Raw genomic sequence first — 115,343 nt, forward strand, 5'->3', positions numbered from 1 at the left:
CTATCCCGGTTTTTGGCCCCCAAAAAGGTTTAGTTGAAAAAGAATTCGAGGAGTTTGAATCAGTTTGTTCTGAAATAGTACATCTTCTTTCTAAAAAATCAGGCAAGGTTATCGTTGACAAGGAAAGTTACGGAGCTGCAGGGGGTATAGCGTACGGCCTGTCCTTCTTTTTTCCAGTTACCATCCAAATGGGGGCTTCCTGGTTTTTTAACCAAGTGGATCTGGAATCCAAAATCCATTGGGCAGATTGGGTAATTACAGGTGAGGGGAAATATGACAGCCAATCTTCCGGAGGGAAAGGAAGCTACGAACTGCTTCAATTGGCAAAAAAACAGGAGAAAAAAGTCATCCTAATTACTTCGGGTCCTGGGGGTAGATCAGATGGTTTTGGGGATGTTATTCAACTTCCTGATTTGGATTTCTCCAAAACTGATTTCAAAGAAACAGCGAAAAAAAACCTTCTGCAATCCATAGAGAAATACATAAAATAGTCCGCTGATATTATTCGGTTTCACTTAAAATCCATGAGATAAATCATATTTTTTCTTCTTACATTCTCATACCTTTATTCCATTAAAGGAATTAAACAGACTATAAAAAATGAGAAAAATAGGATTAAGTCTTCTGTTTATTTTATCTGTTTCCCTGGGAATGGCACAGGTAAATAAAGTCCATCTAAGTGGTGGCTATACATTGGCAAATATCGATGATTCTGACCTAAGTGGAGACGGATGGCGGATCAATGGTAAATATGAATACCAACCCATAGGCACACTGATTTCCTATGGACTTTCTATTGGATACATGAGCGTGTCAACTGAAGAAACAAATGCCAAGTACACGGTTAATGTAGTACCCATTTATTTTAATCCAAGGCTTTATTTCAGGGAAGGTAAAATGAAACCTTTCCTTCAGGGTGCTCTTGGTTTTCACATGTCCAATCAGAAAAGGGAAGGAACATTAGGTTCGGTTAAATCCAATGATTCCGGAGTTACTCTTGGAGCTGGAGCAGGTACAATTTATTCCTTAAATGATCAACTTTTTTTGAATTTGGAATATGAGCTACTCTATCTGGCCAACGGTTTTTATAAGAATAACCTGACCAACTCCTTCAATTTGGGCATAGGAGTCAAATTTTAATGAAAGGGTGAAATAATTGAAATTGGTTTTATTTCATTTTGTAAATGGAAGGACAAAATTCTTATTAGGATTTTGTCTTTTTTTCTGTTGGGTATTTACAATTTTGGAAGATTTATTCAAGTTTTCATACCCTTGGAAAGCTGAATTATTTTTATCTTTAGAACAAACCAAACTTGATTTTTTGTGGAAAATAAACATATCTTAACCTTAGTCAAGGAAGAAGAATGGCTAAAAGACTATGCAGAGGATATTTATGAAAGATATTTAAGGTATAAATTCACCTTGGAAGCCATTGAAAATGAGTACGGGACTGTTCTTGAATTTTCCCGAGCCCATGAATATTATGGAATTCATTTTGACAAACTCAGAAATGGGTGGGTATACCGGGAATGGGCACCTCAGGCCTATAATCTTTTTTTGGTCGGAGATTTCAACCAATGGAACAGGTATAATCATCCCATGAGAAAGAATTATAGAGGGGATTGGGAGATATTTTTGCCTTTTGAAACTTATAAGAACAGTTTTATCCATGGCTCAAAGATCAAGGTCCACGTGGAAGCAGCCAATGGGGCGTATGACAGAATCCCTGCCTATATCAGAAGGGTAATACAGCATGAAGAAACCCATGATTTTGCTGGTCAACTGTGGTTTCCTGAGAAGGAATTTGAATGGACTGATCTAGCTTTTGATCCTTCTGACAATTTACAGCAACCCTTGATTTATGAATGCCATGTTGGAATGGCGCAGGAAAAATTAGGCGTTGGCACCTACTTGGAATTTGCCAAAGAGATATTACCTAGGATCAAGAAGGCAGGATACAATACCATACAGATGATGGCCATCATGGAACATCCCTATTATGGATCTTTTGGCTATCATGTGTCGAACTTTTTTTGTCCAACCTCTAGATTCGGGACTCCAGAAGAGCTCAAATATCTCATAAACAAGGCACATGAAATGGGTATATCGGTCATTATGGATCTTGTGCATTCTCATGCAGTGAAAAATATCAATGAAGGACTGAATGAATTTGATGGTTCGGACCATCAGTATTTCCATCCTGGAGGAAGGGGTTATCATGAGGGTTGGGATTCGAAATTATTTGACTATGGCAAAAAAGAAGTAAGGCAATTTCTACTGTCCAACATCCGGTATTGGCTGGAGGAATTCCATTTTGATGGGTTCAGATGGGACGGGGTAACATCAATTCTGTACTTCCATCATGGTCATACTAGCTTTGACAACCCCATCAAATATTTTAGGGATGGGGTAGATTGGGATGCTATCATTTACATGCAGCTGGCCAATAAAGTCATCCATGATTATTCGCGACAAGCTCTTTCCATTGCAGAGGAAGTGAGCGGAATGCCGGGATTATGCAGAAGGCATGAAGAAGGCGGTATAGGTTTTGATTTCCGTTTGGGAATGGGTATTCCGGATTTTTGGATCAAAACATTGAAACATAAACCTGATGAGCATTGGGACATGTTTGAAATGTGGTATGAATTGACCAATAGACCAAAAAAAGAGAGGACCATAGCTTATGCTGAATCACATGATCAGGCCTTGGTGGGAGATAAATCAATTGCTTTCTGGCTAATGGATAAGGAAATGTATTCCAGCATGTCCAAGCTTCAGACCAATCTTGTCATTGATAGGGGAGTTGCACTGCATAAATTAATCAGGTTGATCACGATTGCTTTGGGAGGGGAAGGCTATCTAAATTTCATGGGCAATGAATTTGGTCACCCTGAATGGGTGGACTTTCCACGGGAAGGTAACAACTGGAGTTACCAATATGCCAGAAGACAATGGTCTCTGGTAGATACAGATCACTTACGCTACCATGACCTATATGAATGGGATAGGGATATGATCAAAGTGATAAAAGAAAATAATGTGCTTTTGGCACCACATGCAGAACAGCTATATCTTGACCCAGAAAAGAAAATTCTTATATTCAAAAGAGGAGGTCTAATATTTATTTTTAGTTTCAACATTGATCAATCTTTCTTTGGTTATGAATTTCAAGTTCCAGAAAAAGGGAATTACAGGATTTTGTTGAATTCGGATAACAAGCAATATGGAGGATTTGAAAGAATATCAGAAAGTTTCGACTATCCTACTGATAAGAAAAACAACCTTAAAATATACCTTCCAAATAGAACGGCAGTGGTTTTGAAAAAAATGGAATAAGAAAATGGGCCCATTTGGGCCCATCCATATATACAATGACTTTCATCAACTAAACTAAAAGAGAAAAGCCTTACTCTCCGTATGAGCAGTAGGATTACCCTCTGTCATTGCATGCTGTTCTCAATTTTAAACGAGCATTTTTAGTTGATGTTTTTTTAAAATTCTTAAAAGTTAAGTATTTATGATAAACGGTTCTCTATCACTGTAAATGCGTTTCCCGTCATTCAGGCATTAATTTTGACTAAGGAATTCATCCAATTCTGCATAAAACCATTCCGGTTCATCATAAAACACAAAGTGATAGGCCTTTTCCGCAACCAATAATTTAGCATGAGGGATATCTTTAAGTTGTTGTTGGAAGCCAAAGGTTACAGATTCTTTTGTAGCCCCATAATTTTGGTAGGCAGCCCATGATCCAAAAACCAATACTGGAACCTTAATATTGGACATAAAAGGACGGATATCCGTGATAAACATTTCTCCATATGCCTTTCCGGTAACTCTTGGATTACTTTCCATTCCCATTTTTACCACTTTTTCTCTATTTTCTTCGGTAGCAATCATGGTAGACACGATCATCTTTTGTGTATTTAATCTTTGGGCTTCGTCCATGGCAGCCATTGATTTTGCCATGGATTCAACAATGGGTTTTGCAGTTTCTGGAGTAATACCGGGCATTTGAAGTACAGGAAAATAAGGAATTCCATCAACAGATATGATCTTGCCGAATAATTGAGGATCCTCCGCTGCCATCCAGAGTCCAAGAAAACCTCCCATACTATGCCCGATTACAATCGGATTTTTTAAGTTATTTTCCTTACAATAGGCTATCAATTCATTCTTGATCTGTTCTAGGTAATTTGGGGATTCCTCATATTCATTGTTTCCAAAACCTTTAATATTTACCAAATGCAATTCATAATCAGATTTGTACCTTTCCACGGTTTCATCCCAAACGGATGCATTGCATGACATGCCATGGATCAATAGGACCGGCTGCCCCTCTCCAATGACTTTTATATTGATCAATTCAGCTTTCGAAATAAACTGGACAGAAATCAATAACAGTAAGATCAATGTTCCTTTCCAAATTTTTGTTTTCATGGTTTTTCTGATTTGTTTGTCCAAAATTGTGGTAAGAAATAGGGTCGAAAAAATAAGTTTGACCAAGTATCCAAAGTCATTGACCAAATGGGTGAATCATAAAAAAGCTCAGAGATTTTGAATCTTGCACCTAGGATTGGATAGGAAAACATGCCAATATATTTTCAACCCTTCATGGATCAGTTTGGTCAGCAATTCCCTACATTTCGTCAATTTAATTCCTTTTCAATTTGGATAAGTACTATTTTTAAACTGTTTTCAAAATCAAAGCTTAAAAATCCATAAACAGAAAAAAATGATTTGGTGGGTATTATTTATTATTGGCTCTGTTTTTTTGACCCTAGGTCTTGTCGGCGCATTTAAGAAAAGATAAAGAATAATTTTATTCTCTACCAATGACCCGGAAAACAAGATGTCATTCCTTTCTTACCAAACGCCAAATTTTAAATTCTTGAAATGACAGGTTTCCAGTATAAAATATCACACATTTTAAACATTACCACTTCTTTTATATACAGGTATAAAATACATCATGTCCTTTTTTGGTTGGGCTATTATATGTTTTGGGTATGGGTCTATAATGGGGCTTACCAAAATATCCATCAATTATTAATAGTTACCACATTTTATACCCTATCCAATGCGGGTATTTATTATACTTCCCAGTATCTGTTGGTTCCCAAGTTGCTAAGTACTAATAAAGCCATTCTTTTTATCCTAGCCTTTCTAATTCTTGCTGCAATGCTTTCTGTATTCATGTATTTTGGAATTGCTTTGGCATTGGATGTGGACTTGAGGAAAATGTTTTCCGCAACTTTTTTTCAGATTTTTCTGGTTTACTTTTCTTCCAATGTATTTATCGGGGCCATTCTTTTGTCCATAAAAGGATTTTTGACCTATAGGAAAAACCTAAGAACTGAGGAATTGAAGGAAAAAGAGCGAATAGAGAGTGAACTTAACTTTTTAAAATCCCAGGTAAATCCCCATTTTCTGTTTAATGCCATCAATTCTGTATTTGTTCTGATAAAAATTGATCCGGAAAAGGCCTCAGAAACACTCCTCAAATTATCTGATCTTTTACGTTCCCAACTTTATGAATTTTCAGCACAAACAATTGATATCCAACAGGAAATCGCTTATCTTAAAAACTACATTGAATTGGAACAAATCAGAAAAGGAGAAAAGTTAAAGGTTGATTTTCAAGTTGGTGAGGGTTTGCATGATTTTACCATTTACCCCCTTTTATTCATTCCATTTTTGGAAAATTGTTTCAAGCACCTTTCATCCTATTCTGATAAAAAAAATGAAATCAGAGTTAGGATTGAAAAATCTAATGGCAATTTGATGGCCAATTTTTTCAACACCAAGGAATCTTCAATTACTAAAAATGACCAAGAGATGGGAGGAATAGGATTAAAAAACATCAAAAGAAGATTAGATTTATTGTATCCCGGAAATTATGAATTGAATACTAGGGAAAATCCAGATACTTACGAAGTGGATTTGAAAATTAAATTATAAACAAGTGACTATCAAAACAATTATAGTGGAAGATGAACCTTTGGCCCGGGAAGGGTTGAAAAGTTATGTCAGGGAAATTTCTGAACTGGAATTGGTTGCGGTTTGTGAAAATGCATTGGTAGCCAATTTTGCTATTTCCAACGAAAACCCCGATCTGATGTTTTTGGATATACAAATGCCGAAAATTACCGGCCTTGACTTTCTTAAATCCCTATCCAATCCCCCTTTGGTGATTTTTACCACGGCGTATCCAAATTATGCACTTCAGGGATTTGAACTGGATGTGGTTGATTATTTGGTCAAACCCTATTCTTTTGACCGATTTCTGAAGGCCGTAAATAAAGCAAGAGAATTATTAAAACTGAAAAATCAATCCACAATAAATAATGAATCTCAAAAAAACCATTTTTACCTGAAAGTAGATAATATGCTCAAAAGGGTAGAATTTGAGGATATTGTTTATGTTGAAGGTATGGAAAATTATGTGGCAATCCATACCAAAACAGGCAGGCTGATTACCTTAATGACAATGAAAAGTATAGAAGAGGGTTTGCCCAGGGAAGACTTCCTGAGGGTACATAAGACCTATATCATTTCCAGATCAAAGGTTCAGGGAATTATTGGAAATGAAATTGACATGGGAACAGTAAAAATCCCATTATCAAGAAACAGAAGGTCTGAGATCATCTCAGACCTTACCGGTAATTAATATTTATTTGATTTTTTGGCATAGATCAATCCGGCTTCTACGCCTCTGATTTCAGCCAATCCTTTCAACCTGCCAATGGCAGTATAACCTGGGTTGATAATGGGTTTTTGGATATCATCCAACATTTGGTGTCCATGGTCCGGACGCATGGGAATAGAAATTTTTCTTTTTTGCTGAACCTGTAAGATTTCATCAATAACTGCCTCCATCGGCACATCCCCATCCAAATGGTTGTCTTCAAAGAAATTCCCTTCTTCATCCCTGGTTGTTGCCCTCAAATGTATAAAATGGATATGGTCTCCAAATTCCCTGACCATCGCTGGAAGATCATTATCCGCACGGACACCATAAGATCCCGTGCAAAAGGTAAAGCCATTGTTTGGACTGGCATTATCCTGCATAATCCGTCTCATATCCGCAGCTGTACTGACAACCCTTGGCAAACCGAAAATATCAAAGGGAGGATCGTCGGGATGAATGGCCATTTTGACACCATTTTTTTCAGCAATGGGAAGGATTTCATCCAAAAATAATCTCAAATGATTGGCAAGTTCCTTATGCCCAATACCTATATATGTATTCAATGCCGTTTGGAATTGCTCCATGGTATAGCCTTCCTCTGATCCTGGCAATCCTTTCAAAATATTGTCCTGAACGCGCTTTAATGTATCAGCAGCGGCATTTTTGTAGAATTCTTTAGCAGTGTTTATTTCTTGAACAGTATATTCTTTCTCAGCTCCAGGCCTTTGAAGGATGAAAAGATCAAAAGCGACCACCTCCTTTTTCTCAAACCTTAAAGCTTTGGCGCCATTGGGAAGGGGATGGGCCAATTTAGTTCTGGTCCAATCCAAAATTGGCATAAAATTGTAGCAAACGATAAAAATACCCTCAGCCGCTAGGTTTTCTATAGTGGCTTTATAATTGTCAATATATTTTATAAAATCACCGGATCTGGTTTTAATATTTTCATGTACCGGAACAGATTCTACAACAGACCAGGTCAAGCCGGCTGCTTCAATCTTTTCTTTCCTATGTTGGATTTCTTCTCTGCTCCAGACTTCGCCATTGGGAATATGGTGCAGGGCTGTTACAATTCCGGTTGCACCGGCCTGCCGGATATCAGCCAAACTTACCGGATCTTTGGGGCCATACCAGCGCATGGTCTGTTCCATTTTATAAATCATAGGTGAACTAGGTTATTGATAATTAATTCATTTGTATTTAGTACTTGGTAATTGGTTATTATTAATTAGAAATTGGTAATTAGTAATTGGTAATTGGTAATTGGTAATTGGTAATTCTAAACACCTGAGTAGGCTGAAAAACCTCCATCAACAGACACAATGGTACCTGTTACAAATTTGGAAGCATCTGAGCATAGCCATTGCAAAGTTCCCAATAAATCCTCAGGATTGCCAAATCTAGCCATAGGTGTATGTGATATGATCTGATTGCCCCTTTGGGTCAGTTGACCATCTTTCTCTGTCAAAAGGGCCCTGTTCTGCTCTGTGAGGAAAAAACCAGGAGCAATGGCATTAACCCTATAATTTGGTCCATGTTTATGGTTGAATTCCACTGAAAGCCATTTGGTCAGATTATCAATGGCTGCTTTGGCTGAAGCATAGCCTACAACCCTTGTCATGGGTCTACTGGCAGCCATGGAAGAGATATTGATGATATTTCCTGATTTATTGGCCAGCATCAGCGGGAAAAAATATTTAATGGGTATGAAGGTGCCCTGGTAATTCAGATCCATCACTTTTTTCACGGCTTCGGCTGAAACGTCATTCAATGTCTGATCAGGTCTGACAACAGCTTCCGGCATGTTTCCACCAGCTAGGTTGATTAAAATATCAACTGATTTATACCTGGACTTGATCTGTTCGGCCGCTTTTTCTACATGAAGTTCATTGGTCACGTCAGCGAGAAAACCATCTGCCTTTCCACCATCCTTTCTCAATTGCTCAACCAAATGCTCCACTTTCGATGCAGTCCTTCCAATGATAATGATGACAGCCCCTTCTTTTGACAAATGCCTTGCCATAGCTTCCCCAAGAACACCAGTAGCGCCTGTTATGATAATTTTTTTATTTTTTACAGAAAAGATATTCATGGTTTAACATGGTTTGGAAATTGAAAATAATTTCTGGCATTGTGATAGCAGATGTCCTGCACAATCTTTCCTATCCATTTTTCATCCTGGGGCAATTCACCTTTGGCCATATCTTTTCCAAACAAATTACAAAGAATCCTGCGGAAGTATTCATGTCTGGGGAAAGAAAGGAAGCTTCTTGAATCGGTCAGCATGCCTATAAATGTTGAAATCAAACCCATGTTTGAAAGTACATTCATCTGGGCTTCCATCCCGTCTTTTTGGTCCAAAAACCACCAACCTGATCCAAACTGGATTTTCCCCCTGATGCTTCCATCATTGAAATTCCCAACCATGGTCGCAAAAACTTCATTGTCTCCGGGATTGAGGTTGTAGAGGATGGTTTGGGTCAATTGATCAGAATTGTCCAGTTCATTCAGAAATCCTGATAATGCAGAAGCCTGGGAATAATCACCTATAGAGTCAAATCCCATATCCGGACCCATTTGTCTGAACATTCTGCCGTTGTTATTTCTCATTGCACCCAAGTGGAATTGCTGGGTCCAACCTTTGGCATGATACATTTTGCAGAGGGCCAAAAGAGTTGTAAACTTAAAATAAGCAACCTCTTCTTGGCTTGGGATGACGCCATCCATTACTTTTTTGAAGATTTTATGTTCATCATAGGCATTGGATTTGAAGAAATACAATTGTTCCAATCCATGATCTGACAATCTTCCTCCATTACGGTCAAAATAGTCAACCCTGTCTTGAAGCGCCTGTAGAAGATCCTCATAATTTTTAATAACAATACCTGATGCCAGAGATAATTTATCCAAATAGGAGAGATAATTTTCCGGATTTTCAATTGCAAAGGATTTGTCAGGCCTAAACGCCGGGAATAAACCAAAATCAGAAGGATTCTTGGCGTAATCCTGATGGTGCTGAAGATCATCTGCTGGATCATCCGTAGTACAGACTACTTCGACACGCATTTTTTCTAACAAGCTACATGTGCTGAACTCATCATTCATCAATAACTCAGTAGTCCTTCTGTATATTTCTTCAGCATTTTTCTCTGACAGTAATTCTTCAATATCAAAATACCGTCTGAGCTCCATATGGGTCCAATGATATAAGGGATTTCTTAAAGTATAAGGAACAGATTCAGCCCACTTTTTGAATTTTTCCAAATCTGAAGCATTCCCTGTGATAAAATTTTCAGAAACACCGAGGGTCCGCATTGCCCGCCATTTATAATGATCTCCGTTAAGCCAGGCTTGGGTGATATTGTCAAAGATCCGGTTTTTGGAAATTTGATCAGGGGGTAAGTGATTATGGTAATCTATGATCGGAAGATTCTTGGCATAATCATGATATAAAACTTTGGAAAATTCATTTTCCAAAAGAAAATTATCATCCAAGAATGGTTTGGCACTGATAAAACTCATACTTGATTCTTGAAATTTAAAGTTTTGGTTCCCAGCCTTTTTCATATGCTCTTGACCAAAGGGCCATTCCTTTGGAATTTTTGATGTGTCCGTTTTTGGGGTCACAATCAAAATTTTCCGCTATACGGTAGGAAATATTGGCCAAATGGCAGAGTAGGGTACTTACGGCGCCCTCTTCAATGGTGGAGTTTTGTTTTTGTTTGCCCCTAATGGCTTCAAAGAAATTGACCACATGGTCTGTGGTATTGTCTCCTCCTCCTCCAAGGTTGGTACTGCCTTCTTCACCTCTAGACTTCTCTTCCCTGATCAATTTTCCGCCTTTGTCAAACAGCCTGTACAACCCCCTGTTTACAAAAACAGATCCTTCTGTTCCATATATAATAGTTCCCCGATCAGCACCATACGTCATGTAGCCATTTCTGCTCTGCCCATCCCAAACAATAGTTTTGTCCCCATCAAAACTGAATGTGGCGTACATGGTATCATACATGGTCCATCCATCATCAACGAAATGGTATTTTCCCGCATCCACACTGACATGTTTTGGGAATTCAACTTGAAGGGCCCAACGGGCCACATCCAGTTCATGGGTCGCATTATTGCCTGTTTCTGCGGTTCCATAATCCCAACCATACCAATGCCAGTTATAATCCCAAGTATCATGGGTATATTTTCTCCTTGGAGCAGGCCCTTGGAATAATTCCCAGTCCAATCCTTCAGGAGGCGCCTGTTCCACCTGATTGGGAACAGCTCCCCTGTTATTGGCATAAAATGCCACTGCCCTGTAAGGATTTCCGATCACTCCATTATGGATATCCCGTATGATTTCAATGGTGTGATAGGAAGACCTTTGCTGGTTTCCCATCTGAACTACTTTCTTGTATTTATTTTTAAATTCTACCAACAATTCCCCTTCTCTCGGATTATGGCTACAGGGCTTTTCCACATAGACATGTTTTCCTGCAGCCACAGCCATCCAAGTACCGGGAGCATGCCAATGATCAGGCGTAGCATTGATCAAAACATCAATCTCTTTATTCTCAATCACTTTGAGTATACTGTTTTCAAGCATTGGGGTGTAATCAATAAATTCAGAAAATCTTGCTGCAGCCCTTTCTCTTTGGGATTGCATTACATCGCAAAGCGTATGCAGGTGGACATTGCTTTCTTTTCTGGATATGGGATCAAAAAAAGCGCCTAATCTTCTCCCCAAACCTGCAATGGCCACATTCATACGTTCATTAGCTCCAATTATGTTTGCATAACTTTTTGCAGAAAAGCCCATAGCGCCCAGCGAAGAAAGTCCTACGGTTGCCAAGGTTGATTTTTTTAGAAATTCCCTTCTATTTTTTGGTTTATTATCCATGATGCTTAGGGTTTATGGTAATATTCTGATTTTAATATTCTTAAACTGTACTTCATCGCCGTGGTCCTGTAAAAGGATATGTCCTTCTGTAGCCTCTCCGAAATTCTCCCAAATCTTGTATTTGCTTATGGCCACCAGATCACGGTATTCCCCGGATCCTCGGACATATTCCAATACTTTCACCCCATTCAGGTAATGCTCCACTTTATTATCAGGATAGACCATAATCCGTCCTTTATTCCATTCTCCGGGGCCTTTTACAAAGCGTGTCTGTTTGTCGGCCTTGATCAGATCATACAAGGAAGCCAAAGTTCTATTACCTTCAATACCCAACTTGGCATCGGGGTGCCTCTCATCATCCAAAATCTGATATTCCAAACCTATTGCAGATCCTGTATTGCCTTCTGAAAGTGTTACAAAATATTTAACTCCACTATTTGCTCCTTCTGACATCATAAAATCAAAGGCCAGATCAAAAGCACTGAATTTTTCTACAGTGACGATATCGCCAAAATTGGAAGATTCACCGCCATCCGCTCCTTCTACCAAAAGGATACCGTCTCTGATATGCCAACCTTTCTCTGGAAATGTTTCCTTGTAAGCCCCTTTCCAACCATTGGAAGTCTTTCCATCAAATAATAATTTCCAACCCTTTTCCTTTTCAAATTCCGTTAGCTCATTCAGTCCGGTATTGACAACAAATACGTCACCCTGAAAAGGAGTTGGACTGAGATTTTCTGTCTGAATCCTAATATTTCTGAAATACGTTTTATTGCCCTCTTCTTCTGGATTATTGATACTGTGCACCTGCAATCCGATAAAGCCTTTGGCGTCAATATCATCCACAACATAGGCTACCTCCTGACCATTGATCCAGGTTTTGATTTCATTTCCAATGGCTTCAATCCGGTAAGCATTCCATTCGCCCATTTTGAATGCGGATTTTGCTTTTGGGTTTAGGTCCAAAGGATATAGCCATCCTCTTCGGGCCTCATCATACAATCCCCCTGACCATGCCCTTTCTGTTGGATCAGCTTCAACCTGGTAGCCAAAAACAAGTCCATTTCCATCCCTGGCATTGGGATCAAACTGTCCTCTTACCATGACTCCGGAATTGCTGCTAATGTCCTCAATTTTTAAATCCAGCTCCAATATAAAGTCTCCATAGGTTTCCTCGGTAATAAGGAAGGTATTGGGCGAATTGGCTTTGGCATAACCAATGATTTCCTTATTATTTACTTCAAATAGAGCTTCTCCGGCTACTGGTTTCCATCCATCCAAATTCCTTCCATTAAATAAATTGGTCCAATTTTCATCTGATGGGTCATTACGCGGTCCCTGACAGGATAAAAGGATTAAACAACCTAAGATACTGATTATCGATACTATTTTCCTCATATGCTATGGCTTCCTTGCAGGTTCAAAATCTATATTTTAAACAATAACTTAATATTCTTTTGATAGGGTCCACGGAAAGTCTTCCTTGTTAATTATCAATTCCATGAATGATTTTTGAATTTAAAAATAAACTTTTTATGTGTAGGGGATAAGTGTAAAAAATGTGGGGTTAGGATAAAAAAATAACAGGAACGGTATAAAAAGCCTTCAATTCTTTAAATTCGGTTATCCAATTCTATGCTACCTAAAAATAGTGTGGGCTATTGCCAACAAAAATCAAAAAACATGAACCCTTTTAAACTGACAAATCTTTCATGCAGCATGCTAGCAGCTATTATCATCTCTTTTCTGATTTTTTTTGTAAATACCCAATCTGCAAAAAGCCAGGATGGGATAGTTTATTCAAGGTATTATTTGTCGGGAATCGATGCTTCAAAACCGGTCAATTGGGAATTCATGGTCAATTCAGGGAGAAGGGCCGATGAATGGACAGAAATCCCGGTTCCTTCCAATTGGGAATTACATGGATTCGGCACCTACAATTACGGGCATGACCATAACAATCCAGAAAGAATTTTAGGCAAAGAGACCGGGTACTACAGATATAATTTTAATGTTCCGGCCATTTGGGAGGGCAAGTTCATTAAAATTGTCTTTGAAGGAGCGATGACCGATACAAAGGTGAAAATCAATGGGAAAGAGGCCGGTGAGGTACACCAAGGTGGATTTTACAGGTTCAGTCATGAAATTACCCAGTTATTGGCGTATGGAAAAGAGAATATATTGGAAGTGGAAGTGGCAAAACACTCTTCCAATCCATCAGTTAACAGGGCGGAGCGGCAAGCAGATTTTTGGATTTTTGGCGGGATATTCCGTCCGGTTTATCTTGAAGTGCTGCCTCAATGTCATTTTGAAAGGATAGCCATCAATGCAAAAGCAGATGGCAGCTTTGAAGCACTGGTCCATCTTACAGAACCACCTCAAGACGGATCTATTGAAGTGGAAATTTTGGACTTAAAAGGAGAAGTTTCCTATGGGAAATTAAGTACAGCATCCTCATCCGTAGAAACATGGATCAAAGGAAAAATTGATGGAGTGAAAACCTGGAATCCGGAGAAACCGACACTATACCAAGCTGTTTTTTCAATCAAAGAAAACGACAAGACTATTTTTGAAAAAAAGGAAAGATTTGGATTCCGGACAATTGAATTAAGGGAATCTGATGGACTTTATGTCAATGGGGAAAGAGTGATTTTTAAAGGAGTTAACCGGCATTCATTTTTCCCGACTACCGGTCGTGCATTAAGCGATGCCAATCACATGGAAGACATTTTGCTGATGAAGGAAATGAATATGAATTCCGTCAGGATGTCCCATTATCCCCCGGATGAAAGATTTTTGGACTTATGTGATTCCCTGGGATTGTTTGTCTTGGATGAGGTAGCAGGATGGCAGCAGGGATATGATACCATTGTGGGACCTAAAGTCATTAAAAGTACAGTATTGAAAGATGGAAATCATCCTTCCATTGTAATTTGGGATCATGGCAATGAAGGGGGATGGGATTTTGGAAATGAAAAATGGTTTCACGAATACGATATCCAAAAACGTCCTGTGATCTATCCATGGCTGATCAGAAATGGGATGGATACCCATCATTATTTCAGGTTTAATGCAGGAATACAGAGGTTGACCCATAGTCAAACCCCTTTTATGCCAACAGAATTTATGCATGGATTATATGATGGTGGTCATGGTGCGGGATTGGAGGATTATTGGATTGATTTCATGAGAAATCCAGTAGCATCAGGTGGTTTTTTATGGGTTTTCGCCGATGAGGCTGTGGTTAGAACAGATCTAGACGGAGCATTGGATGCAGATGGAAACCATGCTCCAGATGGCATTTTAGGCCCGTTTAAAGAAAAAGAGGGTAGCTTTTATACCATCAAAAACATTTGGTCACCCATACAGATCAAACCCTTTAACATGAACCAAAATTTCAATGGGAATCTATGGATAGAAAATCGCTATATATATACCTCATTAAAAGAATGTCGGCTAGAGTGGAGTACTTATACTATTGATGGTTTTAGAGAACTAAAACAAATAAAGAATGGAGAAATGTCATTACCTGACATTTTACCTGGAGAAACCAAAAAAATAAAGCTTCCGATTGATGGTCCTCTAACTGAAGTGGACTTGTTCAAATTGGCGGCCTATGATTGGGAGGGTAGAGAATTATATACCTGGAATTGGTCAATCACCCTTCCCAGAGATTTTGCCCAAAAACATTTGAAGCTGAATAAAGAAAACCAACAAGAAATCATTGAGGCGGAAGAAACTCAGAAACTTTTATCTATAAAAACGGGAGAAATGCTTTATGTTTTCAACCTTGAAAACGGCATGTTGCATGAGGTAAAAAAAGGCGAAAAACAGTATGATTTCAATAATGGGCCTGTGGTGGAAGGAGTGGAATCCAAAGTTGAAGAGGTGAATTGGGAAATGGATGAAGAAGGGCTTATTAAAATAATCACAAAGTACAGTTCCTATCCCAAACAAACCATTTGGACCATCCATCCTTCGGGTTTATTGTCTTTTGAGGCTTTAGGGCCTTTATTAAACGGGCAGGAAATAGATTATTTGGGTTTGTCATTTTCCTATCCGGAAGAAAAAATGAAAGGGGTTACCTGGATTGGGAATGGACCTTATAGGGTTTGGAAAAACCGATTGAAGGGAGCAGAATTCGGACTATGGCAGAAAGATTACAACAATACCATGACAGGCTACAGTTATGATAACTTGATCTATCCTGAATTTAAAGGATATCATGCTAATTTATTTGCCATGCAATTGGTGACCGAAGAAGGCACAATTCAGATCTATTCGGAAACACCGGGTATTTTCTTTAAGCTTTACAATCCTGAAAATCCCCCACATGCAACTGCAGGTGTAACACCCAATATGCCAAAAGGCGATGTATCGTTCCTTCATCAGATCACTCCCATTGGCAATAAATTTTCCGGTCCGGAAACCATGGGGCCCAGCGGAAATAAGATACGGGCAATAAGCCATTCAGGAGATCAACCTATAGGCATTAAATTATGGTTTGAGTTCAAAGACTGAACAAAATCCAAATTTGTTTACTAATTCCTAACAAAGTATATTCAAACTCCTATCTCAAATTCTAATAAACCCATTTTCTATGAAACAAACCGGTTTTCTTTCCATTGTTTTTATGTTTTTATGTCATGCTTTATTAGCGCAGGAAATAAATACCAACCCCATTCTCAGTCCCTGGGCTGAAAAAGTTGACAAGAATTTACCTCTCCAGGAATATCCCCGGCCGCAAATGGTGAGAACAAATTGGAAAAACCTGAATGGACAATGGGATTATGTAATTTTGAACAAAGGTCAAGGCCTTCCGACTGACTATGAAGGCAAAATTACTGTACCTTTTCCGGTAGAATCTTATTTATCGGGTGTGAATAAAGCAGTTGGTTCCCAAAAAGAATTATGGTACAGGAAAACAATAAGAGTTGAAAAAAATGAGAGAAAAGGAAGAATTCTTCTTCACTTTGGGGCTGTAGATTGGGAATCAGAAGTTTTCTTAAATGGCCAATCTATTGGTATACATACGGGGGGATATGATCCGTTTTCTTATGATATTACTGATTACCTGACCAGTAGTCAATCTCAGGAATTGGTTGTGCGGGTATGGGATCCCAGTGACGAAGGACCACAGCCAAGGGGTAAACAGGTCAATAAACCAAGAGGTATTTGGTATACTCCTGTGACAGGAATCTGGCAGACCGTATGGTTGGAATCCGTGCCAAAATCTTATATCAAAAATATCAAAACCACACCTGATTGGGAAAGGGGAAAATTTCAGATCTCGATTGAAACCTCTGGGGATGTAAATGGAATGACTTTTCAGGTTACTGCCTATGATAAAGGTTATAAAAGGGGGGAGGCTCAAGGAAATATTAATCAGAACTTAGAGCTTGAGGTAAACGATCCTATAGCCTGGTCATTGGAAAATCCTCATCTCTATGATTTGGAAATATTACTTAAAAATGGAAGCAAGGTCATTGATAGGGTAAAATCTTATGGGGCCTTAAGGAAAATTTCTATCGGAGTGGACAGTAAAGGAATGCAAAGGATGCAGTTAAATGGTGTTTCCCTTTTCCAATATGGCCCTTTGGATCAGGGATGGTGGCCGGATGGTCTTTACACGGCTCCTACCGATGAAGCTTTGGCTTTTGATATCAAGAAAACCAAAGAAATGGGCTTTAATATGATCCGGAAACATGTGAAGGTTGAACCTGCAAGGTGGTATTATCATTGTGATAAACTTGGTATTTTGGTCTGGCAGGATATGCCTAGCGGGGACATGGGAAATGTTTGGGAACCAAAGCCCGGAATTTACCGAAAAGGGATGGACAAAGTCAGAACGGCTGAATCAGAGACTATTTTTAAAAATGAATGGAAAGCGATTATTGATGCGAATTACAATTTCCCCTCTATAGTCGTTTGGGTACCTTTCAATGAAGCCTGGGGTCAGTTCAAAACCAAGGAAATTACAGAATGGACCAAAAGCTATGATCCTTCAAGGTTGGTGAATTCAGCATCCGGAGGCAACTTCCAATTGGAGGGAACCAAACTGGTAGGGGATATTTTTGATGTACACAATTATCCTGATCCAGTGATGCCTTCCCCTGATTTATTCGGAAAAAATAATATCCTGGTATTGGGAGAATATGGAGGTCTGGGACTGCCAGTTGAAGGTCATACCTGGCAGGACAAAGACAATTGGGGTTACCAAAGTTTCAAAACTCAGGAAGAATTAATGGCCCGGTATCAAAAACTTATTCAGGATTTAAATGAACTGATTCCTTTGGGACTGGCAGCAGCCGTTTACACCCAGACCACCGATGTGGAAGTTGAAGTCAACGGATTGATGACATATGACAGAAAAGTGGTTAAATTTCCAGCTGATGCTTTGAAAAAATTGCATGTAGAACTGTATAAAAACAAGTAGGTAATAGGCTTTTGAAATCCAACTCTTCTTTCTGAGCCAAATTAAATGGAGCTGATGAAAAAGACCATTAAAAAACCATAAGCTATTTAAAGAATGTTTCTATATCGAAAGCGGTTACTTTCATATTTGATCCCAGCTATTCTCTTCATTTCCTGCCAAAAAGCTCAAAATGAAAAAGAGGTCCAATTATCTGGCAATCCACTTTTCGAGGGCTGGTATGCTGATCCTGAAGCCATAATCTATGGAGACACCTATTGGATTTATCCGACCTATTCTGCTCCCTTTCACAAACAGGTGTTTATGGATTGTTTTTCATCTCCTGACCTGATCCATTGGACTAAACATGAAAGGATCATCGATACGGCAGAGGTTAAATGGGCAGATTCGGCTATGTGGGCTCCTGGAGTAATAGAAAACAAGGGGAAGTACTTTTTATTCTTTGCCGCCAATGATGTGCATGAGGGTGAAATTGGAGGCATAGGTGTGGCCATTGCAGATCAACCGCAGGGACCTTTCAAAGACTTATTGGGAAAGCCTTTGATCAATGAAATAGTCAATGGTGCCCAGCCCATTGATCAGTTTATTTTCAAAGACAAAGATGATAGTTTTTTAATGTACTATGGAGGTTGGGGAAAATGCAATGTGGTCAAACTTAAAGATGACTTTACAGGACTGGAGCCATTTGAAGATGGTTCAATTTTTAGGGAAGTAACTCCCGAAAGTTACGTGGAGGGTCCATTTATGTTTATACGGGAAGGAAAATACTACTTTATGTGGTCAGAAGGAGGGTGGACAGGACCGGATTATAAAGTTGCTTATGCCATTTCTGACAATCCTTTTGGGCCCTTTGAAAGGATAGGAGTAGTTTTGGAACAGGACCCTAAAGTTGCCACTGGAGCAGGGCACCATTCTGTCTTATTCGAACCAAACTCGGATCAATATTATATAGTTTATCATAGAAGGCCTTTAGGTGAAACAGATGGTAACTACAGGGTGACCTGTATAGATAAAATGGAATTTGATGAAAATGGTTTGATTATTCCGGTAAAAATCACCTTTGAAGGGGTGCCAGCAAATCCATTACAATGATGGAATTTTCAAAAAAAATCCCATATTTGGTCCAGTCATTCTGTAAAAAAATCATGCGCCTGTTCACTATTACTCTACTTTTTGTTTCAATGTTAGCTCAGGGACAAACTGTTTGTTCATTGGAAAGCCGCCAGCGTTTGGAAGGCATTTTGGATGACCTTTCCCGAATGGATAATTCTAGTAAATCCTTGAATGAACTGAATGTGGAAATAGGAAGTTGGTTTTTGAATACCGATTATGTAGAAAAAACCCTTGAAATATCGGGAGATGAAAATTTGGTAATCAACCTAACTGGTTTGGATTGTACCACCTATTTGGAAACTGTGGTGACTTTATCCAGATTGGCCAAACAGGGAATGCTTACTTTTGAGGATTTTGAGAGGGAACTTGAATATATCAGATATCAAAATGGAAAGAGATTGGAATATCCATCCAGATTACATTATTTCTCAGATTGGATTTATCAAAATCAGCAAAAGGGTATCTTAAAGGACATCAGCCAAGAAATAGGAGGTAAGTATTATGAGAATACACCCAGCTTTATGTCATCCAACCCTCAGTTTTATGCCCAGCTAAGCAATCCGAAATATGTAGATCAGATAAAATTGGCTGAGGCAGCCATTCAAACAAGAACCTATTATTTTATTCCCAAGGAAGAAATCGAAAAAAATGAGCATAATATCCAATCAGGAGACCTGATTGCTATTACCACTTCCATGAAAAATCTGGATGTTGTACATGTTGGATTTGCGATTGAAAGAGAAGGAAGAATCCACTTACTACATGCCAGTTCCAAATCCATGAAAGTGGAAATTTCGGATAAACCCCTAAGCGAATATCTGATGGGAAACAAAACCCAATCGGGAATTATGGTTTCCAGGTTAATGGAATAGTCTTTTGGATATAAATATCGAAATCATAATTAATTCAAATATTAAATAAATTTCAAAAAATGGCTACAACAAAAATTACGGTTAATTCAAATGGATCATTGAGAGTAGAAGGTGACTTTGAAATTGTGGATGCTCAGGGCAATACATATGGACTTCAGGGAAGAACTTTGGTGAGTCTTTGCAGGTGCGGCCTTTCCAAAAACAAACCTTTTTGTGATGGATCCCATAGAGGACATTTGGAGCATGATGCGGTTGCCTTCGATCTTCCTCCAAAAAAGGTATAAGCCATTATTATTATAATTATGAGGCTTTGGATCCGGTTAGTGTGTTATTCATATTCACTAAAACCGGATTTTTTTATATCTCTTCAAATAATTAAATTAGTTAATATTCATAAATAGATTAAGGTTAATTATGGGTAGCAATAATAAAGGATGGTATGAAGTCCTGTTTGAGAACTTCGCCAAACAATATGACCGGGAGGAATTTACACAAGGAACAGTTGGGGAATGTGATTTTTTGGAAAAAGAGCTGAATTTTGATACTTCACTTAAAATATTGGATGTTGGGTGCGGAACAGGCAGACATAGTATTGAATTGACCAAAAGAGGTTATGATATCACAGGCATTGATTTGTCAGAATCCCAATTGAAAAGGGCAAAAGAAAAGGCAGCACTCATGGATATTCAAGTAAAATTCCTGCAAGCTGATGCCAGAAACCTTCCATTTTTCCATGAATTTGATGTGGCCATCATGATGTGCGAAGGAGGTTTTCCTTTGATGGAAACTGATGAAATGAATTTTGAAATCTTAAAGCAAGTTACCAAATCATTGAAAAGCAAAAGCAAGTTTATCTTTACTACGCTTAATGGATTATTTCCACTTTACCATTCGGTGGAAGCTTTTACCAATAAAGAGAGTGGAGAAAACAGTACCACTTACCGAAGCAATACATTCGATTTAATGACATTCAGATATCATTCCATTGTTGAATTCACAGATGATGCCGGAAATAAAAAAACGATTGAAAGTAATGAAAGGTATTATGTTCCAAGTGAAATAACCTGGTTGCTTAAATCATTGGGATTTACCAAAATCGAGATATTTGGAGCTCATTTAGGTGCTTTTTCCAGAAATGATAACTTAACAACAGAGGATTTTGAAATGCTGGTTATTGCCGAAAAGTAAGCTTAATAATAGAGCTCTTGGAAAAAAATGAAAAAAACCTACATGAAAATTAATCAGTTACTGGTTTTGATAGTATTATTTTCACATTTTTCCTGTGTGACTTACAGGGATTTTTCCAAATCATATGGAATTTCTGGCCCTATTGATTTTACTGATCCGGATGTAAATAAACACCTTGAATTGGGGGAAGAATACAAGATTAAAACCCAAAGTCAGGAAACTCTTGAATTAGCGATTATTCAGATCAATGATCAGGGACTGATTGGAATACCCATAAAAAAAGACAGCGACAAACCCGTAGAAATCCCTTTCAATACGATAAAAGAAGTCAAAAAGAAAGATTATAAAAGAGATAGGAGGGGAGTGCTGACTTCAATTCCTTTATTGGCCATCATGAGCGTTGTTCTGCTTACTGCAACATTGCTAATTATCACAACTTCCAATTAGTTTTATCCCTATGCATAAATAAATGAAATCGTTCCTGGCATTTGTTAGCTTTTTTTTCTGTTTTTCGGGAACTTCCTGTCAAAAGCCTGAAAAGACAGAAAATTCAACGGAAAAAATATCCAAAGATTATATACGGGCCCTTCCTGGTGAAAATGACAGCCTTGATATGGATTTGGTCAAAAAGGGGGAGGTTTTGATAGCTTATGCTGATTGTTACGATTGCCATAGTACTGAGAATAAATCCAAAGGTCCTGCCTTTCAGGATATAGCTAAGAGATATCCAGTTCAACAGGTTTACATTGATCATTTGGCCAGAAAGATCATCCAAGGTAGTACAGGAGCCTGGGGATATCCTGTAATGGACCCCCATCCCAATATTTCAATGGAAGATGCCAAAATTATGGCCAATTTTATTTTGTCTTTGAAGGAAAGGAATTAATCAATTCAGAAATCCCGGGGATTTAAAGGCAGGATTGGGGTATTTATAGAAACCTTCCCCTGATTTTACTCCTGCTTTTCCTTCATCCAACATTTTTCTCAAAATTGTTGCAAAACTCTTGGAGCTTTCTTCATTATTGTTGACCGTAACATGCCAGACCGTATCCAATCCAATACTGTCCATGATTGCAAAAGGCCCCATTTCTACTCTGAAATTCACCATGTAGGATTTATCAATATCTTCAAAGTTTGCAATTTTATTGGCCAAAAGCTTCCCGGCAGTACTGAGTATGGCACCCAACATGGCATTAAAAAGGTAACCATGGTTTTCCTTTTGAATAACAACCGGAACCTGTTCCAAAGATCTTCCAAACTCCTGTAAAATAGGAATCAAAGAGGGATCAGTACCTGGATGTGGCATGATGTCCACTCCCTTGGCATAAAACACATCATGGAAATGTAATGCGCAGAATTTCTCAGGTCTTCCCGAAATCTCTGCAAACATGGAAGGAAGTAAAAAAGAAGTGTTGGTTGTGAAAATGGTTTTTTCAGGTGCAATTTGCCCAAACAGCTCCCATACTTCATTTTTTACCTTAACATTTTCTACAACACTTTCATTGATGATATCCGCATCTCTTACAGCCACCATTGGACTATCCGTAAATGTAATGGTTTGAATTGCATTCAATCCAGATTCAGGATCCAATCCGCTACTTTTGGCCAATTGATTCACTATATTTGCCATTTGTTTTTTCGAGGCTTCCAAGGCTTTAGGATTGATATCATAAATAGTAACCTTATAATTGGATAATGCTGCCTGAAGGGCAACCCTGGTCCCTAAAGTTCCTGCACCAAGAATGCTGACATTTTTGATTTTCATGATTTATATTTTTTCTGTTTGAATACTCTTTAAAGCCATTTTTCCACACGCTCTGACCACATGGATCAAACCTGCAAACCTAGGATCCTGGGCAAATCCAAGAGAATACCTTTTATAAATCTGTTGGGCAATAACACCAACTTTAAAAAGGCCAAAAGCATAGTAGAACAACATATTGTCAAGCTTGAGTGGACTCTTGGATCCATAATATTTGATTACTTCAGATCTTGTAAAATTTCCTTTTGGGTAAGTCAAATTGAACATTTTCAGGATATCTGGATCCCCTTCTTCTGCCCAATAGGCCAAGGAAGTTCCCAAATCCATCAAAGGATCTCCCACTGTGGCCATTTCCCAATCCAAAACGGCTTTTATCTCAGGATTGTCCTTTCCTTCCAAAACAAGGTTATCATACTTGTAATCATTATGGATGAAACCTACATTTTCATTTGAAGGAATATGTTTCCTAAGCCAATCACTGACTGTTTCCATTTCAATAAGTTCATCTGTCTTAGCATTGAAATAACGCTCAGACCAACCGACAACCTGTCTTTCCACATAACCCTTCGGTTTACCTAAAGCACCTAAACCGGAATCTTCCAATTCCAGATTATGCAATTCCAAAAGACCGTCAATGGTGTTTCTGCTAAGTTTATTAAAAAATTCCGGACTTAATGTCATTCCCTCCGGTATCTTATTTCTCAAAATCAGGCCATTCACCTTTTCCATTATGAAAAATGGGGCTCCGATAACATGTTCATCCTCACAGCATAAAACAGGCTTTGGAACTTTACTGTAACCTGCTTTTTCCAAAGCCTTAAGAACATGAAATTCCCTGACCATATCATGGGCCTTACTTATCTTCAAACCTAAAGGTGGCCTCCTTAAGACGAATTCCCCATCAGTAGAAGTAATCAGATAGGTCAGGTTGGAATATCCTCCCTTAAATTGGATAATAACAGTTGAACTGGGGTCAAGCCCTAAGGTACCAGCCAAATAAGGAAAAATATTTTCAACCCCTTTAGGTTCTTTATTGACCATCACTCAGCAAATTTTTTCAGGATCCTTTTTGCCAAAACAGTTTTATGTACCTCATCAGGACCATCATAAATCCTGGCTCCCCGTTCATGTCTGTACCAAAATGAAAGTAGGGTATCATCGGTAATTCCCAATCCACCATGTACCTGAATCGCCTTATCCAGGGTTTTCATCAATACATCAGAAACAAAAAATTTGATCGTGGAAATGTCTTCCTTCGCTGCTTTTGCCCCCTCCTGATCAATTTTTTGAGCAGTGGCCAAAACCATTAGCCTGGAAGCCATAACCCCTGCTGCAGCTTCTGCAATCCATTGCTGTATGGTCTGCTGTTGGGCGAGCGCCTTTCCTGGATCAAGTTCCCTACTCAAAGCCCTCTTGCACATCATTTCTATAGCCCTTTCGCAAATCCCGATCCATCTCATACAATGGTGAATTCTGCCCGGTCCCAATCTTTCCTGAGCAAGTACAAATCCTTGACCTTCTTCGCCGATCAGATTAGAAACCGGCACCCTACAATTGTGGAACATCACCTCTCCATGGGACATATAGTCTTCCCCAACATCCCCCATAATGGGGATATTTCTTATTAAGCGATATCCAGGATTATCCAAAGGCACCAAAATCATACTAGCCCTTTGGTAAGGATTGGGATTTTTAGGGTCGGTAACAGCCATAACAATAGTGAAACTTGCCCCATCCGCAGAGGAAGTAAACCATTTATGACCATTGATTACATATTCATTACCCTCCTTTATTGCTGTAGTGGAAAGGTGGACTGGATTGCTTCCTGCATGTTGTGGTTCTGTCATGGCAAAACAGCTTCTGATTTCTCCTTGCTGCAAAGGTTTAAGGTATTTTTCCTTTAATTCTTTGCTTGCATATTGATGCATCAATTCCATGTTGCCTATGTCAGGTGCCTGACAATTGAAAACATAATGCCCGATAGGACTTTTTCCCAAAACCTCAGAAATTCTCCCAAATTCGGATAAGCTTAAGCCCAGTCCTCCTTCCTCTTTCTTCAGGTGAGGAGCGAAAAGCCCTTTTTCCTTTGCCAATTCTCTCAAAGCTTTGAGTTTGGGCAAGGAAGCTTTGAAAGATCCATAGACACATTCCCTTTCTATTGGATAAATAAGGTCTTTCAAAAAAGATTCGTATAAAGGAAGAATATCCTTTAATTTTTCAGAACTACCGGTAGCCATCAATTCCATGGATGTTCAGTTAAATAGTAAAGCCTCCGTCAGCGGTCAATATTGTTCCTGTCATGTAAGATGAAGCAGGTGATGCAAGAAAGAGAGCTACTGACCCAATCTCTTCACTCTTGCCAATTCTTTTCAGGGCCATCATTTTCATTATTTGGTTGACAATCTGATCATTCTTCCAAAGGGCCTCGGAAAATTTGGTTTTGATCAAGCCGGGACAAATGGCATTGACCCTGATTTTGTGGTCTCCCCATTCTTTGGCAAATACTTTTGTCATGGAAATCAATGCCGCTTTGCTTACTGAATAAATTCCTAATCCCGGTTCAGGAGATATTCCGCCAATGGAAGAAATATTGATAACCGAAGGATTAGATGATTCCATCAAATAAGGGAAACAAAGCTTCATCAGGTGAAAGGGTGCTTTTACATTGACATCCATGATCTTGTCATAAGCATCCAGACTGGTATCATGTACGGGTCCAAATACTGGGTTGGTAGCTGCATTATTAACTAGAACATCAATTTGTCCATACAGTTCAACTGTTTTTTTTACCAAGTTCTCCAACTCATCCGGATTTCCTACATTGCAGGCGATGCCGGTTACTTCATAACCTTTATGTCTGAGATGTCCTGCCATCTCATCCAATGCATCCTGTTTTCTTGAGCTGATGACAACTTTTGCTCCAGCAGCCGCAAATACCTCAGCAATACTGAAACCTATACCTTTGCTTGCCCCTGTGATCAGTGCCACCTTGTTCATTAATGAAAATAATGTAGATAAATCCATATGCGAGTAATTTGATGTCCTTTAACAAGAATAAGAATTTAAGTTTTGAATGGCAATTGATGTTGGGAAAAATGTTATGCATACCGAGTATTTTTTATATCTTCCCATTCGAAAACTATAATTTAACACTAAAAAATCATCCATGAAACAAGTTGTTTTTCATCAAACAGGCCTTCCAGAGGAAGTGTTACAATTGGAAGAAGTAGATATACCTTCACCAAGACCACATGAGGTAAGGATTAAAGTAACAGCCAGGAATATCAATCCTTCTGACATCATGTTTATCAGAGGAATGTATGGGATCACCCCTAAGCTTCCGAGCAGTGCGGGATTTGAAGCCGTAGGAATTATTGATCAATCAGATAAAAGTAATTCCATTCCGGTTGGAACAAAGGTAATTTTTACTGCCATTGGTACATGGAAAGAATATGTATGTGTACCTGCCCATATGGTCATTCCCAGCCCATCCGGTTTGTCGGATGAGGTCGCCTGCCAGGCCTTTGTGAATCCATTGACAGCTTATGGTATGTTGGAAACAAGTGGTCTCAAAGAGGGAGAATGGGTATTAGTTACAGCAGGGGCTTCTGCCTATGGGAAATTAGTAATCCAAATGGCCAAACAAAAGGGGATTAAGGTAGCCTGCACTGTAAGACGGGATGAACAAAAAGATACTTTATATGCATTGGGTGCTGATATGGTCATTAATACCGAAAAGGAAAAGCTTCAAAAAGTGATTTTGGAAAAAACAGGGGATGGGGTGAACGTAGTTTTTGATGCAGTGGGTGGTGTTTTGGGGGCTAGGGCATTGGCAAGTTTAAAGGCAGGCGGGAAAATGATGGTTTTTGGATTGTTGAGTTTAGAAAATATTCCCCTCAATTCCGGTTTATTGATTTTTAAAAACTTGAAGGTAGAAGGATTTTGGTTGACGACCTGGATGGCTGGTTTAAGCCCGGAAGAAAGCCAAAAAGCATTCAAAACAGTATTCTCCCATTTATTATCCCAAAAAGTTAAAGTTGACATTGAAGCAACTTATCCCTTAGAGCAGTATAAAGATGCCTTGGTCGCTTATGAAAAAGGGGGTAGGAATGGAAAGATCCTACTGGTTTCCTAACTGGATTTAAAGATGCTACAACTTAGTGTTTCTTGGTGGCTTGGTGGGAAAATAATATCTCACGAAGACACTAAGCAGCACAAAATACTTTAAAACTTAGAGTTTCTTTGAGGCTTTCCGGGTTGATTTTTTTCTGACCCCTAAAAAAGGGAAGTCTGCACTATCTGTGGTTTTTGTGCCTGAATGGTACCTTTAAGCATATCCTGCATCAGTTTGACAAATCCAGGCCTCCAATTGTCCAAATGTATTTTAATTTCCTTTTCCTCGAATCCAACTGGCCCGGTCAATCTTTCATATCCGATTATCATGGCCCAAATCGTATAAAATGTCACTTCAGGCTGGAGTTCAGGACGAATACTTCCATCCTTGATTCCAAGGGAAACCATTTGTATCCCAAGCTTACCACAGTCATGATGGATTTCCAATAATCTTTGAAAATGCTCACTTTCCAAAATCAAAGGATGAATCTGACCTCTGGTCAAAATATTATTGTACAACTGAAGGATTCCCATAAAGTTTAGAATTGCATCATTGTACATTCGGTTTTTCATTGCAAATTCAAAATAAAGGTGGGTCAATTCAGTCAGCATTTGCAAACCGGATTTTCCCTTCATTTTTATGATATCCCGGAATACACTCTTCAATTCATCAAAGGCCTTTTTGGTAACAGCCATATAAAGATCCTCCTTGTTTTTAAAGTAAAAATAGGTAAGTCCTTTACTAATTCCAGCTGTTTTTGCCACCTCATCCATTGTGGTTCCTGCATAGCCTTTAGAGGTGAAAAGTTTGATGGCTACATCTAAGATTAACTTACTTTTTTTCTCCCTTGCCGAAACTGCCATAATTTATTATATTTTGACTAAGGTTCAAATATATAAAATGATGGCTGAATAATTAAGCATTGATAATTTAAAATTACCCAAACATTTGATCTTCAAACAAAAATAAATCAGAGTAAATCTTCCAGTAAAAATTCAAAAAAAAAAGCCCGAAAAGGGCTTTCTATTTGATTTATTTTTTAAGGCAAGAAACCAGTTTTTCCCAATCCTCCTGACCTAAGGTTTCTCTCAGGCTCTCCACAAATCCTTTCAAACAAGGTTTAAGGTTTTCTTTATGTTTATCTCTGATTTCTTCCAATTCACCTTTATATCTTTCTTTCAATTCCAACATGCTGTTTTTAAATTCATCTCTTGTGATTTCTTCCCGGAATAACTTGGTCAACATTTCCAATCTATGGGCTTCCAGGGCTTTGATAATTTCCAAAACATCTTCTCTGAAGGCCTGAAAATTCTCCAACCTACATTCAAATAGACCGATAAAGGTTTCTCTGATTTCCTGGGTCTGAGTTTCAGTCAATTCAATAGAATTGATACAGTTTTCCAAATTTGTTTTTGGATGATTTGGCTTTTCAGTTTCTAATTTTGAACTGAAGGTTCCATTTTCTTCTTCTATGATCCTGAGACCAAAGGCTTGGTTTTCATCACCACCCTGTATTTCAAGGGTCAAGAATTCATCCGCTAAAATATTGACCACCTCGTCGACCTGGGCTGCAATTTTAACTGGATTTTCATCATTTTTTTCCTGACAGGATAGGGTCATGGCCACAATTCCCATCATCACTAGGGCACTTTTTAAATGGATTTTCATAATGGATTAAGGGTTGTTTTTATCGAAATTAAGCGAAGAAAAATGAGTAATTCAAAAAATATACCAAAAAAAAAGCTGTCTTTTTGATTCAATTTTTTTACTTAAATTTTCAATATATAATATTGATTTTCAAATACTTAAAATTGAATCATGAGACAGCTTCCTCTCATTCTCTAAATTATGGAAATAATGTAGTATTGCTTCTTACCTTTTTGTACAAGCAGATACTTCCCTTGTAGTAGGGTAAAAGAAAGGGGTGAATTAGGATCACTTATTTTTTCCTTATTGATGGAAACACCACCACCCAGAATCATTTTTCTTGCTTCTCCTTTAGAAGGAAAAATCATTCCCTCTGTTTTTTCAGAAAGCAGATCTACTATATTGGTAGTTTTTTCAAATTCTTCTTTGGACACTATAGCTTGGGGTACTCCATCAAAGACCTGTAGAAAAGTTCTCTCATCCAGACTGGCTAAATCTTCTGTGGAAGATTTCCCGAACAAAATAGCTGATGCCTTAAGTGCCATTTCATATTCTTGTTCCCCGTGGACCATAATGGTCACTTCTTTGGCTATTGCCTTTTGCAAAATTCTCAAATGAGGGGCATCTCCATGTTCTTTTTCAAGGTTTTCAATGGTTTGTCTATCCAAAACTGTGAATATACGGATATACTTGGCCGCATCTTCATCCGATACGTTAAGCCAGAACTGGTAGAATGCATAAGGAGATGTCTTTTCTGGATCAAGCCATACTGAACCACTTTCAGTTTTCCCAAATTTGGACCCATCTGCTTTGGTAATCAAAGGAACAGTCAGCGCATATGCTGAACCTCCCTCCATTTTTCTGATCAATTCAGTACCTGTTACGATATTTCCCCATTGGTCTGAACCTCCCAACTGTATGCTTACTCCATGGTTTTTCCAAAGATGGTAAAAATCATAACCTTGAATCAGTTGGTAGGAAAACTCAGTAAAGGAAAGCCCGCTACCTTCTTCTAAACGTCTTTTCACAGAATCTTTGGCCATCATATAATTAACCGTAATGTACTTTCCAACATCCCTGATAAATTCCAAAAAGCTGAATTTGGACATCCAATCATAATTATTGACCAGCTCTGCCTTATTTTTATCCCCTTCATTGAAATTCAAAAATTTAGCCAATTGCTTTTTCAAGCATTCCACATTATGGTCAAGTGTTTTCTTATCCAACAGATTTCTCTCTGCTGATTTGAAACTAGGGTCTCCGATCATCCCTGTGGCACCTCCGACAAGGGCATAGGGCTTATGTCCTGCTCTTTGAAAATGTAACAAAGTCATAACACCGACCAGGTGTCCGATATGTAATGAATCTGCTGTTGGGTCAAAACCAAGATATGCCGAGGCCATTCCTTTTTTGAGGTATTCTTCAATATCAGGTGTCATATCCTGAAGCATCCCTCTCCAGCGTAATTCATCTATAAAATTATTCATGTATTGGTATATTTTTCGAAAGGTGCAAATATAGCTTTTAGCAATTAGAGATTAAAAGGAATGGTCAACTTTGGTTTTAACTCAAAGATTAAGAACTACAAAAATTTAAGGGTATTCAATAAGTCTCTGTTTCTTGAGAAGCAGAATAGTGAAACGGCGAAAATTTTTAATTGGTAATTGATTCAATGGAAATTGGTAATTATTAATCCGAACTAAATCACATGCTAAATTTGTTACAAACCATACTTTCAAACTATGGCAAAAGCAAAAAAAACCGAAAACAGGGTTACTATGGCCCATGTGTTCAAAACAATCATTTGGCCAAGAAGAAGACATTTATTTTTAGGCCTTTTTTTAATCATCATTTCAAGATTGTCAGGCCTTGTTCTACCGGGGGCAAGTAAATATTTAATAGATGATGTAATTCCTTCGAATGACCTGACACTTCTCAAATGGTTGGTCCTGGCTGTTGTTGCTGCCATCACCATTCAGTCAGTTACATCATATGCCCTGACCCAGATATTGAGTGTGGAAGCCCAGCATTTGATTTCAAAATTAAGGTCGCAGGTTCAGCGCCATATTATCCAGTTACCGGTAAGGTTTTTTGACAATACCAAGACAGGAGAACTGGTATCTAGAATTATGACGGATGTGGAAGGAGTTAGGAATTTGGTAGGTACAGGTTTTGCCCAGATGATAGGTGGGGTGTTGACTGCCTTGATTTCATTAGGTTTATTGATTTATATCAGTCCATTGATGACCTTGTATGTTTTAGTACCCGTCATCATTTTTGGATTGATTTCTTTAAAAGCTTTCGGTAAAATAAGACCCATTTTCAGGGAAAGAGGAAAAATCAATGCTGAGGTAACCGGACGGTTGACTGAAACATTGGGAGGAATACGGGTAATCAAAGGGTTCAATGCTGAGGAGCAGGAAATCAAAACCTTCGAAGCAGGAGTAGAAAGGTTGTTTCTAAATGTAAAGGCAAGTTTGACGGCCACAAGTTTTGTAACATCCGCTGCTACATTCTTATTGGGACTTGCCTCGGCCGGCATCATGGGAATCGGCGGTTATATGATTATGGATGCTCAGATGACCTTTGGTGATTTCCTTGCTTTCACCCTGTATTTAGGTTTTATGATTGCACCTATAGTCCAGATGAGTAACATAGGAAGCCAATTGACGGAGGCATTTGCCGGATTGGATAGAACGGAAGAAATAATGAATATGCCTCTTGAAGGGGCTTCCAATAGGAGAATCATCACCATCCCGCACATCAAGGGAAATATTGATTTTCAGAGTGTCTCTTTTTCTTATGAGGAAGGAAAAGAGGTTTTAAAAGGAATTTCTTTTCAGGCACCTGAAGGTTCAGTTACTGCCTTGGTCGGAACATCCGGTTCAGGAAAAACCACGATTGCAGGATTGGCAGCTTCTTTTTTAAATCCTGAATCCGGTACCATTACTGTTGATGGGGTAGACATGCAACAGGTTACCTTAGAAAGTTTTCGTTCTCAATTGGCGGTTGTTTTGCAGGATGATTTTCTTTTCGAAGGAACCATAAAGGAAAATATCCTTTTCCCAAGACCTGATGCAGGCCATGAAAAATTGATGGAAGCAGTAAAGGCTGGATATGTCAATGAATTCACAGATAGGTTTGAGGATGGATTGGACACCTTGATTGGAGAAAGAGGAGTCAAGCTTTCCGGGGGACAAAGGCAAAGGATAGCCATTGCCCGGGCAATTTTAGCCGATCCAAGAATTTTGATCTTGGATGAAGCTACTTCCAACCTCGATACAGAAAGTGAAGCTTTGATCCAAGCTAGTTTGAAGGAATTGATGCAGGGAAGAACCACCTTTGTCATCGCCCATAGGTTGAGTACCATACGACAGGCTGATCAGATTTTGGTCATTGAGAATGGAGAAATTGTGGAGCGAGGACAACATGAGGAACTGATCGCCAAAAAAGGGAGATATTTTCAATTGTATACGTATCAGGCGAGGATATAATAAAGAATGTTGAATTTTTAAACCAGACTATTCCGAATGTTACCCATATTTATTATTAGGCCTCGGCAAGCTCGGCCACCGGAGTTTTTTAATTTATAGGAAGGTGCTTTTTGGTAAAATTGGATCCAAATCCCATTTGATGTTCATTTATTCTTTTTTCGAGATTTTTGGTGCTTCCAACATAGTATTGACCATTGCAACAAAGTAAGATATACGTGTATGCTTTCATAATTAAAAAAGTTTAACATCATTAAATTGTAGAAAAAATTGCACCTCAGCAAACCTGTTCAACGCAGAACTTCTTGGTGATTGGGTCTTCAATTCAAAATAGAAGGTAGTGGTTCAGTTCCAGTAGTCGATCTTGATATCTATTGGACGAAACCTTTCAAAAAAATTTCAATACTGACAAAAAGCAAAAAGGAAGTAATTACATACTCCAATTTCAGTATTAATAGCCAATTAACCGATTATAATTAGCTAACTAACTGACCCAGGTCATGTTTTAAGGTTTTGATTATCATTAATTTTCTCATGCAAAAAAATGCTATGGGAACACTTAATGTCACAAAACTGGCCGGAAAAACACAGAAAGCAAACTATTTTCACCACCTGATAAGAGATCTGGAGGCCTTGGATTGGATGCTGGCTGAAGGCATGATAGAAAAAGGACCGATCCGGATTGGTGCCGAACAGGAATTTTGCATTGTAAAAGAGGATTTTTTTCCAAACAATAATTCACTTGAAATATTAAATCTGATCAACGACAGACACTTTACCACTGAAATAGGGAACTTTAACCTGGAGGTTAATTTGGACCCAAAGGTTCTTCAGGGTAATTGCTTTTCAAATTTGCATGAGGATTTGAAAAACCTGATGGAAAAAGCAAAGGAAGCTGCTTCAGAAAATAACTCAAAAATTATCATAACAGGTATTTTACCTACATTGACTCCTGACCACATCACCTTGGAAAACATGACACCCATTAAGCGGTATTTTGTACTGAATGAAGCTGCAAAGGAGTCCAGAGGGCAGGATTTCAGCTTTCATATCAAAGGGGTTGATGAACTCAACCTGCTTCATGATTCAGTGATGCTGGAAAGTTGTAACACCAGTTGGCAAATGCATCTTCAAATAGATCCTGATGAATTTATAGACATGTTCAATTGGGCGCAGGTAATTTCCGGGCCGGTTTTAGCGGTATGTTGTAATTCACCTCTTTTGTTTGGGAAAGAATTATGGAATGAAACAAGGATTGCACTATTCACACAAAGTGTGGATGTGAGGACCAATTCATTTCTTTTGAATGACAGTCAGTCAAGAGTAAGCTTTGAAGATCATTGGCAAACAGGAAGTATTACTGACATTTTTAAAGATAACATTTCAAGGTTCAGGAGTTTGGTGACGGCTGAATTTGAAAAAGATAGTGTTGAGATGCTAAAAATGGGAGAAATTCCAAAACTTAAAGCGATGTGTTTACATAATGGCACAGTCTATCGTTGGAATAGGGCCTGTTATGGTGTGGGAGATGGCAAGCCTCATTTGAGGATTGAAAACAGATATATTCCCTCTGGTCCTACACTGATAGATCAGGTTTCAAATATGGCATTTTGGGTGGGTTTGATGAAAGGAAGGAGGGAAGAACACTTAAATATCCATGAAAAATTCGATTTTAAGGACATCAAAGCTAATTTTTACCGGGCAGCAAGGTATGGCATGGCAAGCCAATTTACATGGAATAACAAGATGGTTCCAAGCAGGGAATTGATTTTGGAGGAGTTGATTCCAATGGCCAGAATAGGTTTACAAAGAGTTGGAATAGATCAAGAAGATATAGACCTCTATTTATCCGTAATAAGGAATAGGGTAGTTTCGAGAATTGGTTCCCAATGGATGATAGACAGTTACCGAAACCTCCTCAAATCCAAGAAAAGGAATGAGGCCAATCAGGTACTAACTGCCAACCTCTACCTCAATCAGGAAAAAGATATACCCGTTTCAGAATGGGAAGTTTTACCATCCAATGCAAAAACAACCTTCAATATTGAAAAGAGGGTGATGCATATAATGAATACATCCATCATTTCTGTGGAAAAAAATGATCCTGTTGAATTGGTAATCCACATCATGAAATGGAAAAATATCCATCACATGCCTGTAGTGAAAGGAGATAAGGAGCTTATTGGACTCCTAACATGGTCCGATGTCGAAGGGTTTTTTGATCAGCCTAAAGAAATCTGCTTATGTGTAAAAGATATCATGAAGGTGGATTTAATCACCATTTCCCAAGATAGGAAAGTGGATGATGCCAAAGAACTAATGGCTAAGCATCAAATTAATTGTCTTCCAGTGACAAAAGGGAATAAATTAATTGGGATTGTCACATCCAACGATATTTAATCATGGAACTTTCGTTGCAAAAAATGAAAGATTACATCCATTCTGATCGGATCATCCATCAAATAGAAGGCGGTAAAAAAGGACCTGTAATTTTATTCTTTGCAGGAATTCATGGCAATGAACCGGCTGGTGTTTTGGCCTTGAAGAAGGTGTTGCCGGCCCTAGAAAAACAAAAGGAAAATATTTCTGGAAGTATTTACGGAATAATTGGAAACAAACCTGCCCTTTCCCAGGAAAGGAGATATATTGACGAGGATCTCAATAGGCTTTGGGTAAGCGCTTACATGGATAAGCTGGAAGAAAAAACCACGCTTATGGAGGAAGAAAAAGAAATGAAGGAACTGCTCCAATTGATCAATGAAATCATTTCAAAAACTTCCGGACCTTTATATTTTATTGATTTCCATACTACATCCAGCAAATCTTATCCCTTCATTACCATCAATGATGCCCTGATCAATAGGAAATTTGCCATACGATTTCCTGTTCCCATAGTTCTTGGAATAGAGGAATACCTGGATGGACCTATGCTCAGCTACATCAATCAAAAGGGGTATGTAGCTATTGGTTTTGAAGCCGGACAGCATCAGGATGAAAGGTCAATAAGTCATACGGAGGCTTTTATTTACCTGACATTGAATTTTACAGGCAGTATTAAAAAGAAAAATTTTCCGAACCTGGTTCGGAATTTTGATGAACTGAAGCAAAGTTCAGGGGCACTGCATAAGGTTTTTGAAATCGTTTATCTCCATAAGTTCGGTCAATGGGACAGATTCAAAATGCATGTGGGTTTTGAGAGTTTCCAGGTAATCCGCAAAGGAATGGACCTGGCTATGCACAATGATCAAATAGTTAAATCACCCTACACAGGACGAATTTTCATGCCCTTATACCAAAGTCAGGGGAGTGATGGGTTCTTTATCATCCACAGGATTCCCTACTTTGCTCTGAAGCTTTCAGCTTTTTTGAGAAAATTGAAAATCGATAACCTGCTGACGTTTCTTCCCGGAGTGAGTTGGGAGGAGAAGGATAAAATGGTACTAAAAGTCAACCTAAAAACAGCTCTTTTTTTGGCAAAACCCTTCTTCCATTTATTGGGATACAGGGTCAGGCGGCAGGAAGGGGACTTTTTGAGAATGTCCAACCGGGAGAGGGTGGCCAAGAAAAAGATGTACCGAAGAGAGAAGTGGTATTGATTTTCGGAAAGGTCATTGTAAGGAAAATATGACAAATCTTAATTGTTTAAAATTTTTCAAAAGGTATTCGAGCCTCTTTTTTCAAATGGATTTAAAACCAATCTTCCTTCATCTCCAAGGTAGGCATATCAGTGGAAAGCAAACGCTTTCCTAAAGCATCCATTTTGACCAGTTCGTACTCGAAGAAATACCGAAGGCACATGATTTTTCCTTGGTAAAATTCCTGTTCTGAAGGGCCTTTTTCCAATTGTTCCTGCGCTGTCATTCCCTGTTTCAGCCATTGCCATGCAATAGTCAAAATACCGATATACTCCAAATACAATGTGGCATCTGCCAAAAATTCATCTGTCTTATCTGTTGCCTTTGACAGCAGGTACTGGGTAGTTTGTTGTGCTTTGCCCAAATATTTTTCAAGCTTTTCTGCAAAAGCTGAGAGGCTGTTAATTTCCCTGGCATGGAAGATGGTGATCGCTATTTCCCTTCCAAACAATTGAAGGGCTTTGCCTTCTTTCATCGGCACTTTTCTTCCCAATAAATCAAGACCATGGATACCGGTAGTACCTTCATGTATGGGGTGGATTCGGGCTTCCCTATAGTATTGTTCCACAGGAAAATCAGTAGTATATCCGGCCCCGCCTAAAATCTGAACAGCAGCTGAAGTGGAAAGACAACCCATTTCTGAGGGATAGGATTTGGCTATTGGAGTCAAAAGGTCCAGCAATAAGGTAGCATCCTCTTTTTCTTTTCCTGAGGCGGCATGCACAATATCTCCCAATTTACAGCAATACAAAAGCAGTGACAAAGCTCCTTCAGTGATGGACTTTTGAAAAAGCAACATGCGCTTCACATCCGCATGTTGAATGATTGGAATCTGGGGTTTAGATGGGTCTTTTTCACCTATTTTTCTGCCCTGAGGCCTTTCTTTTGCGTAAGATAAAGATGCATAATAGGCAGCAGTACCAATAGCCGCTGCATTCATTCCTACTCCAACCCTGGCCTCATTCATCATCTGAAACATATAGGCAAGGCCTTTATTGGCTTCTCCAACCAAATATCCTTCACAGCCATCATGAGAACCTATCATCAAATGGGCTATAGGAGCTCCTTTGTAACCCATCTTATGATAAATACCTTCCGTCAGGACATCATTTGACTTTCCATCTTCCACTCTTTTCTGGGGAACCACAAATAAAGAAATCCCTTTAACACCGGCAGGAGCACCCTTGATCCTTGCCAACATTAAGTGGATAACATTCTCACAGGCATCATGGTCTCCACATGAGATATATATTTTTTGGCCTTTGATTTTATAGACACCCTCTTTTTCCGTAGGAAAGGCAGTAGTGGTGATGTCGGATAATGATGATCCTGCATCCGGTTCCGTCAGGGCCATGGTTCCCTGCCATTTGCCTGAATACATATCAGGGGTAAACTTTTCCATCAATTCCCGACTTCCAAAAGTACGGATCAGGTTGGCGGCACCAGTGGTCAAAAAAGGATAAACTGAGGCAGAATAATTGGCAGCCTGAAAGATGAAACCAGTGGCCATGTGCAAGGTATTTGGAAGTTGTTGCCCACCTTCCTCATAACTAAAGGTCGCATTGATCCAACCATCTTCCCCAAACTGGCGTACAATTTTTCTCATCCCTTTATGTACCTTGATTTTTCCATCCACCAGCTGAGGGTCATTTCTGTCCATTTCTACCAACAAAGGCCTAAGAGAGGTATTGGCTATCTTATCAGCAGCTTCCAATACCATTTGAAAGGTTTCAGTTGTGTGGTCTTTGAAGTATTGATAATTTGTCAATTCCAAAACCTTATGGTTTTCAAACAACTGGAATTGCAAGTCCTTTTTGGAGTAAAAATTCATGATTGGTATTTTTTCAAGCTTTGATGTTGGATATGGGTCAAGAATAATCAGTTTAAGCTAACTTTAGCATTCAACGCCTGATCCAGATGCCTTTTCTCATGGGCGACAATAATATCTAAGGCCTTTGGGAGGGTATATACGATGATTTTATTGGCAGGAGAGTGGATAACCTCTTCTTTTTCAATCCAGGGCTTAAGCTGTCTTATCCAGAGCTTTAATACTTCTTGTTGATCGAAAAACTTTTGGAGGATATCTTCATACTGCTCAGTTGCTTTTGGCTCCCATAAAGGAAAAGTTCTTACTTTTTTCTTGCCTCCATCAGAAACAGATTGATAGATCATATTACCGAATAAGTTTCTGAAAAATGAGAATTTCCCAATAAAAGCTTGAGGTAAATCACCCTTTTGTAAGCGGGAGAAAATCGGAAAATAACTTTCATTGACCTGAATAAGATGATGGATGTTTTCTGCTATGCTCCAGGAATTTTCATTAGGTTTTTGGAACAGCTTTTCTTTTTCCAAATTACCGAACTGAATTTTCACTTTTTGACTTATTTCATCCAATTCTTGTTCCCAATTCATGTCTTTTGAATTCTATGTTAAAATTTAAAGTTCAGAAATATTTTGGAGAATACTTTCATTCACCCTTTTTTGAAAGTTCTTCTAAAACCTTCATCAAATCTTTGCCTGTACCTTTTCCCAGAGACATCCTGGTTAAATAATGAGCGTGAGGAAGGAATTGATCCTCAAAATATTCAGGTTTTACAATATAGCCCAATGCATCCTGTCCCAATCCCAGCACAAACTTCGGCCCCTCAGGCATTAAGGCTTTGGTTTGGAGGCCAAATATTGGTGCAGTTTCTCCTGGGTGGGTAGCAAATGTGGCTTCACCGATGGAAAACCAGACCACTTCTGTTTCTACCACATCAGTAATTGTTCTTTGAATGATACCCCCAGCTGCCAATTGCTTCCAAGCCTCATTTTCAACAGGAAGCTGAATTGTTTGCTTTCGGAAATTCAAGGTGGGAGATCCAAGTCTTTGACCTTCTTTAAGGGCTGAAATGGCTGCATTGGCCAATCCAGTACCTCTTTGGAGGACCTCAGCATAAGGAATTCCTTTATCTACTGGTTGAATCCAACCTCCAATAGCACCCTGAAGGAAAATATGTTCTCCACCCAGTTCTTTTTCCATTTGCTGATAAAATCCGGCAATATAATCCGATGAAATCTCATTGTAAACCGCATCTAAATAAGTGGGATGACAGGCAAAATTGGTCAAGGATACAATATTTTGACCTGATGCATCCTCAAATTGAAGTACTGTCACCGATCGGTCAATTTCTTCCTCACAAATATTAGCAACCCATTGATGTCCATGCTCTGTGATTCCGTACTTAACCTCTGCAGTTTTCATATTTACAGCTGCTTTTTGGATTTGTTGTGCAGTGGTAAGAACCAGAAAGTCCAAATAATCCGGATCCACACCACTTTGGGTATAATCTTCCCCCCATAAGCCGACCACATCCGGTCCTGCATGGGTGTGGGTTGAACTGATGACGATATTTTCGGGAGAAAAGGGGATGGCCAAATCCATAGTGCCAACTTTTTCCCTGATTTTCAACAGGTCTTGGTAAAGTAAGCCAATACAGTCCACCGTCACCAAGGCAAAACTTTCGTTGCCATCATGAAAGACCGCTGCTTTTACATACAAACTGTCCAAAGCCCCTGTAAACCTTCTGTTTTGTTTATCTCCTGCGATAAAAGCGCCCATAGGAGGATTAATAACAGCTTTTGATACCCCTACTTGGAGAACTTGAGCTTCTTCCTTTCTAGCACAGGAAAGAAATAAAAGAGATAGAAGAATGGAGTAGAGATAGCCCTTCATTTGGTGTTTTACAATTAAATTAGGTTCTTTTTTATGAACCACAAAAGGTACAAAAGTGAACAAAAGTTGAAGATTTAAATTTTTAACCTCTTTATAAAACCCATTAAAGAAGATTATCAAATATTATTGAAAGAAGGGCTCGGTTTCCCAGCTTTATCTTTTGTGACTTTTGTTGACTTTTGTGGTTAATATGACGGTTCACCTGATGTCATCCTCTTTTCTGTACTTTAACATAGATGTTAAATTCTCAGAATGACGGCACAAGATGTCATTGCCTTCTTAGTAAATGCTATATTTTAAGCTTTTAAAATACCTTCTATTGCATCCAGTTCTTCTTTGGTAAAGCTGATATTATCCAAGGCTTTTACATTGTCCGCCAGTTGTTCAGGCTTACTTACACCAACCAAGACCGTGGTAATTCTTTCATCTTTCAGTAACCAGGCTATGGCCATTTGGGCAAGGCTTTGACCTCTTTTTTTGGCCAGAACATTCAAAGCCCTGACTTTTTCAATTACCTCGTCTGATATCTGTTCTTTTTTCAGGTATCTACCATCTTTGGCAATTCTGCTGTCTTCCGGAATTCCTTTAAGATATTTGTCGGTCAGTACACCTTGCTCCAAGGGAGAGAAGGCAATAGACCCAATACCTTTTCCTCCCAAAACGTCCAGCAATCCCTTTTCCACCCACCTATCAAACATGCTATAGCGAGGCTGATGAATGAACAGTGGGGTTCCCATCTCTTTGAGAATGTTGTATGCTTTTAGGGTATCATCCGCAGAATATTGGGAAACTCCAACATACAGTGCTTTTCCCGATCGGACAATATGGTCTAAAGCACCCATGGTTTCTTCTAATGGAGTTTCCGGGTCAGGACGGTGATGGTAAAATATGTCCACATAGTCCAATCCCATTCTTTTCAGACTTTGATCCAAAGAAGCGATCAGGTATTTTCTGGAACCCAGGTTTCCATAAGGACCGGGCCACATATCCCAACCTGCTTTGGTGGAAATGATCAGTTCATCCCTATACGGTCTGAAATCCTTATCCATGATTCTTCCAAAATTCTCTTCTGCAGAACCATAGGGTGGGCCATAATTATTGGCAAGGTCAAAATGGGTGATTCCAAAATCAAAAGCCTGTCTCAGGATTGTCCTTGCATTTTTAAAATCTGCATTATGCCCAAAGTTATGCCATAGACCTAAAGAAATCTGGGGCAATAAAATACCGCTTTTTCCACATCTTCTAAACGCCATCTTATCATACCGGGCTTCATTGGCCACATAAGTTGATAATGGTTGGTGATCGTTAATTCTCATGGTTATCTGATTTATTGGAAATGAGTTTATCTACAAGATTATTGATTTTTTCCGGATTGTTCTCCACAAATTTGATAGCAGCCTCTTTTAATGCTTTTAAGTTACTTTCTGTAGCGTCGTCCATATTGGAATTCTTAGGTTGAAGTTCAGGTTCTATCCGAATAAACCCTTCATTATTGCCACTGGCATCAAATAACCAGTTCAACTGATGGGAAACCGTCTCAGAGTTTCCGGACATCATAATGTCTATCAAAGGTTTTATCCATTGTACAAGTCCATACTTTCTTGCCTTTTGATAAGGATATGACTTTTTTACTGATCCTGTTCCCAAGGAAATCAACAGCATATCTTTGGACGTTGGATTTTGGATGGAGCCGAATGTATATTTTCTGGCCTCAGCATAAGCGCACATGGCCGGATTGTTGGCAAAAACCCCTCCATCAATCAAAGGAAATTGTTCACTGGATCTTGATTGGATCAGTGCTGCTTCAAAATAGGTGGGAGCCGCGGATGTTGCCTGTGCCAAATCCCTGACAAAAAAATCATATGAAGGGTCAGCTTTGGCTTTGACCTGTTTAAAAAAGAAGGCATTTCTGTTTTCAATATCATAGGCTGTAAAAATACAGGGTTTCAGGAGTTCACTTAAATAAATATCCCCGAAATAGTTTTTCAAAGCTTTTAACAGATTCTCATTAGGATATTTTTCTTCCCTTATTCCAAAAAAAGACCTGATCTTATGCCTGAATGTTTTTTTAAAAATTTCATTCCCGTATTGATGGTAAAGTCCAACAACTTCTTCCATCCTGAATTTTGGTTTATTGGGATCTGAAGGATCCGGCAGCAACATGCCCATACCCAATATCCCACCTGTACTTGTTCCGGCAACAAAGTCTACATAATCCACCAACCTGGCATTGGGATTTTTGGTCTGTTCTTGTATTTTTTCTTCTATTATCTGAAGAATTGTACCTGGAATAATTCCTCTTATCCCTCCTCCATCGATGGATATAATAGCAACCTTTCCCATGAGCTTAAAAATTTATGGTGTTCAAATGAAAATTAGAAGACCTTAATTTAAACAATATTTCCTAACTGGATTAATAGAACGCACATAATTCAGTCTTCAATTTCAAGATCAATTCCCTTTTATGTCTACTACTATATCTATTGGCAATTATTATATCAAAATTTTCAATAAGTGCCATTGGAGTTTAATCTCTTGGAATTTGAATTTTGGAGCTTGGAGTTTGGAATTTTAATTTTGGAGCTTGGGGTTTAGAGTTTTAATTTTGGAGCTTGGGGTTTGGAGTTTGAATTTTGGAATTTGTATTTTTTAAATCAAAAACACCCCTGCTACCACAGAAACAGCAGCAACCAAAAAAATTGCCAAAATAGGTTTCCAGGCAAAGGAAATCCAATCTTTGTAAGAAATACCTGCTGCTGCCAGAATTGCCATCAATGCCCCATTACTTGGGGTAACCAGGTCCATAATTCCTGCCCCATATTGATAAGCCAATACGACCACCTGTCTTGGCATCCCTATCAAATCCGCCACTGGTGTTAAGAGTGGCATGGTAAGGACGGCCTGACCGGAAGTACTGGGAACAGGGATATGCAAAATTGCCTGGGATATCATCATTCCAAAGGCAGATAAGCCCAAAGAAAGGTTTTCCAAAGGTTGGAATAGGCCATAAATGATGGTATCGATAATCTGACCTTCCTGTAAGACCATATAAATACTTCGGGCAAGGCCCACAATGATACCTGCAAAAACCAGTTCGGCAAAACCTTCTGAATACGCTTTTGCTGTTCCATTGATGCCCAACTTTCCAATGATACCGACTGATAATCCCATAGCAAAAAAAATGGCTGACATTTCATTATAATCCCAGTCCCAGTTGGTCAATCCGTAAATCATCACACCAAAAGTCAGTCCCACCAAAAAAAGAATGAAACTATGGGCTCTGGACATTTTATCGGGAATTTTTTCTGTTGTTCCCAAATCCGCATTTGGATCCTTGCCCTGATTGATGATATAAAAGATTAATAAGATAAGCGCAAAGCATAAAAATACCATACGGTATAGGCCCTCTGAGAACAAAGGCACTTCAGCTACTTTTTGGGCTATGATCACTCCGAATGGATTTGTTGGACCAAATGCCCCACCAATAATAGCTGCCCCCAAGCAAAGCGCTACGACAGCCACTTTAGTATAGCCCATTTTTCGGCTCAGAATCATCAATACCGGCACCATGGCAATGATTTCTTCCTGAAGCCCATTCAAGGCACCTGCTGTGGCAAATAAAATACCAATAATAACCAGAAGAAAGGACTTTGCCTTTCTAAAGCGGTGAATCAAAGATTCCAATCCGGACTGAAAAGCTCCTGTTTTATCCACTACATAAAATGCCCCTCCGATAATCAGGATCAACACCACCACTTCTGCACCTTCTATAATTCCTTCCGGCACACTCAGAAACATTTTTCCTATACCAACTGGCTTATTTTCTGATTTTTGATAACTGCCCTGCACCACTATTTCTCTACCGGTTTGCTTATCCATCACCCTTTCAAATGAACCCGCGGGAATAATATAGGTCATTAAAGTAGCCAGACCTACAAAAGCCAGCATAATGATCATGGGGTGGGGGAAGGAAAGTTTTTTCATAGGAATGGGTTTAAAAGTTTAAAATAACAGATATTTTTAAATAGTAGCATTCTTCATCACAGCAAAATAAAATACCGCTTAAAGGGTATTGTGAATGAGGAATTTAGCCAAAAACACACCCAAGGTTGTATTTTTTTGTGAAATTTCCTTATATTTTACAAGATATAGCGATGCCAATCTCACAGGAATTTAATGTCAATTCTCCAATAAAATATTTGCAAATCGATATTTTCCCATTTTAGAAAACAGTATAACATCAAATTGGAAAATAAAATAGGAATTTAGCAATGGAAAAACCTGAGGAACTTTTTAAAAAATTGAAATCTTTTTCAGAACCTGAACTTCAAAAGGAAATACTGAAGCATGGGAAATTAATTAAAGCCAACAAAGGGGATATCCTGGTCAGAGAAGGTCAATACCTGAATTTCCTACCAATTGTCATTGAAGGACTACTGAGGGTGTACCAAGAGAACGAGGACCGGGAAATACTGCTTTATTATGTAAGGCCAGAGCAAACCTGCATGATGTCTTTATCATCTGCATATTTTGATTATTACAGCACTGCCAACGGAATTGCTGTAGAACCTTCAGAAATCCTTGTTTTGCCGGCCCATTTGATTGCTGAATGGCAACTCAAATACCCTTCCTGGAACAGGTTTATCATCACGACTTTCAAAAGCAGATATGATGAATTGCTAACCGCTTTTGGAAATGTTGCCTTTAAACCCGTTCATGTCCGTGTAAAAGAATATCTCTCTGGCTACCAAAAAAGCAATGGTTCTTCTAAAGTCCCAATTTCTCACCAAAGCCTTGCCAATGAACTTGGGACCACTAGGGTAGTCATCTCAAGAATTCTGAAACAATTTGAACAAGAAAACCTCATCAAATTACATCGAGGTTATATAGAACTTATATCCTGAGTACTTTTTCTTGAATTTGATTACCAATATTTCTATTGAGTTTTTGGCGATTTGAGAAATTTATTTTGTTAAATGTATCTTTTGATACATATATTTTTCGAAATCTTGTTTTATTATTATGGTGTTTATTTTATAGCAGTGGCATAATTTTATTCACTTTAACACCAAGAAATATGAAATGGCTAATTCATGCATTGTTTATTTCAACGATAATCCTGGGCGCTTCCGATGTACTTGCTCAAACAAGAACTTCTAATGAATCAAAAATGAAAATTCTCATCCATATTACCAGTGGGCCTGAAAATCCCACAAAAGCAGCATTAGGTTTCCTTATGGCCAAGACTGCTGTTGAAGAAGGATATTCGGTATCCATGTTCCTGGCAGGAGATGCAGTTCAGTTACTACGAAATGATGTACTTGATAATTTGGTAGGACTTGGCACCGGTAAACTGAGAGCACATTATGATACCATTGTAAATGCTGGTGTAAAATTCTATTTATCAGGAATGTCCAGCAAGTCCCGTGGTCTTTCAGAAGCAGATTTAAAAGACAAGCCTGCTGAGTTTGCCATGCCTAATGTACTGCTTCAGTTATCTGTTGATAGTGACAGGATGTTTGTTTATTGAATCCCCCATTCATATTGGGTAGAATAATTCTTGCCGCTATAAGGAATTATCGTTTTTTAAAAAAAACGATTCAGGCAGTGATTGAATAAAAACTTTAACCTTAAATCAATCCATTTCAGCATGCAAAGCTTTAATCCTTTCAAAAGCCATGGACATGTGTCTGGGTGGAGCCTGGTGGTTACAGATTTCTTCGGTTTGAACTACGCCTTGACCCTGACAGGTTTTACAAGCTGCGATGACATTCAATAAACCGTCGCAGGTCGGACAGGTATGCTTCCCCTCTCCTTGGCATTTGTCACATTCATGGTATTCCACCAGATTGAAAACATTTCTTTTGGTCAACAACCCCTTCCCAAAGCAACGGTTGCATCCTACCATCCCTTTTCCTCTACAAAGGCCACAGGCCTGACTGATCTGTTTTTTGCCTTCACAAGTGGGGCAACTTTCAATACGGTATCCCTGGTTATTGCAATATTCGCAGGCAAGGATCGCCTTTATCGGCTCTTGAAGTTTTTTTTCCAAATCTTTGGCTTCCTCATATTTTTCGGCATTTCGTCCATTGATTTGAAGATATCTTCGGATAAAATTAAGGCTGTTATCATATTGTCCTAATTCATATAGGGTAACAGCAAAATAATAGGGCATTTCCGGAGAAATGGGGAGATTGCTTTCAATGATCTGGCGAAAATAAGTATTCGCCTTTTCAAAGTCCCCTTTCTCCATTTCTGCTTTGGCACTATTAAAAAGTCGGGATGATCCCCCTAAAGAAGGGCCAACTTGGGCACAAGAGACTGAAGAAAGAAATAATAGCGTCAATACTGATAAAATAATAGACAGAAATGACTTTTTGAAATTTAGTATCAAGATAACTGAGGCATTTTTTAGGTTTTATTAATGAGCAAAGTAAAGACCTTTGATTTAAAATACAAAGTGTATTTGTATCTCAGGAAACTGTGGAAAAAATCCAACTATCTCTTTATTCTTTTATGCTTAATATGTATATTAACAATTCACAAAGGATTTAAGGTTCAAATGATTGTTCACTTGCTGGTTTTAAATGGCAACCCATATAATTTTCTACTATTTTAAAATAATATATAATGATTCAGGACATCCTAAAAAATTTATCACCAGAATTGATCAGCGGTTTGACAAATCAAGTGGGATTGAATTTTAACCAAGCAAATGAGGCCTTGAATACTACCAAAGAGAGCTTGGTCAATAGTCTCAGCAAAGAAGTTACTTCGGGAAACTTTGATGGGATTTTAAATATGTTGAATGCAGGGGCTAATGCTTCAAAATCTCCACTTTTTGATTCTATAGCAGGCAATCTTACCAAAAATTATATATCAAAGATTGGACTTTCACCTCAAATTGCCGGTATGGTAACCTCCTTTGTTTTACCAAAAATTATTTCTACTTTAACCAATAGCAAAAGTGGAAGCTTTGGCCAGGCAGATCTGATCAAAATGATCGGACAGGAAGCAGGGGGATCTTTGGGAGATAAGGCAAGTTCACTCTTAAAAGGAGGATTAGGAAACTTATTCAAATAAACTCATCAACCAATTTAAATTTTATAATTATGCCAAAAGCAATAACAATGATTGAGGGTATCGGCCCTGCTTACAAAGCCAAATTAGAAGCAGCAGGTATAAACAGTGTAGAAGCCCTATTAGAAAAAGGTGGTGCAAAAAAAGGAAGAACAGACATTTCCGCAGCCACTGGAATCAGTGAAAAAAGAATCCTTAAATGGGTCAATATGGCCGATTTGTTCAGGATCAATGGAATTGCCAGCCAATTTGCTGAACTTTTAAAAGCTACCGGAGTAGATACGGTTAAAGAATTAAAAATGAGAAATCCTGCCAATCTTCATAAGATGTTGGTAGAAACCAATGAACAGAAGAAATTGACCCGTGCTGTTCCTGCATTATCCCAGATTGAGGACTTCATCAATCAGGCCAAATTAATGGAGCCTAAGGTTACCCATTAAGTTAAGCATGTTCAACAGATGAAACCTGAATGCCCTACATTCAGGTTTTTTTCTTTTTGTATATTCAGCCCATGAAAAAGTTTCTCTTACTCATCCTGAAATCAACATTGGTCCTTATTGTTTTGATTTCAATTATTTTGATTTTTTCTTTCCGATCGGACTTGCCTTTAGATAAGTTAACTTCAGAATATATGGATGAGAATTCCTACTTTCTAAAGGTAGATGACATCAAAGTGCATATAAGAGTCCGGGGATCGGGAGAACCTATATTTTTAATCCATGGCAGTTTTTCTTCTCTACATACATGGGAAAACTGGGAAAAGGATTTGAGCCAATATTTCATGACCATTTCTATGGATTTACCTGGACATGGATTAACAGGCCCTGATCCTCAATTGCGATACGGCATAAACGATTATGCACATTTGGTCCTTGGCATTGCCAACGAACTGGGCATTGAAGAATTCCATATCGCAGGAAACAGTATGGGAGGGGGAGTGGCCCTTAAACTGGCATCAGATCATCCTGAAAGAGTTTTAACACTTAACCTGATTGACGCTGTTGGAGCACCGATAAAAGCAGTTGAATCAACAGGTAAAAACAGTTCTCCATCCCGTAATTCCGGAGCCTTAATTTTTAAAGTAGCGCAAAATCCTTTTTTTAATAAACTAATGCTCAAATGTACTCCAAAATGGGTCTTCAAATGGAACATGAGTCAGGTCTATTATGATGACAGCAAAATTACTGATGAACAAGTTACCAGGTATTATCAATTACTTAGAAGAGAAGGAAACAGGAAAGCTACCTTGGATCGTCTGACAGTCAGAAGGCCTTTTGATATTGACTTCAGTCAATTGAACATGCCAGTACTGATCATGTGGGGAGCCCATGACACTTGGATTCCTCTTGAAAATGGAAAAAAATTGGAAGATGCTATTCCAGAATCCATATTAAAAGTCTATGAGAATGCAGGACATGTCCCTATGGAAGAAATCCCGACAGAGACTGTCCTGGATTATTTATCATTTTTAGGTATTCAATTGGATGTGGATTATTTTTCAGCTCCAAAATTTTACAGTCATGTCCATTGAAGCAGTTATATTTATTGTATTGGGAGTTCAGTTCATTTTGATTCTTTACTTGATATTCCAATTATTCAAAAAATCAAGCAATAGCAGTAAATTAGAAAATGAGCTTTTGGAATTCAGAACCCTGATGGAAAAACAGATGCAGGCCAACCGTTCAGAAATTCAACAAGGCTTGATCCAGCAGTTTTCCCTGGTATTTGAATCACTCCGTGCCAATGCGAAAGATCAGGCTGAAGTATTAAAAGATTTTGGACAATTGTTCCGGCAAAATGTGCAGGAATTCAATGAACTGCAAAAAGAAAAATTTCAGGAATTGGTCCAAAAGCAAGAGAGAATGCTTGCCTCTACAGAGGAGCGCTTGGACAAGATGCGTGAAACTGTCGATGAAAAGCTCCAAAAAACTTTGGAGGCAAGACTGGGTCAGTCTTTTGAGCTGGTAAGTAAGCAGTTATTGGCCGTACAGAAAGGGCTTGGAGAAATGCAATCCCTTGCCACAGGGGTAGGAGATCTGAAAAGGGTGCTGAGCAATGTAAAATCAAGAGGCGTAATGGGAGAATATCAATTACAGGGGATATTGGAAAATGTACTTTCTCCGGATCAATATGCATTCAATGTTTCGGTAAAGGAGGGAAATGCTGAGAGGGTGGAATTCGCCATCAAGATGCCAGGTAGTCAGGAAAATGAGCCCGTATTTTTGCCTATTGATGCCAAATTCCCCCAAGAGACCTATTACCGCTTATTGGATGCTTATGATGTGGGTGATAAGATATTAATTGAAACTGCAAGACAGGAATTATTTAAGGCCATCAGAAAATCTGCTCTGGATATCAGTCAAAAATATATACATCCACCTTATACCACAGATTTTGCGCTCTTGTTTTTACCCATGGAAAGTCTCTATGCCGAAGTAATCAGGGATTCCCAATTGGCCCAGTCTTTACAAAGGGACTACAAAATAGTTGTAACCGGTCCCACCACCTTAGCAGCCATGCTCAATAGCCTGCAGATGGGATTCCGGACGCTTGCCATTCAGCAAAGGAGTTCAGAGGTCTGGAAAGTATTGGGAGCGGTCAAATCAGAATTCAATAAGTTCGGTGACTTGATCAGTAAGGCTCAAAAGAAGATTTCAGAAGCCCATACGGATTTGGATCATTTGATTGGAACCAGAACAAGAGTGATTCAAAGAAAGTTAAAAGAGGTAGAAGCATTGCCTGAGGAGGAGGGTCAGAAACTATTGGAATAAGCATTTCTCCTAGAATTACTAATTTAACCACAATTTCCCTACATGAAATATTTTCTGATTATCCCGTATGTTTTTTACATTCACTTCGCTTCTGCACAGGAATTTTATGAAGTAGATGTAGAGGTCAGGGAAAATTCATATGTAGTCAACAACACTGCGGTGGACATGATAGCTAAGGAAAATTATGCATCTGCAGCAAGGATTCTGGAAAAAGTAATTGAAGAGGATCCTTCTTTTCATGCTGCATATTTGAATTATTACAGGGCAGGAAGTCAATTGGATGACAAAAAAGAAAAAGTTATCCTGGTTTTGAGAAAAGGACTTGAAATTTTTAAGGAAGATGATGAAATGGCTTATTATTTGGGCAACCTTCTCCAAAAAGAAAACAGATTCGACGAGGCCATTAAAGCATATTCAGAAGCTATAGCCTATAGCAAAATCAATGGGGAGGATTTCCCATTGGTTTGGGCCTATTATTTTAATAGGGGGAATTGTTTTCTTAAAACAAACCAACATAGCAAAGCAATTTTAGATTATGACTATGCCTTGGCACTAAGTCCCAAAAATGCAGATATTCTAACCAACAGGGGATTTTGCCATTATAAAACAAATAATCAAAGTGCAGCATGCACAGATTGGTCCATGGCTACTGAACTTGGCAGTAAACAGACTCCAAGATATATACAGTCTTTTTGCCAATAATTTTCGTTTGTTTATTTGACTATACTTATAAAACATCCTACCTTTTCGGAGATTTAAGCCATTCCTTTTCAAAATGGCAGTTGATAAGTTATATAAACTTTCACTATGAATATTGTTATAGCGGGTGCCGGTGATATGGGCTACCATTTGGCCGAGCAACTCAGTTATGAAAACCAGGACATTACCATGATCGATCTGGATAAAGATGTTCTGGATAATGTATCATCCCATTTAGATGTGATGACCATATTGGGTGATGCTACTTCCCTGGAAATCCTAAAGACAGCCAATATCAGAGGTACAAGTATGTTCATGGCGGTCACTACCTCTGAAAAAACCAATCTTCTTGCTGCTATTCTTGCCAAACAATTGGGGGCAAAAAGAGTCATTGCAAGGGTTAGAAATCATGATTATTTGGCGGAGGAAAACAAAATTTATTTTCAGAATCTAGGCATAGACAACCTGATTTCACCGACTATGCTTTGCAGTGGAGAGATTTTTAGAATGATCAAAAATTCAACTTTTACTGATGTCTTTGAATTTGAGGGTGGAAAGTTAAATGTTGTTGGCATCACTTTGGACCAATCCTGTTCTTTAGTCAATAAAGAAATTTCAGAAATGAAAAATGATCCAATTTTTGAAGATGTCAAAATCATAGCCATTGTCAGAGATCAAATGACTATCATTCCTAGGGGCAATACGGTCATAAGAAATAATGATCATGTATTTTTTATTTCCAATAAAAAGGCTGTTTCCTCCATCGTGGATCTTTTAGGACAACAAAAAGTTACCATTAAAAATGTCATGATCATAGGTGGGGATGACATGGCATTTACCACAGCCTTAAAATTGGAAAATGATTACCGAGTCACTCTGGTGCACAAAGATAAGGAGAGATGCAAATGGCTTTCTGAAAGGTTACATAACACATTGGTAATCAATGGAGATTACAAAAACATAGACCTTTTGATTGAAGAGGGACTGGAAGAAATGGAGGCTTTTATTTCCTTGACAGAATCCTCAGAAACCAATATCATTACCTCACTTTCAGCCAAAAACCATGGGGTATATAAAACCATTGCCCATGTGGATACCAGGGAGTATATTCATATTTCCCATAGTATAGGTGTGGATTCTTTGATCAATAAAAAACTGGTTGCGGCAAATCAGGTAACCCGGTATTTCCGGAAAGGAACCGTGGAAGCTGTATCCGGTATTTATGGAGTGGATGCAGAAATTATACAATATGTGATCACCAAAAACAATAGGGTGACAAAAAATCCATTAAAATCACTATACTTCCCCAATACTGCTATTGTGGCTGGGGTAATCAGGGGTGAAGAAGTTTTTATTCCAAACGGAGATTTTATTTTAAAAATGGATGATAAGGTAATTGTCCTGGCTCTTCCCGGTGCAGAAACTGCATTGGAAAAATTGTTCCATTGATATGATCCATTTCAAAGCCATAGGTAAAGTTATGGGAGCATTATTGATGCTCCTTGCATTATTGATGCTTCCTGGAGTTGCATTTGCTTTATATTTTGAAAGTGGAGATGAAAAAGCCTTACTCTATGCTGCCTTGGCATCTCTTTCTACAGGTGGAATTTTATTTTTTTCTTTCTCCAAACAGGATCAAAACATTAGAAAAAGAGAAGGTTACATGATTGTGTCATTAAGCTGGTTGTTAATGTCCATTTTTGGTATGTTGCCTTTTATTTTCAGTGGTACCATTACCAATTTCAGCGATGCACTATTTGAAACCGTTTCAGGACTAACCACCACAGGAGCCTCAATCCTGAACGATATTGAAGCCACTCCTAAAGGCGTGTTATTTTGGAGATCCATGACACAATGGATAGGAGGATTGGGAATTATTGTTTTGACGGTTGCCATTTTTCCTCTTTTAGGAATTGGTGGTATAGAATTGTTTGTGGCAGAATCCCCAGGTCCTACTTCAGACAAACTACATCCAAGGATCAGAGAAACAGCCAAAAGATTGTGGTTTGTCTACATGGGACTAACTTTTTTTGCAGGATTGCTATATTATCTTGGTGGAATGACATTTTATGATGCCGTCAATCATGCACTCACCACACTGGCAACAGGAGGATTTTCAACCAAAAATGCCAGTATGGCCTATTATACCTCCCCCTTTATTCAGTATACGGCTATCTTGTTTATGTTTCTGGCTGGAACCAACTTTACAGTAATTTATTTTGGATTAACCGGTAAATTCACAAGAGTCTGGAAATCAGATGAATTCAGAGCCTATGCAACAGTAATCATATTGTTGGCCCTATTGCTAACAATACCTGTTTATTATTATTCAGGCCAAGAATTGGAAAAATCTTTTAGGGATACACTTTTTCAGATAATTTCCCTGATAACTACTACAGGTTACGTTACTGCTGACTACACCGGATATCATGTTGGGCTAACTTTATTGTTCTTCATGATGTTATTTATTGGAGGATCAGCAGGTTCCACAGCTGGAGGAATTAAATTTGTGCGGCATCTTACCTTTTTCAAAAATTCCTGGCTGGAGTTTAAAAGAATTGTCCACCCTAGGGCAGTTGTCCCTCTAAAAATAAATGGAGACAGGGTCACAGGGAAAATCATCACACATATCATGAACTTTTTGTTGATTTATCTCATGATATTCACTTTTGGCTCAATTGTATTGGCACTGATGGGCTATGATATGTTGACTTCTTTTGGAGCTGTAGCAACCTGTTTGGGTAATGTTGGCCCTGCAATAGGAAAAGTGGGACCAATGGATAATTTTGCCTTCTTTGATCCTTTTACAAAAGTGGTATTGTCATTTTTGATGTTGCTTGGACGTTTGGAATTGTTTACGATTTTGGTCCTGTTCACCCCTTTCTTTTGGAGGGCCAATTAATTTATCCTTCAATCATTTGGGCTCTCATTTTTGCAATTCTATCTTCCAATGATTCAGAAGATAACTGTGCCCTCAATCTGTCTACCATAATAGGGAAAGAAAAGGGCGTGAATTGTCCCGGAACTTTCAGGATGATTTGCTGTCTGTTGATTTTTCGGATGGCTTCCAGAATTTTATCTTTTTCCATTTGCATATCCAATACTTCCCTATGCGCCTGTTTGAGCAAAAGATTATCCGGATCATAGTCTTCAAATACTCCATACAAAATACCTGAATTGGACTGAAGATGCCTGAACTTTATAGGCTTACCCGGAAAGCCCTGAAAAATCAATCCTGAAATGGTGGCAATATCCCTAAATCTCCTTTTGGTCATTTCACTTTCATTGATACAGACCAAAATATCCTCCATTAAATTATCCTCTGAAAAAACATCTTCTTCAAGAATATCCTCAATGGGAATCGGAGCGTCTGACAATAATTCAAATCCATAATCATTCATGGCTATACTGAAACTAATTGGATAAGTCACACTGATTCGGTATGCAATCAAGGCACCGAGAATTTCATGGACCATCCTCCCTTCAAATGGAAAAAAAAACACATGGTATCCTTCCCTTGAAATATTTTTCTCCACCAAAAGAGTTTGGCTATCAGGAATTAAAGAAAGTCTTTCTTGCAAATCTAATAGGGGAGCGATATAGGCCACTTCTTCCGATTCAAAAACGCCTTTGGAGGCATTTTCCAGGATTTCCCTGATTTTCCCCGCAAGTTTTGAAGTTAATGAAATCCTCCCACCCATGTAGGATGGGGTATTATTTCCTTTTTTGGTTGACAATTGGACAATTGCGCTCATGTCCCTGATAGCCACAAACTCCAGATTTCTCCCTGAAAAGAAAAAACGGTCTCCAGGTCTTAACCGGGATAAAAAATATTCTTCAATCATCCCCAAATAAGTACCATTTTTAAACTTAACCTTAAGCATAGGGTCACTGACAATGGTCCCCATGGAAAGCCGGTGTCTCATGGCAGTTTTTCTGTCCTTGACCCTAAACAGCCCTGATTCATCAACTTCAACTTTGGAAAATTCCTCATAACTGCCCAAAGATTTCCCCCCTTCTGTGATAAAAGATAAAACCCAATCAAAATCATCTTGGCTCAAATGTTCAAAAGTATAAGTGTTTTTGATAACTTGAAATATTTCAAGGGGACGAAATCCTTCTCCCACAGCCAAGGTGATCAAAAATTGGATAAGCACATCATAAGTCATTGTCGGGGTATGTAAACTTTCCATTTCTCCCTTTTCCATTGCATTCCTTAATGCTGCCGCTTCTATCAATTCCAGTGAATGGGTAGGGACAAAATAGATCTCACTGGGAAGACCTGGTTGATGCCCTGACCTTCCTGCCCTTTGCACAAACCTTGATACACCTTTTGGGCTACCTATCTGGATGACCGCATCCACGGGCCGGAAATCCACCCCGAGATCCAAAGAGGAAGTGCACACCACTAATTTCAATTTACCGGAATGTAATGCTTCTTCAACCCATGTTCTAACACTTTGATCCAATGACCCATGATGTAATGCAACCAATCCCGCCCAATCAGGCCTTTTGGCCATGATATGATGATACCAAATTTCTGTCTGTGCCCTGGTATTGGTAAAAAGCAAAAGGGATTGATGCGATTCAATAATTGGGATGACTTTATCAATCAGTTTTATTCCCAAATGACCTGACCAAGGATATTTTTCCAACTCATCCGGGTACACTGTTTTTAAATGGATCTCTTTATTGACCTTCGCTTTGACGATATGAATGGGCAGTTCCTTTCCCAGCAAAACCCTACAGGATTCCTCCATGTTTCCAATGGTTGCTGAAATACCCCAAAGTCTGAATTTTCCAGGGCAAATGGTTTTGATATAGGCCAAAGCCAATTGAACCTGTACCCCCCTTTTATTTCCCATCAATTCATGCCACTCATCAATAACTATGGCTTTCAAGTTTTGGAACAACAGTTGGTTATCTTTTTGCGCCAGAAGGATATGAAGAGTCTCAGGGGTGGTCACCAAACATTCAGGAGGTTTTTTTTTCTGAGATTGCCGCTCTTTGGAATCGGTATCTCCATTCCTGACAGAAACTGTCCAGGGTAAACCAATACTGTAACAGACTTCCTGCATGGCTTTTTGAATATCCTGGGCCAATGCCCTTAGAGGAGTAACCCAAATAAGTTGGATGCCATTGTTTTTGGGCCTTTGCCAGTCTTTGGGATTTTGGGCAATGTATTCCAAAAGAACGGGGATCCATAAAGCAAAGGTCTTACCGCTCCCGGTTGGCGCGTTGAGTAAACCTGATTTCCCCTCCAAAAAATCATTCCATGTCTGGATCTGAAAAGGAAAAGGTTTCCATCCCTTCCTTTCAAAATAGTCAAAGGCAATCCTCAGTTCTTCATTTTTCATAAGCTGACAATAATGCCTTTAAATCATCAAGCGTATTGGCTTCAATTATGGGTTTATCCATTCTCCAACGCTGAATTCTTGGAAAACGTAAAGCAATTCCTGATTTATGCCGGGGGCTCTTTTGTATGCCTTCGAAGGCAATTTCAAAAACCAGTCCTGGTTTTACGGTCCGCACTGGACCGAATTTTTCCAAAGTGTTCTGCTTGACATATTTATCTACCTCCCTTATTTCTTCATCAGTCAAACCCGAATAGGCCTTTGCAAATGGCACAAGATGACCGGAATCCCAAACAGCAAAGGTATAATCTGTATAGAGATCTGCTCTGCGCCCATGTCCTTTTTGGGCATAAACCATCACACCATCTATGGTCAGGGGATCTATTTTCCATTTCCACCAATTTCCTCTTTTTCTTCCCGTTTCATAAAAAGAATCGGTTTTTTTCAGCATAAAACCTTCAGCCATCATTTTTCTGGAATCTAAATGGATCTTTTGAAGTTCCTCCCAATCTTCCGCCCTAATTAGAGGAGAGATGATCAGTTTTTCATGGTTCAGCCTAAAAACTTCTTGCTCTAAGATCAACCTTCTTTCCTTCATAGGGATATTCCTTAAATCTTTCCCTGAGAATTCCAGTACATCATAGGCTATAAAACTGACAGGGGCATCCACTAAGATTTTTTTACTTAAATTTTTCCTTCCAATTCTGGTTTGGAGCAAAGAAAAGGGGAGGGGTTTACCGTTCTTGAAAGTAAGAATTTCTCCGTCCAAGACCGTTCCATCGGGCAATTGGGAAGCCATATCCATTAATTCCGGAAATTTTTCTGTAACCAGTTCCTCTCCTCTGGACCAAATAAATACAGAACCCTTCCTTTGGATGACCTGTCCCCGGATTCCATCCCATTTCCATTCCACCTGCCATTCCCCAACAGTTCCCAGTTCAGAAGATTCTTTATCCAACGCATGGGCCAAATAAAAGGGATAAGGTCTAGAAAGATCATCTGCCTTATTTTTTGATAAAATCAATTCCTCAAAGCTAATGGTAGAAGGATTCCAATCCCCCATGATCCTATGGGCCACTTCAGTTTTTTCCATTCCAAAAGCTTCCCCTACAGCTTGGGTAACCAGATTTTGGCTCACACCAACTCTAAAACCACCTGTTATGATTTTTGTAAACACAAAAATCTCTTCCTTTCGCATTGAAACCCAAGCCTGGATAATTTTTTCCCTTTTTTCGGTCTCATTGAGATTGTCCAATGCCATCAAATAATTGATCCAATAATGAAGGGGATGGTCCTGAACTCCTTCATTTAAAGGTAATAACAGGGACAAAGTTTCTGCTAAATCCCCAACCGTATGGTAGGACTCCTCGAAAAGCCAATCCGGAATCCCTGTCAGTTCACAACACCATGTTCTCAACGACCTTGTACTGACTTGTCTTTTGGGCCTTTTATGGGAAAATAGTGCAATGGTCCACAATTTATCTTCATCATCTGCCTGCAAAAAATAAGATTTTAATGCCTCCAATTTATCTGAGGTTTTATTGCTTTGATCCAGATGGAGAAATAATTCGGCAAACAATCTCATACAAACATTAAGTTTTTTGATAGAAACGGGAATATGTGACTTGCTTCACGTTTATTGGAAAATAAATTATTTATATTTCAACCAAGAATTAAAACTTCATGCCCTTTGAGGGCGTAATTACTAAAAAAACACAACTGCTATGAAAAAGTTAGCAATTTTATTTCTTGTTGCTATTGCCTTCTATTCCTGTCAGGAAAAAGAAGAAAGTATTTATACAGGAAATGAGCTCATCTACAACCTTTATCAAGGCTCTGACTTCGATTATACCGGAAAAGTCAATGCAAGGGAAATGGCCAATGGAGATATTGAAATCACCGTGGAACTGATAGGGAAAAAAGAAACAGATCCTTATTATTTCCCAGCCCATCTTCATTTTGGATCTTATGACTATCAGGATTCTCCTACCGCTTATTTATTAAATCCAGTGGACATAAGAGATCTGAAAAGTATCACCATTTTAGGGAATTTGTCCGATGGTAGAAAGTTAAGTTTTGATGAATTCAAAAATCTTGATGGGCATGTGAAAGTACATCTTGCCGATTCTGGACCGGAGTATCAAATCATTTTATCTGTAGGGAATATCGGAAAAAATGACAATAGTCCACAAGCTTTCAAAATCGAAAACATGACCATGTGTTCTCCCTATTACTAGGATAATTCAGGATTCTGTGATACAAGTAATACTTTTAATATAAAAAAATGCTGTCCGAAAAAGACAGCATTTTTTATTACCAAACCTCTCAATCAATCAGGTTTATTTCAATTATTGAATTTTGGAATTTGTATTTTGGATTTTGGTAATTGGTAATTGGTAATTGGTAATTTATTATTGACAATTCCTCACCCTTCTTCTTCCATAACTTTTGGGGCCAATAAGACCTTCATTTTTCCGTGAATTGCTACAATTTCATCATGCATGACTTTCTGGTATTCCAGATGTTCGGCATCACTAAAGGGTTTACTTGGATTGTGTACATGGTATTTCCTTTGGTGCTCATCATCATGTGAATGTTCAAATCCGGGAACTTCAATAATGTCTTTATCCCAGATTTTTAATTCATCTTTGAGATCAGTATACTCTATTTCGGCCTCTTTGAGAGACTTTTCAAAATCCATTATTTCTTCTCTTAAGTCAAGGGAATTTTGGTGAATGCTGTTGGCCTCTTCTAGTTCTGGGGTAATTTCTCTATGTTCATGTTTATGACCGGAACAAGAAAACAAGGTGGAACAGATCAAGAGCGATAAAATAAGTATTTTAGAACTTTTCATATAAATAGAATAATTATTGATCCTAAATATATAAAAAAAGGCTACTTAATTTAAAAGTAGCCTTGCTATTTCTTAAGGATTTAATACCAGAGGGAAGGTAATATCCAAATCTGTTTCTCCTCCTGCCTGCACGAAATTTTCCCAGTTTGGGTTGTTTGCTCCAGTGAAGTCTTTGTTCAGGTCATGCCTTAAAATAAGTCTGAACTGGGCATTGTTAAATCCAGGGGCCGGAGATACTTGGACAAAGCCTCTCAATCCAACCGGATTTCCATTTAAATCTTCATCGTCATAGGTATAAGTTAGAACTGGAGAACTGATAAAAGCAGTTCCTAGAAAGAAAAACTGATGTTCATCTGCTTCCTCCAAAATTTCTTCAGTAATATCCTCATTTTCAACACTATTGAACAATTCAATCTCCAAAAGGTATTTTTTACCTGTATTCAAGGCAATGGTTTCAATAGTTGGGCTGCTTCCTAACTCCAAGCCTTGGGAATCAGATGCCTTAAATTCCAGAGGCGTTCCAATGGGATTATTGTTTTCATCAAGCTCTGTAAAAATGAGCGTCACATCAGTGATTAATTCCTCTTCATTTTCCGGTACCGGATCATCACTGGAACAGGAAGAAAAAACAAATACAATTGCGAATAACAATAGAAGTGGTTTGATGTTGAAATTTTTCATTTTTATTTAATTTAATTGGTTTAATTATTTAGAATTCATAATTGAGTTTAAGGAATACATTTCTTCCTATTTCATGGGTAAAGTAACGGAAGCGGTTCATATAATCTTTATATTCAGTATCAAAGAGGTTTTGAACTTGGAGACCGATATTCAGGGTATTTCCCTTGGTTTTAATACTGCTCTGAATTCCCAAATTCCAAATGGAATAGGATGGGGGAGCAGGAGCAAAATCAAAATCAGGTTCCCTGGTCTGTTGGGCGACAGTTAAATTGCTCAGGAATATTTTTGAGTTAAACTTTCCTCTTTCCTTTTTCAATTGAAAGGAAAGCCCATTTTCCATTCTATCGGCAGGGATAAATGGTAGGTAGGAATTTTCTGTTAAATTGACAGCTCTGACCAAAGAAGATCTGTTAAAAAATTCCCATCTATCAGTTATCTCCCAAACTGCACTCAGGTCAGTACCCCAAAAACCGGCATCTGTCTGAAGGTATTCAAAAACATTGAAGGTTCCCCTTATGGTGATCAATTGCTCTTCAACAGGGTTCAAATAGATATAATTATTGATTCTATTTGTATAGGCAGTCAATTCTATATTCAACTTGCTATCTGCATAATTAAGACTGTTCAGCCACTTATAAGATTTTTCACTTTCCAAATCCGGATCACCAATTTCTATGGCTGCCAGACCATGGTGGAGTCCTTGACTAAACTGCTCATTGATATTTGGTGGTCTCCAAGCTGTTGCCAGATTGGAATTAAATGTCCAATTCCTGGAAAATGCATACATTCCTCCTAAAAAGGCTGAAAAATTATTGAACTGGTAACTTCTTTCCTGAAGTTCCCCAGATAGAATTCTGGCGGCCTCTATCCATCTATAATCATATCTTAATCCCCCTTCAATCTCTAGTGGACCACTTGTAAACTTTTCTATAAGATAGGCGCCAATATTCAGCATATCAAAATTTGGAATCAAAGGAACCACACCCGTTCCCTGGATATTGGAGTTTGCCTGTTGGATCAAACCCAAACCGATAGAACCATCCCAGTTTTTCCTGGTTTGGTGGGTATAGGTAAAATCCAGGGTGTTGGTGAACAGTTCCATGTCAAGGGAGGGCCTTTCATTAAGATCACCTCTTCGCCTGTCAAATTCTTGCCTATGGTTTCTCTGAAAGGCATATTGTAGATTAAGCTTTGCACCATCATTAAGATGGTAATGTATTTTAGCTTTAAAAAGCTGGTGACCGACTTCTTGCTTGGGATTGGTGATATCATATGTAAAATCCGGATCACTAAATGGTCTACCATTTTCAATAATTTCTTCCAGATCAGATAAATTTCCTGTATGGGAATCCCGAAGAATTCCGATAGTCGTTTGAAAATGGCTAAAATACAGCTCCGTACCCAATTTACTGCTGCTATACCCCATTGCGCCGGAAAGGTTAAATTCCCTAACCCCGGTATTATCCAACATGTAATCCGGAGTTTGAATATTTCCTGATATTTTGGAGGAGGTCTGAAATCGGTATCCCAATCCTGCAATTTTGGAAGAGCCACCTGTAATATAGGCCGCTCCGTTAACACCTCTTCCATTGGAAAATCCAATCAAATCCACTTCACCATTAAATCCTGCTTTTACCGGTAATGGGGCGGGATTGACCAATATGACACCGCCCATGGCATCAGGACCAAAACGGACAGATTCGGCCCCTTTAACTACAGCAATTTCTTTTGCCAGAAATGGGTCAATTTCAGGAGCATGTTCAGCACCCCATTGTTGACCTTCCAGTCTTACCCCATTGTTCAAAATCAAAATCCGGTTACTGTGCAGTCCATGAATAACAGGCTTTTGAATACTGGGGCCTGAAGCATAACTTGTAACTCCAGGAATTCTTTTTAAAGTTTCACCGAGGTTTTGTCCTCTACTTTCCCTTAAGACATTGCCATATAAAGCGGATACTGCATTGGAAGTCAATAAGGCATCCTGATGACCATGGATATCCACACCTTCCAGATCAATATCCTCAGCCACCAACCTAATGGTCAAATTGGTATTTGAATTAAGTGAAATTTGTTCCAAATATTCCTTATGGCCCATATACTGTACTTTCAGGGTAATTGTCCCAGAACAGACATTCTGTATTCTAAAATTTCCTAAGGCATCTGAAATGGAACCCTTTTCGGCTTCGACAAGCCAAATAAAAGCACCTTCAATAGGTTCATTGTTTTCCAAATGGATGATCTTTCCTCTGATGTTAAGGTTACATGGCTCCTGTGCCTCTAAAGAGGTAAGCATGAGGAAGAAAATAATAATGAAAGAAATACTTGCCTGGAGCATAAATGAAACTATGTTGCAAAAATAAGGAAACATGAGGATACACCCAATAAAAAATGCAACTTTGTTTCATTTAAAAGAGAGAATTAAACCGAAGGGATAAATAGTTTGCAGGAAAAAGTGAGTTTTTTATTGATAATTATCTCATTTGAAGCATAAAAATCTAAACTAAAAAATGTTTTTTAAATTTAATTTCTTGCACAATATTGTTAAAATGGAATTAATTGCATTATTTAAAAACAGCAAATTAAATTTTGCATCATTTAAAAACCCTAACAATTATTATTATGCTAAAACCTTATTACAAATTCCTTAAAAGGCCTATAGGTATGGCTGCAATTGCTATTAGCTTACTTACACTATCCTGTCAGGAAAACCAGGAAATTCCGGTCTTAGAAACGGAGGATCAGTTTTTAAGATACCAACAAGGGGACATCATCCCTGGAAGTTTCATCATTGTATTGAACCCTGATAATATTACTTTTAGAAAAGGCGGAAATTACGAAGTGAATCAAAGTGCCATGCGTGTAATAGCGAATGAGCTTTTGTCAAAATATAGGATTTCAGAAGAGAAATTAGGTCATGTTTATGCATCTACCTTGGAGGGATTCTCATTAAGGTTAACTAAGGATGAATATGAATTGATTAAAAATGATCCGGCCATAAAATACATTGAACCGGACCGTATGATGAGCATTGCCCAGGGAAATAGACCTGGAGGTGGTGGAGGAGGTGGTGGATCCACTGGCCAAGAAGTTCCTTGGGGAATCACCCGTGTGGGTGGTTCCGTCAATTATAGCGGCAATAATGTGGCCTGGGTAATTGACACAGGAATTGATCTTACCCACCCGGATCTCAATGTGAGTTCAACCGATGGATTTACAGCATTTACTTCTGGCAGGGATGCAAACTTAAACGATGGAAATGGCCATGGAACCCATGTGGCCGGTACAATTGCTGCAATTAATAACAGTATTGGAGTTGTGGGTGTTGCTGCTGGAGCACCTGTTGTTCCAGTAAAAGTTTTGGATACCAGAGGTTCCGGATCATATTCAGGTGTAATAGCCGGAGTTGACTGGGTAGGAGGAAAAGCCAAATCAGGCGATGTTGCCAATATGAGTTTGGGCGGTCCTGTTTCCCAAGCATTGGATGATGCTGTTTTAGCAGCATCCAATAAAGGTATCAAGTTTGTGATTGCAGCTGGAAACAGTAGTGCAAATGCCAATAATTATTCTCCTGCTAGGGCAAATGGTAACAATATCTGGACCATTTCAGCCATGAACAGTTCCAATGTATTTGCCTCATTCTCAAATTTTGGAAATCCTCCTATTGATTATTGCGCACCAGGTGTGAGTATCAAATCAACCTGGAAAGGAGGCGGGTACAATACCATCAGTGGAACTTCAATGGCAGCACCACATGCTGCAGGAGTATTGTTATTAGGTAGTGCAAAGAGCTCTGGAACGGTTAGTCAGGATCCTGATGGCAATGCAGATCTAATCATATCCCGTTAAAGTCAAAGGAAAATAAAAAAGGAACTGGAAAAATCCAGTTCCTTTTTTATTTTTTGACCTGTTTTTTCAACTCTACAAATATCCCTTCCAAACCATTAATTCTGATTTCATATAGGGTGTGAAGCCACATTCCCAACTTTCCTTCAGGAAATCCTTGCCTATGCATCCAAACTAAATAATGTTCCGGAATATCACAAAGCAATCTTCCTTTGTACTTCCCAAAAGGCATGGTCTTGGTAACCAGATCCATTAAAATTTCCCTATCCATAAATTTTAAAATCCAACCGCCACATCATCTCCTCTTCGATCAGCTCCTCCTTCAAGCTTACCATCTGGTAAAACCAGAATGGCATCTACTTTTCCAAGTATCGGAGTGTATCCTTCATTAATAATATAGCTCTTCTGTTTTAAAGCTTCTAATGTAGCCTTATCAAAACCTTCCGGTTCAAAATTGATGTAATCTGGCATCCATTGGTGGTGAAACCTTGGCGCATTGACTGCCTGCTGCATGGTCATCCCAAACTCCACAACATTTAGGATGGTTTGCAACACTGAGGTGATGATAGTTGAACCACCTGGAGTTCCTACAACCATCAATAGCTCCCCATCTTTTTCCACGATTGTGGGAGTCATGGAACTGAGCATTCTTTTTCCAGGAGCAATACTGTTTGCCTCAGCTCCAATAAGTCCAAACATATTGGGAACACCTGCCTTTGCACTGAAATCATCCATTTCATTATTGAGGAAAAAACCCAGTTCATCACTGTACAGTTTTGAGCCATAGGCACCGTTCAGGGTGGTAGTAACTGCCGCTGCATTTCCGAATTGATCCACAATGGAGTAATGGGTAGTTTCATCACTTTCTACAAACTGTATCTGCCCTTGGGAAATCTCAGAGGATAATGTAGCTTTTTCGGAATCAAAAGATTCCATCCTATACTTTAAGTAATCCCTATCTAAAAGTTGGCTGACCGGAATTTCCACATAATCTGGATCACCCAAATAATAATTCCGATCCGCATAGGCCCTTCTTTCAGCTTCGGTCAGCAATTGGATATAGTCAGGACTGTTATGGCCCATTCCTGCAAGATCAAATGGCTCCAGCATTCCTAAAATCTGGGCAAGGGTAATTCCTCCGGAACTTGGTGGAGCCATGGAAATCAATTGATAATCTTTGTATTGAAACAAAATCGGATCTCTCCACTTTGCTTCATAGCTGGCCAAATCTTCCAAGGTAATGATTCCTCCTTTAGATTGGATAAAATCTACCAATTTATGTGCTGTTTCACCTTTGTAGAATTCTTCTTTCCCATTTTTTGCTATCCTTCTTAGAGTTTGGGCCAAGGCAGGATATTTGATGGTATCATTTGCTTTAAATTCTCTGGCGAATAGGGTGTTTTCCCCGTTTACTTTGATGAAATCAGGTCTGGAATTGGATAGTCTTCTTTCTTGGTTTTCTGTTACGATTACTCCCTTTTCTGCCAATTCTATTACCGGTGCAAGAATCTCTTCCATTGGTAAAGACCCCAGTTTTTCATGAACAGCAAATACACCTGAAATTGTACCTGGTACCCCTACGGCCAAAGCCCCTAAAGTACTCAGTCCCTGAATAACATCCCCTTTTTCATCCAAATACATATCCCTGGTGGCTGCTAATGGTGCCTTTTCCCTGTAGTCAATGGAACCTGAGCTTCCATCTGCCAACCTATAAACCATAAAACCACCCCCTCCAAGATTTCCAGCAAAAGGATAAGCTACTGCCAATGCTAGTTCGGTTGCTACCATCGCATCAAAAGCATTCCCCCCTTTTTCCATCATTAAGAGTCCGATTTTAGATGCTTCTGCTCTTGCTGTAACCACCATGGCTTTTTCAGATAAAAAACCACGGCCTTCTGTAGATATCACATCCTTTTTCCCACAGGAAAAAACTAGGAAAAAAATTCCAAATACGATGCTTAATTTTAGTTTATCCAACATTTTTTCAATCAATCAAAGTGTCATTGAACAGTTTCAAAATTCTTTTGTATTCATCAGTCCAGCTACTGGCCTCAACGAAACCATGGTCTTCCACAGGATAAATAGCCATTTCCCAATTATCCTTCCCCAGTTCAATAAGTCGTTGTGCGAGACGCACCACATCCTGAAAATGAACATTGATATCAATCATACCATGGGCAATCAATAGATTTCCTTTTAATCCTTCAGCAAAATAGATAGGAGAGGAGCGTCTATAGGCGATTGGGTCATTAAATGGTTCGTTTAAAATGTTGGATGTATATCCATGATTATAGTGGGCCCAATCAGTAACAGACCGAAGTGCAGCTCCGGATTTAAATGTTTCCGGTGCGGTAAAAAGCCCCATAAGGGTAATAAATCCCCCATAACTGCCTCCATAAATCCCTATTCTACCTGCATCTACACCATAATTGGCTACCAAATATTTGGCACCATCTACCTGGTCAGACAGGTCTTTTCCTCCCATATGCCTATAAATTCCCGTTCTCCAATTTCTTCCATAACCTGCAGAGCCCCTATAATCAATATCCAGCACTGTATATCCTAAATCTGCCAGAAGGTTATGAAACATATACTCCCTAAAATAACTTGACCACCATTTATGAGCATTTTGAAGGTAACCGGCACCATGGACAAAAATGATTGCAGCACCATTTTTCTTATCCTCTTTTGGAACATAAAGTCTGGCAGGAACCATTGCTCCATCTGTTGCTTTGAAGGAAATCAATTTCGGCTCTCTCCAAGGATAAGATTTAAATTCTGCACTTTGGCCATGGGTAAGTTGCACAGGATTTGAATTTGGAAGATTTTCCTGAAAATACAATTCCCAGGGTTTATTGCTATAAGAATACAAAATGGCCAAATGCTTTTCATCCGGTGACAAAAAAACTTCATTATTTCCCTCCATTGAGGTCAATTTCTCCATTTTACCACCCATCAATGGCATCATATACAAATGTCTTTCACCAGGATGAACCTCAGAGGTACTGAGGAACCAAAACTTTCCATTATTGGAAATTTTAGGATTGAAAACCTCATAATTACCTTTTGTCAATGGCTTCTTTTGGCCATTGCTCACATCAAGAATATATAGATGGGAATAACCGGTTTCTTCTGACTGAAAATAAATATGTCTGTTATCAGGTAGCCAACCAAAAGTGCTGCCCCCCATATTCCATCCTATCCCAGGACCTGCAATCCATGCCTCATCCCTTTGCCTGTCCAGATTTTTTATTTCTCCTGTTTTCAAATCCAACAGTGAAATCCAACGGTCTTTGTTATCCACTGACCGGATATTTACCACGGTATATTTCCCATCCGGTGAAAAACTCGGTGCTGAAATAATAACTTCCCTTTCTTTTGCCTCCCATTTTTTTTCAGGATAATCTTTCACATAATCCGGCAAATCTTTAATTCCGGGAAGATTGTCGGTTTTCGCAAAATATACTGTATCTTTCTTTAAATCGTAAATCGCCAATTCCACTTTACTGGGTTTGTCACCCACCTTGGATCTGGCGGGAAGGTCTGTAGTATAACCGGAAAAGTGGGCATAATCCGGAACGTCAGTCCTTTTGTTATCGGCCCTTGAAATCAGATTGAAAGTAACAAAGGTTTCATCAGGGCTCAATTGAAGGTTACTCAAAGATTTATTTCCTGTATAAAATGTAAATGGTTCCGGGTCTGATATTGCTTCATTGTAATTTTTGGTTTTTTCCTTTTTCTCTTCTCTTTCCCTTACTATTTGAAGCAATGCCAGGTTATCCTCTTTCAGCCATTCTTCCCTTTTTTCCAATTTTTCGGTTTTTTCTTCAGGTTTGTTCCCGGATTTGATCTGTGTAATTTTTTCCAATTTCCCGACTTTAAGGTCATATACATACATATTATTGGAAGATTGGAAAGCTATTCTGCTATCATTTGCCAAAAATTTCGCATTATTAATTCTGTCACCGAGTGAGAGAAGCGTTTTCCTTTCTCCGGAAAGTATATCAAAAAGAACAAGGTCACCTGATTTCCCAAAAACTTTGTGCGTTTTGGCCATATTTATATCCGCATTGGCCGGTACGATTCCTTTTTTCTCCGCTACACTGACTTTTTCAATTTGGGAAGGGTTTTTAATATTTATTTTATAAAGGGAATCAGCCGGATTGCCTTCTGGGTTGTAATCAAAATAGATGGTTTCCCCTTTGTCATCCCATTTGATATTTGAAGGGAAGTACCCTATCCATTTGGGATCCTGCATTATTTTCTCTACACTTAAGGTCTGGGCATAGCTAGAATGACTGTAAATTAAAAGGACTAATAATAGAAATTTTAGGCGTTTCATAAAATTTGAATTTTCTCAAATATGTGCCCAAAAAAATAAAAAGAATAAAAAAATTACATGAGAGTACTATAAATGGGAAGATTAAATTGTCTTCAAAAATTTTTCCAGTTCATCCTCAATTATAGCAATATGTTTTAAGAGTGTTTCATATTTTGGCGCAGAATTCTCCAGATCAGCTTCTATTGCTTCCAGAATTTTCCTGGTATCTACAGCACCCACATAGCTCATGCTAGGTTTGGCTTTATGGCATTTCTTTTTGATGGTAGCAAAATCCTTGGCTTCATATAATGGATGTAAATGCTTCAAATCGTTCAAATTGGTATCCAAAATGATCTGAACCATTTCCCTGAGCATTTCTTTATCGTCATCACCAAAATACTGAATAATGGTCTGCGGACTAATCAGCTGATACATAAAAATCTATTTTAGCACAATTTTGCATAATTTACACAAGTTTATGCATTTCAAATAAATAAAAAAAGTGTTTTCCACAAAATAGACAAAAATAGTTTGATGATTTATATTGTACTTTATGTCAAAATTTAATTTTTTTTACGGTTTTTATTGCGTATCAATACCTTAACTTTGGATGTTTTTCAAACTGTTTTGTTGGGAACTTGGTTAAGCTTACTGATTATGAATAAAAACAAGTTGATCTTTCTGATTATTGCAGCGGTTTTCCTAATCACCATGATCTGGATTGGAATAGATATCTCCAAAAGAACGACTTTTCCCGGTTCAAAAGGAAACCTAAAAGAAAGAATAGCACCATCGGATACAATCAAATAAAATGGCAAGCGGACGAAAAATAGAAGTGGACAAATTGGACCTGGAAAAAATGAAGGAAAAGACCACTGAAATTCCTGGTCTTTTACCATATGCCCATCAGAGTGGAAGTGCCGTCATCAAGCCGGAAGATAAGGGTAAAATTACAGGAAGGGCTGTAGCTGCCATGCATTCCCAAACAGATATGCAGATGGCACAGATCTACCAACAAATGCATTTGTTGGCAGAACAGGCCAAATCCATCCAGAAAAGAGTGGAAATTTCAGAAAGGATTTACCGTACCCCTATGAATTTTGAACCCTTGATCAACCACCATTATTTTCTGTATGAAAAGGAAGATGGAACTGATTTTTTGAGTTTAGTAGCTCCTGAAGAGTGGGGAAGAAAGCAAAAATTTTCAAAATTTCTTGCTGAAGTTAAACTCTTAGCCGACCACACTTGGGAAATAATTCGTAAAGGGTAAATAACCATTTTATGCGTCAGCTAAAAGTCAAAAAGCTTATAGACATCATTCAAACAACTGAACTTCCCATTGAAATTGACTTCAATTTGGAGGTCAATAAAGGTTATCTAAAAGGAAAAGGAGAGGAACTCTTAAATGATGTATTTCAGGAATTAGAAGGCAATGGACCAGCCCCTTTATTGGAAAGAATTAAAATAGATTTTAAGATCAACCGTTTTCTTTTTATTTATGACGATGAAGTCCATTTCAATAGATATAGGTTAATTTCTTTAAAATCAGAGATTTATAATACTTTTTCTTATCCATGGAGAGATGCATACTTACGGCTTTGCAGAACCTTTGAAAAAGAATGTCAAAAATCCGGTTCCCAGGAACGCATTTGGAACGGACCGCCTTTGGCTACCAAAGTATTTGGGAAAAGTGAGGCCTTTGGGGAACTGATTGGTAATGGTTCTTCCGGTTGGAAACTCAATGCCTATAATGATGCCCAATACGATCTGCTGAGCAGGTTACATGGGTATAAAATCATCAGGATTCCGATGCATGAAAACCTGATGATTGGAGGAAGCCTCAAGAAGATTGACGAATTATTGATTCGGCCTACCGAACAAATGGAACAGGGAATCAAAAATTGGTTCTTAAGAAAATTGGAATAAAAAAGCCATCAAATAAATTTGATGGCTTTTTTCAAGCGAATAGACCATAGATTTCCCTATCTATCCGCTCAACAATGGATGAAAAATCTTCCGGATGTGCTACAAAATCCAGGTCATTGACATCCACCACCAATAGCTTTCCTTTATCATAATTGGAAATCCAATCTTCATAGTGGGCATTCAAATTCTTCAAATAATCTATTCGGATTGAATTTTCATAATGCCTCCCTCTTTTTTCTATTTGACCAACCAATTTTGGAATATCAGCTTTTAGATAAACCAATAAATCCGGTGGTTTTACAAAGTTGATCATAGAATGGAATAGATTGAGGTAATTTTCATAATCCCGGTCAGAAATCATCTTTGACTTATGGAGGTTGGCAGCAAATATGTAGGCATCCTCATAAATTGTTCTGTCCTGAATGACGGATTGACCGCTATCCCTGATCCTTTTGATCTGATTAAACCTGCTGTTTAAAAAATAAACCTGCAAATGAAAGGACCATCTCTTCATATCCTCATAAAAGTCTGCCAAATAGGGGTTATTTTCCACTGCTTCCAATTCCGCATTCCAACCATAATGTTTTGCCAATTTGATGGTCAGAGTGGTCTTTCCACTTCCTATATTTCCTGATACTGCTATATGCATTTTTTGATTACCTAGTAGAAATATATGGCTGAATTTTCGCCATACCATTTCCAAAATAAACTACTTTATTACTTCTTAAACTGAGGAGAAACAACAAATTCTTTTACTCCAGGGGTATATTTGTAAAAACCTTCACCTGATTTCACCCCTTTAAAGCCTGCTTCCACCATGTTCACAAGTAAAGGGCAAGGAGCATATTTGGGGTTACCGAATCCATCAAACAACACCCTTAGGATAGATAGGCAAACATCTAACCCAATAAAATCAGCCAACTGCAAAGGGCCCATTGGGTGTGCCATGCCTAATTTCATTACGGTATCTATCTCTTCAATCCCAGCTACCCCTTCATATAATGTATAAATGGCCTCATTGATCATAGGCATCAAGATCCTGTTGGCCACAAATCCAGGATAATCATTCACTTCAACCGGCACTTTATCCAGCTTTTTGGAAAGATCCATTATTTTGGAAGTGACTTCGTCTGAGGTCGCATATCCTCTGATCACTTCCACCAATTTCATGACCGGAACGGGGTTCATGAAATGCATGCCAATGACTTTATCCGCTCTACCTGTTACTGCTGCAATTTTGGTAATGGATATGGAAGAAGTGTTGGTAGCCAAAATGGTACTTTCCTTGCATATTTGATCAAGTTGCCTGAAAAGGTCCAGTTTAACAGAAATATTTTCGGTTGCGGCTTCAACTACCAGATCAGCACTTTTCACCCCTTCCTCCAGATTGGTAAAGGTCTTTATCCTACCTAATGCCATCGCTTTGTCATCCTCTGTAAGGGTCCCTTTTGAAATTTGTCTGTCAAAATTTCTTGAAATAGTAGCGAGGGCTTTTTCCAGGGCATTTTGCTGTACATCAATTAAAGCAACTTTATAGCCGTTTTGGGCATAAACATGGGCAATGCCATTTCCCATGGTTCCTGATCCTATCACTGAAATGTTGTTCATCTTATTTGGGTTAAATATTCTGATTTTTTATTTATTAATGAAAAACCTGGCCAATGGTTCTGGAATTTTCCCATCCATGCAGGCTTCAAATCTAAACCGAAACAGAAGTAAATCCAATTCCTAATCGTATAAAATAGTTACATTTGGAGCATGAAAGAATTGGGAAAAATTAACAGCCTATTGGTCAATAGATTTACACCAAATGGAGCTTATTTGGCTTTACGGGAAGGAGGGGAAGTATTATTACCAAAAAGTTATCTAAAAGGAACTGAAAAAGAAGGTGATGAAATTGAAGTATTTGTTTATACAGATAGTGAAGACCGTCCAGTTGCGGTAACCAACAAACCTACGGCCTTATTGGATGAATTTGCCATAATGGAGGCAAGAGAAATAACAAAATTCGGCGCATTTATGGATTGGGGTCTTCCCAAAGATCTTTTTGTCCCGAAAGCTGAAATGGCAAAACCAATGATCAAAGGAGAAAAATACCTGGTCAGGATCTGCAAGGATTATAAAACGGATAGATTGATCGGGGTTTCCAAATATGAGGATTTCCTGATCAAAGATACCCGTGGATTTGAAGAGGGACAGGAAACTGAGGCAGCTATTTTTGAAGAAACGGATCTTGGTTACAAAGCCCTTATTGAAGGGAATTTTGAAGGCCTTCTCTATAAAAATGAGGTTTTTCAACCTTTGGAAATCGGCGATAAAATCAGGGTATTCATAAAAAAAAGGAGAGAAGATGGAAAATTGGATTTACAGCTGTTACCAAGGGGAAGGGAAAAATACGAGGAAGGGGCTGAAAAAATCCTGGAAGTTTTAAAAATCCGGAAATTTTTGCCCCTTCATGATAAATCATCCCCTGAGTCCATTAAAGAATTACTGGGAATGAGTAAAAAACATTTCAAGCAGTCGATCGGTCAATTATACAAAGCAAGAAAGATTGCCATCAAAGAAAACGGGATTGAACTGATTTAATCCAATTCCAGAATGGAATTGGGTGTTATGCAAAGCACCGCCTTATTCTTTTTAATGGCAATGGGTGCTTTGATCAGATGGGGATTTCTGGTCAGGATATTTAACCAGCCCTCTTCGTCCCAAGTTTTCCCTGCAATTTTACTTTGATAATCCGGATGCGCCCTGTTCAATAGGTCTTTAGGTCTGAGGTTGAGTTTTTCCAGAATGGTCTGCCAACCGGTCAATGTGATGCGCTCTTTTTCGATGTTGATCTCATTGATGTGCTGGGCAATGGATTGGGCATAAGCCCTCATTTGTTTGTCTACAGAATGGGTAGGGTTAAAGTAGAAAAACAGCTCATTGGGGTGCATTTTCATAGTGGCTTAGGTTTAGGTTGTTTAATTTACTAATTAAACGACTGAAAACCAAATAAATATATATTAGTTATTGACCTATATTTACTTTGAATATTATGAAAAATGGATTTGGATAATTTTAAAAACAGGTCTAATACCGAATATGCTACAAACAAAAAGCTGGTAGGGAAATTAAAGAAAACTAAGGGTAAAATCCTCGACGAAATATTTTCTATTTCCCACGATACTGCTTTCAGCAAAATCAATTGTCTTGAATGTGCCAACTGCTGCAAAACCACAAGTCCAATTTTCTTAAAAACTGATATAGACAGATTGGCAAAGGTTTTCAGAATGAAAAGTGCTGATTTTATGGATCAATATTTACATAGGGATGAAGAAGGCGATTTTGTACTGAATTCTGCTCCTTGCCCATTTTTAAATGAAGACAACACTTGTTTGGTATATGAGGCAAGGCCCAAAGCATGTAGGGAATATCCCCATACCAACCGAAAAAACATGCATGGAATTTTGAATTTAACCTTAAAAAATTCCCTAATTTGCCCTGCTGTATATGAAATATTTCAAGACATTGGCAAAGATTTTAGGAAGTAAGCAAATCTCTTTACTATTTTAGTGACTTAAACCTATTAAAAATAACCATGAATAAAGACCAAGAGCATTTTTTGGGTGTCGATGTGGGAGGTACCCATTTGAAAATCGGCCTGGTAGACAGGCAAGGTGAAATTCTTTCATTTGAGAAAATAGATACTGCACCCTACAGAGATGATCCTAAAGGTTTCAACCATAGGTTTATCAATGGTATGGGAAAAATACTTGAGAAATATCAGGGAGTAACCAAAGTGGGTATAGGACTTCCTGGCCTGATATCCAAAGATAGGACTACGACTTTGGAAATCCCGGCAATTCCCGGTTTGAATGGTTTTAACCTCAAAGGTGCCCTAAAGGAAACCTATCCGGGCGTTTCATTTTTCCTTGAAAATGATGCGGCTGCCGCTGCCATAGGGGAGTACCGGTTTGGCAAAAACAATCCACCTGAGGATTTCCTTTTTATTACTATGGGAACAGGAATTGGAAGTGCTTTGGTTTTGGATGGAGCGATTTTTCAAGGGGCCAGAGGAAACGCGATGGAAATGGGTCATATGCTTTCCAGAGGAAACGAAGGTCTTGAAAAACTAATCGGTAGAAATGGTATCCTGAAAATTATGGAAAGGTTTATCCAGGCATATCCGAGACTGGCAGGTGAATTAATAGATAAAGAACTGGGAACCCATTTATTGGTAGATACTGCCAAAGCAGGTAATGAGGTGTCCTTGATGGTATTCGAAGAAGTTGGAAGAATTCTTGGAGAAGCTATTGTATCCACCATCCGGATTTTGGATGTCACCAATGTGTATTTCGGAGGTGGAATTTCTGCAGGACTTGAATTTATGATGCCTTCTTTGGATAAAACGGTCCGTCAGTTCCTTACGCCTTATTATGTGAAAGACCTGAATTTGATGAAAGCCACTTTAGAAAATAATGCCGGTACTCTTGGTGCGGCCGCCTTGTGCTTTTTGGAGGATTGAAAAAACTTTGATTTAAATGAGAGCCTGCCCTTATTTTTGGTCAGGCTTTTTTCATGTCACATTTGTCCAAGTCAAGAAAAACCACTTCAAATGTTCAAAAAATGGTCTTTTATTTAAAAATTAATTCATTTTTTGAACATCATTATTTTTTTGACCAGCGTCAAAATAATTAACTATCATAATAAAAACTTTCAATTAAGGATTAAGGGTGCTAATTGTTACCTCGCTCACCCTGCTGATGGCATTGAGCCTGAAAATTACCTTCATAGGCTCTTCCTCTATGTTTTCATTCCCACAGCCCGGACCCGGTTCAATAAAATAAATGAAAAATGTTTGGCTCCGGTCAGCCAATTCCACTTTATCCGGCCTTCCAAAAGTTTTGATCAATGCCTGGTTGTCTTTACCAAGCAGGTCATTTTTAACCGCACGAAAATTTTCAAGGTCATTTGCCCTTAAACCAAGGCAACCGTTCCTATCCTTTTTCCAATTGCTAAGGTTCACTCCTCTAACCTCTACTTTTGAAGAACAGGCCATTACAAGTGAAAAGAATAAAATAAAGCCCGCTAAGCTCTTGATTTGAATCCTAAACATCAGTTCTGGTGAATAAATGGTAAATACAAACCCATAAAACAGACAAGGGGCAAAACTAAATTAAAATTTCCTGTTTTTTACTGCTGCCCATTAACTTAAATTGACTTGATCTCAGGCATTTCCATTTTTTAATAGACCAAGTCCTTATTAAAAACCAAAAAAGGGAAAAACAGTTTCAGTCTAGTCTCCTTTTTAATATTTATATTAGCGCGCAAAACGACGATTGATTATGTATTACCGTTTCGGAAAAGTTTTCCATTTCCTGTCAGTTCTATTATTTATTTTCTCTTTTTTATACACCTATTCATCACTTTCTGAATTGGTTGTTTTGGAATTCAATGATGAGGGAGTTGCTGTTAAAAGTATGGGTAAAAACGCCTTTTTTTACACAGGACTTATTATTTTCATTATTTTGAATATTCTTTTATTGACCCCTGCAAAATTAATTGAGCAGCAAAGCACAAAAAATCTTAAAAGATTATTTCCCATTGGGGATAGATTCAGAGACTACATGCTGACCTGGATTTATTCATTTGTCGGAATCGTGAATTTATCCCTAAGTATCCTGGGACTTTTTGTCCACAGTATCAATAACCAAAATGAAATCAGCACAGGAAGTTTTGCTTTCTTCTTTTATCTGATTCCAATATTTTTTGTAGTTTGGATCATTGGATTATTCAGGATATTGTTGAAAAAATTCACTTCAATACAGACTACCGAAAAGTAAATCTTTAAACACCAAAATTAAAGGATTAAGTAAATGGCAGAAAACGTACAGTATACCGAGGACAGTATCAAGTCATTGGATTGGAGGGAACACATCAGGCTTAGGCCGGGTATGTATATCGGTAAATTGGGTGATGGAAGTGCACAGGATGATGGTATATATGTGTTGGTAAAGGAAGTGGTCGACAATAGTATCGATGAGCATATGATGGGCTATGGAAGGACCATTGATATAAAAATTTCTGAGCATAAGGTTGAAGTACGGGATTATGGCCGTGGTATTCCATTAGGAAAAGTCATCGATTGTGTTTCCAAAATAAATACCGGGGGCAAGTATGACTCCGGCGCATTTCAAAAATCAGTAGGCTTAAATGGCGTAGGTACAAAAGCAGTCAATGCACTTTCCGATTTTTTCAAAGTCCAGTCTTTTAGAGATGGGGAAACAAAAATGGCCGAATTTGAAAAGGGCATCTTGGTCAATGACCAAAAAATAGAAAAAACCTCTGAAAGAAATGGAACTAAAGTGGTCTTTTCCCCAGACAGTACAGTATTTAAAAATTATCATTTTATTCCCGAATATCTTGAAAACCAAATCTGGAACTATGCTTTCCTGAACGCAGGTCTTACCATCAATTACAATGGGAAGAAATACTTTTCCGAAAGGGGATTATATGACCTCTTATTAAGAAAAGTGGATGAAGACAGCGTTAGATATCCCATTATTCATCTTAAAGGTAATGACATTGAAATGGCCTTAACCCATTCCAATCAATATGGGGAAGAATACTATTCATTTGTCAATGGACAGTTTACAACTCAGGGAGGAACACACCTTGCCGCTTTCAGAGAAGCCATAGTCAAGACCATCAGGGAATTTTATAAGAAAGATTACGATGCTTCCGATATCCGCCAAAGTGTGGTCGCAGCTATTGCTGTGAGGGTTCAGGAACCGGTTTTTGAATCCCAGACCAAAACAAAATTGGGTTCACAGAACATAGGGCCGGATGGGCCAACACTCAGAACTTTCGTGAATGATTTCATCAAAACAGAACTTGATAATTACCTTCACAAAAACCCTTCAGTAGCTGATGCCCTTTTAAAAAGGATCCTTCAATCCGAAAGAGAAAGGAAGGAGATTTCCGGTATAAAGAAACTGGCAAATGAACGGGCCAAAAAAGCCAATTTACATAATAAAAAGCTAAGGGATTGTAGGGTTCATTATGATGACCCCAAAGGGGATGATGAACAAAAAAACAAAACCATGTTGTTCATCACTGAGGGTGATTCAGCCTCAGGTTCCATTACCAAATCCAGGGATGTGCAGACTCAGGCCGTTTTCTCTCTAAGAGGCAAGCCTTTGAACTGTTTTGGCATGACCAAAAAAGTAGTATACGAAAATGAGGAATTCAACCTGCTTCAGCATGCCCTGAATATAGAGGATGGAATTGAGGGATTAAGGTATAGGAAAATCGTCATTGCTACAGATGCTGATGTGGATGGCATGCATATCAGGTTGCTGATCATGACCTACTTTCTACAGTTTTTCCCTGATTTGGTTAAGAATGGCCATTTGTTCATCCTTGACACCCCACTTTTTAGGGTTAGGAATAAAAAAGAGACCATTTATTGTTACACGGATGAGGAACGTCAACGAGCGATTCACAAACTTGGAAAATCTGCCGAGATTACGCGTTTCAAAGGTCTTGGAGAGATTTCTCCTGATGAATTCGGAAAATTTATTGGGGAGGATATCCGCTTAGACCCCATTATTTTGAGCAAGGAAACCAAAATTGCAGACTTATTGAATTTCTATATGGGTAAAAATACCCCTGACCGTCAAAATTTTATCATTGACAACTTAAAAATTGAAAAAGATATTGTATTTGATGATCCTGCCAAAAACGAAGAAAAAGAGGAAGTTGAAGCAGCCTAATTGTAGTTCATATTTCTAAGATACTATAATTTAAATCAGCCATTCACTCTTGTTTGGGTGATTTCACTTTAAGTGAATAAAAGATACTTTGTAAATGAGTGACAATAGCAATAATAAACCTGAAGAAAAGGAAGAGAGTTTGCACGACTCTATCCCGGTAACCGGGATGTATAAGGATTGGTTTTTGGACTATGCATCCTATGTTATATTGGAAAGAGCAGTTCCAGCCATTGAAGATGGCTTAAAACCGGTTCAAAGAAGGATCCTTCACGCCATGAAAGAAATGGATGATGGGCGTTTCAATAAGGTTGCCAATATCATAGGCCAATCCATGCAATACCATCCCCACGGAGATGCCTCTATTGGGGATGCCATTGTAAATCTCGGCCAAAAAGATCTTTTAATAGAGACCCAAGGTAACTGGGGAGATATCCGCACGGGTGACGGTGCAGCTGCCGCTAGGTACATTGAAGCCAGGCTATCAAAATTTGCTCTTGAAGTGGTTTTCAATCCTCAGACCACGGAATGGCAGCTTTCTTATGACGGAAGAAAAAGGGAACCGGTAACACTTCCTGTAAAATTTCCGCTGTTATTGGCCCAAGGGGTCGAAGGTATCGCTGTTGGCTTATCCACCAAGATTTTACCCCATAACTTTTGTGAATTAATTGAAGGTTCGATCCAGATTTTAAATGGGGAAAAAACCAATATTCTTCCAGATTTCCCAACAGGAGGACTGGCAGATTTTTCAGAATACAATGAGGGGCTAAGGGGAGGAAGAATAAAAGTAAGGGCCAGAATAGAAGAAGAGGATAATAAAACCCTGTTGATCAAAGATATACCTTTTGGAACAACTACAAATTCTTTGATTGAATCCATCATCAAGGCAAATGATAAGGGTAAAATAAAGATTAAAAAAGTGGTGGACAACACCGCAAAAGATGTGGAAATACAGATCCAGTTGGCACCGGGACAATCACCGGATATGACCATCGACGCCCTTTATGCTTTTACAGACTGTGAAGTCAGTATTTCCCCAAATGCCTGTGTTATCATTGATGAAAAACCGGTTTTTCTTTCTGTAAATGAAATTCTGGAGTACAACACCAAGCAGACTAAAGCGCTCCTGAAAAGAGAGCTTGAAATCCGGAAAGGTGAATTGATGGAAAAATTACTGTTTTCCTCACTGGAAAAAATATTCATTGAAAACAGAATTTATAGGGATATTGAAGAATGTGAAACCTGGGAGGCTGTAATCCAAACCATCGATAAAGGACTGGATCCATTCAAACCTGACTTTTACAGAGAGATAACCACAGAGGATATTGTCCGTCTGACGGAAATCAAAATCAAAAGGATTTCAAAGTTTGATGCCTTTAAGGCAGATGAGCTGATGCGAAAACTACAGGATGAACTGAAGGAAGTCAACTATAATCTCAAGCACCTGACAGAATATGCCATCAAATACTATGAAAACCTTTTAGCTAAATACGGAAAGGGTAGGGAGAGAAAAACAGAAATCAGAACTTTTGATACAATTGAAGCGACTGTTGTAGCAGCCAATAATGCCAAATTATATGTGAACAGATCAGATGGTTTTGTAGGATATGGTTTGAAAAAGGATGAATTTGTTTGCGATTGTTCAGACCTTGATGACATTATTGTGATCAGAAGGGACGGAAAATGTGTGGTCACCAAAATACAGGAGAAAGGTTTTGTTGGGAAAGATATTATCCATGCGGCTGTCTTTCGAAAAGGTGATGAAAGGATGGTTTACAACCTGATTTACCTTGATGGAGGCTCAGGAAAGGCAATGGTCAAAAGATTTCAGGTTTTGGCTGTTACCAGAGATAGAGAATATGACCTGACCAAAGGAACCAAAGGTTCCAAGGTTCTTTATTTAACAGCAAATCCTAACGGGGAAGCAGAAATAGTAACAGTATATCTTACACAGGGTGCCAAAGCCAGAATAAAAGTATTTGATTTCGAATTCAGTACAATTGAAATTAAAGGAAGAGCTGCAGGTGGCAACATTCTGACTAAATATCCGGTTAGAAAAATTCAGTTGAAAATGGAGGGGGTATCCACCCTTGGGGGCTTGGATATTTATTATGACAGCTCCATTGGAAGATTGAATACAGATCAGAGGGGAAGAAAAATAGGAAACTTCCTTGGAGAGGACCGGATCATTGTTTTTTATAAAAATGGAGATTACGAATTGACCACCTTTGAATTGACCAACCGCTATGAGGCCAATTCGGTAGTTTTAATTGAAAAATTTGATCCTCAAAAAGTTTATTCGGTCATCTATTATGATGGTACCAGCAAAAATCATTTTGTAAAGAGGTTCCTAATAGAAACTACCACCTTAAATAAGAAGTTCAATGTGATCTCAGACCATAAACAGTCACAACTATTGATAGTATCTTCTGATAAACAACCACAGGTGAAGGTAATTTTGGCCAAAGGTAAAGAGCAGGAAGAAGTAGAATATGACCTGGATATGTTGATCGATGTCAAAGGATGGAAAGCCATTGGAAATAAGCTCTCCTCTCATAAAGTCCTTGAAGTAAAACTACTGGACAGCAGCTCCGAAAAAGAAGAAGAAAGTGGGAATTTATCTTCTGATTCAACTGATGATGATATTGAGATAGGTTCAACAGTTGAGTTTAAAATTAAGAAAGATGATGAAGATGAACAATTGGGATTGTTTTGATATAGAACCTAAGGACCTCTCAATTTCATGAGAGGTCTTTTGAGTGTTTTAAACTATAAATTAAAAAATAAAGCAGACTAAATGCTTTTTTTCTTCCGTATAAAACAAAATTTTTATCATGAAAAAATAGTTGATTTTTTTTGGCATTAAAATGATTTTTATTGTTATTTTTTCAAGGTTAAATGATTGAAATTCAACTAAAAATAAGAAAATTCTTGATTTACCTCAGACTAAAAATTTACTGATTTTAGGTAAAATTCACCTTATTTTATCAGTATTGGTTCTGGGAATTACACAAGATTGACAGCATATGGAAGTAATCAGGCCGGGTCAATACAGACACCTTGTTCCCAAGTATCAAAAAGTAGCTCCAATTGAATTAGCGAAAAATTCAAATGGCAAAGTCATCAGGGATGTTGCTGCCAGTGCAAGACTTCAGGAAATTGAAGCCGGATTGGAACCATTTTCCGGAGAATTTACAGATAGGCATCTTGCACATTTGATCAAAAGGATAAGTTTTGGAGTAAAGCCTGATGAATTGAACAGGTTTAGGAATAGTGGAATTGGATCTGTTTTAGATCATTTTTTTACCAATAATTTTAATTATCCTGAACCGGTCAACAATTACAACATGGATTCCGACAATATTGATCCGGAAGTACCTGAAAGGGAATCTTTTGTTTTGGCAAAATTTGACAATGAGTTTGAGGGAGATAGAATTGTTTCGATGAAGGCCTGGATGATTGGAAGGATTCTGAATTCCCAGAGCAGTATTCAGGAAAAAATGATTTTGTTTTGGTGGAGTTACCTTCCTATCAAAATGTGGGATGTTTTTATATCAAAAAATTGCTACAGGTATTTCAAAATGCTTGAAAAGCATTCTTTGGGAAATTTCAAGGAGTTGATCAGAGATTTGACCATAGACCCTGCCATGTTGATTTTTTTAAGTGGGGCTTTCAATAACAAGAATACCCCTGACGAAAATTTTGCAAGAGAACTTCAGGAGCTTTTTTGTGTGGGAAAAGGAAAAGATGCAAGGTATACCGAAGAGGATGTCCGTATGGTGGCAAGAGTCCTGACAGGATGGACCATTGATTGGGAAAGTATTCATAGCACTGGTGCCCCACAGTCCATTTTTGATCCTGAAATGCACCATACCGGTGAAAAAAGATTTTCTGCATTCTATGGAAACAAGGTGATTCAAGGTAGGGAAGGAGCGGATGGGGCTCAGGAGTTGGATGAACTATTGGATATGATTTTTGCCACTTCAGAATGTGCCAAACATATCGCTAGAAAAATATATGCTTTTTTTGTATCTACAGAAATATCAGAAAGTGCTGAAAGGAATGTGATTACACCACTATCCCAAGTTATCAGACAGAATAATTATGATATTGAGCCTGCCCTCAGGGTTTTATTCAGTTCCGCCCATTTTTACCATCCCTATATTATAGGGGTAATGATTAAAAATCCCTTGGATTTTACCTTGGGTTTTTGGAAGATTTTTGAAATGAAAATGGCAAGTAATTTCCAAGAGGAAAAAGAAATGTACAGTGGAATTCTATGGCAAACCGCCAATATCGGGATGGAGATTGGTGATCCGCCCAATGTAGCCGGTTGGACACCTTATTACCAAACGCCCATGTATGATAAAATATGGATAAACACAGACACCATAGCCAAAAGGATATTTTTATGCGATGCAATGATCTTTTGGGGATATAGGCTGAGCAATTCCCAATTTATTACAGCGGATATTTTGGAGTTTGTCAAAAAGTTGGACAAACCGGAAGACCCCAATGCCTTAATTCAGGAGGCATCAGTAACCATTATGGGGGTAGAACTTACTGAAAGCTATATCAATCTTGTAAAGCAGATATTATTGAGTGGTCAGGATATGGATTATTATTGGACCGGAGCGTGGTTGTCCTATATGGACAATCCTTCAGATCTGGAAAGTAAAAATGTGGTATTGAACAGGCTAAATCCTGCCTTTCAACGGCTTTTACAGTTAGCGGAAACACAATTAATGTAAGGAGAAATGGAAAGAAGGACTTTTTTAAAACATGTTGCCCATAGTCTTGCCATCCCCGGATTTTTAGGCAGTTTCAGTACTACAGGTTTTGGAAGGACCCTAGATAACCTGCTCCGATTGGCAAATGACACCGACAGAGCTCTGGTTCTGATTTACCTTGAGGGGGGAAATGATGGCTTGAATACAGTCATTCCTTTAGGCAATTACGGGGCATTGACCAATGTAAGGCCCCATGTTGTGATGCAGGAATCACAATTGCTTGAAATTCCGGATACTGACTTTGCATTTCATCCCGCTCTCAGTGATTTGAAATCATTATATGAAGAAGGGAGGTTACAGGTAATCCATTCTGTTGGTTATCCCCAGCAAAATTTTTCACATTTCAGGTCCATGGATATATGGATGAGCGGATCTGATGCCGACCAAATTGTAAACTCTGGTTGGACGGGAAGATATTTGGAAGGTAAACACCCCGAATTTCCCGAAGAATATCCAAATGAAGCCTATCCTGATCCCTTGGCTATAGAAATAGGTCTGGGCGCTTCTATGCTTTTTCAAGGTGAAAAAATCGGGTTTAGCATGGTATTGAACAATGTTAATTCATTTTACGAGTTATTGGAAAATGAAGTAGATGAGGCACCTGAAGGACCAGTAGGAGATAAAATCAGGTATATTAGGCTGATGGCACAGCAATCCCAAAAATATGGCAGGATTGTTAAAGATGCTGCCGAACGTATTACCTATCAAAGACCTTATCCGGACAACAGGCTTGCTAACCAGCTAAAAATAGTATCCAGATTGATTGCGGGCGGATTGAGGACACCACTATATTTAGTCAGAATGGGTGGTTTTGATACCCATGACAATCAGGTGGAAGATTCCGACAGGACTTTGGGAAGACATGCCAATCTTCTTCAGACGGTCAATGACTCCATCATGGCCTTTATGAAGGACCTGGAATATCAGGGCACAGCAGACCGGGTAATGGGAATGACATTCTCTGAATTCGGAAGAAGAATTGTATCCAATTCAAGCTTGGGAACTGATCACGGTTCGGCAGCCCCAATGTTTATTTTTGGGAATATGTCAGAAGGCAAATACCTGGGAAATTCACCTACCATTAGAGGGAATGAAGTCTATAATGATAACCTTCCACTACAGTTTGATTTCAGACAGATTTATACTTCCATCTTAAGCCAATGGTTTGATCCCACTGCTAGAGTGAGTATGTCTGCTAATCAAAATAAAACATTTGAACAGGTACCTGTGATCAAAAATGCTTTGAACGCAACGGATAATCCCAAGGAAGAGCTTCGGATTAAAATATTTCCTAACCCGGTCCAGGATTTTTTCACCCTGGAAATGGACATACAGCCAGGACCGGTCAAGGTTGAAATAGTGGACATGAGCGGAAGGTCTTCCGGAAAAATTTTTGAAGGAGCTGAAAGCAGTTACTCATTTAAAAGAATTTTTGACATAAGCCCTTATCCCCCAGGAAGATTTGTATTGGTAGTTTCCAATGGAAATAAAAGATATTCCGAGCAACTGATCAAACTCTAACTTATTAAAATTGTCAATGTCAGAAACAATTCCAAGATTTGGCTTGCACTGGGAGGAGTTTCTTTCAACTATGAAAGTTTCTAATGGGAAAATTTGTTAGCCTTGCAAATGTTTCTCAAAAGTTTCTCTAATCGATCCTGATGGCCTATCCGCTGATGGATTGATAATTTTGCCTTCTTCATCCAAAAGAATGAACCTGGGTATGGAGTTGATTTGGAAATGCCGGGCGATTTCTGACTGCCAGGCATTTTCCGCATACCACTGAAGGCCTGTCATTTTTTTGTTTTTGACCATTTTTTCCCAAGGTTCACGGGTATCATCAATTGAGATGGTCAAAAAAGCGATGGGTTGGTCTTTGAATTCCTCTTTCAGCTTATCCCAATGCGGGTGCTCTGCAATACAAGGTCCACACCAGGTAGCCCAAATATCAATGTAAACCAATTTCCCCTTTAGGTCGCTCAGATTCACCTGATCTCCTTCAAGATTGGTAAATGTGAAATCAGGGGTTTCTTTTCCCGGATTGATAGGCTCCCATTTGGCTATTGCTTTTTCAAGCCTTACCGCATATTTACGAGACTGGTTTTCAGCTAAAAACTTATCAATCTGGGCTTGGGAACCAACAGGACCGTAGAAATAAATTTCATAATAAACCGATTCAAATTTGAAAAAATCCTGCATTTCCTGGTTGGACAGCATTTTTTCGATCGCCATCCAATAAGCATCTTGATATTTTAAAGTGGAATCATTCTCAATTAAATCAGAAGCTAATTTGTTAAGCTTACTTTCAAGTAGACTTTTATAAGATTCAACTTCCAAAAGTTTAGGATCATCCATTGGAATTTGTGAAATGAGATATTGAATGCTATCCACTGGGAAATCAACCTCCTCTTGGGAAATTTCATGAATATTCGAATGATACCTGGGATACATATTATCCAAACTAAGGGATTGATATTTGAAGAAATTTTCTTCCATATCTAAGAAATGCTTGTTTACCTTCTCGGTTGTTTTCAAATCTACCAGAGGTTTTTTAACCAAACTGAGAATGCTATCCTTTTTACCAAAATAAATCTCTCTGGGATGGCCCATCAATTCCATCATATTTTCATAGAGGTTTTCATATAGCACTTTCCACTTTTCCCTTAAATAGATATTTTCCAAAGATTTATCAGCCTCGGCTTCAAATGTTGACCCAAAATCCTGGTTATCTGCCCTGATAAAGATGCTGTCACCTGGCTCAAGGTAAAGGGTAAATCTCAAGTCACCATTTTGGACCAAATAATTTCCCGTTTCATCCGAATCAAATTTGAGGTGGAAATATCCCTCATCTTGCACTTGGCTTTCCAGAAGTTCTTCATCATGAAGAATGACTTGAAATTTTTCCTGGGTCAGGTTTTCGATTTTTCCTGCGATGATGATGTTCCTGTCTTTTTCTTCATTTTTCTGCTTACAGGAAAAGAAATAAATGGAAATGATAAAAATCAAAAGAATAGAATTTTTCATGGTGGAGGGAGTTAAATTTTTAAGATCCATAATATTAAATTGATACATATCAAGTCAACAACTTAAAATATAGGTCGTTTAAATATAACGAAATATTTAGTATAAAAAATCATCACTGACTTAAAAAAAGTTAAAAAGGTTAAGATTGTTTATTTTAAGCCAATTCCCTCAAATCTACAGGAACTACCCTTGAAACACCGGCCTCTATCATGGTAATACCATAAATGATATCGGTGCTTGCCATGGTACGTTTATTATGGGTAACGATGATAAACTGGGAATCCTTCGAAAAGGTCTGAATAATATTATTGAATTTATCAATATTGGCATCATCTAAAGGAGCATCTACTTCATCAAAAATACAGAATGGAGCGGGCTTTAATAAATATATGGCAAAGAGGAGGGAAGTGGCTGTCAGGGTTTTTTCTCCTCCTGACAACTGGTTGATGGTCAAAGGCCTTTTTCCTTTTGGTTTGGCCATGATCTCAATAGGACTTTCCAAAGGATTTTCAGGATCAATCAACTTGAGGTCACAATCGTCTTCAGCTGTGAATAAGGAGCGGAAAACCTTCACAAAGTTTTCTTTGATCTTTCCAAAAGCATCCAGAAAGGTGTCTTTGGCCACCTGATCTATTTCCTTGATTGTCTCCACCAAAGAATTTTTGGCTTTGATAAGATCTTCTTTCTGCGTAATGATAAAATTGTACCTCTCCTTGATTTCATTATAAGCCTCCATGGCCATGGGATTGATAGGGCCGATTTTTTCCAGCCTATCTTTTGCCGATTGCACTATGTCCTTAATATCGGATTCAGAAAATTCGGCAAATGCCTCATCCAGTTCCGGATTTTCTTCCATCAATTGATCCAGGTCAATTTCGAATTCCACACTCAGCCTTTCTTTCAGACCGGTCAATCTTAACTTTACTTCGTTGATGGATTGCTGCATCTCCTGAATCAGGGTATCCATGGATTCTTTACGCTTCTGCAGCTCACGGATTTCTTTATCCGTCTCATCAATCAGACCTCTACAGGAATAGTATTCTTTTTCGGCTTCATTCACCCCTTTTTCAATACCTTCCTTTTCCGAATAGAGCTCAACGAGTTCGTCATCTTTGATTTCATTGTTATCCAATAAGGCTTTTATTTCCTGGTCAATGGAAGCCAGTTCAACTTGGGATTTTTCAACCCTTTCTTTACTGCTTTCAAATGCAGATTGCTTGAACTCAATTTCCTGTTCCAGACTGTTTACCCTATTCAGTTGCTGATGATATAATATATTTTCCTGGTTAAATGCAATTGATTTTTGACTGAGGTTTTCGCTTTCTGTCTGTAACCTGAGATTTATTTCCTCCAATTCCAAATCCAATGCTTCAAAGGCAGCTTTTTCATGGACCAGTTCAGGTAAAATAGTTTCCAAACTGATTTGTATGGATTCAATTCTGTCAATGATGTCTTCCCTTTTGTTGGCATTGGAAGACAATAATTCACCTAACTGCTCTTTTTTTGTCTTGACGGAAATGTATTCCTGATTAATCACATTTATTTCCTCTTGAAGTTTTTCAATAGAGGACTTATAAGAGACTTCCTTCAATTTCATCAAATCACTCAGTTTGCTGTCCAGGTTGGACCGGGCAGCAGAAACTTTTTTATTCAGTTCTTTGATTTCCTTTTCAAGCTTTTCCAGGTTTTTGGCACGTCCTATTCTTTTACCTTCAAATAGACCCACTGATCCACCGGAAATGCTGAATTTTCTTTTTGTAAACTTTCCACTTTCGGTGATGAAAATGGCTTCTTGGGACTTAGGGAAATCCGGATATTCCCCTTTGACGATATACACATCATCGAGTATAAACCCAATCAGTTTGGCATATTTCGCATCATATTCAATGATTTCCGTTGCAGGAATGGCATTTTCAAATAACTTGGTCTGAGTGGGATGGAAATTTTGAAAATGCTCCAACACGAAGAAATTTGCTTTACCCTTAGCTGAATCACTCAACAAGTTTACAGCAGCAATGGCCTGAGCTTCTGTTTCGACTACATAATAATTCATGTAGTTTTCCAGGTAATTCTCAATCGTTACCCTGAATCTTTCATCTGTGGTCAGGATATCCGAAAGCAATGGAGTTTCCTTCGCCCAATTTGAATTTTTCTTTAAGAATTTAATGGCTTCCGGAAAACCTTCCAGATTTTCAACCAAAGATTTGGTCAGGTTATACTCATTTTGTTTGGAATCCAGTTTTCTGGACGAAAGCGTCACTTCTTCCCTGATCATTTCAATGATCCTGTTGGCTTCCTCAATTTTTTGGATCTGATCCTCTTCTTTATTCTTGAGCTTAGTCAGTTCTTGGATTTTGATATCCAGTTCCTCTTTAAGTCTCAGCATCTTCTCCTCAAATTCAGCCAGACTGGATTCCTGGCTGCTATCAGCAGTAGCAGTTTTTTCCAATTCCTGCTTTAAGGTGGAAAGCTGTATCTGTTTGATTTCCTGATCTTTGGAAAGTTGGTAAACCCGGTCTTTTTTGATGGAAAAATCCCTTGAAAGTACCTTCTGTCTTTCCTGTATTTCTATTTGTTCTGCCTTTTTCGCTTCATAAGCCGCCCTAAGTTCTTCAACGATCAACTCCTTTTCATTCAAGATCTTTTGGGCAGATTCTTTCTCCTGTTCCAAAGACCGGATACTGAACCCTGCCCTGTCATGGGATTTTTTATCCGTGTCAATCTGTTCCCTAAGTTTTTGCGACCTATCCTCCAGAAATCTCAGCCTTTCATTCTTAATTTTTTTGTCACTTTCAAACTGTCTGATCTTATTGACATGTTCGTTCAAAGTCCTTTGCCTGGAAGAAAGCAGTTTTTCTTTTTGGATAAGTTCAGCTTTGCTGGATTCCAAAAATGCTTCTTTCTCCAACACCTGTGTATTGAGAGCCAACTTCCGATCCTGTTCCTCCTGTACTTTTTGGCTCAAAGAAACCAGGTTAACTGCATGCTTTTCTACCGACTTCTTGGCCAGATTGATACTTGCTTCTTTGTATTCCTTTTTAATCTCAAAATACCGGGCAGTTTGTTTGGCCTGTTTTTCAAGGCTTTTCAGGTTTTTTTCTATTTCAAAAAGGACATCTTCAACACGCTCGAGATCCGCATCAGTATCTTCCAATTTTCTTAAAGTCTCCTTTTTTCTAGTTTTGAACTTGGAAATACCTGCTGCTTCTTCGAAAAGTTCTCTCCTGGAATTGTTCTTATCGTTCAGTAACTCATCGATCATTTTCAATTCAATGATCGCGTAGCTGTTGGAGTTGATGCCCGTATCCATAAAGAGGTTAGTGATATCTTTCAGTCGGCAAGCTATTCCATTGAGAAGATATTCACTTTCCCCGCTTCTATAATAACGTCGGGTGATCGTCACATGGGTATATTCAGTAGGAAGCAGGTTTTTGGTGTTTTCAAAAGTCAGGGAAACCTCAGCCATATTGGTAGGTTTACGGTTTTTGGTACCGTTGAAGATTACATTCTCCATTTTATCTGAGCGGAGCATCCTGGATTTTTGTTCTCCTAATACCCACCTAATGGCATCCACCACATTTGATTTCCCGCAACCATTTGGTCCCACCACACCCGTAATCCCTTTATCAAAATGGATGACCATACGGTCACCAAAACTTTTAAATCCTTTTATCTCAAGCTTACTCAGCAGCATCCTACATTGAATTGAATATCGAACAAAATTAAGCTATTTCAGAAATATACCAAGGATTGGTTAGAGTTGACATTTTTATCTATCTTAGACCGGTAAAATAATTCAAAAGTGGACGCAGGTAATATTATATATCTCATAGCAATCATCATCTATTTCATTTACACCGCAGTAAAAAAAGGGAAAAATGAAGGTTTGCCTGAAAATATGGATAAACCTGAAAGAGGTGAACAGCAAAGAAAACCTGTGTCATTTGAAGATTTGTTAAAAGAGATACGTCAGGGGCAGCAAAGAAGTCAAGGTGATTTTCAGCCAACAGAGCAAAGAAAGCCAATAGAAGTCCAGGAAAATCAAAGGCAGGTCAGGCAATTTGAAACCAATCCCAGAACTTATCAACCCCAAAAAGTAAAGCAGCCAAAAGCATATGAACAATTTCAAGGGGAAGTAGCAGAAAGGGAAAGACCTAAATTACTGACCTTAGACGAACAGGTAAGACTTACAGGATCCATCGAAGGAATAAAATCCTCCCTTCAGACAGAATTATTGGAAAAAGAGAGGCATGAGAATAAATATGCAAATCTTCTGAGAAATCCCCAATCGGTGAAGGATGCCATTATTTTAAGTGAAATTTTAAACAGAAAGCATTTTTAAAAAATTAATCGCTTTTTTCCATTGTTTTATACAATTGTTTGATTGGTATTGAAACAAAGGACTGGAAATTCAGTTTGTTTTCTATAAATCAACTCAAACTGTTTTTTTTATTATGATATCTCTAGAAGACATTCAAACAGGAAATCTTTCTTCAGAAAGACGTGAATTTCTAAGAAAATCAGGTGCATTTGCCATCATGTCCATGTTCGGGGTAAGTTTTTTCACCTCCTGCTCAGAGGATGAAACCCCGAGTGGCAATAACACCAATCCACCTTCGGGAAGTTCTGGAATCACAGTTAACGGGAACCAAATCACAGTGGATCTTGATGTAGCTACGGCTTTGGCTAATACAGGAGGTTGGGCTTTGGTCAGTCAGGCCAAGGTGTTAATTGTCAATGTGGGCAGTAGTAGATTTAATGCACTGACTTCTATCTGTACCCATAGTGGATGCGATAATAACTGGGCCTTTGGCAGCAATGTATTTACCTGTAGGTGCCATAATTCCCGTTTCTCAACAGACGGATCTGTACTAAGTGGACCGGCATTACAACCCTTGAGAAGTTACCAAACAGAAGTAAACGGTAGAATACTCACGGTGGACTTAGGATGAGAATTCAAAGATCACTAATTTTTTTCTTAGGCATTCTTTTGCTTCAAAATGTTTCATTTGGCCAGGAATTCCTGACCAAAGACGGTAAAGTTATATTCATATCCAAAGCATCCCTAAGCGAATTTACGGGTGAATCTGATCAGTTGAATGGCCTAGTAGATATAGAGAAAAATCTTCTGGATTTTTATATCGATCTCAATACCCTAAAAACAGGAATTGGGCTAAGGGACAGGCATATGAGGGAAAATTACCTGGAAACAAAAAAATATCCTTTTGCAGAATTCACAGGTAAAATGGATACAGTTCCCCAATTGGACGAAGGGAAAAAAGTGGAAGTTTTGGCAAAAGGTAAGTTCAAAATCCATGGAGTGGAGAGAGAATTGGAAGTGAAGGGATTTTTAATAAAAAAAGGAAACTCACAATTGGAGTTGAATGCCAATTTCAAAGTAAAGCTTAGCGATTATAACATCGACATTCCCAAAGTCATGTTTTATGAATTGGCTGAAGAGCAGGAAGTGAGCATTTCGGCCATTTTAATAGAAAAATAAACCCGCATTTATGAAAAATTCAATACTATTCCTTTTCCTGTTCTTATTCGTTCAAGTTACTGCTTTTGCCCAGTTGGAAAGGAAACTTGCCAATGAATCTCAGGAAATTGATTTGACATTTCATGCCCCCAGACATATTAACCTACTTACGGTTGAGCCTTTAGATAAGAAAACTCTTCATTTTGCCATCATGCATACATTTGGAACCATAGATGGCGGGATTCGAAATTTATACGGATTGGATAATAGTGCAGTAATTCAATTCAGTTTTGAATATGCTTTCAGTGACAAATTTTCATTAGGTGCAGCCAGGCAAAGTAGGGATAAAATATACAATCTATATGGTAGATACCACCTACTAAAACAAACCCAAAATGATAAAATACCCATATCTCTTTCCTTTATGGGAGGAGCAGGTGTGAATACCTCAGATTATTCTTTTCTTGCGGAAGACAATCCTAATTTTGCTGAAAGGAGCAGCTTTGCTTTTCAGGTCATGGCAGCCCGGAAATTTTCTGATAAAATCAGTTTTCAGGTTTCACCCATGTTGGCCTATTTTATAGATCCCAATCCTATTTTCCTCATAGAAGGTGATCAAAACCTTTACCTTGCTTTAGGTTTCAGTGGAAAATATAAATTTTCAGGAAAAAGTTCTTTTACCTTGCAATGGATCCCGAATTTAAACAATGATTTAAGGAACAATCTTGGTGTAGGTATAGATTTGGAGGCAGGCGGTCATGTCTTCCAGATGTATTTTGTTACTTCCCAATTGTTGAATGAACAATATCTTCTGGCAGGAGGAAATGGTGTTCCTGGAGAAAAATTCCGACTAGGTTTTAATGTAAACAGGGTCTTTGCGACTGGAATAAAAAAGAAGTCAAATTAAATTGACATTTCCTGACATTTTGTGTCTTTTGATGTTTTAATAAAGTTTGAATTAGTATCTTTTGGCTTTGTTAACATTACATGGCAAAGTCAAACAGCATAGAGCAACAAAAAATCCTTAGGGTATTTAAACTGATCAATTTATTAAGGAGCAATATTGGGAAACCTGTGCATAAATTAGCAGAATCCCTTCAAACAGATCCAAGGACTATTTACCGATATTTCAAGCTATTGGAAGCACTTGGTTTTGAAATAGAGAAGAAGCATTCCAAATTCAGGATCATTGACAGGGTAGAGAATCCGAATGAATACGCTTTTGGTACTTTTAATGAAGAGGAGATACAGTTCATGAATGACCTGATTTCTAAAAGCAGCAAAAAAAATCTCCTGAAAGATTCCATCCTTCAAAAAATCAATATCAGGTCGGATTTCAGGCAAAGTGTGAATCAACTTTTTAATGCCAACTTGGGTATTTATGTAGATCTGATTGCCCAGGCCATCAAAGATCAAAACCAGGTAATTTTACAGGATTATTATTCCTTAAGCTCAGATTCCATTTCAGATAGATTGGTCGAACCAGTTGCCTTCAACACCAATTTTGATTCCATATATGCCCTGGAAGTGGAAAGCAAGGAAATGAAGATGTTTAAAATTGAAAGAATAGGGGAAATATTGTTGACTTCTAAGCCTTTCAAATACCAGACTTTGCACAAGCCTTTGGAACAGGGATTGTTTGGTTTCTCTGGGAAAAACCAATTCCATGTTCACCTGAAGTTGAGTAAAAAAGCCTACCAATTGATGATGGAAGAATTTCCTGATACCAAACCATTTACCTATACTAAGAATAGAAACCAATACTTTTTTGAGGGAAAAATCCCACAATTACCAGGTTTGGCAAGATTTATTCTAGGTTTACCGGGAGAAATAAAGGTTCTGGAAGGGGAGGAGTTGAAGGCGTATTTAAAGGAACAGCTGGATAAAGCGAGGTACTTTTAAATTTTCAATTACTAATTAGCCAATTACCAATTATCAATATTCAGGATCCAAAATATCTTAATGGAATCCTTAATCCCTGAACTCCTTAATGGTTCAAATTCGCCGAAATCCAACTTCTCAAATCCAGCCTTCGAAATCCCACTTACTTTTATTCCTGATGCTCGTCCCTCAATAGGTCATTTACTGTTTTTACGGGGTTAAATGTAATCAAAGGAACTTCCACAAAGATGGTATTCCATCCTGCCATAGCTCCGTTCCAAAGTCCAGGAAGTTCAAGTGCTTTAAGATCCCTTCCGCTTTTAGATTTTTCGGTGATAAATCCTGTCCTCATATCCCTGAACTGCAACAAATCAAATTTTACTCCTTTGTAATCTTTTGTAGCACAGACCAGATCTACTGGGTTAAAATGTGTGGAAGCTTGAAATATTTCTTTTTGTTTGGTATCATTTAGGTCGATTTGGGCAGTTTCTGCAATCTGCAGGGAAAGAGATCCATCATCTTCTTTTACCCAAAAAGGGCCGCCTCCGGGTTCTCCTGTGTTTTTAACCATACCACAGACCCTGATCGGTCTATTAAGTTTTTTATGAAGATATTTACCTTTGTCCTCCAAACTTAAGGAATGATAAAAGTCGGGAAGTTTACCACCCAGATCCTTGGTAAAAACAATTTCAGCATGGGAAACTGAATTTTGGCTAGTCCCGGCATCTAATTTCTTTAAGGCGCTGAACACCTTTTCCTGAATATCCAATAACAAACCTCCAATTGCAATTTTATAATCTTTGGTGGTCGGTTTTAATCTATCAGGAACTTCATTATCAATATTTTTTATAAAAATAATATCTCCATCGATTTCATTTAGGTTTTCCAATAAAGCACCATGCCCAGCAGGTCTAAAAAGGATACTGCCATCTTCATCAACGAATGGGGTATTATCCATATTTACCGCAATGGTATCTGTTGACTTTTTTTGCTGGGAATATGCCACCTCAAATTTGACATTGAACTCTCTTTCAAGTTTTGGTTGTATCTGCTTAACTTCAGCTTTAAATTTTTCTTCATGCTCCGGGGAAACCGTAAAGTGCAATCTGACTTTATTACCTGTGCCAAGGCCATACATCACTCCCTCAATAAAGTGCTCATAGGTAGGAGTTCTATCATGATCTGCATAATGGTGGAATTTTAATAGACCCTTTGGCAATAAGCCATAACCAAGTCCATTATCATTTAATAAATGACCCACAATCAATTGATATTGCTTATTTCCCAATGCCTTGGCAATACTTGAACCTGCCTTGCGAAGACTGGCGTCCAGGTCATCGTAAAAAGCAAATTTATCAATATTCTGCATGAACTTTTGGACAAAAGGACTTTTGGAAATATCTCCTTCCCCCTCTAAAAAGGCAAAAAGATCCTTGAACATCCGGGAGGCAGCGCCACTGGCAGGAACAAACTTAATAACCTTTTTTTGTGCTGCTTTGGTAGGGTATGTTTCCTGAAAATATTTGATCTCTTCATCTGTCAAAACTTTAATGCCATTTCCTATGGTGGCAGCTTCTACGATGGGTAAAAATGGAAACCCCTCCTTAAAATTTTTCAATTGTTCTTTTACCTTTTCAAGGGACATACCTTGGTCAACTATCTGCTTTTCAAGTTGTGCATTCATGGTCATGTGTTTATTGTTTTAAAAATAACAATATAGAAATTGGAAACCGCTTAGAAAAGAAAAATCAAGGCAGTTTGAATAAAAAATTCACAAAAGGAAAACAAATTGGTATTTGATCTTGGGAATTTGCTTTCAGGATTGACTGTAATTCAAAAAAGTCAATGTTCGACCTTTCTCAGATCAGGTTAAATTTGATTTTATCCCCAGGTCTTTTCTGGCTTAAAATATTAAGGGAAATATTATCTATCTGCAAAATTCGGGGATATCCTCCTGTAACCTGACCGTCGCGCATCAAAAGAATGATTTTACCTGATGGAGTCAGTTGAACGGTCCCTGGATAAACAGGTGCAGTAAGGATAGGTTCAAGTTCGTTGGCTATTTCTTCTTCCAATTGATACGCCATTCGGTTGATAAGGTCAGAAATAGTAAATGCTTTTTTTAAGATCCTATTATGAAGAAGGGATGAAAGTTTATGCCATTCCGGTCCAGGATAAACATTGATCTGGTTTAGCCTGAACCAATCTGATCTGATTTTGGCATTGGTTTCGACGGGAGGGTAAAATCTTTCTTCTTCCGAGAGGTAGCAGATAGAATCTCCTTTGACCACTTTATCTCTTGGGGTAATTCCTCTATACCAGCTTTTGCTGCCGCTGACAGATTCGGATTCAAAACCTCCCTGAATACCCATATAGACCCATTGACCCTTTCGGATTTTCTTGATAGCCAAATGATCGTCTTCCCTAATTTCAGTCACCTGGCCATATTTAACTGGCTTATCATTCAAGTAAACATCAGCTTCAGCGCCAGCAAACACGATTCTTGTAGCTCTTTCAAAAACCAATTCAGGTCCTATATGGGCCATTTCCAATACTGCTGCATCTTTTGGATTTCCCAATATAAAATTCACTTGAGCCAATGCGTATCGGTCCATAGCCCCTGAGTAGGGAATACCAAATTGTGCACCGGTAAACCTTCCAAGATCCTGGACACTGGTCATCAACCCTGGTTGGATAAAATAGATGTAAGAGGGTATCTTAATCATGTTTCAAATGGTATTGACCGGATTGGACTTTTTTCTGAATTTGATAAAATTCTTCCCTGTCAATGGGTACAAAGTGGATGTTATCTCCAATATGGGCTGGACAGGGAGGATCTTGTTGGATATTAAAAAGATTGACAGGAGTTTTTCCTATGGCATACCAACCACCCGGGCTGTCTGAGGGGTAAATCCCTGTTTGTTTACCCCCAATGGCCACAGTACCTGCAGGGATTAATCTCTCCGGCTTTTCTTTTCTTGGGCTATGTAACCTGACATCCAGCCCACCTAGGTACATAAAACCAGGAAGGAAACCATAAAAATGCAATAAATAAGGAGAGGAATAGTGCAATCTGACTATTTCTTCAACGGGAATTTGATGGGTCTTGGAAAGTTGATTTAGGTCTTTTCCAAAAATCTCATCATAACAGACTGGGATCCTCCAGGTTTTTGACCGATATTCAAAACCTTTCAATGGCTGGATTTTGATCTCCTCTATCAATTCAAAACATTCTTTATCTGAAATATCAATAATCAATCTTAAGGATAGGGTATTGAATCCCATTCTGATTTCTTTAATGCCCTCAGCATATTCATTTTCCAAGTAAGATTTGACCCGCAGTTGCTCTTTAAGAATGCTCTGCGAAATTTCCTTTGGCCAGATGATTTCAAATAATTTGGAATGAATCCGAAAATAGCTTATTTCCATTGACTAAAAGTTAAAGTATTTTTTGATAGTTTTCAATATTTCCAATGCGGAGGGATTATCCCCATGAATGCAAAGGGTTTCAGCGGCAATAGGTTTTATTGCACCTTCTATAGTTTTAATCTGTTTTTTTTCGACCATCATCCTCACATGGTCAAGTACTTCAATGGGATCAGTAAGTAAGGCATGAGGATGATTTCTATCCACAAGGGAAAGGTCTGATTGATAAGAACGGTCAGCAAAAACTTCCCTAAAAACCCGAATGGATTCTTTTGTTGCCATATCCTCCATCAAAGAAAAAGGAGGACAGTATAAGATAAGGTCAGGAAAATATCCTTTTATAATTTCAATGATCAAGGAAGCCGTGTCAAAATCTTTCGAAGCAAGGTTATACAAAGCCCCGTGGGCTTTGATATGATGGAATATTGCCTTTTCTTCCCTACAAACTTTTTCAAAAAGTTTAAGTTGGGAAATCAGGGAAGTTTTAAGTGTCTCTCTATCAATTTCCATCACTTTCCTGCCAAAATTCAACCGGTCAGGATAGGAGGGATGGGATCCGATTTTAACACCGTATTTTTTTGCTGACCTGATAGTCTTTCTGATAGATTGCTCATCCCCCGCATGTCCCCCACAGGCAATATTACAACTATCCAAGTAAGGCATAAGCAGGTCATCATTCCCCATGCCCTCACCAAGATCACAGTTGATATCAATAATGTTCTTCACTTGGTGAAAATAAGAAAAAGCTTTATGAAAATCAGGAGGGAACTGGTAAAAACTACCTATTATTAACCCTTAATACTAAGAAATTGTTATTTTTTTGTTAATTTTATTTTGAAATTATTAATCAATTAATTCTCTTTGATTAATTTTTAATTTTTTAGAAAAATGGAAAAAAGATATTCTTTGTACGGCGAGTTTAATTTTAAGTCTATTTTAATTAAAACTAAAGAAAGTAATGTTAGTTTAAAAGTTGTTTTTATCCTTTCTATTATCATTATTGAAGCAACAGTACTAGCTTCAAATGTTTTTGAAATTCCATACAGTGATTTTTTAAGGGATCCTGTTGTGGTATTAAATGGAGAATTTTATGTGGGTTGGTTTTCCCAACTTGGGGTTATGTTTTGGTCAATTGCAGCCGGTTTTTGTTTTGTAAGTGCAAAATTGGTTTCTTCTGAACATCCAATTCCAAATATTAAAGGATTTTTATATTATTCCTTTTTTCTAACGCTATTTCTGGGAATGGATGATATCTTTATGTTTCATGATGAAATCTTCCCATTATGGGGAGTTCATGAAAATATTTTTATATTTAGTTATATGATAATTGTTTCTTTATATCTGATAATTTATTTCAAAGTAGTTTTAAAAACTGAATACATTCTAATGGGCTTGGCCTATTGTTTTTTTGCTTTATCCATTTTGCTTGATAAAATCCCGCATAAAATAAAAATCCATTTTCCTGGAGGATTAGAATCTGTCATGTACGAAGATGGTGCAAAGATGATTGGAATATTACTTTGGATGGTTTACTTCTATTCGGTTGCTAAGCTTTCACTTAAAGATGTCAAAGTTCCAGAAAAACAAATTGCAGCAACATATTAAGTATCAAATTACCATGCATGATAGAAGTATTTTCATTATAATTAATTAGTGATTAGGCCATACCTAAGAAACTAATTTCTAAATTTGGAATAAATCGCTTATTCTAACCTTTTTCAGCATGTTTGAATACAATCCGGAAAAACACTATCCAAAGGAAACAGAAAGCCGTGTAGTCATCAGGTTTCAGGACTGTGATCCTTTGAGACATCTTAATAATGCCAAGTACTTTGATTATTTCTTCAATGCCAGGGAAGACCAGGTTCCTAAGTTATATGGGGTGGAGATGATTGATATGATCCAAAAATACAAAGCGGCCTGGGTGGTATATAACCACAACATTTCCTATGTCAGGCCGGCAAGAGTAGGTGAGTGGGTCAGGATTATGAGCCGCCTTCTTTGGTTTAATCATAATACAGTCGTGCTGGAATATTATATGACCGATGATTCAAAAAAGGAACTTAAAACTGTTCTCTGGACGACAATGAGATATGTTACTATCAAAGAAGGAATATCTACTGATCATCAGGGCGCTATATTGGATTTTTTGAAAGCAACCACTGAAAACCTGGATATATCCAAAATGACTATTGGTGAAAGGGTAAAGATGCTTAAAATGAAATTGCTGGAAGATTAATTTCTGACCGAAATGATACAGAACCTGTACATCTCCGTACAGGTTTATTTTTTTATCCCAAAGGATTGGAAATAGTTAGAAATTATTTGAAATTAAATTTCTTTAATTTTTCTGAAATAAAGCAACCTTGAGTTTTTTAGTGATAAGTCAAATTGACCTTATTTTTGTTCGGTTTGTGAACAGAAATTTTTAAAAACGTTCCATATCGAAACAGTTTTTGTAAATCTATATGAAATCAATATCATCCTGTAGTTGAGCATTTTAACATTTTTTTAAATCCTTAGTCCAAAATCAATATTCAATTTTTCGCTCATTCTTTTTTTGGTACAGAAGATGGGTATAAGAGAGTACCAACTTAAACAAACCACAATTATGAAAACATTATTGACATTGGCATTGGCAGCTGCACTAGGTGCATCAAGCTATGCAAACGAATCAAATGAAAAAGCTCTTGCTGAAGTTAGAGCAAAAGACAGTAAGGTAAGTGTCACTTTAAGGGAAGGTGCAGGAAAAGTCCGATTGGCCATTCTCGATACTGATGGTAAAAAGTTACACCAACAAACTGTTCATGTTAAAAATGACCTTAGGGTTCCTTATGATCTTTCTGAACTACCTGCCGGTGAATACAAGGTGATGATTGAAAGTAATATTAACCAATCTTTTTCAGAAAAAGAGGTGTTTACGGTAGAAACAAAGTCTGCGCCAGATGTTTTGCCTTTGATGGCTTATGGAAAAGCCATTGATGATGACTCAATCAAATTAACGGTTATTGGATTGGAAGAACCAGGGGTAAAAGTAGAGATCACAGATTCTAAAGGCAAAAACCTTCATATAGATAAAATTGATGAGCCTGAGGCATTTTCAAGAGTTTATAGTTTTAAAAACATTGATGTAAAAGATGTTTCCATAACTGTAACAGATAATAAAGGAAGAGTAAAAAACCTCTATTTTTAACTAACCACAAACAATTTTAAACCCGGGTAAATTGCCCGGGTTTTTTTATGGGTAACGGCTCATTATTTTTTGAGACAATTCCTTGGCAGCTTTTTCCAAATCTATATTGAGTTCTTTTTTATTTACTTCCAAAACCTGTCTTTTCATGGATACCGGCAATTTATCAAATCCATAATAAGCACCTAAAATTGCACCGGCAATAGCCGCAGTCGTATCGTTGTCCCTTCCGTAATTTACAAGAAAAATCAAGGTTTTTTCAAAATCAAAATCAGCAAAAATCATGGCAGTCAATACCTGTAGATAAATTTCCCCTGCATGAAAGGGCATATCCTGAAGATGTAGGTCCAGTTTTAGGAATATGGGTTTAAGGCTGGATTCATCCCATTTCATTTCTCCATAGTCCAAATGGACTTCTTGGGATGAAACTGACCTTTCTTCTTTAAATTCAGATACAATTTGGAAAGCTGTTTGGAGTATCCGGTAAGAAGTCCTACCAACCAATCTGCTTCCATAATAATCTTCAGGATCAATATTCCTGAGAACTTCAATCAAATCTGTGTTTTGACTGGTTTGGGACATAGCAGCAGAAGTCATAGCTGCAGAAAGAGCAGATATATCTTTGGCATAACCAATATCATATAGGGCCAACTTATGGGCTTCCGAATAAGCCTTTTGTGGATCTTCCGGAAAAAATGCCCCTATTACCGGTCCATATAGTAATCCCCCACAAACCATTTCGCCACCATAAAATGTAGATAGTCTTTTTTCAAATCCATAAAGGTCTTTTTCAATATAGGGCTTAGAAACCTTGGCCCATTCTTTAAGCCAATTGACCTTTAAAAGTGCATTTTCATAAGCTTCAACATCTAGGGTGTCAATTGAATTGAGATGCAGAAGGTATTCCTGGTAAACCTTTAAGATATGTGCGGCAAAATTATCGGACTTGAGGGAATGAGTATCCTCTTGAAAAAGATAATTTACTGTTAGAATTTTCCATCGTGTATCATCCGTAGTGCCTCCCGCCGGTAAATTGGGTTTCCAAATACCTTCAGGGGATACTTCTCTGATCATTGTATCCAGATCCGTAACGAAACCATATTCACTGTAGATATTTTCCCTACTCCACATTTCAGTGGGGGCCCCCATGGCATCACCAATAGCAGAACCAACCAACATACCCAAAACTTTATCGTAAAGTTCTCCTTCAGAAAGGCTCAGTTCAGGTGCCTGATAAGATGGTTCCACTATTTCCGGACCTTTTTTGCAGGAAAACAATATGAAAATTACAACATGAAAAATAATTAAGTTTATATAGGTACTTTTCATAAAATTAAGGATGAAGCTTCCTGACAGAGTCTTTCTTTTTCCTCCAAACTTAGTATAATCGGTAACTGCGCCAAGCCCAACAATCTTCTTAGGATTTCAACTCCTGTATATTGATCAAGAAGTTTGGTATCCAGTGGCATATTATTGTCTTGGTAAAGTTGTAAAGATTCATCAATCATGTTTTGGGGAACCTTTGCAAGTTTAAGATGGGCGAACATCACCCCCAGATCAAACTCCCTGTCTCCTAGAAATGCAAATTCGGGATCTAAAATTTTAATATTTTCTGATACCTTCATCCAGCTACCTGGATAAAAATCACCATGAAGTAAATATTCACCTGAGGCGAGGTATCTTTGGCCCAATTCTTCAATTGCATTTTTCAAACTTGCAATATTTTTATAAAAATCAGCTATTTTCTGCAAGCCGGGGTGTAATTGATCCAAGTCAAAACCACTTTCCTCCACAAAGGGAAAAATAAAAATGTGCTCATGATTGAGAAATTTCATGGCTGAATTATCCGGAAAATCTTTGATTTTGATGCTATGAAGATTTTTTAAGAACAAGATCAAACTTGCAGCATCACCCATAGAAAATAGAGAAGGATCTTGGTAAATATTTGTAAAATCTGAGGTATTCCCCAAATCCTCCAACACCAAAACCAAATGTTTTTCAAAAAAATCAATCATTTTGGGAGAAAACCCTGCCAGTAACCTGTTATGGGAAATTGATCTATAAAAAAATCTTTCAGTCAAAATCCTTTCTTTTGGAGCAGGAACTTGTGGGTATCTATTTACAAAGGGTCTGGATTGTTTTAAAATAAATGATTTGAGATTGGTTCTTACCCTGATCACCACATTCATGTTACCTTCACCTGCCTTACTATAATCTAAAATCTCCTCATTGGCTAGAATTAATTCTTGATTTCTTATCCATTTTTCCTGCTCTTTATCAAGAGGCTCCTGTAATATCATATTTTACTTTAAATTTTTAACTGCTTAAAATTACATCAATGGCTGAAATCAGTTCAGTTTTTTTGACATTTTTGACCATCGGTTATTATCCATGAATTTGAACATTATTAAATCATTAATTATCAACAGGAATAAAAAATGAAAAACCAACTGACTATCATAGCATTAGCCTTTTTCTTTTGGTACGGAAATGTTCTGGCCCAAGAAAAGGTAGACCTTGAAATGATGTATAAGATCAAATCCGAAGGAATTGGGAATTCCCAAATTCAGGATTTGTCATTTCACTTAACCGATTTTTTAGGTCCTAGACTTTCCGGGTCCACCAATTTAAGAAATGCCAGGACTTGGACTGCTGATAAGTTCAAAGAATGGGGTTTGAGTAATGTAAGAATTGATTCCTATGGCGAGTTCGGTAGGGGCTGGAATGTAAAAAAATCCTATATCGCCATGAAAGATCCTTATTATGCCCAGATCATAGGTTACCCAAAAGCTTGGACAGATGGCACAAACGGATTGGTTAATTCTGAAGTTATGCTATTGGAGATAAATTCAGAAGAGGATTTTAATAAATACAAAGGGCAATTGAAAGGAAAAGTGGTACTGACTCCTGCAAATCTCACCGTAAATCCGGCTTTTGAAGCAGAAGCAAAGCGATGGTCGGAGGAAGAACTGGAAGAAAGAAAAACCATTACTATAGGTGGAAATGTTGGAAGATATACGCCCGAATTACTCGCCCAATTAAGGGCGCAAAGGGCTTTGGATCAAAAATTGACACAATTCTTACTGGAAGAAGGAGTAGGTCTTAGGATAACTGGAACAAGGGGAAGTTTTGGAACAGTTTTCCATACAAGAGCAGGATCATATAGTACTGAAAAAAATCCTACTGTCCCAGAGATGGAAATCGCAGCAGAACATTATGGGAGGATTTACAGGTTATTAAAAAACGGTAAACCTGTAAAAATTGAGGCAGAGGTGGAAGTAGAATGGTTGGACGATGATTATAGAGGATATAATGTTTTGGCCGAAATTCCTGGTACCGACAAAACCATGAAACCTGAATTGGTGATGTTAGGTGCCCATTTGGACAGTTGGCATGCCGGAACAGGTGGAAATGACAATGCAGCTGGAGTTGCAGTCATGATGGAAGCCATCAGAATTCTGAAAGCGATAGGAGTGCAACCAAGAAGAACGATCCGTATTGCACTTTGGGGTGAAGAAGAGCAGGGACTTTATGGATCCAGAGGTTACGTTCAGCAATATGTTGCCGACAGGAATACCAAAGAAAAAAAAGGAGAATGGGATAAAATTTCAGCCTATTATAACTTGGACAATGGTTCCGGAAAAATTAGGGGTATTTACCTGGAAGGTAATGATATGGTAGTTCCGGTTTTTGAAAAGTGGTTCGAACCATTTCATGAACTCGGGGCAAATACTATAACCAGAAGAAATACTGGTTCCACAGACCATGTGGCATTTGATGCGGTAGGTGTTCCGGGATTTCAGTTTATACAAGATCCTATAGATTATGGAAAAGGTTACCATACCAATATGGATGTCTATGAGAGGATGCAGCTTTCGGATATGACCCAAGCAGCGGTCATCATAGCTGCTTTGGTTTACAACACCGCACAAAGGGATGAAAAACTTCCCAGGAAACCTTGGAATTAATAAAAATCTAAAATAAAAAGGGGGCCTAATGGCTCCTTTTTATTTTCTAGACTTAACTGTAATGACTTCCAAATAATTGGTGGTCAATACGGATAATTTTATTAATTTTATAACATAAAAAGATATGTTTTCTATTAATTTCAGGATTTAATTTCGAATTTCAATAAACCCAGATATTACGATGTATACGGTCAGAAGAACTATTTTCAATGAAGAACATGATTTATTCCGACAATCTGTTAAGGATTTTATAGCAAAGGAAATCACACCTTACAATGCAGAATGGGAGAAAAATAAAATGGTTTCCAGGGATTCCTGGAAGAAATTAGGAGAAAATGGTTTTTTATGTTTACAGGCACCGGAAAAGTTCGGGGGGATGGACATTAAGGATTTCAGATACAATGCCATTTTTATCGAAGAGTTGGGATTATCGGGTTGTTCCGGACCTGCGATAGGTTATCCATTGCACAGTGACATTGTCTTTCCTTATATTTTGCATTACGGAACTGAAAAAGCCAAATCCAAATATATTCCCGGTATGGTTTCTGGAGATTTTGTCTCTGCTATAGCCATGACAGAACCTGGAGCAGGAAGTGACCTTCAGGCTATCCGGTCTACTGCAGTGGATAAGGGCGATCACTACCTGATCAATGGTTCTAAAACCTTTATTACCAATGGTTACCTTTCTGATGTGGTGGTAGTTGCCGCCAAAACAGATCCCAATCAAGGGGCAAAAGGTATCAGCCTTTTCATTGTGGACAAAGACATGGAAGGCTTTTCCAAAGGTATTCCATTTGAAAAAGTGGGATTGCATGCCCAAGATACCTGTGAACTGTTTTTTGAGGATGTCAAAGTGCCTAAAGAAAATCTTTTGGGAAAAGAAGGGGAAGGATTTAAATATTTAATGACTGAATTGGCACAGGAAAGGTTGATTGTAGGATTGGCTGCCATAGCCCTGGCAGAATCTGCGTTCATTTCTACCGTGGAGTATGTCAAAGGAAGAAAGGCATTTGGAAGGAGCATTTCAGAATTTCAGAATACCAGGTTCAAATTGGCAGAGATGGGGGCAAAATTGGAACAGGGAAGAATATACGCCGATCAATTGGTCATGTTGCACAATGATAAAAAAGTTGACTCGGCTATGGCCTCTTCTGCGAAATACTTGTTGACGGAACTTCAATGTGCTGTTTCAGATGAATGTGTTCAATTACATGGGGGATATGGTTACATGTGGGATTTTCCGGTTGCCAGGGCATTTGCGGATGCAAGGGTACAAAGAATTTATGCTGGTACCAATGAAATTATGAAGGAGTTGATTGCAAGAAAATTACTGGGATAAATACCGCATTGAAACCTTGAAAAATAGTTTTATTTTTAGAAACAAACATTATTCCTTTATATTAGTCAACATTTAAATGAAAACTGTTTGTCAACCCAAAATACTGAAAAGTTTATGCATAATTTTCCATGGTTTAAATTTTACCCGGAAGGGGTAGATCCAGAGGTTAATGTAACCGCCTACAGCTCTGTTGTCAACTTATTTGAAGAAAGTGTAAAAAAATTTGGCGATGCTATTGCCTATGAATGTATGGGTAAAAAACTGACATTCAATGAGGTGGATCAATTGTCCAAAAATTTTGCCGCTTACCTTCAAAATGACCTGAAATTGAAAAAAGGGGACAAAGTAGCCATACAGATGCCCAACTGCCTTCAATATCCTGTCGCTTTATTTGGAACTTTAAGAGCAGGGATGGTGGTAGTGAACGCCAATCCTTTATATACCCCAAGGGAAATGAAGCATCAATTTGAGGATTCTGGAGCCTCAGTCATCGTTATCATGGCCAACTTTGCGAGTAACCTGGAGAAAATCAGACATGAAATCAAAGCAAAACACGTCATTGTGACTGAATTGGGTGATATGCTAGGGGGACTCAAAGGAATGATCGTCAATTTTGTGGTCAAACATGTGAAAAAGATGGTTCCTTCTTACAATTTGCCCAAGGCAGTAAATTGGAAAACTGTGATGTCTAAAGGAGCATCTTCCACTTTCCAGAGAATGGAATTGACATTGGAGGATACTGCATTCTTACAATACACCGGAGGAACTACAGGGGTTTCTAAGGGAGCAGAATTGACACATGGGAATATTGTGGCGAACATGCAACAGATTTCTGCTTGGATGAAACCAAAGTTGGTAGAGAAAGAGGAAGTAGTCATTACCGCTTTACCATTATATCACATCTTTGCTTTAACAGTCAATTGTTTGGCAATGATGAAAATTGGAGCCCATAATGTATTGATTACCAACCCAAGGGATATCCCTGGTTTTATCAAAGAATTAAGCAAACATAAATTTACTTTATTTACAGGGGTAAACACCCTATTTAATGGCTTGATGAATAATCCTGAGTTTTCAAAACTGGACTTCAGCTCATTGAAGGTTTCGGTAGGAGGAGGGATGGCAGTACAAAAAGCCACGGCTGAAAAATGGCAGAAGATAACAGGAGTTCCCCTGGCAGAAGGTTTTGGATTAACAGAAACCTCTCCTGTTGCAGTTTGTAATCCTATAGATGGTACCGAAAGAATCGGAACCATTGGTATCCCTGTGCCAAACACGGATGTTAAGGTGATAGATGATAATGGAAATGACCTACCAACAGGGGAAAAGGGGGAACTCTGCATCAAAGGTCCTCAGGTAATGAAAGGTTATTGGAACAGACCTGATGAAACTGCCAAGGTGATGGATGGGGAATGGTTCAAGACCGGTGATATTGCAGTAATCGATGATGACGGTTTTATCAAAATAGTGGATAGAAAAAAAGAAATGATTTTGGTTTCAGGTTTTAACGTTTACCCGAACGAAGTGGAAAATGCCATAGCCATGCACCCTAAAGTTCTTGAAACTGGTGTAATAGGAATGCCTGATGAGAAATCAACCGAAAAAGTTGTAGCCTACATTGTACCAAAGGACAAATCTCTTACTGCCGAAGAAATCATTTCCCATTGCAGGGAAGAACTGACCAATTACAAGGTGCCAAAAGAAGTCTATTTTACAGATGAATTGCCCAAAACGAATGTGGGCAAAATCCTGAGAAGAAAGATTAAGGAAATGCATGAAAAGAAAGTGGAACAGGCTTAATTTCAATCAAAATGATCTGAATTCACTTTCTATCTAATTTTAGAAGCTCCCTTTAATTTTTTAATGGGAGTTTTTTTTATGATCCAAAATTCAGGTCTGAATAAAATTTCACACAAAACCACAAAGTACCACAAATAAAAAACACCCATCTCTGTGTTTCTTGGTGCCTTGGTGGGAAAAAACAAATCATTTACCTAAGTATTTGGGTTTTACTTGTAAACCAATTATCAAATTCTGGCCTCAAAGCACAAAAATTAAAAAGTTTATGATTATTTTTTGATTGAATAAACCCAATTACCTATGATTTTTGATTACATCATCATCGGAGCAGGCTCCGCAGGTTGTGTTTTAGCAAATAGGCTATCCGAAAATCCCAATAATAAAGTTCTGCTAATAGAAGCCGGTGAAAAGGATAAAAAGCTAGAGATACATATTCCCGGTGGCTATTCCCAATTGAACCGTTCTGAAGTGGATTGGGCATTTTGGACAGAACCCCAGGAAAAGGTAAACAACAGAAGGATTTTTATTCCGAGGGGAAAAGTTTTAGGGGGTAGCAGCAGTACCAACGCCATGGCCTATGTGAGAGGAAACAGAGAAGATTTTGATGAATGGGCGGCGCTTGGCAATAAGGGTTGGGCATATAAGGATGTATTGCCTTATTTTATTAAATCAGAACATAATGAAGATTTCCAAGGGGATTTTTATGGAAAAGATGGTCCTTTACATGTGGCATATTCCAGACAGCCGCATCCATTGGGTCATGTCTTCATTAATGCCTGTGCTGAAAAGGGAATTCCACACAATGAAGAATATAATGGTAAAGAACAGTTTGGAGCTTCCATGCTACAGTTCACCATCAAAAACAACAAAAGACATAGTACTGCTGCGGCATTTTTGAAACCGGTTTTGCATAGGGAAAATCTCATCGTAAAAACCTCCAGTTTCGTTTCCAAAATCATCATTCAGGAAAAAAAAGCAGTAGGGGTAGAAATCATAGGGAAAAATGGCATCAAAGAACAGATTCTTTGCAGAAAGGAAATCATACTAAGCGCAGGAGCTATTCATTCTCCACAGATCATGATGCTTTCCGGTTTGGGAAATCAATCCTATTTAAAGGAATTTGGCATTGAAACCATCTACCACCTTCCTGGGGTTGGCCAAAACCTTGTAGACCATGTTTGGTCTGGAGTAACTGCTTGGTCCAATGTACCTACCAATAATGATACCCTTAAACCTCTGAACCAGGTTGCATCCTTAATACAGCATTTGATTTTTAGAAAAGGACCCTTGGGAAATAGTCCCTTGACTGCCAATGCATTTTTGTATTCTGAAGAAGGGTTAAAAAGACCTGACCTTCAGTTTCATTTTGCCCCTTCGGCAGTCAAAGAAGATTACAGTACGGATATTTATGATTTAAAGACCTATCCCAGAAAAAGCGGATTCGGTATTTTGGTTATTTTAATCCGTCCAAAAAGTAAAGGATTTATAGGCCTTAAAAGCGGCAATCCTTTGGATGCTCCATTGATCCAGCCCAATTTATTATCTGACCCATATGACCTGCAGACTCTAAAAAAAGGAATTTTGAAGGCAAAAGAAGTATTGGAAACAAAATCTTTCAAGAATTACATAAAGGAAAACATTTCTTTTCCAAAGGAATTTGATGATAACAGTTTGGAAATCCATATTAAAAAAAGTCTGGAAACTTTATATCATCCTATAGGGACCTGCAAAATGGGTCAGGATGAATTGGCGGTGGTGGATGAGGAACTCAAAGTTCATGGAATACAAGGGCTGAGAATTGCAGATGCTTCCATCATGCCCACTATCATTTCCGGAAATACCAATGCCGCATGCATTATGATCGGAGAGAAAGCATCAGATTTGATTTTAAACGATAAACCATAAAACAAAGCCTATGAAAACCATCATCCCCATTTTACTATTGGTTTGGCTATCATCCTGTCAGACCAAAGAAGTTAAAACAGATCCTTATCAGGAAATAGCCGAAGAACTTGAAAAATCCCTGAAGGAAAACTTACTGGAAACCTGGTACCCCAAAGCGGTTGATTGGGATTCAGGTGGGTATTTCAGCAATTTCACTTATGATTTTCAGCTGAAAGAAGGCAGACAGGATAAGATGATTGTGACCCAATCCAGACATCTTTGGTCTAATTCCAAAGCAGCAGTAAAATATCCTCAGGTGGAACATTACCAAAAAGCCGCTAAACATGGATTTGAATTTTTGAAGAATAAAATGTGGGATATTGAAAATGGGGGTTTCTTCCAATTAGTGGATAGGTCAGGTAATGCTTTATTGGAAAGAGATGGGTTAAAAACGGCATATGGAACAAGTTTCGCTATTTACTCCCTTGCTGCTTACTTTGGTGCCACAAAGGATTCTGCTGGTTTGGATTTGGCAATTAAGGCTTTCCACTGGTTGGAAGAACATAGCCATGACCCCATTTATAAAGGTTATTTCCAGCACATGGATCAGAAGGGAAATCCAATTGTCCGGCCTTCCGATACCCCTTCCACCTCTGACCTAGGATATAAAGACCAAAACAGTTCCATCCATTTGTTGGAAGCATTTACGGAATTGTACCAGGTATGGAAAGATCCACTTTTGAAAGAAAGATTGGAGGAAATGCTGTTATTGGTCAGAGATACCATTACCCATGAAAAGGGCTATTTGGTGTTGTTTTTCTATCCGGATTGGACACCTGTTTCTTTTCAAGAGGAAGACAGGGAAACCATTCTTAGGCATAAAAGCCTGGACCATGTTTCCTATGGGCATGATGTGGAAACTGCCTTTTTAATGATAGAAAGCGCCCATGTCCTTGGGTGGGGGGATGATGAAAAAACGCTTAAACAAAGCAAAAAAATGATCGATCATGCCCTTCAATTCGGATGGGACAATGAAGTGGGGGGATTTTATGATGAGGGTTATTATTTCAAGGGGAGTGATGAACCGGAAGTGATCAAAGATTCCAAGAATTGGTGGGCACAAGCAGAAGGGATGAATGCTTTACTGGTCATGTCCACCTATTTCCCTGAAGATCCCAATGATTATTTTGGAAAGTTTCAAAAACATTGGCAATATATCCAGGATTACCTGATTGACCATGAGCACGGAGATTGGTATTCCGGTGGACTGGATAAACAGCCCCAGTTGAAAACTGCGGATAAAGGCCATATCTGGAAAGGAAATTACCATCAATTTCGGGCCATGAACCATAGTATTGAAGTGCTTCGAGGGCACTGGTAGTAATAGTTTTAGAACTATCAGGAATTGATTATTAGGTAATTGCTAATTGTTAATTTCAAACCCTTGGATTTCTTTGCGGGTAATAAACTTTCTCGCAGAGAGCGAAAAAAATGGATCCCTCGTAGCCTTTTAGGACACCAAAATTTGTGATTGATCTTTGTGGAACTTTGTATCTTTGCGGGCTATATTTTTTTCCCACAAAGACACAAAGGGCCACAAAAGCCCTTTTTTATGGATCCTGGATAACGGATTTGCTGAAAGTTGGTAATTGGTTAAATGATAATTTGTGGAGTTTGGAGCTTTTTAACCATTCAAAAGTTAAGGAATTAAGGTTTTCATTAAGGATTTTTTCGAACCACAAAAGTCAACAAAGTTTCACTATAGTTACATTTTCACCATTTAACCTTTATAGAAACACAAAAACCGATAATCGTTCATTCCTTAATTGGTAATTGGTAATTGGTAATTGGCTAATTTGTAATTTCATTCTTCTTGTATGAAATAAACCTCTGCAATCTTACCATCCTTGATTATATAAATGGCAATCGCGCGCATGGGCGGCTCACCTTTTTGTATAGTGACCTCTTCCTGGTCAATCACTGTATTTCCCAGTACGATTCGGTTCACCAGTTTACAATGCAGATCCGGGGTCCTTACAAACATTCTTCCATATAGACCGTACAATTCGTCCCTTCCTTGATACAATAATTGATCTGGAAACCTGTATACTTTTACATCTTCCGCATAGGGTAAAACAAAAGCTTCAATATCTCTATTGTTATAGGCATCCAATTGTTCTTGAGCCAGCTTTTGAGCAATTTCTTCTATACTTTCCTGAGAAAAAGCAGCGCTGCTCAACAAGGTAAAGAGAAAAAAAAGGATGCCTGATCTAAACACGCCTTCTGTCCTCCTGCCAGTTTTTGATCAATTGTTTGACTTTTTTTGCCCGTAGTTTCTCTTCAATTGTCTTTTCCATTAAAGGTAAGAGTTCTTCATCTGAAGCAAATCTTAAAGCAATTATCTGCGATAATCTCAATTTTTTCTCTTTATCCTGAAAAGATTTTCCCGTTAGTTCAAAATAACGCTGTCTCATCTCCAACCGGATTATCCTATCCTGGTTTTTAAGCGCATAAATTCTGGCCAACAAGGGAAGTAAAAACAGAATAAACGCTCCAATGAGATGGTAAACCTGTATAGAAATGACTTCTCCCGAGTTAATTGAACGTACTAGATTGCTAATAGTCCAACCCAGATAAACCAAAGTCAAGGGGGTGATTATAAAATGGTGAAAAGGATAATACCGGGCATGGTTTTTATAATTCTGCATATTTTTCATAAATAATCAAGGCCACAATTTAGGCGGAATGTGACCAATTATCAAAAACAATTGATGCTGTTTATTTTATATTGATTAATTTCCAATTATGAAAAAGTTGTTCATCCCTATCCTTTGTTTTTGGGCATTGCAAGGATATTCCCAGACGCAGACTTTCCAAATCAAGACCGAAATTCTCAAGTGGCCTGATGGTAAAAAGGCAGCCATTTCCATGACTTATGATGATGGTACGCTGAATCAGTTTAAAGTGGCTTTACCCATTATGGAAGAATTGGGCATGAGAGGGACCTTCTATATCAATACAGGGGAAATTCCCGGTGAAAAAAATGAAGCCAAATTCATTGGAAGATCTCCTGAAATTATTCTTGCGGAAACGGAATATTTCCCCACAAGCCAGGCCAATATTTTTGAAAGGGCCGGATTGATCCGGTTTTTGGACATGCCCAATGCGGTATCTTTTCATGACAGGTCCGGTGCTGCTTATGAACAGGGAAGAAAAACAGAAGCATATCGCATTTTGGATGAAGGTTTTGCCCAGGCAAGGGCAATGGGAGTAAACAGGTTGACTCCTCCGAAAATCATTGACGGACCAATGTTAGGCTGGGAAGAATTGAGAAAATTCGCTGGGAATGGCCATGAGTTTGGGGTCCATACCATTTCCCATCCTAGGTTGGCTGTTCTGGATGAAGAAAACCTAATTTATGAGTTGGAAAAGTGTGCTGAAGATATCGAAAGAGAACTGGGGAAAAAATACCTTTTTTCTGCTGAATGCCCCTTTGGGACTGAAAATGAACGGGTGATGGAATATGCATTAGAAATGTTTCCTGCAACAAGAAACAGGATGCCTGAACCATATATGGAAGAGTTCAATAGGTCATCCTCCTTTGATCCTACCAAAGACTTTGGGAAAGAATATATCCAATGGCAGAGGGGTCCACTTTCCAAAACCAGTCCGGAATTGATGAAATCCTGGGTAGATGATATTTTGACCAGAGATGATACCTGGTTGGTATTGGTGTTTCACGGTATTGAAGGAATAGGTTGGGAAGCGATTCCGGAAGAAAGGATTAGGACCTATTTTGAATATATTGCTTCCAAGTCTCAGGATATTTGGGTGGGAACATTTGCAGAAGTGACTAAATATATGCGACAGAGAATGGCTTCCCGGGTTGATATGGAAGTTTCATCAGAGTCAATAAAAGTCAATTTAACCACAGAACTTGATCCTTATTGGTATGATCAGGCACTGACATTAAAAACTTATATACCATTTGGTTGGGAAAAAATATTTGTAGTTCAGGATGGACAGGAGTCACAACTTAAGTTTCAGGAAGATACTTCCGGGAAATTCGTTCAGTACACTTATTTACCCAATAAAGGTCCTTTGATTTTGAAAAGTATATGATTTCATGATTTTTGGAATCTGAAATCATATTCAATACCTTCGTGATTAATGAAGCGGTTTGGATGATGGTTTTACTTAAAACCTCCAGCAAAAATTGAACGGTTTGGAAAACCGTTCTACAGTAGAACAATTTCCCAAACCATTTGAACTTTCAATAAAACATAAACAATGGATTACAAAAAACTGGATGAGGATCTGACTGCAATTGTGGAAAAAAGAATTGCATTGAGTAAAATTTCATATGATAATGAGGCTTATGATGATATAGAAGAAGAGATGCATGACCTCGAAGATGACTTCAATGAAGAATATGGTGATGAACTGGAGTCTATTTTGGAAAAAATTTACGATCAGCTCAAATCAGACAATGAGGTCTTACTTCCTTCAGCTTATCTGGCCAATGAATACCACACCATGATGCCTGATGCATCAGGAAAAGTCACCTATGAAGTAATCGGTAGGGAAGGGGTGCCTTTGGAATCTGAGCAATTTGACAAGATGGATGTACGTTTGGTTTTGGTCCCCAACCCTGCTCGCTTTGTGCTTCAAATCAATGGTAAATCTATGAAAGATCTGTGGGTAGGGAGGAAATAGAAAATGTTGTCAGGTTGTCAAGGTTGAAAAAAACAATAACAACCTTGACAACAACGACAACAAATTAATCAAATCCCAATTTTTTCCTTACTTTTTGCAAAATGTCACTGGCCACAATTCTTGCTTTGGCTTCCCCTTCTGAAAGTTTGGTTTCCAATTCAGCAGGATTGGCCATGAAATAATCAAAAGCTTTTCTTTCTTCTTTATATTTTACCAAAATCAAATCCAGAAATTCCTTTTTGGCATGGCCGTATCCAAAATTACCTGCCAGGTATTTTTCGCGTAAAGCAGCAGTTTGATCTGCCGTAGCCACAAGGGAATAAAGTTTGAAAACATTGCAGGTATCCGGATTTTTGGGTTCCTCCAGGGGTGTAGAATCCGTCACAATACTGTTGATGTTTTTTTTCAACTCTTTTTCAGGAAGGAAAATATCAATGTAATTGTTATACGATTTACTCATTTTCTGCCCATCAGTTCCCGGGATGATCATCACGTCTTCAGAAATTCTCGCTTCCGGCACGGTCAAAATATCCTCTTCCATTTTATGATTGAAAGAACTGGCTATATCCCTGGCCATTTCCAGATGTTGCAACTGGTCTTTTCCAACCGGTACAATATTGGCGCTGTACAGAAGAATATCAGCAGCCATCAGGACAGGATATACAAACAGACCGGCATTCACATCCGCGAGCCTATCAGATTTATCTTTAAAGCTATGGGCATTGGCCAACATAGGGTAGGGGGTAAAGCAATTCAAATACCAGGTCAGTTCAGTGACTTCCGGAATCATGGATTGGCGGTAAAAAACTGTTTTTTCAATGTCCAGGCCAAAGGCCAACCAAGCCGCAGCAACTGCCAAAGTATTTTCCTTTCTCAGGTTCCCATCTTTGATAGAAGTCAGGGAATGCAGGTCTGCTATGAAGATAAAGGATTCGTTATCTTCTTTTTTGGTCAATTCAATTGCGGGAACAATTGCGCCAAGGATATTACCCATATGGGGTTTTCCGGAACTTTGTATACCGGTCAGTACTCTAGCCATTATTCTAAAATTTGGCGCAAATTAAATAATTCAATGTACATCAGGGTACAATTCGCTGGATTTTTCACGTTATTTGCCCGTATGAACAAAAGCAAAATCTTCCTCATCTTTATCATTTTCTTTGGTCTGATGTCCATACAGCTTGAAGCACAAACACTTGACAGAAAATTATTGACCTGGGAAAGGAAAACCATCAATATAGGAGCGGTTATGGAAGAAAAAGGGGCTGTAGAAGCAGAGTTTTATGGTTTAAACCTGAACAGGGAAGATATCATCCTTACGGATGTGGTGACTGATTGTGGCTGTACAACTGTTGATTACACCAAAGACACCCTTGCCACGGATAAAATCGGTTCCATTAAAGTCCGTTTTGATCCTGACCATAGAGGAGGTGAATTTTCAAAAGTGATCATTGTCAGGACAAATGAAGATATTTATGGGGACACTTTGTATCTGGAAGGCATCAATATGCCTTTACCTGAAAATAAAGAAATGGCCTATCCCCACAGAATCGGAAACCTGGGATTCAGACTATCTGCTGTAAATATGGGTAATGTCTTTACCAATGAACCCAAGGTCAAACATGTGGAAATCCACAATTTTGGAAGTGAAGCCATGGAATTAACAAGCGATCAGGAATCTCTTCCGGATTATCTCCTGGTCAATATGGATCCCTCACCATTGCAGGCTGACCAAAGGGGGTTGTTGGTCATTTCCTATGATGGTGAAAAAAAAGGAGATCTAGGTTATTTTGATGAACACATTACTTTAAGCTTTTTAGATGAGGAGAAGATAACAATCCGCATGATGTCTGTAGTCTATGAATATTTCAAGCCTGTTCCAAAAAGCATGGAAAAGATAGTGCCAAGATTAAGCCTTTCAGAATCGGATATTGACTTCAGGGAAATTCCTTCCAGTCGAAAAGTTACTAAGAGCGTCATGATTAGCAATTTGGGACAGGAAAATTTACAGATCAGAAAGTTGGCTTCAAATTGTTCATGCATTGATTTGAGTATCGCTCAGACGGAGATTGGACCTGGGGAAAGGGCCAGTCTGGATATTGAATTTGACCCCAAAGGACGTAGGGGCATTGACCATAAACATATAACCATTTTCAGTAATGACCCTATCAATCCAGTTAGAACAATTGTCATAAAAAGTAACATTAAGTAGAACAGATTTTTGATTTTTTACGTATAAATGGTATGGTTGTTGAGTATATTCCCAGTAGAAACGGTGATAAAACAACCTGTAAATCGCCAAAACTTTATTTTATTTCTAACTATTAAACAAAATCACGATGAGTTCTACAAAATTTATATTAGGCGCTTTAGTAGGTGCAGCAATAGGTGTACAAATAGGCATATTGGTTGCCCCTGATAAGGGTGAAAATACAAGAAAAAAAATCACCAAAAAAAGTGGTGAATACCTGGATGAAGTTACCGGAAAACTGAACAGCTTTTTTGACAATTTGACCAAAAAGGTAAACGATGTCAGTTCAGAAGTTGACAAATTGGCAAAGAAGGCAAAAGCAGAGGTTGATAAGGTAACCAGATAATCCGGAATGCAAATGCTGAGGCTGTCTTAGAGTACTGGGACAGCCTTTTATTTTTTATTTTTTTCATCATCAATAACAGCTATTGAAATCACCGCGGATAGCTGGGCAGTGTTGTTCAATTTCAGTTTATTCAACAGATTTCTCCTATGTGTATTGACAGTCAATGGACTTAGAAATAATCTTTCTGAAATCTGGGCCGAAGTAAATCCCTGGGAAATCAATAAAGCAATCTCTTTTTCCCTTTTGCTCAGGATATCCAATTTATTTTCCAAAGGCTTGGCGACAAAACTGTTTTTATTAATCTCTGGAAAACTGGTTCTACCTTCCGTTGCTCCTAGTATTACTTCCATTAAAGTATTTTTATCGATGGATTTGGGCAAAAATGCCTTTACACCTGCTTCCTTGCATTTGTCTATA

At 38.3% G+C, this 115,343-nt stretch carries 102 protein-coding genes (2 of these 102 cut by a window edge); 56 read left to right on the forward strand and 46 right to left on the reverse strand.

Translation table 11 applies throughout. The annotated features are described in order from the left end of the window. The 3 genes from ACFSKV_RS05745 to ACFSKV_RS05755 form a co-directional block, all read left to right on the forward strand. Window positions 1-491, forward strand: partial view of a glycerate kinase gene (locus ACFSKV_RS05745; RefSeq protein WP_380800950.1) — the 3' end only. The gene continues 604 nt to the left of window position 1, outside the view; only the last 491 of its 1,095 coding nucleotides appear in the window; its start codon lies off the left edge, out of view; its stop codon occupies window positions 489-491. A 109-nt stretch (window positions 492-600) separates the two neighbouring features. Beyond that, window positions 601-1,140, forward strand: coding sequence for an outer membrane beta-barrel protein (locus ACFSKV_RS05750; RefSeq protein ID WP_380800952.1), 540 nt, complete (start codon window positions 601-603; stop codon window positions 1,138-1,140). A gap of 183 nt (window positions 1,141-1,323) precedes the next feature. After that, the gene (locus ACFSKV_RS05755) at window positions 1,324-3,336 is read left to right on the forward strand and encodes an alpha-amylase family glycosyl hydrolase (protein ID WP_380800953.1); all 2,013 of its coding nucleotides are present in this window, start codon (window positions 1,324-1,326) and stop codon (window positions 3,334-3,336) included. 231 nt (window positions 3,337-3,567) lie between these two features. Here ACFSKV_RS05755 and ACFSKV_RS05760 read toward each other — a convergent pair whose 3' ends face one another. Beyond that, the gene (locus ACFSKV_RS05760) at window positions 3,568-4,440 is read right to left on the reverse strand and encodes an alpha/beta fold hydrolase (RefSeq protein ID WP_380800954.1); all 873 of its coding nucleotides are present in this window, start codon (window positions 4,438-4,440) and stop codon (window positions 3,568-3,570) included. Between the two features lie 456 nt (window positions 4,441-4,896). On the opposite strand from ACFSKV_RS05760, the gene ACFSKV_RS05765 reads away from it, so the two are divergent. Both ACFSKV_RS05765 and ACFSKV_RS05770 read left to right on the forward strand, forming a co-directional pair. Then, window positions 4,897-5,961, forward strand: coding sequence for a sensor histidine kinase (locus tag ACFSKV_RS05765; protein WP_380800955.1), 1,065 nt, complete (start codon window positions 4,897-4,899; stop codon window positions 5,959-5,961). A 4-nt stretch (window positions 5,962-5,965) separates the two neighbouring features. Next, on the forward strand, window positions 5,966-6,670 hold the full coding sequence (locus tag ACFSKV_RS05770; protein WP_380800956.1) for a LytR/AlgR family response regulator transcription factor: 705 nt from the start codon (window positions 5,966-5,968) through the stop codon (window positions 6,668-6,670). Here the strand turns inward: ACFSKV_RS05770 and uxuA are convergent. The 5 genes from uxuA to ACFSKV_RS05795 form a co-directional block, all read right to left on the reverse strand. Then, window positions 6,667-7,854 (reverse strand): mannonate dehydratase, encoded by a 1,188-nt coding sequence (uxuA, locus tag ACFSKV_RS05775; RefSeq protein WP_380800957.1) that lies wholly within the window; start codon window positions 7,852-7,854, stop codon window positions 6,667-6,669. The genes ACFSKV_RS05770 and uxuA overlap by 4 nt on opposite strands. Before the next feature lie 116 nt (window positions 7,855-7,970). Continuing rightward, window positions 7,971-8,783, reverse strand: coding sequence for an SDR family oxidoreductase (locus tag ACFSKV_RS05780; protein WP_380800958.1), 813 nt, complete (start codon window positions 8,781-8,783; stop codon window positions 7,971-7,973). After that, on the reverse strand, window positions 8,780-10,213 hold the full coding sequence (uxaC, locus tag ACFSKV_RS05785) for a glucuronate isomerase (RefSeq protein ID WP_380800959.1): 1,434 nt from the start codon (window positions 10,211-10,213) through the stop codon (window positions 8,780-8,782). The genes ACFSKV_RS05780 and uxaC overlap by 4 nt, the downstream gene beginning before the upstream one ends. 16 nt (window positions 10,214-10,229) lie before the next feature. After that, a complete protein-coding gene (locus tag ACFSKV_RS05790) occupies window positions 10,230-11,579 on the reverse strand; it encodes a Gfo/Idh/MocA family protein (RefSeq protein WP_380800960.1) in 1,350 nt (449 codons plus the stop codon). A 12-nt stretch (window positions 11,580-11,591) separates the two neighbouring features. Beyond that, entirely contained in the window at window positions 11,592-12,977 is a 1,386-nt protein-coding gene (locus ACFSKV_RS05795; protein ID WP_380800961.1) for a 3-keto-disaccharide hydrolase, read from the reverse strand. A gap of 285 nt (window positions 12,978-13,262) precedes the next feature. Here ACFSKV_RS05795 and ACFSKV_RS05800 point away from each other — a divergent pair, with 285 nt between their 5' ends. The 8 genes from ACFSKV_RS05800 to ACFSKV_RS05835 all read left to right on the forward strand — a co-directional run bounded on the left by ACFSKV_RS05800 (window position 13,263) and on the right by ACFSKV_RS05835 (window position 22,071). Then, window positions 13,263-16,100, forward strand: coding sequence for a glycoside hydrolase family 2 protein (locus tag ACFSKV_RS05800; protein ID WP_380800962.1), 2,838 nt, complete (start codon window positions 13,263-13,265; stop codon window positions 16,098-16,100). 79 nt (window positions 16,101-16,179) lie between these two features. Then, window positions 16,180-18,015: a glycoside hydrolase family 2 protein gene (locus tag ACFSKV_RS05805; protein WP_380800963.1), complete on the forward strand. Its 1,836-nt coding sequence runs from the start codon at window positions 16,180-16,182 to the stop codon at window positions 18,013-18,015. Window positions 18,016-18,108: 93 nt separating this feature from the next. Beyond that, a complete protein-coding gene (locus ACFSKV_RS05810; protein ID WP_380800964.1) occupies window positions 18,109-19,104 on the forward strand; it encodes a glycoside hydrolase family 43 protein in 996 nt (331 codons plus the stop codon). A 53-nt stretch (window positions 19,105-19,157) separates the two neighbouring features. Then, entirely contained in the window at window positions 19,158-19,997 is an 840-nt protein-coding gene (locus ACFSKV_RS05815) for an N-acetylmuramoyl-L-alanine amidase-like domain-containing protein (protein WP_380800966.1), read from the forward strand. 59 nt (window positions 19,998-20,056) lie between these two features. Continuing rightward, the gene (locus ACFSKV_RS05820) at window positions 20,057-20,281 is read left to right on the forward strand and encodes a CDGSH iron-sulfur domain-containing protein (protein WP_380800967.1); all 225 of its coding nucleotides are present in this window, start codon (window positions 20,057-20,059) and stop codon (window positions 20,279-20,281) included. Between the two features lie 130 nt (window positions 20,282-20,411). After that, window positions 20,412-21,185, forward strand: a complete 774-nt coding sequence (locus tag ACFSKV_RS05825; protein WP_380800968.1) for a class I SAM-dependent methyltransferase — start codon at window positions 20,412-20,414, stop codon at window positions 21,183-21,185. Between the two features lie 27 nt (window positions 21,186-21,212). Continuing rightward, window positions 21,213-21,632 (forward strand): hypothetical protein, encoded by a 420-nt coding sequence (locus ACFSKV_RS05830; RefSeq protein WP_380800969.1) that lies wholly within the window; start codon window positions 21,213-21,215, stop codon window positions 21,630-21,632. A gap of 22 nt (window positions 21,633-21,654) precedes the next feature. Beyond that, window positions 21,655-22,071 (forward strand): c-type cytochrome, encoded by a 417-nt coding sequence (locus ACFSKV_RS05835; protein WP_380800970.1) that lies wholly within the window; start codon window positions 21,655-21,657, stop codon window positions 22,069-22,071. Here the strand turns inward: ACFSKV_RS05835 and ACFSKV_RS05840 are convergent, their stop codons facing one another. Genes ACFSKV_RS05840 through ACFSKV_RS05855 form a run of 4 tightly spaced genes read right to left on the reverse strand, consistent with a single transcriptional unit; the run spans window position 22,072 to window position 25,971 of the window. Beyond that, entirely contained in the window at window positions 22,072-22,950 is an 879-nt protein-coding gene (locus tag ACFSKV_RS05840) for a 3-hydroxyacyl-CoA dehydrogenase (RefSeq protein ID WP_380800971.1), read from the reverse strand. Between the two features lie 3 nt (window positions 22,951-22,953). Then, complete coding sequence (locus ACFSKV_RS05845; protein ID WP_380800972.1) at window positions 22,954-23,988, reverse strand: phosphotransferase family protein; 1,035 nt, start codon at window positions 23,986-23,988, stop codon at window positions 22,954-22,956. Further along, window positions 23,988-25,193, reverse strand: a complete 1,206-nt coding sequence (locus ACFSKV_RS05850; RefSeq protein ID WP_380800973.1) for an acyl-CoA dehydrogenase family protein — start codon at window positions 25,191-25,193, stop codon at window positions 23,988-23,990. The genes ACFSKV_RS05845 and ACFSKV_RS05850 overlap by 1 nt, the downstream gene beginning before the upstream one ends. Before the next feature lie 10 nt (window positions 25,194-25,203). Continuing rightward, window positions 25,204-25,971, reverse strand: a complete 768-nt coding sequence (locus ACFSKV_RS05855; protein WP_380800975.1) for an SDR family NAD(P)-dependent oxidoreductase — start codon at window positions 25,969-25,971, stop codon at window positions 25,204-25,206. Between the two features lie 142 nt (window positions 25,972-26,113). On the opposite strand from ACFSKV_RS05855, the gene ACFSKV_RS05860 reads away from it, so the two are divergent. Next, window positions 26,114-27,082 carry a zinc-dependent alcohol dehydrogenase family protein gene (locus ACFSKV_RS05860; protein ID WP_380800976.1) on the forward strand — a complete coding sequence of 323 codons (969 nt, stop codon included), beginning with the start codon at window positions 26,114-26,116 and terminating at the stop codon, window positions 27,080-27,082. Window positions 27,083-27,222: 140 nt separating this feature from the next. Here ACFSKV_RS05860 and ACFSKV_RS05865 read toward each other — a convergent pair whose 3' ends face one another. The 3 genes from ACFSKV_RS05865 to tyrS form a co-directional block, all read right to left on the reverse strand. Continuing rightward, complete coding sequence (locus ACFSKV_RS05865; RefSeq protein WP_380800978.1) at window positions 27,223-27,924, reverse strand: TetR/AcrR family transcriptional regulator; 702 nt, start codon at window positions 27,922-27,924, stop codon at window positions 27,223-27,225. A gap of 169 nt (window positions 27,925-28,093) precedes the next feature. Further along, complete coding sequence (locus ACFSKV_RS05870; RefSeq protein WP_380800980.1) at window positions 28,094-28,729, reverse strand: hypothetical protein; 636 nt, start codon at window positions 28,727-28,729, stop codon at window positions 28,094-28,096. 173 nt (window positions 28,730-28,902) lie between these two features. Next, entirely contained in the window at window positions 28,903-30,195 is a 1,293-nt protein-coding gene (gene tyrS / locus ACFSKV_RS05875; protein ID WP_380800981.1) for a tyrosine--tRNA ligase, read from the reverse strand. Window positions 30,196-30,450: 255 nt separating this feature from the next. Between tyrS and ACFSKV_RS05880 the strand changes: the two genes are divergently transcribed. Continuing rightward, window positions 30,451-32,202 (forward strand): ABC transporter ATP-binding protein, encoded by a 1,752-nt coding sequence (locus tag ACFSKV_RS05880; protein ID WP_380800982.1) that lies wholly within the window; start codon window positions 30,451-30,453, stop codon window positions 32,200-32,202. Between the two features lie 88 nt (window positions 32,203-32,290). Here ACFSKV_RS05880 and ACFSKV_RS05885 read toward each other — a convergent pair whose 3' ends face one another. After that, window positions 32,291-32,431 (reverse strand): GIY-YIG nuclease family protein, encoded by a 141-nt coding sequence (locus ACFSKV_RS05885; protein WP_380800983.1) that lies wholly within the window; start codon window positions 32,429-32,431, stop codon window positions 32,291-32,293. Between the two features lie 317 nt (window positions 32,432-32,748). Here ACFSKV_RS05885 and ACFSKV_RS05890 point away from each other — a divergent pair, with 317 nt between their 5' ends. Together ACFSKV_RS05890 and ACFSKV_RS05895 are read left to right on the forward strand one after the other, a co-directional pair. Further along, window positions 32,749-34,599, forward strand: coding sequence for a glutamate-cysteine ligase family protein (locus ACFSKV_RS05890; protein ID WP_380800984.1), 1,851 nt, complete (start codon window positions 32,749-32,751; stop codon window positions 34,597-34,599). 23 nt (window positions 34,600-34,622) lie between these two features. After that, window positions 34,623-35,795 (forward strand): succinylglutamate desuccinylase/aspartoacylase family protein, encoded by a 1,173-nt coding sequence (locus tag ACFSKV_RS05895; protein WP_380800985.1) that lies wholly within the window; start codon window positions 34,623-34,625, stop codon window positions 35,793-35,795. 91 nt (window positions 35,796-35,886) lie between these two features. On the opposite strand, the gene ACFSKV_RS05900 is transcribed toward ACFSKV_RS05895, so the two are convergent. From ACFSKV_RS05900 to ACFSKV_RS05925, 6 genes are all read right to left on the reverse strand, one after another. Then, window positions 35,887-37,665: an acyl-CoA dehydrogenase gene (locus tag ACFSKV_RS05900; protein ID WP_380800986.1), complete on the reverse strand. Its 1,779-nt coding sequence runs from the start codon at window positions 37,663-37,665 to the stop codon at window positions 35,887-35,889. A gap of 47 nt (window positions 37,666-37,712) precedes the next feature. Further along, window positions 37,713-38,246, reverse strand: coding sequence for a DinB family protein (locus ACFSKV_RS05905; RefSeq protein WP_380800987.1), 534 nt, complete (start codon window positions 38,244-38,246; stop codon window positions 37,713-37,715). 55 nt (window positions 38,247-38,301) lie between these two features. Then, complete coding sequence (locus ACFSKV_RS05910) at window positions 38,302-39,549, reverse strand: neutral/alkaline non-lysosomal ceramidase N-terminal domain-containing protein (RefSeq protein WP_380800988.1); 1,248 nt, start codon at window positions 39,547-39,549, stop codon at window positions 38,302-38,304. A gap of 296 nt (window positions 39,550-39,845) precedes the next feature. Continuing rightward, a complete protein-coding gene (mgrA, locus tag ACFSKV_RS05915; RefSeq protein WP_380800989.1) occupies window positions 39,846-40,865 on the reverse strand; it encodes an L-glyceraldehyde 3-phosphate reductase in 1,020 nt (339 codons plus the stop codon). Next, a complete protein-coding gene (locus tag ACFSKV_RS05920; protein WP_380800991.1) occupies window positions 40,855-41,892 on the reverse strand; it encodes a patatin-like phospholipase family protein in 1,038 nt (345 codons plus the stop codon). The genes mgrA and ACFSKV_RS05920 overlap by 11 nt, the downstream gene beginning before the upstream one ends. 306 nt (window positions 41,893-42,198) lie before the next feature. Continuing rightward, window positions 42,199-43,533: a YfcC family protein gene (locus ACFSKV_RS05925; protein ID WP_380800992.1), complete on the reverse strand. Its 1,335-nt coding sequence runs from the start codon at window positions 43,531-43,533 to the stop codon at window positions 42,199-42,201. Window positions 43,534-43,820: 287 nt separating this feature from the next. On the opposite strand from ACFSKV_RS05925, the gene ACFSKV_RS05930 reads away from it, so the two are divergent. Both ACFSKV_RS05930 and ACFSKV_RS05935 read left to right on the forward strand, forming a co-directional pair. Further along, window positions 43,821-44,453, forward strand: coding sequence for a Crp/Fnr family transcriptional regulator (locus tag ACFSKV_RS05930; protein WP_380800993.1), 633 nt, complete (start codon window positions 43,821-43,823; stop codon window positions 44,451-44,453). Between the two features lie 173 nt (window positions 44,454-44,626). Beyond that, window positions 44,627-45,079 carry a DsrE family protein gene (locus ACFSKV_RS05935; protein WP_380800994.1) on the forward strand — a complete coding sequence of 151 codons (453 nt, stop codon included), beginning with the start codon at window positions 44,627-44,629 and terminating at the stop codon, window positions 45,077-45,079. Between the two features lie 105 nt (window positions 45,080-45,184). On the opposite strand, the gene ACFSKV_RS05940 is transcribed toward ACFSKV_RS05935, so the two are convergent. Next, on the reverse strand, window positions 45,185-45,895 hold the full coding sequence (locus ACFSKV_RS05940) for a molecular chaperone DnaJ (RefSeq protein WP_380800996.1): 711 nt from the start codon (window positions 45,893-45,895) through the stop codon (window positions 45,185-45,187). Window positions 45,896-46,179: 284 nt separating this feature from the next. On the opposite strand from ACFSKV_RS05940, the gene ACFSKV_RS05945 reads away from it, so the two are divergent. From ACFSKV_RS05945 to ACFSKV_RS05975, 7 genes are all read left to right on the forward strand, one after another. Then, window positions 46,180-46,632: a DUF937 domain-containing protein gene (locus ACFSKV_RS05945; RefSeq protein ID WP_380800997.1), complete on the forward strand. Its 453-nt coding sequence runs from the start codon at window positions 46,180-46,182 to the stop codon at window positions 46,630-46,632. Window positions 46,633-46,661: 29 nt separating this feature from the next. Next, window positions 46,662-47,069, forward strand: a complete 408-nt coding sequence (locus ACFSKV_RS05950; RefSeq protein ID WP_380800999.1) for a DUF4332 domain-containing protein — start codon at window positions 46,662-46,664, stop codon at window positions 47,067-47,069. Window positions 47,070-47,140: 71 nt separating this feature from the next. Continuing rightward, the gene (locus ACFSKV_RS05955; protein ID WP_380801000.1) at window positions 47,141-48,160 is read left to right on the forward strand and encodes an alpha/beta fold hydrolase; all 1,020 of its coding nucleotides are present in this window, start codon (window positions 47,141-47,143) and stop codon (window positions 48,158-48,160) included. Then, window positions 48,150-49,400, forward strand: a complete 1,251-nt coding sequence (locus ACFSKV_RS05960) for a DNA recombination protein RmuC (protein ID WP_380801002.1) — start codon at window positions 48,150-48,152, stop codon at window positions 49,398-49,400. The genes ACFSKV_RS05955 and ACFSKV_RS05960 overlap by 11 nt, the downstream gene beginning before the upstream one ends. 42 nt (window positions 49,401-49,442) lie before the next feature. Continuing rightward, window positions 49,443-50,102, forward strand: coding sequence for a tetratricopeptide repeat protein (locus tag ACFSKV_RS05965; protein ID WP_380801003.1), 660 nt, complete (start codon window positions 49,443-49,445; stop codon window positions 50,100-50,102). 105 nt (window positions 50,103-50,207) lie between these two features. Continuing rightward, entirely contained in the window at window positions 50,208-51,548 is a 1,341-nt protein-coding gene (gene trkA, locus ACFSKV_RS05970) for a Trk system potassium transporter TrkA (RefSeq protein ID WP_380801004.1), read from the forward strand. Between the two features lies 1 nt (window position 51,549). Next, window positions 51,550-53,001, forward strand: a complete 1,452-nt coding sequence (locus ACFSKV_RS05975) for a TrkH family potassium uptake protein (RefSeq protein WP_380801005.1) — start codon at window positions 51,550-51,552, stop codon at window positions 52,999-53,001. Between the two features lies 1 nt (window position 53,002). Here ACFSKV_RS05975 and ACFSKV_RS05980 read toward each other — a convergent pair whose 3' ends face one another. Both ACFSKV_RS05980 and ACFSKV_RS05985 read right to left on the reverse strand, forming a co-directional pair. Next, the gene (locus ACFSKV_RS05980; protein WP_380801006.1) at window positions 53,003-55,456 is read right to left on the reverse strand and encodes a ligase-associated DNA damage response DEXH box helicase; all 2,454 of its coding nucleotides are present in this window, start codon (window positions 55,454-55,456) and stop codon (window positions 53,003-53,005) included. Then, window positions 55,446-57,038, reverse strand: coding sequence for an ATP-dependent DNA ligase (locus ACFSKV_RS05985; protein ID WP_380801007.1), 1,593 nt, complete (start codon window positions 57,036-57,038; stop codon window positions 55,446-55,448). Before ACFSKV_RS05985 ends, ACFSKV_RS05980 begins: the two co-directional genes overlap by 11 nt. 139 nt (window positions 57,039-57,177) lie before the next feature. Between ACFSKV_RS05985 and ACFSKV_RS05990 the strand changes: the two genes are divergently transcribed. Continuing rightward, window positions 57,178-57,690 carry a hypothetical protein gene (locus ACFSKV_RS05990; protein WP_380801008.1) on the forward strand — a complete coding sequence of 171 codons (513 nt, stop codon included), beginning with the start codon at window positions 57,178-57,180 and terminating at the stop codon, window positions 57,688-57,690. A gap of 188 nt (window positions 57,691-57,878) precedes the next feature. Here the strand turns inward: ACFSKV_RS05990 and ACFSKV_RS05995 are convergent, their stop codons facing one another. The 3 genes from ACFSKV_RS05995 to ACFSKV_RS06005 form a co-directional block, all read right to left on the reverse strand. Then, window positions 57,879-58,307: a hypothetical protein gene (locus tag ACFSKV_RS05995; RefSeq protein WP_380801009.1), complete on the reverse strand. Its 429-nt coding sequence runs from the start codon at window positions 58,305-58,307 to the stop codon at window positions 57,879-57,881. 72 nt (window positions 58,308-58,379) lie between these two features. After that, the gene (locus ACFSKV_RS06000; protein ID WP_380801010.1) at window positions 58,380-58,988 is read right to left on the reverse strand and encodes a hypothetical protein; all 609 of its coding nucleotides are present in this window, start codon (window positions 58,986-58,988) and stop codon (window positions 58,380-58,382) included. A gap of 28 nt (window positions 58,989-59,016) precedes the next feature. Then, a complete protein-coding gene (locus tag ACFSKV_RS06005) occupies window positions 59,017-61,281 on the reverse strand; it encodes a TonB-dependent receptor (RefSeq protein WP_380801011.1) in 2,265 nt (754 codons plus the stop codon). A gap of 326 nt (window positions 61,282-61,607) precedes the next feature. On the opposite strand from ACFSKV_RS06005, the gene ACFSKV_RS06010 reads away from it, so the two are divergent. Continuing rightward, window positions 61,608-62,834 carry a S8 family peptidase gene (locus ACFSKV_RS06010; protein WP_380801012.1) on the forward strand — a complete coding sequence of 409 codons (1,227 nt, stop codon included), beginning with the start codon at window positions 61,608-61,610 and terminating at the stop codon, window positions 62,832-62,834. Between the two features lie 46 nt (window positions 62,835-62,880). Here ACFSKV_RS06010 and ACFSKV_RS06015 read toward each other — a convergent pair whose 3' ends face one another. The 4 genes from ACFSKV_RS06015 to ACFSKV_RS06030 all read right to left on the reverse strand — a co-directional run bounded on the left by ACFSKV_RS06015 (window position 62,881) and on the right by ACFSKV_RS06030 (window position 67,587). Next, window positions 62,881-63,102 (reverse strand): DUF3820 family protein, encoded by a 222-nt coding sequence (locus ACFSKV_RS06015; protein ID WP_380801013.1) that lies wholly within the window; start codon window positions 63,100-63,102, stop codon window positions 62,881-62,883. 5 nt (window positions 63,103-63,107) lie between these two features. Beyond that, window positions 63,108-64,811 carry a gamma-glutamyltransferase gene (ggt, locus tag ACFSKV_RS06020; protein WP_380801014.1) on the reverse strand — a complete coding sequence of 568 codons (1,704 nt, stop codon included), beginning with the start codon at window positions 64,809-64,811 and terminating at the stop codon, window positions 63,108-63,110. A 4-nt stretch (window positions 64,812-64,815) separates the two neighbouring features. Continuing rightward, a complete protein-coding gene (locus ACFSKV_RS06025; RefSeq protein ID WP_380801016.1) occupies window positions 64,816-67,173 on the reverse strand; it encodes a S9 family peptidase in 2,358 nt (785 codons plus the stop codon). 81 nt (window positions 67,174-67,254) lie between these two features. Next, the gene (locus ACFSKV_RS06030) at window positions 67,255-67,587 is read right to left on the reverse strand and encodes an Hpt domain-containing protein (protein WP_380801017.1); all 333 of its coding nucleotides are present in this window, start codon (window positions 67,585-67,587) and stop codon (window positions 67,255-67,257) included. Window positions 67,588-67,809: 222 nt separating this feature from the next. Between ACFSKV_RS06030 and ACFSKV_RS06035 the strand changes: the two genes are divergently transcribed. Genes ACFSKV_RS06035 through ACFSKV_RS06045 form a run of 3 tightly spaced genes read left to right on the forward strand, consistent with a single transcriptional unit; the run spans window position 67,810 to window position 69,078 of the window. After that, on the forward strand, window positions 67,810-67,962 hold the full coding sequence (locus tag ACFSKV_RS06035) for a hypothetical protein (RefSeq protein WP_380801018.1): 153 nt from the start codon (window positions 67,810-67,812) through the stop codon (window positions 67,960-67,962). A 1-nt stretch (window position 67,963) separates the two neighbouring features. Beyond that, window positions 67,964-68,422 (forward strand): DUF2452 domain-containing protein, encoded by a 459-nt coding sequence (locus ACFSKV_RS06040; protein WP_380801019.1) that lies wholly within the window; start codon window positions 67,964-67,966, stop codon window positions 68,420-68,422. An 11-nt stretch (window positions 68,423-68,433) separates the two neighbouring features. Further along, complete coding sequence (locus tag ACFSKV_RS06045) at window positions 68,434-69,078, forward strand: DUF7255 family protein (protein ID WP_380801020.1); 645 nt, start codon at window positions 68,434-68,436, stop codon at window positions 69,076-69,078. Window positions 69,079-69,109: 31 nt separating this feature from the next. Here the strand turns inward: ACFSKV_RS06045 and ACFSKV_RS06050 are convergent, their stop codons facing one another. Together ACFSKV_RS06050 and ACFSKV_RS06055 are read right to left on the reverse strand one after the other, a co-directional pair. Continuing rightward, a complete protein-coding gene (locus ACFSKV_RS06050) occupies window positions 69,110-69,727 on the reverse strand; it encodes a deoxynucleoside kinase (RefSeq protein WP_380801022.1) in 618 nt (205 codons plus the stop codon). A gap of 68 nt (window positions 69,728-69,795) precedes the next feature. Further along, on the reverse strand, window positions 69,796-70,686 hold the full coding sequence (locus ACFSKV_RS06055; protein ID WP_380801023.1) for a 3-hydroxyacyl-CoA dehydrogenase family protein: 891 nt from the start codon (window positions 70,684-70,686) through the stop codon (window positions 69,796-69,798). 150 nt (window positions 70,687-70,836) lie between these two features. Here ACFSKV_RS06055 and ACFSKV_RS06060 point away from each other — a divergent pair, with 150 nt between their 5' ends. Continuing rightward, complete coding sequence (locus tag ACFSKV_RS06060; RefSeq protein ID WP_380801024.1) at window positions 70,837-71,664, forward strand: CvfB family protein; 828 nt, start codon at window positions 70,837-70,839, stop codon at window positions 71,662-71,664. Here the strand turns inward: ACFSKV_RS06060 and ACFSKV_RS06065 are convergent. Continuing rightward, a complete protein-coding gene (locus ACFSKV_RS06065) occupies window positions 71,661-72,020 on the reverse strand; it encodes an arsenate reductase family protein (protein ID WP_380801025.1) in 360 nt (119 codons plus the stop codon). The two genes, ACFSKV_RS06060 and ACFSKV_RS06065, sit on opposite strands and share 4 nt — an antisense overlap. Window positions 72,021-72,122: 102 nt before the next feature. On the opposite strand from ACFSKV_RS06065, the gene ACFSKV_RS06070 reads away from it, so the two are divergent. Both ACFSKV_RS06070 and ACFSKV_RS06075 read left to right on the forward strand, forming a co-directional pair. Further along, window positions 72,123-72,611, forward strand: coding sequence for a YkgJ family cysteine cluster protein (locus ACFSKV_RS06070; RefSeq protein WP_380801026.1), 489 nt, complete (start codon window positions 72,123-72,125; stop codon window positions 72,609-72,611). Between the two features lie 47 nt (window positions 72,612-72,658). Beyond that, window positions 72,659-73,585 (forward strand): ROK family protein, encoded by a 927-nt coding sequence (locus tag ACFSKV_RS06075; RefSeq protein WP_380801027.1) that lies wholly within the window; start codon window positions 72,659-72,661, stop codon window positions 73,583-73,585. 195 nt (window positions 73,586-73,780) lie between these two features. On the opposite strand, the gene ACFSKV_RS06080 is transcribed toward ACFSKV_RS06075, so the two are convergent. Then, entirely contained in the window at window positions 73,781-74,176 is a 396-nt protein-coding gene (locus ACFSKV_RS06080) for a hypothetical protein (RefSeq protein WP_380801028.1), read from the reverse strand. Between the two features lie 229 nt (window positions 74,177-74,405). Here ACFSKV_RS06080 and ACFSKV_RS06085 point away from each other — a divergent pair, with 229 nt between their 5' ends. From ACFSKV_RS06085 to ACFSKV_RS06105, 5 genes are all read left to right on the forward strand, one after another. Further along, a complete protein-coding gene (locus ACFSKV_RS06085; RefSeq protein ID WP_380801029.1) occupies window positions 74,406-74,903 on the forward strand; it encodes a DNA topoisomerase IV in 498 nt (165 codons plus the stop codon). A 33-nt stretch (window positions 74,904-74,936) separates the two neighbouring features. Further along, window positions 74,937-76,835, forward strand: a complete 1,899-nt coding sequence (locus tag ACFSKV_RS06090) for a DNA topoisomerase IV subunit B (RefSeq protein WP_380801030.1) — start codon at window positions 74,937-74,939, stop codon at window positions 76,833-76,835. A gap of 94 nt (window positions 76,836-76,929) precedes the next feature. Next, window positions 76,930-79,548, forward strand: a complete 2,619-nt coding sequence (locus tag ACFSKV_RS06095) for a DNA gyrase/topoisomerase IV subunit A (protein ID WP_380801031.1) — start codon at window positions 76,930-76,932, stop codon at window positions 79,546-79,548. A gap of 310 nt (window positions 79,549-79,858) precedes the next feature. Continuing rightward, a complete protein-coding gene (locus ACFSKV_RS06100; protein WP_380801032.1) occupies window positions 79,859-81,583 on the forward strand; it encodes a DUF1800 domain-containing protein in 1,725 nt (574 codons plus the stop codon). 6 nt (window positions 81,584-81,589) lie between these two features. After that, on the forward strand, window positions 81,590-83,143 hold the full coding sequence (locus ACFSKV_RS06105; protein WP_380801033.1) for a DUF1501 domain-containing protein: 1,554 nt from the start codon (window positions 81,590-81,592) through the stop codon (window positions 83,141-83,143). A 96-nt stretch (window positions 83,144-83,239) separates the two neighbouring features. Here ACFSKV_RS06105 and ACFSKV_RS06110 read toward each other — a convergent pair whose 3' ends face one another. Further along, window positions 83,240-84,646, reverse strand: coding sequence for a TlpA family protein disulfide reductase (locus tag ACFSKV_RS06110; RefSeq protein ID WP_380801034.1), 1,407 nt, complete (start codon window positions 84,644-84,646; stop codon window positions 83,240-83,242). A 154-nt stretch (window positions 84,647-84,800) separates the two neighbouring features. After that, complete coding sequence (gene smc / locus ACFSKV_RS06115; protein ID WP_380801035.1) at window positions 84,801-88,340, reverse strand: chromosome segregation protein SMC; 3,540 nt, start codon at window positions 88,338-88,340, stop codon at window positions 84,801-84,803. A 108-nt stretch (window positions 88,341-88,448) separates the two neighbouring features. Between smc and ACFSKV_RS06120 the strand changes: the two genes are divergently transcribed. From ACFSKV_RS06120 to ACFSKV_RS06140, 5 genes are all read left to right on the forward strand, one after another. After that, entirely contained in the window at window positions 88,449-88,988 is a 540-nt protein-coding gene (locus ACFSKV_RS06120; protein ID WP_380801036.1) for a hypothetical protein, read from the forward strand. A 112-nt stretch (window positions 88,989-89,100) separates the two neighbouring features. Further along, window positions 89,101-89,598, forward strand: coding sequence for a QcrA and Rieske domain-containing protein (locus ACFSKV_RS06125; RefSeq protein WP_380801037.1), 498 nt, complete (start codon window positions 89,101-89,103; stop codon window positions 89,596-89,598). Then, complete coding sequence (locus ACFSKV_RS06130) at window positions 89,595-90,146, forward strand: YceI family protein (RefSeq protein ID WP_380801039.1); 552 nt, start codon at window positions 89,595-89,597, stop codon at window positions 90,144-90,146. The genes ACFSKV_RS06125 and ACFSKV_RS06130 overlap by 4 nt, the downstream gene beginning before the upstream one ends. Before the next feature lie 10 nt (window positions 90,147-90,156). Then, window positions 90,157-91,032, forward strand: coding sequence for a DUF5777 family beta-barrel protein (locus ACFSKV_RS06135; protein ID WP_380801040.1), 876 nt, complete (start codon window positions 90,157-90,159; stop codon window positions 91,030-91,032). Window positions 91,033-91,112: 80 nt separating this feature from the next. Further along, complete coding sequence (locus ACFSKV_RS06140) at window positions 91,113-92,027, forward strand: helix-turn-helix transcriptional regulator (RefSeq protein ID WP_380801041.1); 915 nt, start codon at window positions 91,113-91,115, stop codon at window positions 92,025-92,027. Window positions 92,028-92,175: 148 nt separating this feature from the next. Here the strand turns inward: ACFSKV_RS06140 and ACFSKV_RS06145 are convergent, their stop codons facing one another. From ACFSKV_RS06145 to pxpA, 4 genes are all read right to left on the reverse strand, one after another. Continuing rightward, window positions 92,176-93,690: a DUF4301 family protein gene (locus ACFSKV_RS06145; RefSeq protein WP_380801380.1), complete on the reverse strand. Its 1,515-nt coding sequence runs from the start codon at window positions 93,688-93,690 to the stop codon at window positions 92,176-92,178. 175 nt (window positions 93,691-93,865) lie between these two features. Continuing rightward, complete coding sequence (locus ACFSKV_RS06150) at window positions 93,866-94,732, reverse strand: 5-oxoprolinase subunit C family protein (protein WP_380801042.1); 867 nt, start codon at window positions 94,730-94,732, stop codon at window positions 93,866-93,868. Beyond that, window positions 94,725-95,435, reverse strand: coding sequence for a 5-oxoprolinase subunit PxpB (gene pxpB, locus ACFSKV_RS06155; protein WP_380801043.1), 711 nt, complete (start codon window positions 95,433-95,435; stop codon window positions 94,725-94,727). The genes ACFSKV_RS06150 and pxpB overlap by 8 nt, the downstream gene beginning before the upstream one ends. A 3-nt stretch (window positions 95,436-95,438) precedes the next feature. Further along, window positions 95,439-96,158: a 5-oxoprolinase subunit PxpA gene (pxpA, locus tag ACFSKV_RS06160; protein WP_380801044.1), complete on the reverse strand. Its 720-nt coding sequence runs from the start codon at window positions 96,156-96,158 to the stop codon at window positions 95,439-95,441. A 162-nt stretch (window positions 96,159-96,320) separates the two neighbouring features. Here pxpA and ACFSKV_RS06165 point away from each other — a divergent pair, with 162 nt between their 5' ends. From ACFSKV_RS06165 to ACFSKV_RS06175, 3 genes are all read left to right on the forward strand, one after another. After that, the gene (locus tag ACFSKV_RS06165; protein ID WP_380801045.1) at window positions 96,321-97,037 is read left to right on the forward strand and encodes a hypothetical protein; all 717 of its coding nucleotides are present in this window, start codon (window positions 96,321-96,323) and stop codon (window positions 97,035-97,037) included. A gap of 118 nt (window positions 97,038-97,155) precedes the next feature. Then, window positions 97,156-97,671 carry an acyl-CoA thioesterase gene (locus ACFSKV_RS06170; RefSeq protein WP_380801046.1) on the forward strand — a complete coding sequence of 172 codons (516 nt, stop codon included), beginning with the start codon at window positions 97,156-97,158 and terminating at the stop codon, window positions 97,669-97,671. A 372-nt stretch (window positions 97,672-98,043) separates the two neighbouring features. Then, complete coding sequence (locus ACFSKV_RS06175) at window positions 98,044-98,625, forward strand: DUF3244 domain-containing protein (RefSeq protein ID WP_380801047.1); 582 nt, start codon at window positions 98,044-98,046, stop codon at window positions 98,623-98,625. Window positions 98,626-98,670: 45 nt separating this feature from the next. Here ACFSKV_RS06175 and ACFSKV_RS06180 read toward each other — a convergent pair whose 3' ends face one another. Both ACFSKV_RS06180 and ACFSKV_RS06185 read right to left on the reverse strand, forming a co-directional pair. Next, window positions 98,671-99,951, reverse strand: a complete 1,281-nt coding sequence (locus ACFSKV_RS06180; RefSeq protein ID WP_380801048.1) for an ADP-ribosylglycohydrolase family protein — start codon at window positions 99,949-99,951, stop codon at window positions 98,671-98,673. Continuing rightward, complete coding sequence (locus ACFSKV_RS06185; RefSeq protein ID WP_380801049.1) at window positions 99,948-100,922, reverse strand: phosphotransferase; 975 nt, start codon at window positions 100,920-100,922, stop codon at window positions 99,948-99,950. The genes ACFSKV_RS06180 and ACFSKV_RS06185 overlap by 4 nt, the downstream gene beginning before the upstream one ends. Before the next feature lie 138 nt (window positions 100,923-101,060). On the opposite strand from ACFSKV_RS06185, the gene ACFSKV_RS06190 reads away from it, so the two are divergent. The 5 genes from ACFSKV_RS06190 (at window position 101,061) to ACFSKV_RS06210 (ending at window position 108,994) form a co-directional block, all read left to right on the forward strand. Then, window positions 101,061-102,590, forward strand: coding sequence for a M20/M25/M40 family metallo-hydrolase (locus ACFSKV_RS06190; RefSeq protein ID WP_380801050.1), 1,530 nt, complete (start codon window positions 101,061-101,063; stop codon window positions 102,588-102,590). 181 nt (window positions 102,591-102,771) lie between these two features. Beyond that, window positions 102,772-103,929, forward strand: a complete 1,158-nt coding sequence (locus ACFSKV_RS06195; RefSeq protein ID WP_380801051.1) for an acyl-CoA dehydrogenase family protein — start codon at window positions 102,772-102,774, stop codon at window positions 103,927-103,929. A 114-nt stretch (window positions 103,930-104,043) separates the two neighbouring features. After that, on the forward strand, window positions 104,044-105,729 hold the full coding sequence (locus ACFSKV_RS06200) for an AMP-binding protein (protein WP_380801052.1): 1,686 nt from the start codon (window positions 104,044-104,046) through the stop codon (window positions 105,727-105,729). A 300-nt stretch (window positions 105,730-106,029) separates the two neighbouring features. Further along, window positions 106,030-107,634 (forward strand): GMC family oxidoreductase, encoded by a 1,605-nt coding sequence (locus ACFSKV_RS06205; protein ID WP_380801053.1) that lies wholly within the window; start codon window positions 106,030-106,032, stop codon window positions 107,632-107,634. A 10-nt stretch (window positions 107,635-107,644) separates the two neighbouring features. Further along, window positions 107,645-108,994, forward strand: a complete 1,350-nt coding sequence (locus ACFSKV_RS06210) for an AGE family epimerase/isomerase (RefSeq protein WP_380801055.1) — start codon at window positions 107,645-107,647, stop codon at window positions 108,992-108,994. Window positions 108,995-109,477: 483 nt separating this feature from the next. On the opposite strand, the gene ACFSKV_RS06215 is transcribed toward ACFSKV_RS06210, so the two are convergent. Both ACFSKV_RS06215 and ACFSKV_RS06220 read right to left on the reverse strand, forming a co-directional pair. After that, entirely contained in the window at window positions 109,478-109,891 is a 414-nt protein-coding gene (locus ACFSKV_RS06215; protein WP_380801056.1) for a nuclear transport factor 2 family protein, read from the reverse strand. Beyond that, complete coding sequence (locus tag ACFSKV_RS06220; RefSeq protein ID WP_380801057.1) at window positions 109,884-110,321, reverse strand: DUF6526 family protein; 438 nt, start codon at window positions 110,319-110,321, stop codon at window positions 109,884-109,886. The genes ACFSKV_RS06215 and ACFSKV_RS06220 overlap by 8 nt, the downstream gene beginning before the upstream one ends. A gap of 97 nt (window positions 110,322-110,418) precedes the next feature. On the opposite strand from ACFSKV_RS06220, the gene ACFSKV_RS06225 reads away from it, so the two are divergent. Together ACFSKV_RS06225 and ACFSKV_RS06230 are read left to right on the forward strand one after the other, a co-directional pair. Continuing rightward, window positions 110,419-111,735 carry a polysaccharide deacetylase family protein gene (locus ACFSKV_RS06225; RefSeq protein WP_380801058.1) on the forward strand — a complete coding sequence of 439 codons (1,317 nt, stop codon included), beginning with the start codon at window positions 110,419-110,421 and terminating at the stop codon, window positions 111,733-111,735. A 168-nt stretch (window positions 111,736-111,903) separates the two neighbouring features. Beyond that, the gene (locus ACFSKV_RS06230; protein WP_380801059.1) at window positions 111,904-112,329 is read left to right on the forward strand and encodes a hypothetical protein; all 426 of its coding nucleotides are present in this window, start codon (window positions 111,904-111,906) and stop codon (window positions 112,327-112,329) included. Window positions 112,330-112,393: 64 nt separating this feature from the next. Here ACFSKV_RS06230 and trpS read toward each other — a convergent pair whose 3' ends face one another. Beyond that, window positions 112,394-113,368 (reverse strand): tryptophan--tRNA ligase, encoded by a 975-nt coding sequence (gene trpS, locus ACFSKV_RS06235; protein WP_380801060.1) that lies wholly within the window; start codon window positions 113,366-113,368, stop codon window positions 112,394-112,396. A gap of 33 nt (window positions 113,369-113,401) precedes the next feature. Here trpS and ACFSKV_RS06240 point away from each other — a divergent pair, with 33 nt between their 5' ends. Both ACFSKV_RS06240 and ACFSKV_RS06245 read left to right on the forward strand, forming a co-directional pair. Continuing rightward, window positions 113,402-114,541 carry a DUF1573 domain-containing protein gene (locus ACFSKV_RS06240; protein WP_380801061.1) on the forward strand — a complete coding sequence of 380 codons (1,140 nt, stop codon included), beginning with the start codon at window positions 113,402-113,404 and terminating at the stop codon, window positions 114,539-114,541. A gap of 127 nt (window positions 114,542-114,668) precedes the next feature. Next, window positions 114,669-114,926, forward strand: a complete 258-nt coding sequence (locus ACFSKV_RS06245; RefSeq protein WP_380801062.1) for a YtxH domain-containing protein — start codon at window positions 114,669-114,671, stop codon at window positions 114,924-114,926. A gap of 47 nt (window positions 114,927-114,973) precedes the next feature. Here ACFSKV_RS06245 and ACFSKV_RS06250 read toward each other — a convergent pair whose 3' ends face one another. Continuing rightward, window positions 114,974-115,343: the 3' portion of a response regulator transcription factor gene (locus ACFSKV_RS06250; RefSeq protein ID WP_380801063.1), read on the reverse strand. The gene runs 275 nt beyond the window's last position; only the last 370 of its 645 coding nucleotides appear in the window; the start codon falls outside the window, past its right edge; the stop codon is at window positions 114,974-114,976.

The sequence above is a fragment of the Shivajiella indica genome (genome assembly GCF_042683085.1).
Classification (GTDB): Bacteria; Bacteroidota; Bacteroidia; order Cytophagales; family Cyclobacteriaceae; genus Shivajiella; species Shivajiella indica.

Excerpts from the sequence above, each read along its gene's own strand:
- ACFSKV_RS05750 (WP_380800952.1), top strand. The coding sequence starts at position 601 with ATGAGAAAAATAGGATTAAGTCTTCTGTTTATTTTATCTGTTTCCCTG.
- ACFSKV_RS05760 (WP_380800954.1), bottom strand. The coding sequence starts at position 4,440 with ATGAAAACAAAAATTTGGAAAGGAACATTGATCTTACTGTTATTGATT.
- ACFSKV_RS05765 (WP_380800955.1), top strand. The coding sequence starts at position 4,897 with ATGACAGGTTTCCAGTATAAAATATCACACATTTTAAACATTACCACT.
- uxuA (WP_380800957.1), bottom strand. The coding sequence starts at position 7,854 with ATGATTTATAAAATGGAACAGACCATGCGCTGGTATGGCCCCAAAGAT.
- ACFSKV_RS05780 (WP_380800958.1), bottom strand. The coding sequence starts at position 8,783 with ATGAATATCTTTTCTGTAAAAAATAAAAAAATTATCATAACAGGCGCT.
- uxaC (WP_380800959.1), bottom strand. The coding sequence starts at position 10,213 with ATGAGTTTTATCAGTGCCAAACCATTCTTGGATGATAATTTTCTTTTG.
- ACFSKV_RS05790 (WP_380800960.1), bottom strand. The coding sequence starts at position 11,579 with ATGGATAATAAACCAAAAAATAGAAGGGAATTTCTAAAAAAATCAACC.
- ACFSKV_RS05795 (WP_380800961.1), bottom strand. The coding sequence starts at position 12,977 with ATGAGGAAAATAGTATCGATAATCAGTATCTTAGGTTGTTTAATCCTT.
- ACFSKV_RS05800 (WP_380800962.1), top strand. The coding sequence starts at position 13,263 with ATGAACCCTTTTAAACTGACAAATCTTTCATGCAGCATGCTAGCAGCT.
- ACFSKV_RS05805 (WP_380800963.1), top strand. The coding sequence starts at position 16,180 with ATGAAACAAACCGGTTTTCTTTCCATTGTTTTTATGTTTTTATGTCAT.
- ACFSKV_RS05810 (WP_380800964.1), top strand. The coding sequence starts at position 18,109 with ATGTTTCTATATCGAAAGCGGTTACTTTCATATTTGATCCCAGCTATT.
- ACFSKV_RS05815 (WP_380800966.1), top strand. The coding sequence starts at position 19,158 with ATGCGCCTGTTCACTATTACTCTACTTTTTGTTTCAATGTTAGCTCAG.
- ACFSKV_RS05820 (WP_380800967.1), top strand. The coding sequence starts at position 20,057 with ATGGCTACAACAAAAATTACGGTTAATTCAAATGGATCATTGAGAGTA.
- ACFSKV_RS05825 (WP_380800968.1), top strand. The coding sequence starts at position 20,412 with ATGGGTAGCAATAATAAAGGATGGTATGAAGTCCTGTTTGAGAACTTC.
- ACFSKV_RS05830 (WP_380800969.1), top strand. The coding sequence starts at position 21,213 with ATGAAAAAAACCTACATGAAAATTAATCAGTTACTGGTTTTGATAGTA.
- ACFSKV_RS05835 (WP_380800970.1), top strand. The coding sequence starts at position 21,655 with ATGAAATCGTTCCTGGCATTTGTTAGCTTTTTTTTCTGTTTTTCGGGA.
- ACFSKV_RS05840 (WP_380800971.1), bottom strand. The coding sequence starts at position 22,950 with ATGAAAATCAAAAATGTCAGCATTCTTGGTGCAGGAACTTTAGGGACC.
- ACFSKV_RS05845 (WP_380800972.1), bottom strand. The coding sequence starts at position 23,988 with ATGGTCAATAAAGAACCTAAAGGGGTTGAAAATATTTTTCCTTATTTG.
- ACFSKV_RS05850 (WP_380800973.1), bottom strand. The coding sequence starts at position 25,193 with ATGGAATTGATGGCTACCGGTAGTTCTGAAAAATTAAAGGATATTCTT.
- ACFSKV_RS05855 (WP_380800975.1), bottom strand. The coding sequence starts at position 25,971 with ATGGATTTATCTACATTATTTTCATTAATGAACAAGGTGGCACTGATC.
- ACFSKV_RS05860 (WP_380800976.1), top strand. The coding sequence starts at position 26,114 with ATGAAACAAGTTGTTTTTCATCAAACAGGCCTTCCAGAGGAAGTGTTA.
- ACFSKV_RS05865 (WP_380800978.1), bottom strand. The coding sequence starts at position 27,924 with ATGGCAGTTTCGGCAAGGGAGAAAAAAAGTAAGTTAATCTTAGATGTA.
- ACFSKV_RS05870 (WP_380800980.1), bottom strand. The coding sequence starts at position 28,729 with ATGAAAATCCATTTAAAAAGTGCCCTAGTGATGATGGGAATTGTGGCC.
- tyrS (WP_380800981.1), bottom strand. The coding sequence starts at position 30,195 with ATGAATAATTTTATAGATGAATTACGCTGGAGAGGGATGCTTCAGGAT.
- ACFSKV_RS05880 (WP_380800982.1), top strand. The coding sequence starts at position 30,451 with ATGGCAAAAGCAAAAAAAACCGAAAACAGGGTTACTATGGCCCATGTG.
- ACFSKV_RS05885 (WP_380800983.1), bottom strand. The coding sequence starts at position 32,431 with ATGAAAGCATACACGTATATCTTACTTTGTTGCAATGGTCAATACTAT.
- ACFSKV_RS05890 (WP_380800984.1), top strand. The coding sequence starts at position 32,749 with ATGGGAACACTTAATGTCACAAAACTGGCCGGAAAAACACAGAAAGCA.
- ACFSKV_RS05895 (WP_380800985.1), top strand. The coding sequence starts at position 34,623 with ATGAAAGATTACATCCATTCTGATCGGATCATCCATCAAATAGAAGGC.
- ACFSKV_RS05900 (WP_380800986.1), bottom strand. The coding sequence starts at position 37,665 with ATGAATTTTTACTCCAAAAAGGACTTGCAATTCCAGTTGTTTGAAAAC.
- ACFSKV_RS05905 (WP_380800987.1), bottom strand. The coding sequence starts at position 38,246 with ATGAATTGGGAACAAGAATTGGATGAAATAAGTCAAAAAGTGAAAATT.
- ACFSKV_RS05910 (WP_380800988.1), bottom strand. The coding sequence starts at position 39,549 with ATGAAGGGCTATCTCTACTCCATTCTTCTATCTCTTTTATTTCTTTCC.
- mgrA (WP_380800989.1), bottom strand. The coding sequence starts at position 40,865 with ATGAGAATTAACGATCACCAACCATTATCAACTTATGTGGCCAATGAA.
- ACFSKV_RS05920 (WP_380800991.1), bottom strand. The coding sequence starts at position 41,892 with ATGGGAAAGGTTGCTATTATATCCATCGATGGAGGAGGGATAAGAGGA.
- ACFSKV_RS05925 (WP_380800992.1), bottom strand. The coding sequence starts at position 43,533 with ATGAAAAAACTTTCCTTCCCCCACCCCATGATCATTATGCTGGCTTTT.
- ACFSKV_RS05930 (WP_380800993.1), top strand. The coding sequence starts at position 43,821 with ATGGAAAAACCTGAGGAACTTTTTAAAAAATTGAAATCTTTTTCAGAA.
- ACFSKV_RS05935 (WP_380800994.1), top strand. The coding sequence starts at position 44,627 with ATGAAATGGCTAATTCATGCATTGTTTATTTCAACGATAATCCTGGGC.
- ACFSKV_RS05945 (WP_380800997.1), top strand. The coding sequence starts at position 46,180 with ATGATTCAGGACATCCTAAAAAATTTATCACCAGAATTGATCAGCGGT.
- ACFSKV_RS05950 (WP_380800999.1), top strand. The coding sequence starts at position 46,662 with ATGCCAAAAGCAATAACAATGATTGAGGGTATCGGCCCTGCTTACAAA.
- ACFSKV_RS05955 (WP_380801000.1), top strand. The coding sequence starts at position 47,141 with ATGAAAAAGTTTCTCTTACTCATCCTGAAATCAACATTGGTCCTTATT.
- ACFSKV_RS05960 (WP_380801002.1), top strand. The coding sequence starts at position 48,150 with ATGTCCATTGAAGCAGTTATATTTATTGTATTGGGAGTTCAGTTCATT.
- ACFSKV_RS05965 (WP_380801003.1), top strand. The coding sequence starts at position 49,443 with ATGAAATATTTTCTGATTATCCCGTATGTTTTTTACATTCACTTCGCT.
- trkA (WP_380801004.1), top strand. The coding sequence starts at position 50,208 with ATGAATATTGTTATAGCGGGTGCCGGTGATATGGGCTACCATTTGGCC.
- ACFSKV_RS05975 (WP_380801005.1), top strand. The coding sequence starts at position 51,550 with ATGATCCATTTCAAAGCCATAGGTAAAGTTATGGGAGCATTATTGATG.
- ACFSKV_RS05980 (WP_380801006.1), bottom strand. The coding sequence starts at position 55,456 with ATGAAAAATGAAGAACTGAGGATTGCCTTTGACTATTTTGAAAGGAAG.
- ACFSKV_RS05985 (WP_380801007.1), bottom strand. The coding sequence starts at position 57,038 with ATGAGATTGTTTGCCGAATTATTTCTCCATCTGGATCAAAGCAATAAA.
- ACFSKV_RS05990 (WP_380801008.1), top strand. The coding sequence starts at position 57,178 with ATGAAAAAGTTAGCAATTTTATTTCTTGTTGCTATTGCCTTCTATTCC.
- ACFSKV_RS05995 (WP_380801009.1), bottom strand. The coding sequence starts at position 58,307 with ATGAAAAGTTCTAAAATACTTATTTTATCGCTCTTGATCTGTTCCACC.
- ACFSKV_RS06000 (WP_380801010.1), bottom strand. The coding sequence starts at position 58,988 with ATGAAAAATTTCAACATCAAACCACTTCTATTGTTATTCGCAATTGTA.
- ACFSKV_RS06005 (WP_380801011.1), bottom strand. The coding sequence starts at position 61,281 with ATGCTTACCTCTTTAGAGGCACAGGAGCCATGTAACCTTAACATCAGA.
- ACFSKV_RS06010 (WP_380801012.1), top strand. The coding sequence starts at position 61,608 with ATGCTAAAACCTTATTACAAATTCCTTAAAAGGCCTATAGGTATGGCT.
- ACFSKV_RS06015 (WP_380801013.1), bottom strand. The coding sequence starts at position 63,102 with ATGGATAGGGAAATTTTAATGGATCTGGTTACCAAGACCATGCCTTTT.
- ggt (WP_380801014.1), bottom strand. The coding sequence starts at position 64,811 with ATGTTGGATAAACTAAAATTAAGCATCGTATTTGGAATTTTTTTCCTA.
- ACFSKV_RS06025 (WP_380801016.1), bottom strand. The coding sequence starts at position 67,173 with ATGAAACGCCTAAAATTTCTATTATTAGTCCTTTTAATTTACAGTCAT.
- ACFSKV_RS06030 (WP_380801017.1), bottom strand. The coding sequence starts at position 67,587 with ATGTATCAGCTGATTAGTCCGCAGACCATTATTCAGTATTTTGGTGAT.
- ACFSKV_RS06035 (WP_380801018.1), top strand. The coding sequence starts at position 67,810 with ATGAATAAAAACAAGTTGATCTTTCTGATTATTGCAGCGGTTTTCCTA.
- ACFSKV_RS06040 (WP_380801019.1), top strand. The coding sequence starts at position 67,964 with ATGGCAAGCGGACGAAAAATAGAAGTGGACAAATTGGACCTGGAAAAA.
- ACFSKV_RS06045 (WP_380801020.1), top strand. The coding sequence starts at position 68,434 with ATGCGTCAGCTAAAAGTCAAAAAGCTTATAGACATCATTCAAACAACT.
- ACFSKV_RS06050 (WP_380801022.1), bottom strand. The coding sequence starts at position 69,727 with ATGCATATAGCAGTATCAGGAAATATAGGAAGTGGAAAGACCACTCTG.
- ACFSKV_RS06055 (WP_380801023.1), bottom strand. The coding sequence starts at position 70,686 with ATGAACAACATTTCAGTGATAGGATCAGGAACCATGGGAAATGGCATT.
- ACFSKV_RS06060 (WP_380801024.1), top strand. The coding sequence starts at position 70,837 with ATGAAAGAATTGGGAAAAATTAACAGCCTATTGGTCAATAGATTTACA.
- ACFSKV_RS06065 (WP_380801025.1), bottom strand. The coding sequence starts at position 72,020 with ATGAAAATGCACCCCAATGAGCTGTTTTTCTACTTTAACCCTACCCAT.
- ACFSKV_RS06070 (WP_380801026.1), top strand. The coding sequence starts at position 72,123 with ATGGATTTGGATAATTTTAAAAACAGGTCTAATACCGAATATGCTACA.
- ACFSKV_RS06075 (WP_380801027.1), top strand. The coding sequence starts at position 72,659 with ATGAATAAAGACCAAGAGCATTTTTTGGGTGTCGATGTGGGAGGTACC.
- ACFSKV_RS06080 (WP_380801028.1), bottom strand. The coding sequence starts at position 74,176 with ATGTTTAGGATTCAAATCAAGAGCTTAGCGGGCTTTATTTTATTCTTT.
- ACFSKV_RS06085 (WP_380801029.1), top strand. The coding sequence starts at position 74,406 with ATGTATTACCGTTTCGGAAAAGTTTTCCATTTCCTGTCAGTTCTATTA.
- ACFSKV_RS06090 (WP_380801030.1), top strand. The coding sequence starts at position 74,937 with ATGGCAGAAAACGTACAGTATACCGAGGACAGTATCAAGTCATTGGAT.
- ACFSKV_RS06095 (WP_380801031.1), top strand. The coding sequence starts at position 76,930 with ATGAGTGACAATAGCAATAATAAACCTGAAGAAAAGGAAGAGAGTTTG.
- ACFSKV_RS06100 (WP_380801032.1), top strand. The coding sequence starts at position 79,859 with ATGGAAGTAATCAGGCCGGGTCAATACAGACACCTTGTTCCCAAGTAT.
- ACFSKV_RS06105 (WP_380801033.1), top strand. The coding sequence starts at position 81,590 with ATGGAAAGAAGGACTTTTTTAAAACATGTTGCCCATAGTCTTGCCATC.
- ACFSKV_RS06110 (WP_380801034.1), bottom strand. The coding sequence starts at position 84,646 with ATGAAAAATTCTATTCTTTTGATTTTTATCATTTCCATTTATTTCTTT.
- smc (WP_380801035.1), bottom strand. The coding sequence starts at position 88,340 with ATGCTGCTGAGTAAGCTTGAGATAAAAGGATTTAAAAGTTTTGGTGAC.
- ACFSKV_RS06125 (WP_380801037.1), top strand. The coding sequence starts at position 89,101 with ATGATATCTCTAGAAGACATTCAAACAGGAAATCTTTCTTCAGAAAGA.
- ACFSKV_RS06130 (WP_380801039.1), top strand. The coding sequence starts at position 89,595 with ATGAGAATTCAAAGATCACTAATTTTTTTCTTAGGCATTCTTTTGCTT.
- ACFSKV_RS06135 (WP_380801040.1), top strand. The coding sequence starts at position 90,157 with ATGAAAAATTCAATACTATTCCTTTTCCTGTTCTTATTCGTTCAAGTT.
- ACFSKV_RS06140 (WP_380801041.1), top strand. The coding sequence starts at position 91,113 with ATGGCAAAGTCAAACAGCATAGAGCAACAAAAAATCCTTAGGGTATTT.
- ACFSKV_RS06145 (WP_380801380.1), bottom strand. The coding sequence starts at position 93,690 with ATGAATGCACAACTTGAAAAGCAGATAGTTGACCAAGGTATGTCCCTT.
- ACFSKV_RS06150 (WP_380801042.1), bottom strand. The coding sequence starts at position 94,732 with ATGATTAAGATACCCTCTTACATCTATTTTATCCAACCAGGGTTGATG.
- pxpB (WP_380801043.1), bottom strand. The coding sequence starts at position 95,435 with ATGGAAATAAGCTATTTTCGGATTCATTCCAAATTATTTGAAATCATC.
- ACFSKV_RS06165 (WP_380801045.1), top strand. The coding sequence starts at position 96,321 with ATGGAAAAAAGATATTCTTTGTACGGCGAGTTTAATTTTAAGTCTATT.
- ACFSKV_RS06170 (WP_380801046.1), top strand. The coding sequence starts at position 97,156 with ATGTTTGAATACAATCCGGAAAAACACTATCCAAAGGAAACAGAAAGC.
- ACFSKV_RS06175 (WP_380801047.1), top strand. The coding sequence starts at position 98,044 with ATGAAAACATTATTGACATTGGCATTGGCAGCTGCACTAGGTGCATCA.
- ACFSKV_RS06180 (WP_380801048.1), bottom strand. The coding sequence starts at position 99,951 with ATGAAAAGTACCTATATAAACTTAATTATTTTTCATGTTGTAATTTTC.
- ACFSKV_RS06185 (WP_380801049.1), bottom strand. The coding sequence starts at position 100,922 with ATGATATTACAGGAGCCTCTTGATAAAGAGCAGGAAAAATGGATAAGA.
- ACFSKV_RS06190 (WP_380801050.1), top strand. The coding sequence starts at position 101,061 with ATGAAAAACCAACTGACTATCATAGCATTAGCCTTTTTCTTTTGGTAC.
- ACFSKV_RS06195 (WP_380801051.1), top strand. The coding sequence starts at position 102,772 with ATGTATACGGTCAGAAGAACTATTTTCAATGAAGAACATGATTTATTC.
- ACFSKV_RS06200 (WP_380801052.1), top strand. The coding sequence starts at position 104,044 with ATGCATAATTTTCCATGGTTTAAATTTTACCCGGAAGGGGTAGATCCA.
- ACFSKV_RS06205 (WP_380801053.1), top strand. The coding sequence starts at position 106,030 with ATGATTTTTGATTACATCATCATCGGAGCAGGCTCCGCAGGTTGTGTT.
- ACFSKV_RS06210 (WP_380801055.1), top strand. The coding sequence starts at position 107,645 with ATGAAAACCATCATCCCCATTTTACTATTGGTTTGGCTATCATCCTGT.
- ACFSKV_RS06220 (WP_380801057.1), bottom strand. The coding sequence starts at position 110,321 with ATGCAGAATTATAAAAACCATGCCCGGTATTATCCTTTTCACCATTTT.
- ACFSKV_RS06225 (WP_380801058.1), top strand. The coding sequence starts at position 110,419 with ATGAAAAAGTTGTTCATCCCTATCCTTTGTTTTTGGGCATTGCAAGGA.
- ACFSKV_RS06230 (WP_380801059.1), top strand. The coding sequence starts at position 111,904 with ATGGATTACAAAAAACTGGATGAGGATCTGACTGCAATTGTGGAAAAA.
- trpS (WP_380801060.1), bottom strand. The coding sequence starts at position 113,368 with ATGGCTAGAGTACTGACCGGTATACAAAGTTCCGGAAAACCCCATATG.
- ACFSKV_RS06240 (WP_380801061.1), top strand. The coding sequence starts at position 113,402 with ATGTACATCAGGGTACAATTCGCTGGATTTTTCACGTTATTTGCCCGT.
- ACFSKV_RS06245 (WP_380801062.1), top strand. The coding sequence starts at position 114,669 with ATGAGTTCTACAAAATTTATATTAGGCGCTTTAGTAGGTGCAGCAATA.